Raw genomic sequence first — 115,343 nt, forward strand, 5'->3', positions numbered from 1 at the left:
CGACGGGCGAGTACTCGTCCTCCTCCGCCTGCTGCACCGGCACGCTGCCGGTCGCGACCGCACGGAGGACGTCAGCGGATGCCGGCTGGACGTCGATGCCCTCCAGCACCCCGCTCCCCTTCTCGAAGTGGGCGCCGCGCGGGTGCTGCCGTCCGTCGACCCGCTTCTCCTTCGCGCGACGCAGCTGCTCGGACATCTTGTCCACGGCGAGGTCGAGCGCCACGAACTTGTCGCCGTCCGTCGCCTCTGCGCGGACGACGGGGCCCTTTCCGATCAGCGTGAGCTCGACGGTCTCGTCGGGGATGCGACCGTTGCGATACACACGGTGGGTGACCTTCACATCCAGTCGCTGCGCACGGGACGCGAGCATCTGGATCTTGGCGATCTTCTCTTCGACAACGGTTCGGAAGCGATCGGTGATACCCACTCCGACGCCAACGATGCTTGTTTCCATTGCTGCCTCCTTGTCCCGGTCCTCCCGGCCAAGGGCGGACCGTGGTCGCCTTGTGTCCCCCCACCGTAGTCCGCCCGTCGGCGGATGTCACGGGGTCTTCCCCCTGTGTCGCCGATGCGTTCCCGATGAGGTTCATCCGAATCCGTCACGGCGCGGCGTGGCGGCCAGCGCGACCGCTGCCGAGACGTGGAAGCCCGCCGCGGTCAGCGCCCGTGTCGCCTCGTCGAAGGTCGCCCCTGTAGTGACGACGTCGTCCACGATCACGACCTCGGTGCCTTCGCCTGCCCGACGCACGCGCATCGCGCCGCTCACGTTCGTCGCACGCGCCCGCGCGCCCAGCCCGCGCTGGTCCGAGGTGCCGCCCACGACGCTGAGGAGCCTCTGCGGTTCGGCGTTCGCCCTCCGGATCAGGAGGTCGGGGACACGGTATCCCCGGCGCCGGAAGGCGCTCCGCGACGTCGGCACCGGCACGATCCACCTGCTCGCACTCTCCGTCGAGTTGAGCACGGACGCCAGCGCCGCGCCGAGTGGGCGCGCCAGGAGCGTCTCGCCCTTCCCCTTCAGACGACGGATGCACTGCGCCGCCACCCCTTCGAAGGCGAGCGCGGCCGTCACCGGAAGCCCCTGCGGCGTCGCGAGCCGCTGCGGGTCCGGTTGCAGCGCCTGCCGGCATCGGCCGCACAACAGGGTGCCGGGCTCGTCGCACCCCGCGCAGGTCGCGGCGAGGAGGAAGGCTGCGATCTCGGTGCCCAGATCCAGGAGGTGAGTCTTCGTCCACATCCGACGATTCTGCGGTCTGGCGGTCTGCCCCTCCCAGGATCTCAGGATGTGCGGGCGAAGAGCAGCACATCGCTCTCGCGTGCAGGGAGAGTCACTCCCCGACGCGCGTGGCGAGCACCGCGACGCCGGAGGCGACTTCCCGCCATGCCGACCCCGCGTGGGCGAACAGCTCACCGTTCGCCCCGAGGATGCGCACACCGGACGCCGTGCGCGCCCCGGCGATCGAGACGGCATTGTTCGGTGCGGCCTCCGTCGCCCCCGGCCCCCCGACCATCTGGGTGATCAGTCGCGGGCTGCTCGGATCGGCGAGCACCCCCACCCGGTCGAGTCCGAGCCACACCAGGCCTGTCGCCGGGTCGGCGAGCTGCGTCAGCTGCTTGACCTCTCCGAGTTCGATCGGAACACCGGCCGAGTCCCGGACGACCGCCGCGACGACGACCCACATCTGCTTGCCGACGGTCACGACGGCTGCCACCCTCGCGCCATCCGCCGAGACCCTCAGATGCGAGATCCCCGACGCGCTCGGCCACGCCTTCGCGATCGGATGGGCTACGGCGTCGCTTCCCGACGCCTGCAGGGACGCGGGGGAACCCGTAGGCACCGACCAGGTGTAGCCGTAGGGATCGAGCGAGGGATTGATGAGCCCGGGGCGGGCGTCGAGCTCGTCGAGGCTCCCCGCGCCGACGAGGTAGACGTGCTGGTCGGCGAGTCTGGTGGCGGCGTGGGTGTCGTCGGCGGCCACATCGATCGAGACGATCGGCTGCGGGATCGATGTGATCTCCCCGCTGATCCCGTCGAGCGGCGAGATCTCGTCCCCGACGATGCGCCCGAACGCGCCGTTCTGCAGCACGAGTGTGCCGATCTCGGTGGAGGGCTCCTTGACCTCGGCCTGCCCCGCGTCCAGGTCTCTCCCGTCCACCGTGAATCGCACCTGCGTGACGGCGACGCCGGAGGCCCTGAGGGTAGCCTGGAGCTGCGTGCGCATGCGCGACAGCGTCGTGGCATCCAGTCCGCTGGCCGGGCGCGTGAGCGCGACGTCAGCCACCTGTCCGACGATCGGCACCGCATCCTGCGCCAGCTGCACGTCGGCGGGGAAGGCGTTCTGCACTGCCGGGTCGAGCCATTCGCTGGGGGCACCGCCGATGAGCGCCCGTGTCACCGTCGTCGCGGGGCTCTGCCGCCGCGGGAACCAGCGCATGTCGGGCACCAGGCGCGACCAGCCGAGGTCGAAGTACTGCAGCGGGTACCCCTCGAAGACCTTCGTGAATCGCGTCTCGTCGATCACGACGCCGTCGGGCGCCTGCGTGATGCGCCATTCGCCGTTCTCCATGCGCTGCACGGTGAACGCCACCGCGGACGAGCCGACGGCCTCGGCGTATCCGCCGGAGTCGTCGACACTCGCGACGAGGTCCAGGGTCACCTGGACCTCCGCCGTGTCCGCGTCCTCGACCTCGTCATCCGGGACCGAGGACGTGACGGTCCTGGTGTCGGGGCCGATGTCGATCGACACGCCGGCGGAGGGGCTCCAGCTCCGCTGCAGCGATGGCGCGAGGAAGTCGCGCGCGGTGTCCCAGTTGTCGGTGGTCGTGATGCCGGCTTCGAGGAAGCCGTCGACGATCTCCTCCGGCCCTGCGCCCGTGATCGGCCCGGAGGCCACGGGAAGGATGTCGATGTCCTGTGGGGATTCGCCGAGCTTGAGGCCGACGGCGACGTCGCCGCTGGTCGGCAACCCGGCGCAGGCGGGAAGCAGCAGGGCGACGAGCACCAGCGCGAGTCCCCGCAGCCTTCGCTTACCTCGGTGCTCGGTCACGGCCGATCCTCCTCATCGAACATGCCGGTCGGCGCATCGGTCAGCGAGATCGGCTGGGTCGCGTCCCCGATCTCCGCGAACGGCTCCTGCGGCTCCACGGGGATGGGGCTCGGACCGTCCAGGACCCCCTCGTGTCGAGGAATCGTCAGGACGAAGTTGGTGCCGACGCCCAGCTCCGACCACACATCGAGCGTGCCGCCGTGCAGCGTCGCATCTCCCAGGGCGATGGAGAGCCCCAGCCCCGTGCCTCCGATCGTCCGCTGGCGTGAGGGGTCGGCACGCCAGAACCGGTCGAACACCCGCTCCGCATCCGCCGGATCCATCCCGAGCCCGAAATCCCGCACTCCGGCGGCCACCGCGTGCTGATTGCTGTCGATGGTGACGACCACCGGACGACCTTCTCCGTGCTCGATCGCGTTTCCGATCAGGTTGCGCAGGACACGCCGCACGCGCCGCGGGTCCATGTCCACCGGGGAGTATCCCCCAGGCGCCACGAGCCTCAGCTCGGTGCCGTGCCCCTCGGCGAGAGGACGCATCTGCTCGATGATGTCCTCGGCGAGGTGGGTGAGGCTCGTCGCCTCCAGTTCCAGCTGCACCGATCCCGCGTCGTACCGACTGATCTCGAGAAGGTCGGACAGCAGCGTCTCGAAGCGCTGCACCTGGGCGTGCAGCAGTTCGGCCGTGCGGGCGGTGGTGGGGTCGAACTCCTCGCGCTGATCATTGAGCATGTCGGCGGCGAGACGGATCGTGGTCAGCGGTGTGCGCAGCTCATGAGAGACATCTGACACGAATCGCTGCTGCACCATCGAGAGTTCGCCGAGCTCCTTGATCTGGGATTCGATGCTGTCGGCCATCGCGTTGAACGAGCGCCCGAGCGTGGCGAGCTCGTCCTCCCCGTGTACCTCGAGACGCACACCGAGATCACCTGCCGCCAACCGCGCACTCGTCTCGGCCGCCTGCACGATCGGGGTCGACACGGCACGGAGGACGATCCAGGAGATGGCGGCGACGATCGCCACCAAGCCGATTCCCGCGATCCACAGCGTCCGCTGCACGAAGACGAGGGTCTGGTCGGCATCGCCGAGGTCGTAGGCGAAGTAGATCGCGAAAGCCCCTGCCTCCGGGACCTGCAGCTGCTGCCCGACGATGATGCCCGGCACTTCGCCACCGTCGGCGGCCGGCAGAGCCACCGACTGCCAGGCCTGACGGTCGTCGAACTCGATGACACGCGCCTGGAGCTCAGGGCTCAGCAGACTCCGGCTCAGTCCGGCCTCGAACCCGTTCAGCCGCACGCCCTTGGCATCGTCGACCTTGAAACCGGCGAGCTGATCCGTGCTCGACGTGCGGGTGAGATTCGACTGCACACTGTTCCACAGTTCGGTGAGAGCCGCGGAGTCGTCGCCCACCTCCGCCACATCCAGGATCCCCTGGGCCTGGTCGACCGCGCGGCGGGAATCCTCGAGCGCGACGTCCTTGCGCGAGATGAAGAGATCGTTCTGGATCACCAGCGCCATCGTGACGCACGTGATGAAGATCGCGAGCGAGGTCGCCAGCAGTGTGATCGAGAGCGTACGGAAACGCAGCGAGCGGCGCCACAGGACCCCGAGCATCGTCGGCCAACCGCGCCAGTCGCGCAGGACAGCGACCGTCGTGGTGGTCGCTGTCGTCGCGGCCATCGTGCGCCTAGCCGACGCTCCCGGCGCGATAGCCCACTCCACGCACCGTCATGACGATCTTCGGGTTGTCGGGGTCGAGCTCGACCTTGGCGCGCAGGCGCTGGACATGGACGTTCACCAGCCGGGTGTCGGCCTTGTAGTGGTACCCCCACACCTGCTCCAGGAGCATCTCCCGAGAGAACACCTGCTGCGGCTTGGAAGCGAGCGCGACGAGAAGCTGGAACTCCAGCGGTGTGAGCGCGATCGGCTCGGAGCCGCGACGGACCTCGTGCGCATCGACGTCGACGGTGAGATCACCGACGCGAAGCTGCTCGCTGGTGGTCTGCGGCGTCGGACGGAGACGGGTGCGGATGCGCGCGACGAGTTCCTTCGGGTTGAACGGCTTGACCATGTAGTCGTCCGCACCGACCTCCAGTCCTCGGACGACGTCGGCCGTGTCGCTGCGAGCGGTGAGCATGATGATCGGCACGCCGGACTCCGCACGGATGCGCGTGCAGATCTCGATCCCGTCCATGCCGGGAAGCATCAGATCGAGCAGCACGAGATCGGGCCGCTGGGCTCGCCACTCATCGACGGCGCGCGCGCCGTCGGCGCAGAAAACCGGCTCGAAGCCTTCGGTCCGAAGCACGATCCCGATCATCTCGGCGAGCGCTGTGTCGTCGTCGACCACGAGAATACGTGAGGTCATAAGAGTTACCTTATGGCACCGAGTCCCAGCGATCCCAGGTCTGCGCTCCGTGCAGGGGATATGACACGATGGAGGCGCACGATGGAGAGGGAGTGCCTGTGACCGGACAGACGTGGACGCCTGCCCCGAAGAAGGGCATCATCCCTCTTCACCCGCTGTCGTTCGGGATGCTCCTGGGGAAGGCCTTCGCGGCACTGCGACACAACCCCAAAGTGCTCTTCGGGTTCGCCGTCGTCATCCAGCTCATCGTGGTCGTCGTCACCGCTGTGGTGATGGGCGTGGTCCTCTTCACCACGTTCAGCCGCCTGGAGACCGTCTCCCCCTCTTCTCCGGACTTCGAGGCGGTGATGGCGGGCACCATCGCGGTGAACGTCATCGCCGGACTGGCCGTCGGTGTCGCCTCGATCGCCTTCACGGCCATGATGCAGGGGGTCGTCGCCGCGGAGATCGGGTACGCCGCGATCGGTGTGAAGGCCACGCTGCGGATGCTGTGGCGGCGGATGGCGCCCGCCTTCTGGAGACTCGCCGGTTTCGCCTCTCTCTCGGTCGCCGCCGTGTTCGGTCTCTTCATCATCGCCGCCGTCATCATCGCGGGCTTCGTCGCCGGAGGCCTCGGGGGGAGCATGGAGATGGTCGGCGTCGTCGTGCTCGTGGTGATCCTGATCGTGCTCGCCTGCATCCCCCTCGCGGTGTGGCTCACCACGAAGCTGCTGCTCGTGCCGTCGATCCTGGTCCTGGAGCGTGCCCGTTTCCGTGACGCCTTCGTCCGCTCCTGGCGGCTCACCCGCGGGCGGTTCTGGGTCGCGTTCGGCGTGACATTCCTGATCAGCGCGATCATGGGCATCGCGGCACAGGTGGTGAGCGTGCCGGCGACGTTGCTGGGATCGCTCCTCGGCTCCGTCGTCGCCCCCACCGGCGCAGCGGATCCGAGCGCTGTCGTGGCATTCGTCGTGACCCTGATCGCTCCCCAGATCCTGCTCCTGGTCATCCAGGCGATCACGCTCGTGGTGCAGAGCACCGGAGCCGCGCTCGTCTACCTGGACTGCCGGATGCGCTACGAGGGCCTGGATCAGACGTTGATCGCCTATGTGGAGCGCCGCGACCTCGGATGGACCGATGAGCAGCAGGAGGATCCGTTCCGCGTCGATCCCTCACGCGCGGTGACATCGGCTCCTCCGCCCCGCCAGGTTCCGGAACACGTGATGATGTCCCAGGGATACGCATACCCTCCGTCTCCGGCGACGCCCTATCCGACGCCTCCGTACCCGACGCAGGGATACCCGACGCAGCCGGCACACCCGACGCAGCCGATGCAGCCGGCGGCAGGAGCATTCCCGCCGCCGCCACCACCCGCGGTGCCCGCCCCCGGAGACGCTCCGGCCGACAGCGGCTGGACAGCACCCGGCTCCGACGGCGCCGCATGATCCGACGCTTCGACGATCTCTTCGTGCCCGATGGCGACGAGGCTCGACGCTGGGCGGAGGAAGAGCTCTCCAACCCGCGCTACGCGGACGCGAAGCCCACCTGGTTCGATCTGGTGGCCCGCGACATCGGCCGCTTCCTCGCCGATCTGTTCAGCCCGGACAACGGTGCGAACGTCGGTCCGTCCGCCCTCATCATCGTCAGCGTCATCATCGCGGCTGCTCTGATCGCCGCCCTCATCATCTGGGGACGGCCGCGCAGTTCGAGGTCGATCAGGCGGGCGCACGGAGACCTCCTTGGTGCGGCGGACGACCGCACCGCAGCACAGCTGAGATCGGATGCCGAGCGCGCCGCACGCGAAGGCGACTGGGACTCCGCGACCGTCCTGCGCTATCGCGCCATCGCCCGCAGCCTGCGGGAACGCGATCTGATCGATCCGGCACCCGGCGCGACCGCTCAAGGGATCGCCCGCGAGGCCAGCACGGTGTTCTCGGACGAGGCCGAGGCGATGCGACGCGCCGCCCTCACCTTCGACGATGTCCGCTATCTCGGACATCACGCGACGGCGGAGGCGTATCGGGATCTCGTCGACACCGACGATCGGATCCGCGGACGCCGCCTGGAAGTGGTGCCAGCGTGAGCATCACAGACAGCGAGCGCACGCCCCTGCTCCCCGCCGCCTCCGACGCCGAACCGCTCTCCACCGCCGAACGCCGCCCGAGTCGCGCGAAGTCCATCATCGGCTGGGCCATCGTCGCGGCGCTCGTGCTGATCGTCACGGTGGTGGGTCTTCGCGTAGCCGCGACGGCACCCGGTGCGCGCGGAGCCCTCGACCCCGAGGCCCGCGACGATGCCGGCGCACTCGCGCTCGCGAACATCCTGCGCGATCAGGGCGTCGAGGTCGACGTCCATCGGTCACGAGTCGAGGCCCGCGCGGCGATCGACGCCGACACCACACTGGTCATGGCCAACCCCTACACGCTCACCGACGAAGCACTCGCGACGCTCACCGAACCCGCGGAGCGCGTGGTGTTCCTGTCCACGAGCACGCATCTGCTGAACGAGCTCCGCATCGGCGACAACGCGCCGGGCACATCGTCGGCCGTGAGCGCGGAGTGCGATGTCGCGGAGTTCGCGAAGGTCGGCACGATCCGCGCCGACCGTCTCTTCGCCGCCGCAGACGGCGTGCAGGCCTGCTTCGGGGATGACGAGGGCGCAGCCGTCCTCGTCGATCGTCGCACCAGTCCTCAGCGCACCGTGGTGGAGGGATCGAGGCTCTTCGGCAACGCCTACCTCGCCGAGAACGGGAATGCGGCCCTCGGACTCGCCCTGCTCGGTCAGACCGACCGCATCGTCTGGTATGTCCCCAGCTTCGCGGACTCCGACATCGAAGCCGAGCCGGTCGACACGCTGGGCAGCCTCACGCCCCCGTGGGTGACGCCCGCCATCCTGCTGCTGATCGCGGTGGGGGTCGCGACGGCGATCTGGCGCGGCCAGCGGTTCGGTCCCCTCGTCGCCGAGACGCTGCCGGTCACCGTGCGAGCCTCGGAGACGATGCAGGGACGCGCACGTCTCACGGCCAGAGCCGCGGACTCCGCACACGCCGCGCAGGCGCTCCGCGACGGCACTCGGCGACGTCTCGCCCGTCGGCTCGGACTCGCCGTCCACGCCGACGCGGATGAGGTCGCCGACGCGGCATCGGATCGGCTGCGGGTCCCGCGCGGCACGCTCCAGGTACTGCTGGCCGGGCCCCCGCCCGAGGACGACGCCGCCCTGATCGAACTCGCCAGACGCCTCGACCAGCTCGAGACAGCGGTGGACGAGACCGCCCGCACCGACACGACCGCCCATCCCCGAGAAGCAGAGGGAAACACGTGACCCCTGAGAACCATCCCACCGATGACGCCACGCTGCGTCAGGCCATGCACCGGGTGCGCACGGAAGTCGACAAGGCCGTGGTCGGCCAGGCCGGCACCGTCACCGGTTTGCTCGTCTCCTTGCTCGCTCGCGGACATGTGCTGCTCGAGGGTGTGCCCGGTGTCGCGAAGACGCTGGTCGTGCGCTCCTTCGCGCGGGCACTCGGCCTCGACACCAAGCGCGTGCAGTTCACTCCGGACCTGATGCCCGGCGACGTGACCGGCTCCCTGGTCTACGACGCACGCACCGGCGAGTTCGACTTCCGAGCCGGTCCCGTGTTCACCAACATCCTGCTAGCGGACGAGATCAACCGCACGCCGCCGAAGACCCAGGCTGCACTCCTCGAAGCCATGGAGGAGCGCCAGGTGTCGGCGGACGGGGTCAGTCGCCCCCTCCCCGACCCGTTCCTCGTCGCAGCGACTCAGAACCCGATCGAGCACGAGGGCACCTACTCGCTGCCGGAAGCACAGCTGGATCGCTTCCTGATGAAGCTCGTCGTCGGGATGCCGGAGCGCGACGCGGAGGTCTCGGTGCTGCGTCGGCACGCCTCGGGCTTCTCCCCCAGAGAGCTCACCGGAGTGGAGGCGGTGGTCACCGCCGAGGAGATCCGAGCGGCGCAGCACGCTGCTGCCGCGGTCGAGGTGACCGACGACGTCCTCGGCTACGTCGTCGATCTCGCCCGAGCGACCCGCCAGTCGCCCTCGGTCGAGCTCGGTGCCAGCCCCCGCGCCTCCACCGGACTGCTCGCCGCAGCGAAGGCCTGGGCCTGGCTCAACGCGTCTTCGGCGGTCACGCCCGATCATGTGCAGACGATGCTGGTCCCGGTGTGGCGCCATCGTCTCCAGCTGCGCCCCGATGCGCAGATGGAAGGCGTATCCGCCGATGCGGTGCTGACCTCGGTGGTGCAGCAGACCAGGGTGCCGATCTAGGTGTTCATCACCGGTCGCCTCGCCGTCGCCATCGCCGCCGGTGTCGTCCCGCTCGTCATCGCCGGGCTCGCGGGCTATCCGGCGTACGCGGTGCTCGGCGCCTGGATCGCTCTGTGCCTGCTGCTCGTCGCCGTCGACGTCGCCCTCGCCGCGAGTCCTCGCTCCGTCACCGTGAGCCGCCGGCTGCCCGCACGCGCGCGGCTCGGCGAGCCGGTCCCGGTGAGCGTCGCGGTGCACAACCACGGCAACAGGGCACTGAACGCGACGCTCCGCGACGCATGGCAGCCGACAGCGGGCGCTCCGCTCGACCGGCAGCGTCTGCACATCGCTCCTGGCGAACGCGGCCGGGTCGCCATTCCGCTCCTCCCCCGCCGCCGCGGAGAACTCGTGAGCGAGTTCGTGATGCTGCGTTCGCGCGGGCCCCTCGGCATCGCCGGTCGACAGGCCCGGCACGTCGTCCGCGGGGCGATCAGAGTGCTCCCGGCGTTCTCCTCCCGCAAGCATCTTCCGTCGCGACTCGCCCGGCTGCGCGAGCTGGACGGCAACACGAGCATCCAGGTGCGCGGTCAGGGCACCGAGTTCGACTCCTTGCGGGAGTACGTGCGCGGAGACGACGTGCGTTCGATCGATTGGAGGGCGACGGCTCGCGCCGGGACCACCATGCTGCGGACCTGGCGGCCGGAGCGGGATCGCCACGTCGTCATCATCATCGACACGGGACGCACGGCTGCCGCACGTGTCGGGGACGGCACCCGCGTGGATGCCTCACTGGAGGCTGCGCTGCTGCTGGCGGCACTCGCCTCCCGCGCGGGTGATCATGTGCACCTCCTGATGTATGACAGGGTGGTCCGCGCGCGGGTGACGGGCGTCGACGGCGCCGCGCTGCTGCTGGCACTCACCGACGCCATGGCTCCGGTGCACGCTCGGCTGGTCGACACGGACTGGCACGGCGCGTTCACCGCCGTCCGCACGCTCACCACACGCCCCTCGCTCATCGTGGCTCTGACCGCGCAGGATGCCGCCGAGTCGGCGCGCGGATTCCTCGGTGCCTTCCCGAGCGCGTCACGCGCGACCACCGTGCTGGTCGGCTCCGTGACCGATGACGGCATCTCCGCGCTCGCGCGCCGACGCGACTCCCGGGAGGACGTGTACCTCGCAGCAGCGGCCGAGAGGACCCTCCGCGATGCGGAGAACGTCGCCGATGCGATCCGCAGGGCGGGCGGAGAGGCGATCGCCGCCGATCCGGAGGAGCTTCCTCCCCGGATCGCCGACCGCTATCTGGAGCTGAAAGCGGCTGGTCGGCTCTGAACCCCCGTCCACGATGAGATGTGGCGGCTCACCGTCTGTCAGCCCGCCACCAGACGCGGCGTACCCGCTTCGTACTCGACGAGGTCTCCCGTCTCACCCTGGCGGTGCGCGCGCCCGCCGATGACGAGCATGTAGATCAGGAACACGGCGAGTGCCGCGCCTCCGATACCGATCTTGACCGGCCACGGCAGTGCCCAACCGGTGACGAAACCTTCGACGAGCCCCGCGAGGAACAGGGCGAAGACCAGACCGATCGCCACGGTCGCGAGCGCTCGGCCCTGCTCGGCGAGCGCTTCACCTCGCGTGCGTCGCCCCGGCGCCACCCAGGCCCAGAACACGTGCAGACCTGCGGCGGCCGCCACGAAGATACAGGTCATCTCGAGCATCCCGTGCGGAAGGATGTACAGCACCATCAGGTCGGCCTTGTCGTGGACGGCCATCACCGCGCCGGTGGTCCCGAGACCCATCGCGTTCTGCACGAGCATGTAGACCGGCCAGATCCCCGTGACGCCGAAGAGCACGCACTGCATCGCGATCCAGGCGTTGTTCGTCCAGACCATGCCCATGAACACGGCGGCGGGGTTCTCGGTGTAGTAGCCCGTGAAGCTCTCGTCCGCATACTGCTCGAGTGCGGACGGCGAGCCCAGAGTCGCCACGAGCGCGGGATCGCTCGCGATCCAGGCCGCGGTGCCGACGGCGACCGCGATGAAGGAGATCGCGATGACCAGGGTCGTCCAACGCAGGCGATACAGCGCAGCGGGAAGCTGCAGGCGGAAGAAGCGTCCGGTCTGCGTGAGGATGCTGTCCGATGCACCGGTCAGACGCAGGCGTGCACGGACCAGGATGGTCGACAGGTAGGCACCCTGCGGCGAATCGCCGACCGAGGTCTTGAGCTCAGCCAGGTCGGCGGAGGCGGCGCGGTATCGGACGATGAGCTCGTCGACCCCGTCCCCGTCGAGACGGGCGCGACTGAGTTGGTCCAGCCGCTCCCATTCGGCGCGGCGTGCATCTGTCAGCGCATCGGCATCCACCTGATTTACTGTACTCATGTCCACCCCGATCGATGCTGCAGACGAGGTGCTCTCCGGCGAGGCCGTGGCGATCGACGTGCAGCCCATCGGCTTCCTGCTCCGAGCGCTCGGCGCCGCGATCGACATGCTCCTCGGATACGCCGTGTTCCTCCTGTGGATCTTCCTGCGCATCTGGCTGCTCGACGCCGGCGTGCTCGACGAGACGACGGATCGGATCGCCGTGGTCTCGGCCTTCGTGGTGAGCTTCGTGGTGCTGCCGATCACGATGGAGGTCGCCCTGAAGGGACGCAGCCTCGGCAAGCTCGCGGTCGGCGGGCGCATCGTGCGCGTGGACGGAGGCGCCGCGGGGTTCCGACACGCCTTCATCCGCGCCCTCCTCGGCGTGCTGGAGATCTACATGACCTTCGGCGGTGTGGCGGTGCTCACCGGCGCGTTCAACGCGCGATCGCAGCGCCTGGGCGACCTGGTCGCCGGCACCTACAGTCAGCGCGTGCGCACCCCCGCTCTCGTCGCGCACGTACCCGTGCTTCCTCCGTCGTTGGGCGGCTGGGCCCAGATCGCCGACGTCGCTCGGCTCCCCGACCGGCTCGCGCGGCGCATCTCCCAGTTCCTGCAGAGCGCCCCCCGCATGATTCCTGCGGCACGGGCACGTGTCGCGCTCGATCTGCTGACCGAGGCGACCCCCTTCGTCTCGCCGCTGCCTCCGGCTCCGCCGGAGCAGGCGCTGATCGGGATCACCGTCCTGCGCCGGGAACGCGAACGCCGGGCACTGGAGAACTCCGACCGTCGCGCCGAACGGCTCACCGGGCGGCGCGTCGGCGTCTGAACGGCGCCGGTCACCGCGGCGTCCTCCGCACCTTCACGCGTGCGTCAGAAGCGGATCGCGTCGATCACCTTGACACGGAGAGCGACCAGCGCGGGGATGAACCCGGACACCGCACCGACGATGACCGACGCGAGGAGGCCGATGAGCGCCGCGCGCATCGGGAAGGGCGGGATGTCCTGGATCCCGTAGAACATCGACGTGATGATCCACTCCGAGCGCAGCACCGCGACGACGATCGCGATCCCGATCACTCCCGCGACCGTGGTGGCCACGAGGCTCTCCAGGAACACCGCGAAGAAGACCCGCCCCGAGCTGGCACCGAAAGCGCGCCTGACCCCGATCTCCCGAACGCGTTGACGCATCGCCACGAGCTGGATGTTGATCAGGCTGAGCGCCCCGAGGGCGAGGATCAGGGCCGCGATACCACCGGTGACCATCTCGAACGTCGCCTGCGCATCCAGAGCCCCCGGCTGCGCAGCCCAGTCGGACCTGCTCACCGACACCGTCTGGCCCTCGGGCAGCCCCGCCCTGAGGTCCATCGCGAGCACCGGCGCGATCCGATCCACCTGGCCGGTCCCCATCCAGATCTCGTACTGCGTCCACGCATCGGTCGGGAGCGCATCCACGCGGGCACGGTAGGAGTCGTACAGCACATCGACGCGCATCTCCTCGTCGCCCATCCCCTGGCGCGGAGTGATGCCGATCACCTGGTACGTCCCGCCGGCCGGGCCGCCGAGCGTCACGGTCGGGTGCTGCGACAACGGCACACGCCCCAGCCGGTCCCACAGGGGCTCCGTGATGACGACGGGCGGGGCCATCGCCTCGCTGTCGGAATCGAGGAACCACCGCCCTTCCAGGAGGCGCTCGCGATGGATCTGCGAGAACGCGGGATCCATGACGCGGGCCGGAACCTGCACGATCCCGTCGGGCAGCTGGACGTCGAGCATCACGCCCTGGGAGATGCGCGCCGTGTGGCTGAACCCGAAGCGCTCGGACACGCGGTCGAAGCGGGCATCGAACTCGTCGGCGTCGACGGGCGTGCCGTCGTCGCTGTTGACCGCGACGACGACGGTGGCCGCTCGTCCGCCCCACCGGTCGGACTGCTCGGCTTGGAACTGTCGCTGGTACTCGGAGATCGCGACGACCGCGGTGAGCGCGCCCACGGACACGGCGATCCCGATGAGGCTGAGCAGCACGCGCAGCTTGTGCACCCGGATCTCGGCCCAGGCGTCGGAGAGGGCGCCGAGGAAACCGGTCATGCGACCACCTCCGGTGCGGCTGAGGGCACGGGGGCGGCGAGGGTCGACGCCTCGAAGGCGCGGCTGAGGTCGGCGATCTCCAAGCGTCCGGCATCGAGTCGGTAGTGGCGCCGCGCCCGCGCAGCGACATGGAGATCGTGCGTGATGGTCACCAGTGCCGCGTCGGTCTCCGTCGCCACTTCGTCGAGCAGCGACATGACCGACGCCCCGGTGTCGATATCGAGGGCTCCGGTGGGCTCGTCCGCGAGGATCAGGACCGGTCTGCGGACGAGAGCCCTCGCGATGGCGACACGCTGCTGCTCACCGCCGGAGAGCTTGTCGGCGATCTGGTCGACGCGATGCCCCAGACCGACGCGCTCGAGCATGTCGGCCGCGATCTGGCGACGGTTCCAGAACATCCGCCCCTTCGCGTGCCCGAGCGGCATCATCACGTTGTCGATCGCCGTACGCCCCGGCAGGAGGTTGAACTGCTGGAACACGAAACCGACGTTGTCGCCGCGAAGGCGGTCGAGGCGACCGGAGCGCATCCGGCGCACCTCCCGACCTTCGAACGCGACGGAGCCGGAGGTGGGCGCATCCAACATCCCCAGGATGTTGAGCAGCGTCGATTTCCCCGACCCCGAGCGACCCACGATGGAGACGTGGTCCCCCGCTCCGACCTCGAGGGTGACGCCCCGAAGGATCTCTAGGCGCGAGTCATCGGCGAGCAGGACGCTCTTGGAGACGTCGTCGAGCGCGACCAGGCTCACCAGCTGGTCCCGGTGTCGCACTGCTCCACTCCCGGGGAGACCTCATAGCAGAACTCCTCGACCGGCGCGACGAAGCCGGGCACGAACTGACGGATGGTGTCGCCCTCCGCCAGGCCCTCCGTCACCTCGACCATGACGCCGTCGTTGACGCCGAGAGTCACCGCCCGCTCCTCGGGGTCGGAGCCGTCACCGGCGTCGACCCAGACCTTCCCCGACCCCGCACCGCCCTGGACGGCGGTGACCGGGATCACCAGCGCGTCATCCACCTGGCCGAGAGCGAGATCGATCTTCGCGGGGAGACCTGCGAAGACCGTCTGGTCGACCGGGATCGCGCAGCGCACATTCGCGGTGCCCTCCGCCGTCACCTGGACTCCCACACCGGTGCACGCGAACGGGGCAGGGCCGCCCGTGATGGTGACCGTGGCCTCGGTGGGAGCATTGACGAGCCGGTACAGCTGCACGGGGTCGACGGTGGCGAGCAGGTGGTAGCGCGCTGGCGTGAGCTTGTACGTCTCGGTGCCGACCGTGGTGGCCTGGCCCTTGACGACGGCGAACTCCGACACGTCGCCGGCTTCGGGCGCGAGAACGTCGATGTCCTTGCGCGGCTCCTCCTGACGCACGGTGTACAGCTTCTGCCCCGCGGTCACGGTCGCCCCCTCCCCCACGTGCACGGCGAGGACGGTGCCGTTGAGCTCACCCCGGACGGCGAAGTCGTCGTCGCGCGCCACGTTCCCGCTCAGGCTCAGCGCGTTCACGACCGAACCGCGCTCGACAGCCACGACGGGATCCGTGATCCCGGCCTCCGGACTGACGACGCTCTCCGCGCGGTCGGGGAAGAACGCGATCTTGACGAGAGCCGCGGCGCATGCGCCGAAGACCACGACGAGAAGCAGGGGGAAGATCCAGCGACGCCAGACGATCACGAGTGCCTTTCCGGCCGCGCCGCCCTGGCACGCCTGCGGTCAGCGTATCCAGACTTCGGAATTCAGCGCTCGGCTGTGACCGCGTGTCGATCCGCCGGTGTCAGGCGCGCAGTGCTTCGTGACGAACGACGAGCCACCCGGCGGGCACCGAGAGCCGGTCGGCGTGGGGCGAGCACAGATCATGCGCCTGAGGATCGTTCGCAGCGCCGAGCGGGCCGAGGGCCGCCATCTGATCGCCGTAGTCGTAGGTGAGGGTGGCCACGGCCTCTCGCGCGCAGCCGACCTTCGAGCACAGTCGTCCGTCCATCTCCGCCAGCGTACGGCGCACTCCGACGCGGCGACGGATGCCGCGCCGGGCGAGCCGCCACCGCCTAGACTTTCGTCATGCCTCGTCGACGCGCCACCCCCGCCACCGCCGCTCCTCGGCGCGGTGCGCGGCATGGGCGACATGGTCGCCTGGGCCGCAGCGAGGTCGTGCGTCCGCCGTTGGCTCCTCTCGACGGACGCATCGACCGGTTCGACCTCACGGTCGGCACGGCCGTCGAGTTCCTCCGCGGTACCTGGCCCGAACTGCAGGAAGTCCGGTTCGAGATCGGCGCGATCCCGGGGTTCGACGCGACCGACGAAGTGCCCCGGTGGTATCTCGACCGCGAGAACCGGCGCATCGTGCTGTTCCGACTCCCCATCGAACGGCTCCTGCCCCCTGGGCACGACGATGCCGCGCACCGGCGCATGGCCATCGAGAGCGCGGTCTTCCGGGCAGCGGCCGAGTACGTCGGCCGCGAGCCGTGGGACCTCGGCCACGACCACTGACACCACCACTGACGCCACGACAGTCGTTGCCGGCATGTCGGCCCGAACGCGGTGCGCCGCTCAGGGATAGACCGTGATCGGCTTCTCTCCGCCGGCGCTCGTCTGGATGGGCATCACCGCGATGGCGCCGGGAGCCGTGAGCGCCACCGCAGCGTGCACGGGCGCCGTCGTCTGCATCCGATAGGTCGTACGCCCCGCGACGGCGACCCCGGCGGTCTCGCCTGCCGGGACGACGATCTCCTGCGCTTGCCCCCCGTCCACGGGTTCGAGTGTGACGGTGGCGTCAGCGTCGGACGTGTTGGCGAGCTGCAGTCTGGCCGCCGGACCGGCCGGCACGGCGAACACCACATCGACATCGACCTCAGGAGCCGGCATCACCCAGGCGAAGTCCGAGTCGAGCCCGAATCCGTCCTGCTGTCGGACGGCGGCGATGAGCGGCACGTCCGCTTCCACCTCGACCGTGTACCGACCCGGCTCGAGACCGGACAGGGACACCTGGGACGGGAGATCGGCTTCGAGCGGGACGGTGAACTCATCGGCCAGACCCGCCTCCCCCTCGGCGTGGACCTTGACCTGGACGCGAGCGCCGACGCCCGGCGAGAGAACGCGAAGAACAGTCATCTCGGAGTCGTCGCCGCTGGCCGGGAACGCCTCCACCCCGGTGAACACGAGCTTCTGCTGCGCCCCGGGGACCGAGTCCTGCAGGTCGATGCCCGCGGGATCGAGAACCCGCACCAGCGATGACTGGAGGGCTGCGCGCACCGGGGCTCCCACCGCGCTCACCTTCACCACGGGCACGTCGTTGCCGGTGGTGAATGAGGTGAGGGGAAGGGCCGTCTGCGAGCGCGCGGGGACGATCACCGTTCGCGTGCTCCGCGCGGGTCCGTACACCGACAGCGTGACCGTGGACGGGACATCGGCCGCATTCGTCAGCGTCACGATGTCCTCCGTCCCGGTGTCGATGCTTCCTCCGACGAGCCACGACTCCAATCGCGGCTGACCACACGGCAGGGCGGCGTATCCCGCGAGGTCGTCGGCCGCGATCGTGATCGACTCCGCTCCGGCGATCAGCGGTGCCGTGCGCCCGTCGACCCGCCCTGTGAGCCGTTCCGGTCCCTCGGCCTTCGGCAGATCCGTCACCGCGAGCCGATCCGCTTCCGGAGCTCCCGCGGTACCTCCTGTCGTCAGGGACGGGGAGGCTGCGGGGAGCATGTCCAGCGGGGCCGCGGCGTCGCGCCCGAGTGCACGGAGGTCACCGTTGCAGACGAGGATGCTGTCACCGGGGACCGGTGTGACCTCGACCTGTGCCGGATCGTGCGCGACGACAGGCCACGGGGCGTGCACCGCCGTCGCGACACCGATCACGCACGCGGCGATGACCGCCACGCCCGTGATGACCCTGGCACCGGTCGCGGCGACTCGGAATGCGCGGTTGCCACTGCTCATCGGTCCTCCTCGGTAGAGGTCGGGCGTCGTTCACCGCGGTCCGTCGACGCTTCTGCGCCAGACGAAGACGGCTCGTCGCTGGTCGGCTGGGCGATCGGCGCGAGGGCATCCTCGTTCAGTGCGGGCTCGTCCTGCGGGTCCTCGATCGTCCCCACCGGAGCTTCGTCGATGAGGTCGGCGTCCTCCCTGTGCCTCGGCAGGACGATCGGCTCGTCCGGCACACGACCGACGATCCGGGAGCGGGAGCGTGCGGCGCGGCGCGATGCCCTCGTCGGGATCGACAGCAGGAGGGCGGCGAACACCGCCAGCAGCTGCAGGGTGATCACGAGTCGTGCCGTGCCCTGCTGGGCGGAGGTGAGGGAGGGCTGCTCGGCAGGTTCGGCCTCCAGCCGCCAGAGCACTCCACGGTCGGTGGTCCCCGCGTGCACCAGGCCGGCACGCTGGTCGATCGCTGCGACGGCCTCGGTGCGCAGAGCCCGCGCTTTGTCGCCCTCTCCCCGGACCTGGGCGACGAGCACGTAACTGATGCCCGTCTCGGCGAGGGCACCCGGCGCATCGAAGTCGCGCGCGGAGAGGAGATCCACGGCCAGCGTCGAGATGTCGGCGCCCTGTGGCTCGATGGCTGTGGAGGTCAAGGTCGACTGCGAACCGAGGGTCTCGCTCGCTCCCCACGTCACCTCAGCGGCGAGGCCGCCGTCGTTCTGCGGGGTCAGCACGAGGGTCGCGATCGGGCGATCGCCGGCTGCCTGCGCCGCCACGTACGCCGGCAACGTCGAATCGGGTCCGTTGGTCAGGACCGAACGGCCGGTGTGCTGCGCGCTGAGCGCGGGAACCGCGCACACCGCCAGTGCCACCGCCGCGACGACCGCGGCGGAGATCCGCAGTCGCGGCATGGTGAGAGCGGTGTCCAGGGTGACGACCGCGGCACCGACCACGCCGATCCAGGCCAGGCTGAGCCCTGCCCCTGGCCAGATCGCGACCGGAGTTCCCTGCGCGAAGCTCACGGTGACGCCGACAGCGAGGAAGGCCGTCGCGAGGCCGGATGCAGCGACGACGAGCAGGGTGATCCCCGCACGCCAGCGCGGCGCGACCGCTGCTCCGAGCGCGAGCACGGCGATGGGGGCGCAGAGCAACGGAGCCCATACGGCGATCGACGGCGGGACGATCTCCATCCATCCGGCCAGCGCCGGCGTCGGGAAGCCGCCGGCGAGCGCGAGACGCCCTGCGGCGTCGGCGGCGACCTGCGGGCCCGCCCAGATGAATCCGGGATCGGCCAGCAGTGCCAACGGCGTGCCGTGTGCGAGCTGCCAGAACACGAGCGGCGCGAAGAGGACGATCGTGGGCACCGGCAGCCACAGCAACCGGCCCGCGCCGCGGAACTGCGCGGTTCCCAGCACGATGCCGAGTGCGACGACCCACAGCAGTGCGAGGGCGGGGGCGAGCGAGGGAGCGCAGGCGACGACCGCGGCGAGGAGCAGCGAGGCGCTTCCCGCGGCACCCCAGGAGCGATGCGCGACCACCGCGCTGTGGAAGAGCCACGGGAGCAGGAGGTGTACCAGGACCGCAATCGGGCGCCCGTCGACGAGCGCGGTGAGGAAGGTCGGGGCGAGAGCCCACGCGACTACCGCGAAGATGCGCAGGCCCTCACGGTCGGTCACCCGCGTCGCGGCGAACCAGCCGCCGAGCACGGCGAGCGGGAGCGCGAGGATCCACAGCAGAACCACCGAAAACGAGGGGCCGGCCGGCCAGAGCGAGCCCAGCACCGCCACGACCGACGCGAAGGGGTCGGCAGGGCCGACCAGGTCGAGGGCGACGTCCCGCATCCCCCACGCGGCGTCGCTCCACAGCGCACCCACGGTCTGTCGGAGGGGCAGCAGTGCCCCTCCCCCCAGCGTCGGCCATGCCAGCAGGCTCGTGAAGGAGGCGATGCTGACCACCAGCGCTGCGAGCACGGCCCAGGCGCCGCCCCCCGAGAAGAAGCGCAGTTCGCTGACCGCACCGCCCTCGCTCCCGTGGCCGTCGTCCAGCCGTCGCCGCAACTCCGAAGACGTCACTCGCAGCGGCGCGATGCTGGCCCAGCTGGAGGTGCGGAACGCACGAATCGCTGCGCGCGAGCGCACGACGGCGCCGAACCGAGACATCGCCGTGAGCGCGGCACCCCATTCGGGAAGCACGGCTTCCGGGCGCTTCGCGACGAGATCGGTGATCGAGCGCCACAGCGCGAGGGGCAGCAGGCTGAGCCAGTGCAGAGGTACGGCTGCGGCAGGCGCATAAGCCAGGCGCCGATGGAGCTGGGCCAGCCGGGTGACGAAGGCGCGCCGGAATCGGCCGGACGGCAGCGCGGCAGGACCATCGGGGGATACGGAGACGCGCGCGCCTGGAGCGAGCACGACGCGCCCTCCGCCCAAGCGCGCGCGGACTCCGAGGTCGAGGCCCTCGTCTGCGCCGGCGAGCGCGGGATCCGGCCGCAGGGCATCGCGGACCTCGCCACGGATGAGGAGACCTCGCACGTCCGCACCGAGTGCGTCGTCCGAGCGGTCGTGCTGTCCCTGGTCGAGTTCACCGGCCGCGAGTTCGACCGAGCGTCCGAGAGCGGTCATGCTGACGCCGAGCGACACGATCTCGCGGTCGTTGTCCGAGGCCACGAGCTTGGGAGCGATGATCGCGGCGGAGGGCGAGCGCTCCAGCATCCCGCTCAGGCGCTCGAGTGCCCGCGGGTGCGGCGTGGTGTCCTGAGCGAGCAGCCAGATCGCCGAGCCTTCCGCGACTCGGGGCCTCGCGAGCTCGACGGCCTCGGCGAAGGAGGTGGTGGCGCGCGCTTCGATGATCCCCTCGACGGTGCTCGCGACGGCCTCGCTCTCGCGCACTGACGATGCGTCGCCGCACACGACGAGCGTTACAGCGGCGGCGGGAGTGGTCTGAGCGCGGAGGGCGTCGAGAGTGCGGAGCAGTTGCGCTCGGGAGGACGATCCAGTGCGCGCGACGATGATGGCGTGAACTCGGGCTGGCATGACGTCGTCAGCCTATGCGCGCGACCCCCGACGTCTGCGTACTGGACGCGGCGCGCCCGCGAAGCCACGCATCCCTGCGGTTCTCGCTCCGGGAGCGATGGACGACTCAGCTGGCGCGGCGCTTGAGCTTGCGACGCTCGCGCTCGGAGAGGCCGCCCCAGATGCCGAATCGCTCGTCGTTGTTGAGAGCGTATTCGAGGCATTCGCCACGGACGTCGCACGAAGTGCAGATCCGCTTGGCGTCTCTGGTCGAGCCGCCCTTCTCAGGGAAGAACGCCTCGGGGTCCGTCTGGGAGCAGAGCGCGTCGCTCTGCCAGGCGAGGGCATTGTCGTCCTCTGCAGCGTCCGCGCGTCGCACCCCGGGAACACCGAGGTTGATCGGATCGACGAACCAGTTCTCCGGTACGTCTGAACGGTATCCCGTCATCTCGATCTCCAACCCTGTCTCCGCCCCCCGGCGGGCCGTGCGCATGACTAATTACACCCGTGTCATTCGCTCCGGTCAAGTCGCGGATCGTAAACCCTCAAGGAACTCTTTAAGGTTCTTGACCTGTCACCGGCGTGTCGGATCGCGTCCGATGAGCCCGTGTCAGCGTCCGGGTCCGGCGACGAACGCCTCGCCAGCGCCCGAGAGGGTGATCCCCTCCTCGGTGGAGTCCGCGAAGGCGACGGTCCCGACCGCGAGTGTGAGCGCCTCGCCCTCTGAGGAGGTCACCGTCACCTCACCGGCCGTCGCGAGGACCATCGTGGGCCCGGAGAGCCCGATCGTGAGCGGGGTGCCGTCGACGATGACCCGTTCGAGGGCGAAGTCGGGCACCGGAACGGGATACGGCGTGACGGGACCCTCATCCCGCGCCCGCAGCACCGGCACTTCTCCGGGGGCGGTGTCGAGGATCGCGAGAAGCTCGGGGACGTCGATGCGCTTGGGAGTGAGTCCGCCGCGGAGCACGTTGTCGCTGGCCGCCATGATCTCCACGCCGAGACCGGAGAGGTAGGCATGAAGGAGACCGGCACGGAGGAAGATCCCCTCGCCCCGCTCGAGGACGACGTGGTTCATGAGCAACGCCACCACGACGCCGGGGTCGCCAGGGTACGTCTGCGCCACGCTCGCTATCGCCTGCAGAGTCGTGCTCCACTCCCCTGCGTCTTCGCGGGTGGAGGCAGCGACGACCGCGGCGATGATGTCGTCGACCTCAGCGCGTGCACCGCCACCGAGCAGCCAGGCGATCACGTCGCGCAGGACGTCGCCTTCCGCGCTCAGGCGCGTCCGGAGCTCCTGGACGCCGTGGCTGTCCTCGAGAGCGCCGAGCAACGCGAGCGTCCGGGGAACGGGACGCAGTCCGCTCAGGGACTCGAAGCGCTCGCTGAGTGCGACGAGGAGTTCCGGCTTGTGGTTGGCGTCGCGATAGTTGCGCCGAGGGTCGTCCGCGGCGAGATCGCTCTCCCGCTCCCATCCTGCCTTGGCCTGATCGATCGTCGGGTGCACCTGGATCGAGAGCGGGCTCCCCGCGGCGAGCAGCTTGAGCAAGTACGGGAGCGTGCCCCCGGTGATCTGGTCGAGCGTGCCGCCGCCCGCGACGTCGGCGGGGTCGCCGGGATGGTCCCCGAACCACACCTCGGCCTCCGGCGCACCGGTGGGCGTACGCCCCTCGAGTCCGGCGAGAAGCGAGTCCGATCCCCAGGCGTAGTCACGGGGCGTGTTCGAGAGGCGCAGCAGCATGTACCCCAGCGTAGAGCGGTGCTGCGGCGTTCAGCGACGCCCGGAGCACGGCGCGGTAGCCTGAACGCGATGGCCCAGTACACGAAGCATCCGGTGTCTGCCCCGCCCACCGCGCCGGAGCGCGAGTCGACGGGGCATCTGCTGCTGCGCGGGTATGCGATCCTCGTGCTCTTCGTGACCTTCGCCCACTCCGCGGTCTACAACCTGCTCGGGCGGGACGGGGCCGCCGTGACGCTCGCCGTCTTCACGCTCACGACTCTCGGCATCGGCATTCCGATGCTCGCCCGCAATCGCCCCCAGCCTTTCCGCTGGCGGCGCCTGCCCTGGACAGCCCTCGGCTACACCGCCTTCGCGCTCGTCTCCGTTGCGTGGTCGCAGTGGCGCGGTCCCACAGTCGTCACCTGGATCCTTCTCGCCGCCGTCACGGTTAACGCGCTCTTCCTGGCCCACGTGCTCACCTGGCACGAGATCGTCCGGGCCCTCTCGTCGGCATTCAAATGGATCCTCGGCCTCTCGCTGGCGATCGAGCTCTGGGTCTCGCTGGTGCTGCACGGGCCGCTGCTGCCCAACTTCCTCACCCTCCCGGACGGCAAGATCGATCCGCAGTGGTACTGGGTCCGCGACAACCTGTTCGACGGCGGCAGGATCCAGGGCATCGTCGGGAACGCGAATCTGCTCGCGATCATCTCGCTCTTCGCGATCATCACCTTCGGAGTGCTGTTGGCAGCCAAGGCGCGCTGGCGCACCACGCTGGCCCTGTGGATGCTTCTCGCCGCGTACTTCCTGTTCCGGACCGCATCGGCGACGGCCCTGGTGTGCGCGGCGGCGGTCGCCGTCGTGCTCGCTGTCGCGCTGCTGATGCGGCGGGCCCGCACTCCGGGAGCGCGCACCCGCATCTACGTGGTCTCGATCGGCGGCGCGGCGGCCGCCGCGCTGGGGATCTGGCTGCTGCGCGAGCCACTGCTGGGGCTTCTCGGTCGCAGCAGCGACCTCACCGGACGATCCGAGAAGATCTGGACCAAGGTGCTGGAGCGGGCGGCCGAGCACCCGATCGTCGGCAACGGGTTCTCGAGCCCGTGGATCCCCGATGATCCCGCCTTCGACCGGTGGATCACCGATCACGGGATCACCGTGTTCCACGCGCACAACATGTGGCTCGACGTCCTGCTCCAGCTCGGTGTGGTGGGAGTGGTGCTGATGGCGGTCGCCTACGGCACGCTGCTGTGGCGCTCCTGGTTCTTCGCGGTCGATCGTCCCCGCTGGGACCTCGATGACGCACGTCCGTTCTCGCCGTTGACCCTGCTGCCCAGTCTGTTCACGGTGGTCCTGCTCGTGCAGGGCTTGACCGAGTCGACGCCCATCATGCTGTGGGGCTGGATGCTGCTCGTGCTGCTGTCGTTCAAGCTCAAGTCGGTGCCCCTGGTCGGCGTCGGCGAGCGCGACCTGCTGTTCGAACGCGGCACTCGGCAGCGGCGGGTGCCGTGACGCCGGCACGCCCGATCGTGCGGCTGCTCGGCTCCGTGGAGCTGGCACGCGCCTTCACGCTCGCAGCGCTGGCTGCCGTGTTCGGTTCCCATGCCATCCAGCAGATGACGTCGGCGACAACGCTGGCGACGATCATCGCCGCGCTCTGCCTGCTGGGCGCGGCCATCCTCTGGATACGTCGCGACGAGCTGTCGCTGCTGCGCATCGCGCCGTCGTCATTGCTCGCCTTCCTCGCCTGGGCGCTGGTGAGCGTCTTCTGGACCACAGACAAGTCCGACACGATCTTCGGATGGATGTCGCTCTTCGGCTTCGCGTTCCTCGCCATCACGATCGGCCACGTCCGCGACACGCTCCAGACGGTGCGCGCGATCGGCGACACGCTCCGGGTGCTCCTGGCCGCGTCCCTCGCAGTGGAGATCCTGTCCGGCGTGCTGCTCGATCTGCCTTTCACCTTCCTCGGGATCCAGGGGAACCTCGCCGTCGGCGGCCCGATCCAGGGCCTCTTCGGCAGCCGCAACATGCTCGGATTCATCGCGGTTATCGCGCTGATCACCTTCGTGATCGAGTGGCGCACGCAGTCCGTGAAAGCCCCGCTCGCCGTGGCGTCGATCGCTCTCGCGAGCTTCCTGGCGGTGCTGTCCTCCTCCCCGACGGTCCTCGTGCTCGCCGGTGCCGTCGGCGTCGTCACGATCGCCCTCACGATCGTCCGCCACACCCCGGCCGACCGGCGCACGATCGTGCAGTGGACGCTCGGCGTCGTCGTCACCCTCGCCCTTGCGGCGGCGTTCGCGCTGCGCCATCAGATCATCGCCGTGCTCGATGCGGGCTCCGACTTCTCGATCCGCGGCTCGCTCTGGAACACGATCCTCGATTTCGTGGCCGTGAAACCGGTCCAGGGATGGGGATGGTTCGGCGACTGGGCACGGGGCGAGTACCCGTTCACCTACATCAACTTCCAACTCGACGACCGCCATCAGAGCGCGCTGAACGCCTTCTTCGACGTGCTGCTCCAGCTCGGTGCCGCGGGGCTGGTGCTCTTCCTCCTGCTGGGCGGCGTCGCTCTCATCCGCTCCTGGCTCGTAGCGAGCACGCGCCGCTCCGTCGTGTACGCCTGGACGCCGATCATGTTGGTGACGCTGGCGGTCGACTCCATGTTCGAGAGCTTCACCCTCCTCGGTGCGGGATGGTTCATGCTCGTGCTGTGCGCCCTGCGTGCAGGGCAGTCGCGTTCCTGGCGCGAGAACATCGATGCGGCACACACGGGAGCCATACCGACGCTCCGCCCTCAGGAGTAGCCGAAGGGCGCCGTCAGCGGATGGAGGGCAGCTTCTCCGCCCAGGTGATCGCGTCGCGGACCCCGTCGTCCACCGAGCGCTCGGCACGCCAGTCCAGCACCTCAGCCGCACGATCGACGATCGCGAACGCGCCGGCCTGATCGCCGGGACGCCGCGCGGTCTCGACGACGGCGAGAGCCTCGCCCGTGACCCGCTCGAAGGCCGCCACCAGCTCGCGGACGGTCACGCCCTCCCCGGTACCGATGTTGATCACCCGATAGGGGTCATCGCCCGTCGCGACCTCGTCGAATCGCTCGACGGCCGCCACGTGCGCGAGCGCGAGGTCCCAGACGTGGATGTAGTCCCGCAGCCCGGATCCGTCCCTGGTCGGCCAGTCGGTTCCGGTGATCGAGAAGGCCTCGGCGGCGGCATGGGACTGCATGATCTTCCCGAGAGCATGCGAAGGCAGAGGGTTCTGCAACCCGGTGCGCATCTGCGGATCGGCGCCGATGGGGTTGAAGTAGCGGAGAGCGATCGCACGGAAGTCGCCGTTGGAGGCCGCATCCTCGAGGATCTGCTCGACCATCGCCTTCGTCGTGGCATAGGGACTCGAGGGAGCCAGCGGAGCGTCTTCATCGACCCCCGCACCGCTCTCCCCCTCGTAGACGGCAGCGGAAGAGCTGAACACGATGCGGGGGATCCCCGCGTCACGCAGATGCTGGAGCAGCACGATCGTCTTTCCCACGTTGGTCTCGTAGTAGCCGAGGGGATCCGTGACCGACTCGGGCACGACGATACGTGCAGCGCAGTGGATGACCGCATCGATGTCGGGGTGATCGGCGAGCAGACGTTCCAGGACCACCTGGTCGGCGATGTCGCCCTCGTAGAACGCGCGACCCTCGCAGAAGGCTCGGAGCCCCTTGGAGAGGTCGTCGAGGATGACCACGTCGATGCCCGCCTCGATGCACGCGGTGGCGACCGTGGATCCGATGTATCCGGCGCCGCCGGTGATCAGTACCTTCATCGCAGCCAGTCTAACCGTCGCCCCTTCGCCACCGAGGTGAGCCTCTCCGCTGATCCGAAGGGAGCGGACGGTAGGCTACTCTCTGCTCGTCGAGTCCGGCCGCTGTCCCCACGACAACCGCCTGTGACACCAACATCGGAGAAACCAACCCGTGGCATACGTCCTGCAGAACGTCGTCTTCCCCGGTGGCGACGACCCCGATGTGTTCCCGCTCTACGTGGACGCCGAGCATCGACCTGACACCGAGGACGAACGCGCGGCGCGTGCTGCTGTCACACCGATCGAGGGCATCCGCGACCGCTCCGGTGCGCGGGTCCCGGCGAAGAGCACGTGGTCTTTCAGCACCTATTTCAACGCCTTCCCCGCCGCATACTGGCGCCACTGGACGGGCGTGCGGGACGTGCGTCTCACCGTGCGCTCCACGGGATCGGGCACCGTGCTGCTGCATCGTTCGGATGCGCAGGGCGAGTCCCGCCGGATCGAGGCGCGCTCCGTCGTGGGAGACGCCACGACGACCTTCGATCTCGATCTCGGCCCCCACGAAGACGGCGGCTGGATCTGGTTCGATGTCGTCGCGGATGAGGAGCCCGTCGTCCTGGACGGTGCGCGTTGGGAGACGGAGCAGGAGCCGATCCGAACCGGCAAGGCCTCACTCGGGATCACGACGTTCGACAAGCCTGACTACTGCGTCGAGACCCTGCGGACGTTGGCATCGTCCCCCGATGTGCTGTCGCTCGTCGACCGTATCTTCCTCATCGACCAGGGCACGCGGCTGGTCGCCGAGCAGGATGGATACGAAGCCGTCGCCGAGCTCCTCGGCGACACGCTTCACGTGATCCGACAGGACAACCTCGGCGGGTCCGGTGGATTCGCTCGGGCCATGCAGGAATCGCTCCTGCGTCCGGAGAGCGAGTTCGTGCAACTGCTCGACGACGATGTCCGACTCGAGCCGGAGGCCCTCCGCCGCTCGATCGTGTTCGCCCGCTACACGAGCGAGCCCACCATCGTCGGTGGCCACATGTTCGACCTGATGGCACGCTGCACACTGCACGGTTGGGCCGAGGTCGTCGACGAGGCGGCCTTCGCCTGGGGCGACGCCAACCCGGAGCGGATGCCCCACGACTTCGCGAAAGCGAGCCTGCGGGACTCCCCCTTCCTGCACGCGCGCATGGAAGCCGACTACAACGGGTGGTGGATGTGTCTCATCCCGCTCGAGGTGATCCGCGGAGTCGGACTCGCGCTGCCGGCGTTCATCAAATGGGACGATGCCGAGTTCTGCCTGCGCGCCCGCGAAGCGGGCTTCCGCACCCTCTCGCTTCCCGGTGTGGCGCTGTGGCACGTGTCGTGGGTGAACAAGGACGACATGATCGACTGGCAGGCGTACTTCCATGCCCGAAATCGGATCGTCGCCGCGCTCCTGCACTCGAACGCGCCCCGCAGTGGACGGCTCCTGGTGCACAGCCGCCGCGTCGACCTCAAACACCTCATGATGATGCAGTACTACCCCGTGGCTCTCCGGGCGAAAGCACTTCGGGACGTCCTGGCCGGGCCGCGTCATCTGCGAGAGAGCCTCGCGACAGCGATGCCCGCAGCCCGGGCGATCGCGTCCGACTTCCCGGAGACGGTCGTGCACCACGACACGTCGAACCTCGGGCGCCCGCGGACGGGACGACGCCGGTACCTGCAGGAACCGATGAGTCCTGAGGGGATGAAGCTGCGGTGGCTGACCCTCTCCACGCTCGTCTCGAACTGGTTCCACCGTCCTGCTCCGGAGAACGTCGCGGCGCCCCAGACGGAGTTCCGGAAGAAGGACGCCGTCTGGTGGCGGCTGGGAAGCGTCGACAGTGCGCTCGTGGAGACGGCGGACTCCACCGGCAAGCTCCTGTACATCCGTGACAGGCGCACGCACCGCCGGATGCTCCGCGACTCCCTCCGGCTGCACGCCGAGCTGCGCCGCCGTTGGCCCGAACTGCAGAAGCACTACCGTGACGCGCTCCCCGAGCTCGTCTCCTCCACGTCCTGGCAGCAGATCTTCAAGGAGAAGGCATGACCGCGGCACCCGCTGCATTCGACCCGACCACGGCGACGATCGTCATCGTCACCTACAACCGCTCGCACCTTCTCACCGGACTGCTCACGAGCATCACCGCGATGGAGCCGAAGCCGGGTCGCATCGTGATCATCGACAACGCGTCGGAGGACGACACCACCGACGTGGTCGACTCGTTCCGTGACGACATCGGTACCGAGATCGTGTACCGCCGTCTCGACACCAACACGGGCGGATCAGGCGGCTTCAGCGAGGGGATGCGCACCGCATACGACCTCGGCGCCGAATGGATCTGGATGATGGACGACGACGTCGAGGTCCTTCCGGACGGCCTGGCCAGGATGGGCTTCTGGACTCCGCGTTTCAAGAGCATCCAGGGGCGCCGGTACGACTACGACGGCAGCGAGTTCTACTGGCAGTACCGCATCGCCGAGCGCATGGGCATCCCGATCCCGTTCGCACCGTCCGGTTTCGACACTTCCGGCTACAAGGAGATGAACAGCGGCTGCTTCGAGGGCATGTTCATCCACCGTTCCGTCGTCGCCCAGATCGGGCTGCCCGACCCACGTTTCTTCATCTACTGGGACGACCAGATGTACGGCTGGCTCGCGTCTCGCAAGACGACCGCGGTGATCGTGGACGAGTTCGTGCTGCGACGCACACGGGAGATCAAGCAGTGGGACATGGGCATCCGGCACATGAACGCGTCGAGCAACGCCTACCGCTTCTACATCATGCGCAATCGCGCCTACATCAAGAACTACTACCGCGTGCACGGCGTCTACAACCCGGTGCTGTTCGGTCTGGGGACGGCGATGACCTTCGCGAAGGAGCTCATCCGACTGGTGTTCGTGGAGCGGACGGTGCGTGGCACCAGCAACCTGTTCCGAGGCCTGAGAGAAGGCGGCAGACTCGCCCGTGATCGGTCCTGGCAGCCGATGGCTCCCCTGGAAGGATGAGGCCATGACAGAGCAACCACAGCCGGAACTGCGTTGGGCGCCTCAGGAGCCGAAGCCGAACACCGCAGGCCGGACCTGGCTCATCGTCGGACTCATCGTCGCGGCTCTGATCATCGTCGGGGTCCTGCTGTTCTTCCTCCTCCCCCGCGGCGGATCCCCCGAGCCGGGCTCATCCGCCTCCGCCTCGCCGACGCAGAGCACGTCACCGTCACCGTCGCCCTCGTCCGAGCCCGAACCCTCGATGACTCCGATCACCACTCCGCCGGCACCCGTGGACCCCACCGTCGAGGCATTCCGTGGACAGGTCGAGGGCTACCTCGACGACGCGGTCACCGGACTCGACATCGTCGCAGGATCCGACGGGCAAGCGGCGGGCGGCGTGGTCGACTTCCTCCAGGCGGACGCGCAGCGACTGTCCGAGATGGCTCCCCCGTCGTCGATCCAGGATGCGTGGAGTTCCACGCTTCGCGACTATGCGGACGACCTCGTGAAGCTCAGGAGCGCAGTGGATTCCGGCCAGGACCTCACGGGACCGCTCGCTGACGCACGGACGTCGGTCGAAACCGTTCGCCAGACGGTGGGACTCTGACCTGATGTGACCGAGGCTTCCCCCGGCTGGATCAGGCTTCGTCTTCTTCCAGCCGGCGGAGGCGCTCCTCATAGTGCGAGGCGAGCTCGAGGCGCATCCTGGCGCGCTCGTGTTCCTGCTTCGCCATTGCCAGGGCGCTGTCCGCGTCGATCTCATCGATCTGCAGCTGGGACCGGAGCCACTCGAAACGCTGCTCGAGTGCGGCGAGCTGCGGCGCGATGCGATCGAACTCGGACCGCAGGTACGAGAAGTCCGCCTGGGTACCGCCGAGACGGGCGTCGTAGTCTCGCTGCGCATGCTCGATGCTCTCCCGCGCCTCCGCGAGGCGCGGCCCCATGCGGGCGTCTACTCTGGCATCCACTCGGGCCGCGACGGCAGCGTCGAAGCGCCGCCGGAATCGGTTCAGCATTCAGTCCTCAATCATTCGGGTGATTGGCGATATTCGGGTGTTCGGCTCAGCGTTGATAGGAGATTCGACCGGTGTCGATCCAGCGACGGACCAGGACGGACTCGAGGTCGATGCGGTGCTCGGCACCGACCGCCGACGGGTCGCCGTAGGCGTGCTGCCAGGCGGTCTGCTCGGGCGCGTCGACGAATGAGAAGCCCGCCGCGTCGATCTCGGCGTCCGGAAAGAGCCTCGTCGCGATCCACAGCATCATCGTGCCGGTCGTCGCCCACTGCCCGCCGGCGCGGGGGTCGGCGCCGATCGCTTCGCCGAGCGGCAGCACCACTTCGCGGTTGGGCATCGTGACGATTCCGAGATCGGCGGGCCAGAACTCCGGAACCTTCGGGTTCTCCCAGAGAAGACGGCCCGGCTCGACCATGAGGTACAGACGTTCCGTGTAGTCCGCGAAGAACCAGGGCGTGGGTCGCACCCCTCGATTGAAGACGACGATGTCCGCCCTGCGTCCGACGGCAGCGGGTCCGTCGACATCGTCCAGACGGAATCCGTTGACCCGGAAGACCAGGTCGGCGGAATCGATCCGCTCGGCACGCACGGCCGACGGCTCCAGCGGCTGGTTGCCCACCACGGCGACGCGACGGATACGACCTGATGATCCGAAAGAGGCCGCGAGAGGACGGAGGCGATCGTAGAAGGCGACCTCGCCAGCCGTCGCTTGCTCGTCACCGACGAGCTCCGTTACGCGCCCCATAGACCACAGCCTAGGGCAATATGCCGGCTGGACCGGAACTGCACCCGGAGGTGGAGGATCGCATCGCCGGTACGACGCGTGCCGGGATCACGCATGACCGGTGCCGTCTAGAGTTGTCGGCGTGACTTCTGCACAGATCATCGATCTCTCCTCGGCGAAGATCGGCACCGGCTCCCCCGTGTTCACGATCGCCGAGATGTCGGGCAACCACAACGGAGATCTCGAACGAGCGCTCGCGATCGTGGATGCCGTGGCATCGACCGGGGCGAACGCCCTCAAGATCCAGACCTACACCGCCGACACGCTCACGATCGACTCCGACCGCCCCGAGTTCCGCGTGAAGGGCGACCACGATCTCTGGGGTGGACGCAATCTGTACTCGTTGTACCAGGAGGCGCACACGCCCTGGGAGTGGCACGCGCCCATCTTCGAGCGCGCCGCCGCACACGGCCTGATCCCCTTCTCCACGCCGTTCGATCCGACTTCCGTCGAGTTCCTCGAGGGTCTCGGCGTCGAGCTCTACAAGACGGCGTCCGCGGAGATCGTCGACCTTCCGCTCCTCCGCGAGGTCGCTCGCACGGGCAAGCCCATGATCGTATCGACGGGGATGGCCACGCTCTCCGAGATCGACGCCGCGGTCACGGCCATCCGCGACTCCGGCAACACTCAGCTGGTGCTGCTCGCCTGCACCGCGGCCTACCCGGCCATCCCTGAAGAGGCGCGACTGGGCAACATCCGGACGCTGCGCGACGCCTTCGACGTGCCCGTCGGCCTCTCCGACCACACCCTCGGCATCGGGGTCGCCGTGGCGGCGGCGGCTCTCGGGGCCGTGGTGATCGAGAAGCATGTCACCCTCGACCGGGGCGACGGAGGCGTGGACGCCGACTTCTCCCTGAGCCCAGCCGAGTTCGCCTCGCTGGTCAGCGCGTCGGAGCAGGCACGGATCGCCGCAGGAAGCGGAACCGCCTTCGGTCCCACCCCGCAGGAGCAGACCGTCCTCGCACTCCGCCGGTCCCTGTACGTGACGGCGGATGTCCGCGCCGGCGACGTCGTCAGCGCGGCGAACGTCCGCTCGATCCGCCCCGCCCGCGGTCTGGCACCGGAGGCCTACGGACTGGTCGAAGGGCGTCGATTCACCCGCGATGCGGACCGAGGCACCCCTTTGTCCTGGGATCTGCTCTAGTCAGCCAGCCGGCGAGAGACGCCACTTCGCGAACGTGGCGAAGCCGCCGGCGTCGGCGGGAAGGTGCGGCAGGTATCCAGCCCGCTGGAACAGCTTCGAAGAGGCCGTGTTCGTGGTGTGGACGGTCGCGAGGAGGCGACTCGGCGCGTCCACGATCAGTGCCTGTTCCGAGGCGGCGAGCACGGCGCCGGCGAGGCCACGTCCGCGCTGTTCCGGGGCCACCGTGATCGACGCCTCCCAGTCCGTCGGGGAACGCCGGTCCCACCGCGTCGAGGCCACCGGTCGTCCTTCCGACTCGATGACCAGGAGCCGGCGGTCCGGGTCGGAGAGGGTGCGGTCGAGCCACGAGACGTGCGAATCCCATTCGAGAGCTTCGCTCGACCGGGAGTGCGCTCGAGTGGCTTCGTCGTTGCGCCAGTCGTAGAGCACCCTGACGTCGTCCCGCGTCGCCGGGCGCACGCTGATCGGAGACGAGGGACGGGGCTCGTCGGGCCCTGCATCGACGAGTTGCTCCCAGGATGCGACGATCCGCCATGTCCCGAGCCCGTCGACCGTGTCCCGAAGCGCGGCTGACTGCGCCGCCAGCGCGTCGCCGTCATGCAGAAGAGCACCCAGCTCGGCGACCCGTGCCTCCAGATCGGCATGGGGCGGAACACCGAGCCCCACCGCGAGCCCCCGCCTCACGACGTTCGCGTAGCCAGGACGCTGATTGTCGACAGCGCACAGGACGGCCATCGGAACGCCCATGCACGCGAAGTCCCACACGGACGTCCCGGCCGCTGTCACCGCGAGATCATGCTCGCGCGCCAGGGCAGGCAGATCATCGACGAATCCGCGCACCTGCACGTCATGGACGGACGCGGCGGCAGCCTTCCGCACCTCCAGGCGGTCGCGCGGATCGATCACCGTGACACGAAGCGGCGCGGGCACACCGTCGAGCGCTTGCACGACATGAGCCGTGAGCCCCCGGGGGTCGGAGCCGCCCATGACGACGAGCACACGGGGCACTGCGCCTGGCCGGTGTGATGCGGCGCGCTGACGGAGCACCTGCTCGCGTACCACCGCGACATCGAGACCGGCCAGAGGGTGGCGGGTGAGGTCAGGACGCGCGAACGTCTCCTCGGCCCCGAGGTTCGCGTCGATCGAGAGATCGGCTTCCCGGACGCCGTAAGGGCCGTCCTGCATGTTGCTCACCAGAGTCCCGGAACCGCGAACATCGGGCACGTCGGTGTATGCGTCGATGTGCAGGACGTCCACCTCTCCGGCCACTGCGAGGATCGTTTCGGGAAGCTCGGCCGCTCCGACGGATCGGATGGCGAGATCGGGCTCGATGCGGTGCGCGGCGGCCGATCCGGCCTCGTCGATGTCACCGATGAGCAACACCGACCATCCGCGTCCCCTGGCGACGGCGGCGATCGCGAGCGTGCGCATGAGGTGCCCCATGCCGTACTCGACCCCGGCATTGCAATGGAGGAGGGCTCGTCGTCGACTCATCGTTCGCCCTTCATCACCGTCCGCAGGCACGCCCGTACCCACCCGATAGGATAGGCCGGGCGTGATTCAACCCGGGAATCCGCACCATTCCACGACGCTGAGGGAGACAGAGTGTCGGTTCTCGAGGGCTCGAGCATCCTCATCACAGGCGGCACAGGATCGTTCGGCAAGGCGTTCATCCGCCACGCGCTGACGCACCTCGATCCACGGCGCCTCGTGGTCTTCTCCCGCGACGAGCTGAAGCAGTACGAGGTACGGCAGCAGTTCGGCGACGACCCCCGGCTGCGCTGGTTCATCGGCGACATCCGCGACGAGCGGCGCCTCGCCCGCGCCCTGCACGGAGTCGACTACGTGGTGCACGCAGCCGCGCTCAAGCAGGTGGACACCGCGGAGTACAACCCGTTCGAGTTCGTCAAGACCAACGTGCTGGGCAGCCAGAACGTGATCGAGGCGTCGATCGATGCGGGCGTGAAGCGGGTCGTCGCCCTCTCGACGGACAAGGCCTCCAGCCCCATCAACCTCTACGGCGCCACCAAGCTCACAGCCGACAAGCTCTTCATCACCGGGAACCACTACGCGGCCGCCTACGACACGCGCTTCGCCGTGGTGCGGTACGGGAACGTCATGGGCTCGCGCGGCTCGGTCATCCCGTTCTTCGAGAGGCTCGGAGCCGAAGGCAAGCCGCTGCCGATCACCGACCTGCGCTGCACACGATTCTTCATCACGCTGCCGCAGGCCGTCGAGATGGTCGTCGACACCTTCGAGCTCATGCAGGGCGGTGAGCTGCTGGTCCCCCGCATCCCGTCGATGAAGGTGACCGACCTCGCGCACGCCGTCGTGCCCGGTGCAGACCTCGTCGACGTGGGCCTGCGCCCCGGCGAGAAGCTGCACGAGGAGATGATCAGCCCCGAGGAAGGCCGTCGTGCCGTGGTGGTCGCCGACGGCAAGTACTTCATCATCCAGCCCGACCTCGCATCGTGGGGCTATCGCGTCCCGAAGGATGCCGTTCCGGTGCCCGAAGGCTTCGCCTACCGATCCGACAGCAACGACCGGTGGTACTCGCAGGCCGAGATCGCGGCCATCATCGAAGCGGGTATCTGAGGATGCTGCCGTACGGGAGACAGTCCATCTCCGAAGATGACATCCAGGCCGTCGTCGACGTCCTCCGCGGCGACTGGCTCACCACCGGACCCCTCGTCTCCGCCTTCGAGTCGAAGATCAGCGAGCTCACCGGCGGCCATCGCGCGGTGACGGCCACCTCGGGCACGGCGGCGCTGCACATGGCGTACGCGGCAGCAGGGATCTCCGAGGGCGACGTCGTCATCTCCACGCCCATGACCTTCATCGCGACGACGTCGACCGCGTCCATGCGCGGTGCACGGATCGTCTTCGCCGATGTGGAGGAGGACACCGCCCTCATCGACCCGGCCGCGGTGGATGCCCTCATCGACGACCGCACCCGGATCATCGCCGCCGTCGACTACGCCGGTCACCCCGCCGACTACGACCGGCTCACGGCGACGGCGGCGCGCTACGGAGCCCTCGTCCTCGACGATGCCGCGCACTCCATCGGCAGCACCTACAACGGCCGGCCGGTGGGCGATCTCGCCGACATCACGACGCTGTCGTTCTTCCCGACGAAGAACCTCACCACCGGCGAGGGCGGAGCGCTCGTCGCCAAGGATCCCGAGCTGGCACAGCGTGCCCACGAGTTCCACAACATCGGTCTCGTGCGGGATGCCTCGCGCTTCCAGGTGCCCGGCGAGGGTGCCTGGCATCAGGAGGTGCACGAGTTCGGCGTGAACTACCGACTCACCGACATCGCCTGCGCGCTCGGCCTGTCCCAGCTCTCCAGACTCGACGCGTTCAAACGTCGGCGCGCGGAGATCACGCGGCGCTACGACGACGCACTGGCCGATCTCGACGGCGTGCGCCGCCCGGTCCAGCGCGAGAACGTCGACGCGATGCGTCACCTCTACCCCGTGCGCATCCTCGACGGGCGACGTCGTGAGGTCTTCGATCGGATGCGGGAACTCGGCGTCGGTGTCCAGGTCAACTACATGCCCGTCTACTGGCATCCGGTGTACGCCAACGCGGGCTACCGGCGAGGGATGTGCCCGAACGCGGAGGCCTTCTACCGCGAGGAGCTGTCGCTTCCGATCCACCCTGAGCTGACCGATTCGCAGGTCGACCAGGTCGTCGACGCCCTCGCGGAGGCGCTGCGGTGACACGAGTCGGGATCATCACGCAGGCGCGGATGACCAGCACCCGGCTCCCCGGCAAGGTCCTGCTCGCCGCGGGCGGACGCACCCTGCTCGACCATCACATCGACAGGCTGCAGAAGCTCGACCTGCCACTGGTCGTCGCCACGACGACGAATGCGAGCGACGATCCGATCGCGGCGCTCGCGGTGTCCCGAGGAGCGCGCCTCTTCCGTGGCAGCGAGACCGACGTGCTGGGACGGTTCGCAGGCGCCGCGCGCGATGCCGGGCTCGACGTGGTCGTGCGCGTCACGTCGGACTGCCCCCTCATCGACCCCGCGCTCGTCAGGCGGGGCATCGAGCGGTTCGCCGAACTCGCGGACCCCACCGCACACGTGTCCAACGTGCTCGAGCGGACCTATCCCCGTGGCTTCGATTTCGAGGTGTTCTCCGCCGTTGCGCTTCTCGAAGCGGACGCACGGGCATCCCTTCCCGCCGATCGCGAGCACGTCACCCCGTTCCTCTACAGCGGCCGGGGAGCCGATACGAGCCTGCACGCCATCACCGGCACGCGCGACGCGTCGCGCTTCCGCGTCACCGTCGACACCCCGGAGGACCTCGCGGTCATCCGCGCCCTCGTCGAGACCTACAGCGCGGCTGACCTCAGCGCCGACGAGATCATCGAGGTCCTCGAAGCCCACCCCGAGCTGGTGGCCCTGAACGCGGACGTGGAGCAGAAGAAGCTCGGGGAGTGACTTCCCGAGCCGACGTGCGTCAGCGCGCGTTGTAGTCCTCGTTGTAACGGTCGAGGACCTCGGCGATCGGCGCGTCGAGGACCAGAGCGCCCTTGTCGAGGTAGAGGCCACGCGTGCAGAAACGGCGCAGGTCGCGTTCGTTGTGGCTGACGAAGAAGAGCGTGCGCCCATCGGCGAGCAGCTCGTCGATGCGTCGATAGCACTTCTCGCGGAACGCCTTGTCCCCCACCGCGAGCACCTCGTCGACGAGGAGGATCGGCTCGTCGAGCTGCGACACGACCGCGAAGGCCAGCCGCACCTTCATGCCGTTCGACAGGTGCTTGTAGGGAGTGTCCTCGAAGCCGGCGAGCTCTGCGAACTCGATGATGCCGTCGTAGCGCCGCGACACCTCCTCGCGGGACATCCCGTGCAGACCAGCGGTGAGTCGGACGTTCTCCCGCACCGTGAGGTCGCCGACGAATCCACCGGTGATCTCGATGAGCGGTGCGACTCCGCCGTTGACGGTCACCGTGCCTTCGTCCGGAAGGAGCACCTTCGCCACGAGCCGGAGCAGTGTCGATTTCCCCTGACCGTTCCGGCCCACCACGCCGATCGATTCTCCGGATCGGACCGAGAAGGACACGTCCCGAAGCGCCCAGAACTCTCCGGGTCGGGAGCGGCGGGAGGCGCCGCCGAACAGATCCTTGAAACTGCGGGACCCGCGTCGGTTGCGACGGAAACGCACTCCGAGGCTGCTGACTTCGATCGCGGTCGCCATCACAGCTCCTTCAGCACGGGTCGCTCGAGCTTGCGGAAGGCCCAGATCCCCAGCGCGAGGATCAGCAGGCTCATCGCGATGCTGATCGTCAGCGTGAACGTGTTCCACTGGTCGGGGAAGAACGGCATCCGGTAGAGCATGAAGATGCCGGCCAGCGGGTTGAAGGCTCCGAGGGTCTGGAAGATCCCCGGCAGATCGGTCACGTTGTAGATGATCGGCGTCGCGTAGAACATCGCCCGCAGGATCAGCGCCGTCGTGCGCTCCAGGTCGACGAAGAGCACGCACAGGGGCGCCACCAGCAGGCCGAGCCCGATGAGGAGGATGGTCTGCAGCACGACGGCCAGGGGAAGCCAGAGGACGCCCCACCCGATCTGCACCGTCCGGTCCGGATCGGCTTCGACCAGAAGGTTCACGACGATGAACAGCACGAGGACCGGCAGCGAGAAGAGGAACTCGATGCCCTTGCTCAGCACGATCCGGTTCACCCAGATCGATCGAGGGATGGCCGTCGAACGCACCAACCGCGAGTCCTTCTTGAAGGCCTTCGTGAAGTCGGAGACCGAGCTGTTGAACCACACCCAGGGCAGCAGCGCGCTGATGAGGAAGATGATGTACGGCTCTTCCCCGACGTCCCGCTTGAACACCTGCGTGAAGACGAACCAGTAGATCACACTCATGACGAGCGGATCGAGCACAGACCACAGGTAGCCGAGGATGCTCGTCGAATAGCGGACCTTCAGGTCTCGGGCCGAGAGCAGCCACAGCGAGTGAAGGTATCGCCGCGGCGTCCCCGGCGCCCCGACAGCAGCGTGACTCACAGTGCCGAGTCTAGGCGAGCTCGTTGTTCCACATCGACAGCGCAGAGCCGATGGCCATGTGCATGTCGAGGTACTGGTACGTGCCGAGGCGACCGCCGAAATGCACGTCGGTCTCGCCCTTGGTCAACTCGCGGTAGGCCAGCAGGCCGTCACGGTCGGTCGGCGTGTTCACCGGGTAGTACGGCTCATCGTCGCGCTCGGCGAATCGCGAGAACTCCCGCATGATGACCGTCTTGTCCTGCGCGTAGACGTCCTTGCGCTCGGGGTGGAAGTGCTTGAACTCGTGGATGCGCGTGTAGGGCACATCCATGTCCGGGTAGTTCATGACACTGGTGCCCTGAAAGTCGCCGACGCTGAGCACTTCCTGCTCGAAGTCGAGCGTGCGCCAGCTGAGCGCACCCTCGGCGTAGTCGAAGTAGCGGTCGACCGGCCCGGTGTACACGACCGGCAGCTGACCGACCGTGGCCTTCTTGTGCAGCGGCTGCGAGTCGTCGAAGTAGTCGACGCCCAGCTTGACCTCGATGTTCGGGTGATCGGCCATCCGCTCGATCCAGGCGGTGTAGCCGTCGGTGGGCAGACCCTCCCAGGTGTCGTTGAAGTAGCGGTTGTCGTAGGTGTAGCGCACGGGCAGACGGCTGATGATGTCGCCGGAGAGCTTGTGCGGATCCGTCTGCCACTGCTTGGCGGTGTAGTCGCGGAAGAACGCCTCGAACAGCGGACGCCCGACGAGGGCGATGCCCTTCTCCTCGAAGTTCGCCGCCGACTTCACGTCGAACTCCCCCGCCTGCTCCCGGACGAGAGCTCGAGCCTGGTCCGGCGTGTACGCCGCCTGGAAGAACTGGTTGATCGTGCCCAGGTTCACCGGCATCGGGAAGACCACGCCCTTGTGCGTGGTGTAGACGCGGTGGACGTAGTTGGTGAACGTCGTGAAGCGGTTGACGTACTCCCACACCGTGGCGTTCGACGTGTGGAAGAGGTGGGCTCCGTAGCGGTGCACCTCGATACCGGTCTGCGGCTCGGCCTCGCTGTAGGCGTTGCCGCCGATGTGGTGACGACGGTCGATGACCGTGACCTTGCGGCCGGCGTTCGCGGCGCGCTCTGCGATGGTGAGGCCGAAGAAGCCCGATCCGACGACGAGGAGATCCATGTTGCTGCTTTCCGATTGATTTTCCCGCCGACACGATCCTTGCGGCCGAGCGGCTTCCGCCTAGCGAGTCTATTCGTCCGCGCCTGACAGCCAACTCCAACCGTCGGGTGTCATAGAGTCTTTGCGGCGGGAAAAGAAGGTGGCGAGATCGACGAGCGCGAGCGCAGCATCGTCCCCCGCCTCACGCCGCCCCGAAGCCGTCGTTCTCTCGAAGGATCCCATGGCACACCACACCGCGACCACCGACGGCCCGGCGACGACGGAAGTCCCCTCGTCGAGCGAGCACGCGCGGGCGGGCGTACGCCCGGAGATCCAGGCTCTGCGTGCCCTCGCCGTCCTCTCGGTCCTCCTGTACCACCTCTGGCCCACCAGATTGCCGGGCGGTTTCGTCGGGGTCGACGTCTTCTTCGTCGTCTCCGGCTTCCTCATCACGGCGCACCTGCTGCGTGAGCACACCCGCACCGGCAGGATCGCCCTGACGAGATTCTGGGCGCGACGTGCCCGCCGGCTGCTCCCGGCCTCGATGCTCGTGCTGCTCGTCACCGCCGGCGCCGTCTATCTCTTCGTGCCCCCATCGCGCTGGCCCCAGTTCGGCGGAGAGATCATCGCCTCGGCGTTGTACGGCGAGAACTGGGCCCTCGCGTGGCAATCGGTCGACTACATGGCGCTTTCCAATGTGAAATCGCCGACGCAGCACTTCTGGACGCTCGGCGTCGAAGAGCAGTTCTACATCTTCTGGCCTCTGCTGCTCCTGCTGATCGCGATGCTCGGGCGATGGGCGGGCCGGCGGCGTTCCCTCGTGATGCCGCTGGGCATCGCCTTCGTCGTCGTCGTGTCGCTCGTGCACTCCGTGCTGTTCACCGCGGCAAGCCAGAGCATGGCCTACTTCTTCACGAGCACGCGTGTCTGGGAATTCGGCGCCGGTGCGCTGCTGTCGATCCTGCTGGCCAGGAAGTCGAGCTTCTCGCTCCGGCCGCTCACCGCCGCCGCCCTGTCCTGGCTCGGCTTCGGCCTCATCGTCGCGGCCATCCTGCTCTTCGGCCCCCTGACGCCGTTCCCCTCCTACACCGCCCTGCTTCCGGTGGTCGGGACATGCCTCGTCATCTTGGCCGGCGCGCCTGCCTCGCGGGTCTCGACACGTTGGGCGATGGAACGACGCTCTGTGCAGTTCGTCGGCGACGTGTCCTACGGCGTCTATCTCTGGCATTGGCCTCTCATCGTCCTTCTTCCGTTCGCGCTGGCGCGTGACCTCTCGACCGTGGACAAGATCGTGATCCTGGGCGCTTCGATCCTGCTGGGATGGCTGTCGAAGGTCGTGGTCGAGGACCCGATCCGCACGGGACGAATCTCCTCCGGCTCTCGCCCGAGGTGGGTGTTCGCAGCCGTGGCGGTCGTGATGGCGGTGGTCGTCGCTGTCGCGCTTCCCCTCGCGACGTGGCGCCCCACGCCGGTGCCAGAGCCGGCTGCATCGCCCCAGCAGTGCATCGGCGCACAGGCGATGCTCGAAGTGGGGTGCGAGGACCCGACGTCCATCCCCCTGGTCGCTGACCTCTCCTCCTTCAGCGCCGATACCCCACCGTCCGATGTGCTCGAATGCGAGGTCTCGGCCCAGGCCGAGGCGGTGAAGCGCTGCGACTTCGGCGACGAGTCATCTCCGCGCCTCGCGATCATCGGTGATTCTCACGCCACCCGCTGGGTCGAGGCGTTCCGAAGCGTCGCCGACGACGCGGGATGGTCCACCTCGACGTTCCTGATCTCGGGATGCCCGGCGTTCGTGGATGAGCTCGTCAGCACCGCCTGGGGCTATCCCGAGACCGCGGAGAACTGCCGTCGGCTCTCGGACGATGCGCTCTCCCAGATCACCGCCGATCCTCGCATCAGCGCCGTCATCCTCACGAATCGGACGCGCCTCTACGTCAGCCCTCCCGGTGAAGAGCCCGGACTGAGTGAGACCGCGGTCGCCGCGACGATCAGCCGCCTTGAGCAAGCAGGCAAGTCGGTCGCCGTGCTCAAGGATCCTCCCGAGATGAACAGCGTCCCTCCGAAGGGGGGCGGGAGCGCAGCCGACTGTCTCAGCCGCGCGACCGGCCCCGAGGACTGCACCCTTCCTCGCGCGGATGCCGCCTTCCCCGACCCGGTGACTGCGGCGGCGGAGAAGTCAGCCGCGACTGTGATCGACCTGGACGACGCCTTCTGCGATTCCGCGCGATGCTATTCCCGGATCGGCGGCCTGGTCGTCTACTCGGATGACAATCACGTGACGAGGAGCTTCGCGGCAAGCAGTCGCACCGCGCTGGCCGAGCGGCTGGCTCCGCTTCTCGACCCGGCGAACTGAATCACGGCGAACCGCTCGACGCGTGGCCTTCGGATCACCGGTCACCCAGGATCCTTCGGTAGGCTGTTCAGGATCCGACGCCCGGATCGGTGCTCTCGAAGCGCTCAGAGCACGAAGGACGCGAGAAAGTATCCATGGCACTTCCGGACAACGGTGAGCTCGATCAGGACGCCCCCGACGGCCCGCTCCTGAGGCTCTTCAAAGACCGACGCGTCGCATTCATCATCGTGGGCATCATCAACACGGGTGTCGGTTTCGGATGGTTCATCCTCTTCGAACTCACGATCGGCAAGGTGTGGGGCTACATGGCGACCCTCCTCTTCGCGCATGTGGCCAGCGTCCTGTGCGCGTTCGTGCTCCACCGCCGCTTCGTCTTCAAGGTCCGCGGACACGTCTGGCTCGATCTGGCCCGATTCGAGTCCGTCTACCTCGTCGCGCTCGGGGTCAACGCCGTCCTGCTCCCCGTCCTCGTGGAGTTCGCGAAGATCCCCCCGATTCCGGCACAGGCCCTGATCGTCTTCGTGACGACGATGGTCAGCTGGTTCGGACACTCTCGCTTCTCCTTCCGCAGAAAGGCCGATTCGTGACCGGTCCCCGTGTCTCCGTCGTCATCCCCGCGTACAACAATGCGAAGGTCATCGGTGAGACCATCGATTCCGTCCTCGCCCAGGAGGGCGTGGACCTCGAGCTCGTGATCGCCGACCACTCGTCCACCGACGGCACCAGAGCGGTGATCGAGCAGTACGAATCCGACCCTCGGGTCACGTTGCTCGACACGCCCTCAGGCGGCGGCGCCCCCCGCAACTGGAATCGCGTCACTGCCGAGGCCACCGGTGAGTTCCTGAAGCTCGTCTGCGGCGACGACGTCCTGCGCCCCGGCGTCCTCGCCCGACAGGCCGAGCTCCTCCGCTCGTCGGGAGCAGTGTTCACCGCGTGCCGTCGCGACATCGTCGACGCCGACAGCAAGGTCCTGTTCAAGGGGTGGGGGCTGCGCGGTCTCACCGCGTCCATGCCCGGTAGCTCCGCTGTGCGTCGCGCCGTCCGCGCAGGGTCCAACCAGTTCGGCGAGCCGGCGTCGGTCATGATGCGTACCGCCGCGTTGCAGGAAGCCGGCGGCTGGTACGACCGGTTCCCGTATCTCATCGACCAGGCGTCGTATTCTCGCGTGCTGATGACCGGCGACTTCGTTCCCGATGTCGAGACCGGTGCGACCTTCCGGATGAGCACGACGCAGTGGAGCGTCGCGCTCGTGAAGGATCAGGCGACCCAGGCACATCAGTTCCATCGGTGGCTGCACGAGGAGTACCCCGATGCGGTGAAGGCTGCGGATGTGACCATGGGGAACGTCCGTGCAAGTCTCATGGCACGCGCAAGAAGACTCAGCTACAGGGTCTTGGAACGGAGGATGCGATGAGCGCGATCGACGCTGCGGAATCGCCGTACGTGCACCGGATCTCGATCGTGATCCCCGTCTACCAGGGCGAGCGCACGCTCGAGGCGATCATGGACGAGATCGCGCCGCTGACCGCCCCGTTCCTCACGCCTGATGGGAACCACGCCGTCGTGCACGAGGTGGTGCTGACCTTCGACCACGGGCCTGATGATTCAGCTCGTGTCATCCGTCGACTCGCGGCCGAGCGCTCGTACGTGAAAGCGGTGTGGCTGAGCCGCAACTTCGGACAGCATGCTGCCACGCTCGCCGGTATCGCATCGTCGGGTGGCGACTGGGTGGTCACCCTCGACGAGGACGGCCAGCACGACCCATCGGCCATCGGCTCGCTCCTCGACACCGCGATGTCGAAGCAAGCGGACGTGGTGTACGCCGAGCCGACGAACGCACCGCCCCACGGCTATGTGCGCAACACCGCATCACGTGCCTCCAAGCGGATCCTGGAGACCGTGTTCGGCGGCGGGCGCGCCTCGAACTTCAACAGCTTCCGCCTGATCCTCGGCGAGGTCGGACGCTCGGTGGCTGCGTATTCCGGCACCGGTGTCTACCTGGATGTGGCCCTCTCCTGGGTGGCCGCGAACATCGTGACCTCACCGGTCGAGTTGCGTGAGGAGGGCGACCGGCGATCCGGGTACTCGTACCGCCGGCTGATGGCGCACTTCTGGCGCATGATCCTCACCTCGGGAACCCGCGGTCTTCGGCTCGTCACAGCGCTCGGCGCCCTGTTCGCCGTCGGCGGCATCGTCTTCGCGATCTGGTTGACGATCATGCGGTTCGCCGGCGGCGACGTGCCGGAGGGATGGACTTCGCAGATGGTGCTGACAGCACTGGGCACCGGCGCGATCCTGGTCTCACTCGGCATCATCGCCGAGTACGTCGGCGTCGCCGTCAACATGGCGCTCGGGAAGCCGGCCTACCTCATCGTGCGCGACCCCAAGGCAGGGCCGCTCGGGCGCCAACGTGGCGACCGCTGACTGGGTGATCGGTCGAGGCCTTCTCGGCTCGGCGATCGCGTCACAGCTCGGGAGCACCCCGTTCGCGGCCTCGGTGAACTGGGCTGACCGCACGGCGTCGGAGAACGACCTTCGTGCAGGGCTCGAGAGCTTCATCGCCGGTGCAGACGGCGAGTGGAGCATCTACTGGTGCGCCGGCCGCGGCGTGACGTCGACGCCCCGCGAGCGCATGCTCGCCGAGGGCGCCGTCTTCAGTGCGTTCCTCGACGCCGTCGCCGAGCTTCCTGAAGATGTTCGGGCGCGAGGGCGGGTCTTCCTCGCTTCGAGCGTCGGAGGTGCGTACGCGGGAAGCTCCGCTCCCCCCTTCACGGAGGACACCCCCACGGTTCCGATGTCCGCGTACGGCGAGACGAAGCTGGCCATGGAGCAAGCGCTCCGCGATCAGGCGACGGCGCACGGCTTCCGCGGGTTCATCGCTCGCATCACGAACCTCTACGGCCCCGGTCAGGACCTCGGTAAAGGCCAGGGACTCATCTCGGTGATCGTCGAGAGCTACGTCACCGGACGCCCTGTCTCGATCTACGTCCCCCTCGACACGCTGCGCGACTACATCTACGTCGACGATTGCGCACGCGTCGTGCTCGCCGCGATGTCTCGCATGGCAGCCGAGCCGGCGGGCAGCGTCGTCACCAAGATCGTCGGGGCGATGGATGCCCTCTCCATCGGAGCGCTCATGGGTGAGATGTCGCGACTGCGGCGAAAGCCCGTGCCGATCGTGACGGGACAGGGAGATGCCACCGGCCAGGCCGGCGACCTCCGTGTGCGATCGATCGTCTGGCCGGAGTTGGACGCCTTCGTCTCCACCACCGTGCCCGAGGGCCTCGGCAACATCTATCGGGCGCAGCTCAGCCAGCACATCCTGCCGTCCTGAGCGGTCGCTCGGCCGGAGCCGCCGCTCGGCCGCCTCAGGCGCGCCGGCGGCGGAACCAGATCACTCCTGCGGCGATGGCTGCGAGCACGGCACCGCCCGCGGACGCGAGCTCGAGGTTCCACCCCGGAGGCCGGAAGGTCACCGTGATGTCCTTCCCCGCGTCCTCCTTCGACAGATCGAGCGTGAGCAGGAAGCCCAGGTCGGGGTCCGCGATCTGCCCGCCGTCGGCGGAGTAGCCGGGCCAGGCCAGGCGGCTGAACACGACGGACCCGCCGCGTTCGCCGACGGAGTCGACGTGGACGGTGACGCTCATGTCGTCTCGAGACACCAGGCTGACCTCCGCATCGCCACTGGTGCGTGCGATCCCGCCTGCACGGTCCACCGGCTCGTCACGCGTCAGCAACCAGGTGAACTCCCGGTCTTCCACCGACCACCCGGCCGGGGCGGATCCGATTCGCTCGAGCCCGTCTCCCTTGACGACGACGACGGTGTTCAGCGACATGTCATCTGCCAGGGTCTGGCCGTCCGTCTCCTCGAAGAGCGCGTCGAAGGCGTCAGGGCAGGTCCATCCGCGCAGATCGACACAGAGCTTCTCCGAGAACGCCTTGAACGGAAGCACCGTGTACACACTCGCGGCCTCCTTGCCCGTCACGTACCAGAGGTTCGCGAGGAGCGATTCCTCGTACGACCCCGGCGCTCCGAACTGCAACGAGTAGACGTCTCCGACAGTGAAGATGCCCGGATCCCAATCCGCCGCGACGTCGCGCATCGTCGACACCGACGACGGCACGTTGAAGTTGCCGAGCGGACTCGTCGGGTACTTGACGATCTGCGGCACCATCACGAGCAGCGAGGCCACGAGGAGCACCCCCGCCTTGCGCGGGCCGGACGAGACGAGCACACCGAGACGACCGCGGGCCGCGAGAAGCAGGAAGACCGCGCCCTGCAGGACGGTCGCGAGAAGGACCCATTTCCAGGAGGCCGGCTGAGCAGCCCAGGCGAGCCACCCCGACACCACGGTCAGGCCCACGGCGATCCAGGCCCTCCTCGGGTCGACGCGACGGGGCATTCCGTTCGATGCGACCACGGCGATGATCACGGCGACCGCGAGGACGACGTAGGGCATCATCCGTGCCGGGTACCGCAGCGGTCCGATGACGCTGGGGCCGACCACGAGAGCGACGCTGAAGACGAGCATGATCGCCGGGATCTTCAACGAGGCGAGCGAACGCCGCCAGGAACCGCAGAGCACGAGGAGGGGAATCAACCAGGACACGTACTGCAGCGGTACCGGAACGAGGTCGCCCCAGTATCCGCGGACGGAGCTGGTCGCCGTGGTGATGACGGAGGTGGCGAGGTCACCGAGATCCATGTTCAGGAACTGGTCGTTGAGGATGTCCGCGCTGGCCCTGGCCGTGACAGGCGACGTCAGCAGTCCCGGCAGATAGATCAACACGGCCACCAGCGCGGTGTACACGCCGACGAGAAGCACACGCGTGACGTTCACCCAGTCTCGAACGATCGCCCGCTCGACGACGATGGCGAGGAGCAGGACGGCGAGCTCGATCACGCCGAAGACGTAGCCTGCCGTGACGAGGAGGTAGGCGAAGAGGATGTACAGCCACGGGCCCATCTTGCCGTCGAGATGCCGTCGCAGCGCCCACCAGCTGAGTGCGAACATCGCGATGTTCTGCAGACCGGTCACCCAGGAGGGGGCATCCATGAAGATCGTCTGCCCACCCGTGGCCGCGATCACGCCGGCGAGGGCAGCCCACCAGGGTGCAGCACCGTATGACCTTGCCAGCAGAAAGGCTCCGGTGGCGAGCAGCAGCAGCAGCACGACCTTGACGATCGTCGTGTAGATGAGCGCGTTGTCGACGGCGTGGGTGCCGATGGCGATCAACCAGGTGAGCGGGTTGAAGATCCCCCACTGCCCCTCGGCGAGATAGTTCCCTCCCTGCCAGGAACCCGGCGAGAGCAGCGACAGATCGCCGTTCAGCAGACGGTCTCCGAGGCCGTACCACTGGCCGTACGCGCCCAGTTGCGAGTCGTCCCAGAAGAAGAAGCGCGGTGCTCGGACGACGCGGATGACGCAGATGACCGCGACCGTCAGCAGCGACGCAGCCCACCAGAACGTAGCGCTCGCGGTGACCGACGAGAGAGCCCGCCGCGGGCTTTTCGTGAGGTGGGGGGTTTCGACAGTGTTGAGCACCCTTCGAGGCTAGTCGATGCTCGCGAACAGGCCCCGCAGCCCCGGGTAGGCCGCCCCGCGTCGCGCAGAGACGCGCTGATAAGCTCGACCGGTGCCGAGAACTGATCGCCGACGCTTCCTGTCCCTGACCATAGCCGCCGCGATCACGGCGGGCTTCGCGATGGTCGTCCTGCAGCAGGCGGGCCAGATCGGCCGCGGGCGCAACCCGCTCACGGGTCTGCGCACGAACTTCTGGTACGACCAGCTCGGGTACCTCGCGATCTCGGCAGACGTCGCGAACGGACACCTCGATTCCACCGAACCGGTGTCGATGACCGGAGTCAGCCACTATCCGCGGTTCTACTACTCGATCGTCGGCGCCGTGGCTCGCGTGTTCGGCCTCCCCACCGTGACGGCATGGAATCTCACCTCCTTCGTCCTGCAGATCATGGCGGTGACCGCGATCGGGATCGTCGCCGCCGTCCTCGCCAAGCGCTGGTGGGTGGCGCTGCTCGCGCCCCTCCCCTTCTTCACCGGCACCTTCGCCTACATGCAGCAGGCCGACAGCTGGTACACGGTCCTACAGGCGCACGCGGTGCTGTGGGGCCCATACGGGGCACTGTTCTCCAACAACGGCGAGACCGCAGGGCTCTGCGTCGGTCTCATCGCGGTGTCGGCGTTGATCTGGGCGTGGTCCGGTCAGCGGCGCACGCGTACGCGCGTGATCGTCACACTCGTCGCCGCCGGCCTCGTCGGCATGCTGTCCAGCTTCCAGACATACTCGTTCCTCACCTTCACCTATCTCCTCGCGTACGGAGCAGCCATCGCCGCGATCGTGTTCGTCCGCGAACGCCGGAAGACGACGATCGTCACGGCCGTCCTGCTGGTCGCGGTGGTCTTCGTCGCCGGACCCCTCATCGCCGATCGCATCGGCCAGCTCCCGACCCTGATGTTCGGTCTGATCCCGGCGTTCCCCGGGCTCGTGAGCGCCATCGTGCGCACGCGCGGGCTCGTCGCTCTGGCGGGCACGGTCGCCGTCCTCACTGCGGCACCTCAGGTGCTCTTCACGCTGGGCGGCATGGTGTCGGGTGACCCGTTCCTCACCTACCGCGTCGCCTCGAACCACCAGCTGGGGATCGTGTCCTGGCAGGCGCTGGTCAGCGCCGCGCCCGTGCTCATCCCGCTCGTCCTCGTCCTCGTCCTCGCTTTCCGCCTCCAGGACCGACTGACGATCACCCTTGCGTCCACGGTGCTCTTCGTGCTCCCGTTCCTCTCCGTCAACGACGTCTGGGGCGCGAATGCGGAGCCGTACCGCTTCTGGATCGAGGGGCTGCTCGTCGGCGGAGTGTTCGCACTGTTCGGGTTCGCCCGGCTGTCGGCCCAGTTGACACGGGTGAGGGCGGAGGGCACCGACCGCGCGAAGAACGCGCCGGAGAAGACGATTCTCGTGGCAGCGGTCGCGGTGTCCATCGCCATCTGGGGCGTCTCGGTTCCCGACTGGATCAACTCGGTCAGGGACGGCACGATGCAGGCCTCGTGGAACCCGTCGACCGAACGGGAGTCAGCGATCACCGCGATGGCACGCGAGGGGAGCCTCGACGCGTCCACCGGGCTGCTCGTGACCGAGCGATGCGTCGACAACCGCACCGCCAAGGTGACGTCGGGCTCACCCTTCGCGTACTACCACCTGGGGATGGCGTGGCCCGCGGACAAGGATGCCATCGACGACATCATCAGCGCGCGGGACGCGGGGACCCTCGACTTCGAGGCGATGAAGTCCTCCGACACCCGGTTCGTGCTCACGGACTCCAACTGCGCCACCGATTGGGAAAGCGTCTATGCCGATCGCCTCGAGCGCGTCTCCACTGCCGACTACGGGCTGAGCGACGGCGAAGTCATCCTCGACGGCACGCAGGGAGACGGTCGGATCACGCTCTGGCGGGTCGCCGACTGAAGCCGGCGGCGCGGCGCCCCCGAGCCTGCTGAGGCCACGACCCGGCCCGGGATACGTCTGCGGGGACGCCTCGATGCGAGCGGAAGACAGGCCGGTGGACGCGAGTGCCGTCTTTCCGAGATCTTCGTCATCGGAAGGCCGGCATCCTCCCCCGCGGCCTGCGCCGCTAGCTGAGTGGGTGCCCCTGTCGGGGCACCCACTCAGGTCAGAGGGCAGCGCCCTTCGGGAGCATGGCGAGTGAGTTCGCAGAGAGAGTGAGGATCTGAGGAGACCCGGTGCCGGCCAGGGCGACGAGCTTCGCCCACGAGGTGACGTGCTTCGCCGAGCCGCCCTCGACGACATAGACGTCGCCCGAGGTAGCTGACTTCACGAAGACCCGGTCCTTCGCGCCGCCCGCTTTCAGATCGAGACGGGCGCAGGCCGCCGAGCTCAGCTGGACCACGGAGGTGGTCGGCATCACGGTCGCGGAGATCGGCCAGAGGCCTCCCGATGCCGCCAGATACGTCTGGCCCGCGCACGCGACGATCGGGCCGACATCCGGTCCCTTCGTCATGCCGCTGAACGCTTCGGCCGACAGCAGCGTGAAAGCGAGGCTCACGCCGAGATCGGCCGCGACGCCGGCCGAGGGGATCCGGAACGCGGTCTGTCCGCTGACGAACATGATGTCGGGTGAGGTGCTGAGCTTCACCACCTGTCCGTCTGCCATCGCCGGTCCGGTGGGGAATGCCGCAAGCGTCGCGGGCTGCACGGTCGCGATGCTGGGGGCCGCTCCGCCGTTGGCCTGCACGAGCAGGCTCCAGGCCAGGACCGGCCGCTGCTTGCCTGCTTCGATCACGACGACCGAGGGCGAGGCCGCGGTCTTCACCGCGAGCACGTTCCCCGCGCCGCCGATCGACGGCAGCTGCGCGCAGGTGGCCGCCCCGGCGTCCATGAGCGCGACACCGGCCGACGCCGGCGTGGCGATGGGGGCCAGGGCACCGCTCGCGACGAGGTAGCTCTGGGTGCCGCAGCGCAGCCCTGGCTTGATCGCCAGACCGCTGTCCCGGTAGCGCGACATGCTGCTGGCCGGGACCGTCACCATGGATGCCGGACCGACGCCGTACTCGGCCACCTCGGACCAGTTGCGGATCCACGCGAGCTTGTCGAAGTCGACGGTCAAATACACCTTGCTGTCGTTGTCCGCCTTGACCACGGATACCGGCGCGAAGTACGGAGCCGACTTCGTCAGTTTCGCGAATCGGTCTGCGGAGATGTACGGCGCGTACGGCGGCTTTCCCGGCGTGCTGTTGACCGCTGCGGCCGCCCTGGAGTCGAAGAGAGGCGTCGCCGTGGTCGCGGAGTCGAAACGGCCCCACGTGGACGAGCCGCGCACCTGGAAGTAGGTGCCGACCTCCGCGCCCATCGACAATCGGTTGAAGAGCGTCGACGTCACGGTCGTCGGCGCCGCACACGAGGAACCCCAGTACGCGACGAGTTCGCAGCTCGGAATGCGGTGCATCTGGCCGCCCTGGACCATGGCCATCGTCCCCGTCGCGGGGTCTCGCAGCACCGAACTGGTCGTCCCCCTCAGCGTGAAGGCGCTCAGGGTCGCGTCGCTGACGACTCGCACCGGGCCATACGCCGCGTTGAGCTCGCCGAACGACTCGAGATCGCCGATCCGCCAGCGCGACTTCTCGGAGATCAGGAAGACATCCGCACTGGAGTTGGTCTTCGCGATCGTCATGTTGGAGATCTGCGTGCTGCCGAACCAGTCGACGAAGTTCCGATAGAAGTTCCGGTTTCCGTACGCGGAGCAGCCGTCCCCGTTCCCGTAGGGGTTGTTGAGGGCGGCGGCGTTCGGCTGATACGGGGTGTAGTAGTACAGGGCGGCGGTCGCCTTGTTCGCGACGTACACCGGCGAGGTGCCACAGCCACGCTCCGGGTAGGGGCTGTAGAGGATGTTCCACGTCTTCCCCGGAGCGTAGTAGGTGAAGTAGCGACCCTCCGCATAGATCTGGAACTGTCGAGCCGCGCCGTACACCTGATTCTGGAATCCGGCGAAGCGGGGGTCGCACTTCCTGAAGTCCGGGCAGCCGTGCCCCATCGCGACCACATAGCGCCAATCGCTCGGCAAGCGGTTTGTGACGAGGCTCTGCTCTTTCTCCAGCGTCGCGAGGATGACCTGCGGGTTGATGCCGCACGAGATGGCGGTCTTGTAGATGATCCTGGCAGCCGGCTCGTTGGCCGCACCGGCATAGCCATCGCAGTACGCGTCGGCGGCCTTGGAGACCGTGCTCTGCGTGTAATCCTTCAGACAGACGTACCCGGACTGGCACGAAGGCACCTTGCTGCGCAGGAACGCGGCGATGTCCGACTCGGACATGGTCCCGGGGTTGAAGAAGACCTCGTCGGAGATGATGTTCCCCGCGTTGAACTGGCGGAGGTCCGCCGCGGGCACGATCAACGACTGCGCCGTGCGTTGAGACGCGGACTCGGCAGGAGTCGCAGCGGTCGCGACGCCCGGGGCGAGGGCGACGAGGAAGCCGGACAACACAGCCACGATGGTGACGGCGGCACGCACCCTGGGCGCACGAACGGAATCGGGTACACGCTGTCTCATGGGACCATTGTTGCGCATGTTAACGGGTGGGGCTACTGGGACTTCCGCGACGCGCCCGGACCCAGCGGACTCTCACCCGGGCTCTGACCCGATCACCACAGGTTCCGACACGCATCCCGGGCTCGCGCGCACACACCCCTCCGGGCCGGGCGAACCGCAGGTCAGCGAAGTCACAAGCCCGCTGGCGTGGATGTGGCACGATAGACGGGTGAAAGGCATTATTCTCGCGGGCGGCTCCGGTACCCGACTTCATCCGATCACCCTGGGCGTCTCCAAGCAGTTGATCCCCGTGTTCGACAAGCCGATGGTGTACTACCCGCTGTCGACGCTGATGCTCGCGGGCATCGACGAGATCCTGGTGATCACGACGCCGCACGACGCTCCGTTCTTCGAGCGCCTGCTGGGCGACGGTTCCCAGTTCGGGGTGTCGATCACGTTCGCGGTGCAGCCGTCTCCCGACGGACTCGCGCAGGCGTTCACGATCGGCGCGGATTTCATCGGCGACGACCGCGTCGCGCTCGTGCTGGGTGACAACCTGCTCTACGGCCCCGGCCTCGGCACCCAGTTGAAGCGCTACACCGAGATCGACGGCGGCGCCATCTTCGCCTACTGGGTCGCCGACCCGAAGGCGTACGGCGTCGTGGAGTTCGACGAGGAGGGCAAGGCCATCTCCCTCGAGGAGAAGCCGGCCGTCCCGAAGAGCAGCTTCGCGGTTCCGGGCCTCTACTTCTACGACAACGACGTCATCGAGATCGCGCGCAACCTGCAGCCCTCTCCCCGCGGGGAGTACGAGATCACCGACGTGAATCGCGCCTACCTCGAGCGCGGTTCGCTGCAGGTCGAGGTACTCCCGCGCGGGACGGCATGGCTCGACACCGGAACGTTCGATCAGATGACCGACGCGGCGGAGTACGTGCGGACGATTCAGCGTCGCACCGGCCTCTCGATCGGGGTTCCCGAAGAGGTCGCGTGGCGGCAGGGATTCCTCAGCGACGACGAACTCCGTCAGCGAGCCGAACCGCTCGTCAAATCCGGGTACGGCTCGTACCTTCTCGAGACACTGGAAAGAGGCCGTCGATGACTCGTCTGCTCGTCACCGGCGGAGCCGGATTCATCGGTTCGAACTTCGTTCACCATGTCGTCGAGAACACCGATGCACAGGTCACGGTGCTCGACAAGCTGACGTACGCCGGCAACACGGCTTCCCTCGAGGGGCTTCCGTCCGACCGCGTGCGACTCGTCCAGGGCGACATCGCCGACGCCGAGCTCGTCGACGGGCTCTTCGCGGAGGCGGATGCCGTCGTGCACTACGCCGCGGAGTCCCACAACGACAACTCGCTCCACGATCCGCGCCCGTTCCTCGACACGAACATCATCGGCACCTATACGCTCCTCGAGGCGGCCCGGCGCCATGAACGCCGGTTCCACCACATCTCCACCGACGAGGTGTACGGCGACCTCGAACTCGACGATCCAGAGCGATTCACCGAATCGACGCCGTACAACCCGTCGTCGCCGTACTCGTCGACCAAGGCCGGCAGCGATCTCCTCGTGCGCGCCTGGGTGCGTTCCTTCGGCGTGCAGGCGACGATCTCGAACTGCTCGAACAACTACGGCCCCTACCAGCACGTCGAGAAGTTCATTCCGCGACAGATCACGAACGTCATCCGCGGCATCCGGCCCAAGCTCTACGGAGCCGGTCAGAACGTGCGCGACTGGATCCACGCCGACGACCACTCGTCTGCCGTGCTCACGATCCTCGAGAAGGGTGAGATCGGCGAGACCTACCTGATCGGCGCAGACGGCGAGAAGGACAACAAGTCCGTCATCGAGCTGATCCTCACCGAGATGGGCCAACCTGCCGACGCCTACGACCACGTGACCGACCGCGCCGGCCACGATCTCCGGTACGCCATCGACTCCACGAAGCTTCGCACCGAGCTCGGCTGGGCGCCGAAGTTCGGTGACTTCGAGGCCGGTCTCGCCGCCACCATCGCGTGGTACCGCGAGAACGAGGATTGGTGGGCTCCGTCCAAGGACGCCACCGAGGCGTTCTACGCGGGCAAGGGACAGTAGGCGTGGACGTGGACACCGCATCTGGTGGGGGACATCGGTCGTGACTGAGTACGGAAAGACCCTGGGTTCGACAACGACTCCGATCCCGGGGCTCCTGGTCTGGGACCTCCCCGTGCACGGGGACAACCGTGGATGGTTCAAGGAGAACTGGCAGCGCGAGAAGATGGTCGCTGCCGGTCTCCCCGATTTCGGGCCCGTCCAGAACAACATCTCGTTCAACGATGAGATCGGGACGACCAGAGGGATCCACGCGGAGCCGTGGGACAAGTGGGTCTCCGTTGCGACCGGACGGGTGTTCGGGGCGTGGGTGGATCTGCGCGAGGGCCCCTCGTTCGGCGCGGTCTTCACTGCCGAGATCGATCCTTCGGTCGCGGTGTTCGTTCCGCGGGGCGTCGGGAACTCGTACCAGACCCTCGAAGTCGACACGTCCTACTGCTACCTCGTCAACGACCACTGGTCGCCGGACACCGCGTACAGCTTCCTCAACCTCGCCGACGAGACGGCAGCGATCGACTGGCCCATCGCCCTCGAGGATGCAGCCGTCAGCGACAAGGATCGCGCCCACCCGCGTCTCGCCGATGTGCGTCGCGTCGCACCGCGCAAGACTCTCGTCCTCGGCAGCAACGGACAGCTGGGCCGTGCGCTCCGCGACCTGCTGAGCGACAGGACGGATGTCGAGTTCACCGACCGGACCACGTTGGATCTGCTCGACCCGGAGCTATATCGTGCGCGTGAGTGGAGCGAGTACTCGACGGTGATCAACGCGGCCGCGTACACCGCGGTCGATCATGCGGAGACGCCGTCCGGACGACGGACGGCATGGGCGGCGAATGTGGACGGCGTCCGCCGCATCGCCGAGATCGCCAGGGCGCATCGGCTCACTCTGGTGCACGTGTCCAGTGACTACGTGTTCGACGGCACCAACGACGATGCGTACGCCGAAGGCGATGCGATCGCTCCGCTCGGCGTCTACGGCATGACGAAGGCGGCCGGAGAGACGGCAGCTGTGGTCGCGCCACGGCACTACATCGTCCGGACCAGTTGGGTGGTCGGAGACGGCGACAACTTCGTCAAGACGATGGCATCGCTCGCACGGCGCGGGATCGACCCCCGCGTCGTGGATGATCAGCGCGGTCGTCTGACCTTCGCTGACGAACTCGCTCGCGGAATCCTCCACCTGATCGAGTCGGCTCCGGCCTATGGAATCTACAATCTGACCGGCGCCGGCGATCCGCAGACCTGGGCCGACATCGCCCGCTCCGTCTTCGAGCTGACGGACAGTGATCCGACACGCATCACCGGCGTCACCACGGAGGAATACTACGAGGGGGCGGCACAGCCGGTCTCTCCGCGACCGAGCAACAGCGTGCTGGATCTCGCGAAGATCCGTGCCACAGGCTTCGTGCCGGCTGACATGCGCGCGTCGCTCGAAGCGTACCTCGCAGAGCTGGCTGAGTAGTACGGCTCCTCTTGGGTGGCGCATACGCGGCACCCAAGAGGACCTGTTCAGTGCGGGGTGTTCTCCGGGTACTCGATCTTCGGATTGAACGTGATCCCCCGCAGCCACTTGGCAAGCAGTTTGGCGCGCAGATCGAGAGCCACCCGTCCGCGGTGCAGACTCACGAACAGGCGGGCACCGAACTCGAGGTACTGCAGCAGCCCACGGTGGTGCAGCTGCCAGGAGGCCTCGTTGCGCACGCCGTAGGCGAACTTCCAGAGGCTCTTCCGATCGACCATCGCGAAGTTGACACCGCGATTGTCACCCATGTCGTGGACGACCTTGCTGTCGAGCACCTGCACTCCGGGGCAGCGGTTCGTGAGGCGCAGGGTGTATTCGCGGTCGTCGAACCAGATGAAGTACTCCGAGTACGGGAGCCCGTACTCGGCGATCGCCCACCGCGGAATGAGCACCGACACGAAAGAGCATGCCGTGACCATGACGTTCTGCTGACCTTTGACGAGGAGACGACCCCAGTCCCACGTCGGCACGGGATTGTTCATCTCGCAGATGCTGCCGTCGGTGAACTCCACGACGGAGCATGCGAAGGGCACGTCTCCCCCGAGCTCTGCGACGGCTCCATCGAAACCGGCGATCAGAGCGGAGAGCGCCTCCGGCCGCGGGTAGCAGTCATCGTCCATGATCCACACGTGGTCCGCACCGGAGGCGTAGCCGCGGCGCATCCCCTCGGAGAAGCCACCCGCCCCGCCCGAGTTCCGGGTCATCGTGACGACCTCGAACGGGACCGCCAGCTCGAGCTCGGCCAGGTAGTCTGCCGTGCCGTCGGTGGAGGCGTTGTCGATGACGAACAGCGTCTCGACCGGATGCGTCTGCGCCGCGACCGAGGCCAGCACCGTCTTCAGCTTCTCCAGTCGGTTGAAAGTCACCACGACTGCTGCGACGCTCACCACGAGCTCACCTCTTCCTTGAACCACGAACTCGCGGACGGCTGCGACAGCAGCTTCTTCTCTGCTTTGCGTTCTTTGCGCCACAGCGCTTCTCTCGCCGTCTCGTCATCGATCAGCGGAGCGACCAGTTCTGCGAGTCGACGGGATCCGCGATGCGCATAGCGTGGGGCGAGCGCCGCCGCGGGGATGACATCGCGCTGCGCACCGACGTCGGTCGAGACGACGGGAACACCGTGAGTGATCGCTTCGAGCGTCGTGAGGGTGAGTCCCTCGTTGTGCGATGAGACGACGAGGACGTGCGCCTCGTCGAGAGTCTCCGTCACCGGAGTCGCCGAAGTGCGGCGCACGATGTCGGCCGTCATGCCTTCGGCGGCGATGACGTCGTCCACCCAGCCGGCGAGCTCCCCATCGCCGTGCATGATGAAGCGGAGCCGGAATCCCTGACGCTTGAGGCGAGCGGCCATCGCGACGAAGACCTCCGGAGCCTTCTGCCGAGCCATCCTCCCGATGAACGCCACGGTGAACGGCTCGCCCTCGACGCGTGGTCGGAACACCGCGTCCTTGGGTTCGACCGTCAGTCCTCCGAGCGGAGCCATCACGACCCGGTCGGCGGGGACCCCCTGCACCTCGATCATCCACCGCGCGAGACTCGGCGAGATGACATGGTGTGTGGAAATCGCGTTCGCCGCGATCGCGCTGCTGAGCGGGTACCCGCCACCGGTGTACTCGACGATGTGCGTGCTGTCGAGGATCGGAATCCCCGGACGGGACGCCGCGATCCACGCCAGGCGGTCGTAGAGCCACTGATTGTGGTGAACGACGACACCGCGGACGTCGAACGTGCGCAGCAACGCGCGAAGAAGCTGCTCGATCCCCGGGGTCTGCGAATCCACGGTGGGCTCGGAGAACGGGATCACGAGTGCTCCGTCGAGTTCGGCTCGCGTGATCCAGGGCTGGTGCGATGCGCGGTTCGACAAGACGATGGGAAGGAATCCCGCTTCGCGGACCAGTCTGACGGCCTCGAAGGCCCAGATCTCCGCGCCGCCGAGCTGGAACCAGTGCAATCCCAGGATGACGGCCTTCGTCGCCCCCTCGGGTGCCCGCGCGGCCGGGACGATGACATCGTCCTCATGAGCGCCGCCGGGCAGGAACTCGGCCTCGTACGTCCGCGGAATCACCGGCGTGTTCAGACGCCGTCGGTGCCGAAGCAGCGCCAGGTCGCGGAGGTCGTCGTAGATGAGCGGGGCTCGTGCTTTGACCCGCCGGGCAAGACCACCGATGAGCCCACGGCGCGGCGGCTGGTAGGGGTCGTGGCTGAGAACCGCGTCGGACGAGACGTGGAGGTGACGCGTCGTGGATTCCACCAGTGCGGTGGAAAGGGCTTCGGAGGCCTCGACAGCACGGGTCTCGGACGCGACCGTGCTGGTGATCTCGAACGATTCGAGGCGGTGACGGTTGAACCGCGACATCCCGTCGAACGTGCTGTCATCGGTCAGGCGAGGGAAGGTCTCGGGCGTGCCGTCGTACAGGTGGACGCGAAGCGTGCGCCCTGGAGCCATCAGGGAATGGAAGTTGAGCGCTCCCACCAGCAGGCGTCGCTCGCGTTCGGACAATCCGGCACCGGTGTTCTCATCGGCGAACCGGAAGAGCGCAGGCTGATCGAGAGCTTGAAGAACTGTCACGGATACTGGTTGCTTTCGGATCGACGGAGGCACGAGGCTTTTCACCCTACCAGCGGGGTGCACGCGCTCCCTGGGGATCGCTGTCAGCGTCGGTGACGCACCGCGTTCATCGTCCTGCCAGGCAGCGAGGACGGTCACTCGTATGATTGTCTGCGGTGCGCGCGAGACGGTCGGCGCATACGGAAGGTGGATCCGCGGTGCAACAGGCTCGCACGCTCGAGGCGCAGAGGTTGACGACCCCCGGCGCGAATCGAGGACTTCTCGAAGTCTTCCGACAGCGCTATCTCCTCTCGCTCATCGTGCGGAAGGAAGTGCAGATCAGGTACCGGGGCTCGATCTTCGGCTGGCTCTGGTCGTACGTGAAGCCGCTCGTCCAGTTCGTCGTCTTCTTCGTCGCCATCGGCGTCTTCCTCGGTCTGAACGATCGAGTCGAGTTCTTCCCGATCTATCTGCTGTCGGGGATCACGGTCGTCACCTTCTTCAACGAGGCCTTCTCGAACGGCACCCGCTCCCTCGTCGACAATGCGGCGCTCATCAAGAAGATCTATCTCCCCCGTGAGATGTTCCCCGTCGCGAGCATGATGATCGCTGCCGTCAACACGGTTCCGCAGATCATCGTCGTCGTGGGGATCTCCCTCTTCTTCGGGTGGGCGCCCTCCCTGGCGTCGGTGGCCGCGATCGTGCTCTCGCTGGTGATCATCGCCGTGCTGGCGAGTGGTCTCGGGCTGTTCTTCGGCGCGATCAACGTCACGTTCCGCGACGCGCAGAGCTTCGTCGAGATCATCGTCATGGTCGCGATCTGGGCGTCGCCCGTCATGTACGAGTGGACGCAGGTGGCCAGCGTCGCACCGGAGTGGCTCTTCGTGCTCTACCGACTGAACCCGATCACGGCGGCCGTCGAGCTGTTCCACTACGGCATCTGGTTCCCCCTCGGCCCCGACAACGCCTCCCCACTCCCCGACCTCTGGATGTACGGGCTGATCGCCCTCGTGACGTCTCTCGCCGCGCTGGTGATCGGCCAGCTCGTCTTCCGCCGACTGGAGGGCCGTTTTGCCCAAGATCTCTGAGCCTCTGACCCAGACGCTCCCCCGCGTCGTGATCGACGACGTGCACAAGACTTTCAAGCTTCGTCACACGCATTCGATCAAGGAGACAGCCCTCGCTGCCATCCGCCGCAAGCCGCTCACGACGAACTTCCACGCGCTCGACGGAGTGTCGTTCGAGATCGGCGAGGGCGAGTCGGTCGCACTCCTCGGCTTCAACGGCTCCGGCAAATCCACCATGCTCAAGCTGATCTCCGGAGTGCTCGAGCCCGACACCGGCACCGCCCTCACGCGTGGTCGAGTAGCCGGACTCATCGAGGTCGGCGCCGGGTTCCACCCCGATCTCTCCGGCAGGGAGAACATCTTCCTGAATGCCGCGATTCTCGGCATGAGCAAGAAGGAGACCGAGGCTCGCTACGACGAGATCGTCGCCTTCAGCGAGATCGAGAAGTTCATCGACACCGAGGTCAAGCACTACTCCTCCGGGATGTTCCTGCGCCTGGCCTTCTCCGTGGCGATCCACACCGAGATGGATGTGCTCCTCATCGACGAGATCCTCTCGGTGGGCGACGAGCCTTTCCAGAAGAAGTGCCTCGCCCGCGTCCGAGAGCTGCACGCGCAGGGGAAGACCCTCGTCGTCGTGAGCCACGACCTCAACATGGTGTCGAATCTCTGCGAGCGCGGCATCCTGCTCAAGGGCGGGAAGGTACACTTCGACGGTCCGAGCAAAGACGCCGTCGAACTGATGCGAGCCTGATTCAGAGGTCCGCGTGCAGTCCCCAGAGGCGTTCGGCTGAACTCGCCCAGGAGAAGGCTCGCGACCGATCGGACGCGAGCACCTTGAGGCGTTCGGCGGATCCGCCTGCCGCATCCTCGACCGCCTCCGCGATCGCATCGACGGGGACGATCCGCCCGCCGTCGGCGATGACATCACGATGCGAACCGCTGTCGACGGCGACGACCGGCAGTCCCAGCGTCATCGCCTCCACGGCACGCCAGGGCCATCCTGCCGTGGCGTCGGCGGCCACATACACGGAGGCACCCTCGAGGACACCAGCACGGTCTTCGGCCGAGAGGGCACCTCGCACATGCACACGGCGCTCCGGGAGTCCCGAGGCGGAGGCCGCCTCCACGTAGCGGGGCTCGGATCCCTCCGGTGCATCGATGACGATGGCATCGAGACCGGCCGCCACCGCTCCGCGGAAGCCTTCCGCCGCTTCGGCGACAGACCCTGTGAGCACCAGGTACCCGCTGGTCGGCGACAGTGCATCGCGGGGAGCGGCACCCTCGGCGGCACCGCCGAAACCCTGCGGCGGGGCACCTGCGATCACGCGGATGCGGTCGCCGAGCTTCGCGATCTCGGTGAGTCTCTCGGCAACGGCATGAGAGGGCACCACCACGGCGTCGGCGTGTCTCACGGCACGTCTGAGCATGCCGCGCTGCCACGCGACGTTCCCCTTGGACAACTGCTCCGGAGCGTCCCAGGCACGCAGATCCCACACCGTGACGGTCGTCTGATCGTTGTCGTGCAGCCGGTCGTGTCTGACGAGCGGCGCCATCAGGGTCGGCGAGTGGATGAGCCCTCCGCCGACACCGGGGGCGATGCCGAGCTGCCAGGCCGCGGCGAGCTCACGCCGGCCCATGGCGAGCGTGCGCACGTCGGCGATCCCCGCCACCGGCACGGAAGCACCTGCGGGGACGATCGCATCGACCGCGCATCCCGACGGCGCTGTGGCGACCAGACCGCCGACCAGCCCGACCGCTGCCTCGGCGTGGTCGGGATCGACGACGCTCGCGAGCTGATCCAGAACAACGCGTAGCCGAGCACCCATGGCCCCAGGCTATCCTCGCCATACCTCTCCCCCGCGGAGCACACAGCCGGAGACGCGCGAATGTCAGCGTTCGCACAGTTTCCGCCCACCACGGCAGCAGAGGTTCGTGCTTGAATGCTCGAGTGAGCGATGGTCGACTTCCCGTCCGACGCCGATGGATCGGGTGGACCGTCGGCGTTCTTCTGTCCCTTCTGGTCGTCGCGATCGGCTGGGTCGCCATCCGAGGGTTCGGCGCGGTGAGTGATCTTCAGCAGGTGGCCAAAGGCAGCGCGCAGCTGAAGGCGGCGATCGCGGCCGGTGACCTCGACGCAGCCAAGCCCCTCGCCAGGAGCATCGCGCACAATGCGGACTCCGCGCACGACCTCACCTCCGACCCGGTCTGGCACGCTTTCGGCGCACTGCCATGGGTCGGCCCCAACTTCAGTGCCGTCAGCGACATCGCCGAGATCGCCGACGACGTGTCATCCGACGCGCTGACGCCGCTCCTCGACGTGGCGGCGGACTTCGATCTGGCGAGCCTCGGCTTCACCGGCGGCTCCATCGACCTCGCACCGTTCGCAGAGATCGCGGGCCCACTGGGAACCGCCGAGACCGCGCTCACGGCCGCGCAGCAGCAGGCACGTCGCATCGACGCCGATGCGACGCTCCCCCCGCTGGCCGATGCCATCCGCACGATGCGTTCCTCCGTCACCGAAGCCGCGACGGTGGTCGGCTCACTGCACGGTGCTGCCGTGCTGCTGCCGACCATGCTCGGCGGCGAAGGCCCCCGTACCTACGTGCTCGCGATGCAGAACAATGCGGAACTGCGCTCCTCGGGCGGAATCATCGGGGCGATCGCGCTGCTGCACGCCGAGAACGGAAGGATCACCCTCCAGACTCAGGCATCGACTCGCGACTTCCCCCCGCTCGACACGGCCCTGCCGCTCAGCGACTCGACGACCGCCCTGTTCGAGGACCGTCCAGGTCGCTATCTGCAGAACATCACGAGCATCCCGGACTTCCGCGAAGCAGGTGCCGCGATCGCCACCCGGTGGCAGGGCCGATTCGGCGGAACCGTCGACGGTGTCGTCGCCGTCGACGCGGTCGTGGCGAAGCACCTGCTCGCTGCCACCGGCGACCTCACGTTCGGACCTTTCACGGCGAGCTCCGACAACGTCACCGACATCCTTCTCTCGCAGATCTACGCCGCGGTCCCCGACCCCGCGGTGCAGGATGAGATCTTCGCGCAGGCCGCAGGGGCGTTGTTCGGCGCTGCGCTCTCCGGCGCAGAGCCACGAGCTCTGCTGGGAGCACTCGCGGACTCCGCGGCAGAAGGACGCATCCGCATCTGGAGTGCTCACGAAGATGAGGAGGCCGTGCTCGCCGACTCCGACCTCGGCGGCACGATCCCCGCGGACACCGGCGATGCGACCTACGTCGGCGTGCTGATGAACGACACGACCGGCGGGAAGATGGACTACTACACCAGGGCGTCCCTCTCGACGTCGGTCGGCACCTGCCAGGGCCAGCCGACGACCCAGGTGCGCGTGACGTGGACCAACACCGCGCCCGCCGACGCCGCCACCTCGCTGCCCACCTACGTCACAGCCGACGGCTTCTACGGCGTGCCCGCCGGCACGGTGCGGACCCTGATCGCCGTGTACGGCCCGGAAGGAGCGACGCCTTCGCACATCGATCGTGACGGAGCGGAAGAGGGCGTTCAGACCACGATGATCGACGACCGCTCGGCGGTTCAGCACGAGGTGTCACTCGCGCCTGGCGAGTCGACGACGATCACCGTCGAGTTCCAGGGCACGGGTGCAGGGCAGAGACTCACCGAGGTGCTGCACACCCCCCTCATCGACACCCCCGAGACGACACGGGAACCGCTGCGATGCGCTTCGTGACTTTCGCCGCCCGATAGGGTATCGTCGACTCACTGGGGAATATCTGGCGTCTGTCATCCTGCCGTGGGGGCAGGAAGACGCCACGCAGTTGGATGCAGGGGTGTGTCCAAAGGCGATTCCGCGTGAAATTCTGGGGAGAAATCATGCTGAAGAAACTGGCTGCCATCAGCCTTGCCGCCGGCGCGCTCGTCTTCGTCGCGCCAACCGTGGCCACCGCTGCGCCGACTGCACCTGTCGCGTCGTCCGATTCCTATCCGACGCCTCCCGGCGCCAAGGTCGGCGACCCCATCATCGACATCTGCGAAGCGTCGACGATCGTGTTCGGTCCCGGCTACTTCGTTCCGTCCGAGAACGTCAACGTGGCGGTGTCCGGCTACAACGCCGCGAAGGCTGCGATCTCGGGCAACACCGCGGCCGCTGACGGGAGCATGACGCTCACGTTCCGCCCGCCGTCCGACGGCGAAGGCTCCTACGCGGTCGCCTTCAACGGCTCGCGCTCGTACACCGCGACCATCACCGTGTCGCACGGACACGATGCCGCGGCCAGCTGCGACCACGATCCCGGCGTCGCGGCTGCGGGCTCCGAGCTTCCCCTCACCGGGGGCGGCATCGAGCTGGCCCTGACCGGTGGAGACGTGTCGCCGTGGATCCTCGGCGGCGGAGCAGCAGCTCTGGTGGCCGGCGGAGCCCTCGTCGCAGTGGGAGCCTCGCGTCGCAAGCGCGCCTAGGTCCGGCTGCCGCCTCGTGCGGTGGTCGACTGGACGACGGTGATCCCTCCCCCTCCGATCACCGTCGTCTGGTGCATCCGGCGGAAAATCGCCGGAAGCCCACGGCTGTCCTCCTCCGGGAGGTGGCCGTGGGCTTTGTCGCGCGTGCGCTCAGGAGCGCCGGTGCCGACGGTGCCCGGGTACACGGCTTCGCCCTGGCCGTCGTGGGAAGTCCAGCACGCCTCGCCCGGGACTCTCGATCAGGGCTCGGGCGTCGGCGTCGCCGTCGGGGGGTGCAGCTTCTGCTGGATCATGTCGCGGATGAACGCGTAGTCCGGCTGGTGCTCGTCGACGCCCGAATCGGGCGTGAGCTCGATCGTGGTGACCGGCTGCTCCTTCGCCTTCAGCATCAGGTCGAAGAACTCGGGCAGCTTGTCGGAGGGAAGGTCGGTGCTGATCAACGCCGTACCCGCCGCCGCCACTTCGTTGAAACGTGTGAGCACCGTCTGCGGGGTGAACTGCGCGAGGATGGCCGCCTGCAGTTCCCGCTGACGCTTCATCCGATCCCAGTCGCTGGTGGTGTACCGCGAGCGGGCGTACCACTGCGCCGTGTCGCCGTCCATGCGCTGCTTGCCGGGCTCGATCCACCCGATGGCCCACTCGTTCACATCGCTGCCCGTCCACCCCTCGGGCGGACCGCCCTTGGGCAGGCGCTCCGTGACGTTGATCTCGACCCCACCCAGCGCGTCGACGAGCTCAGCGAACCCGTGCATGTCGACGAACACGTAGTACGGGATCTCGATCCCGAGGACTCCCTCTGCGGCGTCCTTCGTGGCCTCGATGCCCGGTTCCGAGCCTTTGGCGACGGCGTCGGGGTAGAGCCCCTTGCCGCCGTCCTCCCGGCAGACCTCTGCGGCGTTGCGTACGTGGTTCATCCACCCGTTCCAACCGCAGGTCGAGGAGCCATGCCCCTCGAAACCGTCGGGATACAGCTCCTGCATCGGGCTGCCGTCGCTGAACGGTGCGTTCGGGAGTTCTCGCGGGATGCCGGTGATCGTCACGGCACCGGTGTCGGCATTCACCGAGACCACAGAGATGCTGTCGAAGCGCATCGAGTCACGACCGTCGCCGCTGTCCGCTCCGAGGAGGAGGATGTTGTAATAGCCGTCGCTGGGTGCGACGCTGGGACCGCTCTGACCGAAGATCGATCCGATGGTGTTGCGGACGGACCCCACGGCCGTGGCCGCATAAGCTGCCCCGCCGCCCACGAGTCCCAGGAGGACCAGCGCGACGACCGGGATTGCGAGCCGGGACGCGGTGGGCAGCTTGACGAGCCTCACCATGCGCAACGTGTCGAACGTCAGCACCACCCAGAGCACGACGTAGCCGACGAGCAGCGCCTGCACGAGTGTCAGGACCACGGTGGAGAAGAATCCCCCACCGATCGTGAGCCACAGCAGGACGGGACGGGCGAACAGGGCGAGCGCCATCGTGACGATCGCGAGGAACCAGGCGAGAAGGGTGGCGCCGAGCCCGAATCGACCGAGTCGCCGATTGCCCGCGACGACCTGCGCCGAGCCCGGCACCAGGAGGTTCATCACGAGCAGCCACCAGCCGCGCTTGGTCATCACGCCGGGGTCGGCGGAGTCCGGGTGCCGTAGCGGCCGGGTCTCGATGAGCGGGCGCTGTGATGCGCGCGGAGGCGCAAGGGTCACAGCGAGCCCTTCAACCGTTCGTTCTTCTCCTCGACCTGCGCCTCGAGGTCGCGGGCATACTGTTCGACGCGATCCGCGAGCGCGACATCCGAGGTCCCGAGGATGCGTGCGGCGAGCAGACCGGCGTTGCGGGCTCCGCCGATGGAGACCGTCGCCACCGGGATACCTGCGGGCATCTGCACGATGGACAGGAGCGAGTCCATGCCGTCGAGGAAGGCGAGCGGCACCGGCACTCCCACCACGGGTAGCGGCGTCATCGAAGCGAGCATCCCGGGAAGGTGAGCAGCTCCCCCGGCACCGGCGATGATGACGCGGATGCCGCGGGAGCGTGCGTCGCGCGCGTACGACATGAGCTTGTCGGGGGTCCGGTGCGCCGACACCACCTCGACCTCGTGCGGTACTCCGAAGTCCGTGAGGGCCTGAGATGCGTCGCTCATCACGCGCCAGTCGGAGTCGGATCCCATCACGACGCCGACGAGAGGTGCGGCGGAGGAGTGCAGTGGCTCAGTCACCAGATCAGGGTACGGTCTGGTGCTGTGAGATTCCCCGAACGGCACACCTCTGGTCCCGCATGTTTCCGGGATCAGGCCCTACCGTCCGCTGATCAGTCGAAGTGGGCGGCGACGGCGCGCGCGACGTACACCGCATCGTCGAGGTCCGCATCAGCGACGTTCACGTGACCGACCTTGCGGCCGGGCCTCGGAGCCTTCCCGTACGTGTGGATCTTCGCCTGCGGGTGCTCAGCCATCGCCGCACCGAACCGCTCCTCGATGGTGCCCTCAGCCGGTCCCCCGAGGATGTTCACCATGACGGACCAGGGCGCCCGCGGTGCAGTGCTGCCGAGCGGAAGGTCGGCGACTGCGCGCAGGTGCTGTTCGAACTGGCCGGTGACGGCACCGTCCTGGCTCCAGTGCCCGCTGTTGTGCGGACGCATCGCGAGCTCGTTCACGAGGATTCGCTCGTCGTCGGTCTCGAACAGTTCGACCGCGAGCATCCCGGTCACCCCCAGCCCCTCGGCGATGGCGCGGCCGATCCCCTCGGCGACCTCCGCGAGTCGTTCCGTCGCAGCGGGAGCGGGAGCGATGACCTCGGCGCACACGCCATCACGCTGCACCGTCTCGACCACCGGATACGCGACCATCTCGCCACCGGCGCGACGCGCGACCTGCTGCGCGAGCTCACGCACGAACGGGACGAGTTCCTCGACGAGGAGCGCGTCACCTTCGGCGAGCGCCACCAGCCAGTCCTGCGCCTCCGCGGCCGCACGCACGACGCGCACACCCTTGCCGTCGTACCCGCCGCGTGGCGTCTTCACCACACCGGCGCCTCCGTGCTCGTCCAGGAAGGCTTGGAGTTCGGGCTCCGTGCGCACCACAGCCCATTCGGGCTGAGGCACTCCGAGTTCCGCGAGGCGCCTGCGCATCACGATCTTGTCCTGGGCGTACTGCAGCGCGTCCGGTCCGGGGTGGACGACCACACCGCCGTCGACCAGCTGACGAAGGACATCCTGCGGAACGTGCTCGTGGTCGAAGGTGACGACGTCGACATCGGCCGCGAATGCGCGCACGGTCTCCAGATCGCGATAGTCGCCGACGGCCGTGGCCGCGAGCCCTGCGGACATCCCCTCATCCTCGGCGAGCACTCGCAGATCGAGTCCGAGCTCGACCGCCGGAGCGATCATCATCCGTGCCAGCTGTCCTCCGCCGATCACGCCCACACGCAGCGCCATGTGCCGCCTCCATTCGTCCTTCCCATTCTCGCTCACCGATCATGGCGCGCACGACAGGTTGCGGATATGGCGGCGCGATGGTGCAGCTCTACCGTGCACCCGCCGCCGTCGACGCGCGGTTCAGTCGCCGACGGCCTGTGCGTCGCGATGGGCGAGGATCTGCCCGACCTCGATCTGGTCTGCGAGCGTCTCGTGCACGAGGGTCACGTTGGGGACGTTGGGCAGTCGGAGGGGAGCATCGACACCGTTCGAGAGGATGATGGTTCCCGAGCCCCACAGGCGCTGCAGCGGACCGCGACGCACGGCGATGGTGTAGCCGCGCGCATGGGACATCTCATGACGACTCCGGGCTCCGAGCCCCTGACGAGCGATGACCCGTCTGGTGGTGACCGTGGTGGTCCGGGAGTACCAGATGATGAACGGCAGCACGACGGCGAAGAGCACCAACGCCCCGGCGGCGGCGAGGAGCATCCAGTCCTCGAACCCCTCCGGCAGGTTGCCGAAGAAGTAGCCGGTGGCCCCGAACGCCGCGATGAGCACGACGGCAGACCAGAACAGGCGCCGCGCGTGGCTCCGGAAGCGCGCGATCAGCAACTCCTCCGAAGGCGTTCCGGGCGGCGGCATCAGAGGCCGTCCACCGAGCGTCACAGGCTGGGTCACCCCACCATTGTGCCTGTGATCTGCGACAAAGCCGTCTGTGCGACGGCGTGTCAGCTTCCGGCAGGCCGCACGTGCACGACGTCACCGGCCGAGACAGCATGTTCCCGGCCGTCCGACACGACGAGAAGACGGCCTTCCGCGTCGATCGACGAGGCCGCGCCCTCCAGTACCGCTCCGGCAGGCATCGACACCCGCACCGCCTGTCCGATGGTCGCGCACAGCGCCGAGACGACACCGTGCAGACCGCTCGCGACCGCGTCCTCCGAAGCGGTGAGCGCGGCCAGATGGCGGTCGAGCGTCTCCAGGTACACCGACAGCAGTAGGTCCTCGTCCACGGCAGCGCCCAGCGCGGCGAACGACGTCGCGGTGGGCAGAGGAAGCTGCTCGCGTGTCATCTCCGTGTTGACCCCGGCACCCACCACCACCGCGTCCGCGGTCGCCTCCGCGAGGATGCCGCAGATCTTGTGCGCGTCGACGAGCACATCGTTCGGCCACTTCATGGAGACGTCGTGACCGGGAAGCTGCGCGCCGATCGCCTTCACCATCGCGGCGCCGGCGGCGAGTGGAATCCACCCGCGCGCCGTGGGCTCCGCCGGCAGTGTCCGCAACAGCACCGAGACGGCGAGCGCCGAGCCGGCTGGAGCGACCCAGGTGCGGTCGAGACGGCCACGTCCGGCACGCTGATCGCGGGTCACCAGAGTCGCCAGGTGCGGCCACCCCTCGACCTCAGCAACGTGCGCCCGCAGGTCGGCGTTGGTGGAACCGGTGTGATCCACCTGCACGAAGCGGGGCACGATCGCGCTCGACAGCGGGAACCGCATGCTCAGGCGTCCTCGTCTTCGGCTTCTTCGTCGTCATCGTCCTCGTCGTCACGGACGCTCCCGACCTCGCGGGAATGCCAGTGCTCCCACTCCTGCATCAGACGTTCGACAGCGGCATGGAACTTCGCCGTCGCCACCCCCTGCGTGGTGTCGCCGAAGTAGTGCTGCACCCACATCCGGAGTCGGGCGATCGCCGCCTCGTCGGCCCGGACCCTCTCGACCTCCGCCACGATATCGTCGGCACCCTCGACGGTGAGCCACTCGCAGTCCGACAGGTAGCCCTGCGTGTCGATCGACGCCTGCTCGTCGGCCGGCCGGGTGATCATGAGGGGCTTCCCCGCCGCGAGCCTGTCGTAGACCATGGCGGAGATGTCGACGATCGCGACATCGGCGGCCGTGAGCTGCCAGCCGAGTTCGGGGGCGGCGTCATAGACGTGATGAGCGGTAGCGTCGGCGGCGTTCGCAGCCTCGATGGCCGCCACGATGCGCCGATGCGCCGCACCGTACTCCTCGTCGACCACCCCGCTGCGCGGGTGGGGACGGTAGATCACGCGGTGCGCGCCGGTCGCCAGCAGTCGGTTCACGAGGCTCTCGCCGTGCGAGGCGATGGAGCCGTAGTGGGCACTGGGACGATCGCCCTCCCACGTGGGGGCATACAGCACGACGGTGCGCTCGTCCGGCGTGTAGGGAAGGGTCCCGGAGTAGTGATCCGCCTGCGGACGGCCGATCTCGATCGTGCGGCGGTCGACGTCGTAATCCCAGAGCGTTCGTGAGAGCCGGTCCCGCGCGGCCTGCCCGGCGACGAAGGCGTAGTCGTACGCCTTGTACTGGTTCGTCGTCATGTACATCTTGTCGGACTCGCCGTGATTGATGAAGACGTGCCAGCGCCGTCCGTAGCGGAACATCTGGAAGTTGCGGGTGTTCTGGTTCACGTAGAGCACGACACGGATGTCCTGCGTCGCGATGAAGCGCTCCAGATCACGCACCGTCGGCACGAACGCCACCGGTGGCGAGTCCTCCTCGAGCAGCTTCTCGGCCCCGGTCGCCTGCCGGGAGAGCACCACGACGGGCCAGCGCTTCGAGAGCTCGATGAGCGGGCGGTACCACTGGCGCATCTGGTACATGTTCACGGCGCCGTCGGCGAAGTAGACAGCGACCTTGAAGTGACCGGCGGGAAGCGGTTGCTGCTCCGCGAGGTGCCGCCGCACGCGCTGCACCGCCGAGCGTGACGCGAGCGCCCGCTTCAGCAGACGGTATGCCTTCTTCGCGTCAGACAGTGCACCCATCCCTCCAGGATAGTTCGTCCTGATCGTGCCCACCGGCGTAGGTCGCCGCGTCCAGCTGACCGAGAAGCGCCGTTCCCGCGCCCCTCAGGGAACGTCCGTCGGCGCCGTGCCATGATCGTCATGTGTCCGCATCCGAATTCCCCGCTCCCCCTTCCGGGGTGTCGTTCGTGATGCCGGTGCTCAACGAGCGCGCCTACCTCGAGCATGCGATCGCCTCGGTGCTCGCGCAGGACGTCGATGCGCCGACGGAGCTGGTGCTCGCGCTGGGACCGTCGACGGACGGCACCACAGAGCTCGCACGCCGACTCGCCGAAGCAGATGACCGGATCCGGTTGGTCGAAAACCCCGCCGCGCACATCCCGGTGGGCCTGAACGCCGCCATCCGCGCGAGTCGCTATGACACGATCGTGCGCGTCGACGCACACTCCGAGCTCTCCCCCGGCTACGCCGCCCGCGCGATGGAGACCCTGGAGCGGACCGGGTCGGCGAATGTCGGCGGGGTGATGCACGCCGAAGGGCGCACCCCGTTCCAGAAGGCGGTCGCGCGGCTCTACAACTCCCCGGTCGGACTCGGCGGCGGCGCCTACCACGGGAGCGCGCACGAAGGTGAGGCGCAGTCGGCCTACCTCGGTGTGATGCGACGCGAGGTGCTCGACGAGGTCGGCCTGTTCGACGAGTCGATCCGACGAGGCGAGGACTGGGAACTCAACCTGAGGATCCGTCAGGCCGGACACCGCGTGTGGTTCGACCCCGCCCTCTCTGTGACCTACTGGCCGCGGGAGAGCTGGCTGCGCCTGGCTCGACAGTTCCGGGCGACAGGCGCCTGGAGGGGTGAGCTCGTACGCCGATTCGGCAGGAGCAACGGAATCCGCTACTTCGCTCCCCCGGCGCTGGTCGTGGTCATCGCTCTCGCGGTCGTCCTCGCTGTGCTGCAGGTGACGGGGGTGCTCGCCGGAGCAGCCTCCCTCGTCGCGTCGATCCTCGTCTACGGACCGCTCGCGCTGTACCTTCTTCTCGTCCTCGGGGTCGCTCTCGCACCAGGCGGCGGCGGCTTCCGTCAACGACTCTGGACGATCCTGGTGCTCCCGACCATGCACGTCTCGTGGGGACTGGGCTTCCTCGGCGGGGTCCTGCGCGGCGCCCGCGACACCGTGGATGCCTCGCGTCTCGGCACCCGCAACACGCCTCTTCCCTGAGCCGGCGGCAGACACCAGCCCACACCACCGGCGCTATCAGCGCGTGACGAACCCCAGATCGAGGATCCGGTCGACCACGCGCTCGGCGGCGTGACCGTCGTCGCGTGAGTTGAACTGCCTCCGCCAGGCGGCGTACCGCGCCGCGTAGACGGCCTCGTGCCCTGAATCGGCGAGAGCGGCGGTGAGCTCCTCCTGCGTGCGCACGAGCGGCCCTGGTGCCCTCTCCGCGAGATCGAAGTAGAAGCCCCGCAGCTGTCCGCGGTAGTGATCGATATCGGGAACCAGGAAGTACATGGGCTTGCCGGTCACGCTGAAGTCGAACATGACAGAGGAGTAGTCGGTGATCAGTGCGTCGGCGGCGAGGAGCAGCCGCGCGGTCTCCGGGTACCCGGTCACGTCGATGACACGCGCACCTGCGCGGTCCCGCCCCTGCTCCAGGGTGCGCGAGTGCCCGCGGACGAGGACAACGGCGTCGGCCTCGCGTGCCAGCAGCTCAGCGTCGATGAAGTCCACCATCTCCGCGCGGTCGTCCCGCCACGTCGGCGCGTAGAGGAGCACGCGCTCATCCGCCCCGATACCCAACGATGCGCGGACCGCGACGGGATCCCCCGTGGTGAGCGCGTCGTTCCGCGGGTAGCCCTCCACCCAGATCGGGCGTCCGAAGAAGGCGTAGGCCTTGCGGAGGATGCGTTCGGAATAGGTGTTCTGCGCCAGCAGGACGTCCCAACGCCGTGACTCCTTCACGACGGCGGCCATGCGCCGCGGGTCGAAGCCGGGGCGGTGCAGGGCCAGTCGCTTGAGCGGCGTGCCGTGCCATGTCTGGAGCACCTTCTGTCCCGGCTTGCGTGCGAAACGTCGGCGCAGCCAGTCGTTCACCACGAGCAGCCGGGCCGCCCCGCGAGCGTGCCACCACTGCGGACTGCCCTCGACGACGGCGATCGCTCCTTCCGGGACCTCGACGGAGAGGTCGACGACGCTCCAGTATCGCCGCACCTCGGGAGCACGCTCCGCGAGTTCGCGATCGATGGCCCGCGGGTTGCACCCCACGCTGCGGCCGTAGAAGCTCTCGAAGAACACCGCGTTCTCGGTGCCGCCCGCCTGGGCGACGTAGCGCTCCTCCAGGGTCGAGCGGCCTTCCGCGGTCTCGTAGACCGGGTCGATCGGAGCGGCGATGCGGACGGTGCCCGCGTTGACGGCGACGCGGACCCCCGTGAGCACCGTGGACGGCAGCTGCAGCTCATCCAGATCGACGCCGGGGATGCGCAGCTCGTATGCTCCGGTCGGCAGCGGGAGGGAAGGGCCACCCCACCGCGACGCCTGCAGAGGGAAGGTCGCCTTCCAGGTCCTCCCTCCGCCGGTGAGGCGGGCATCGACCTGCGCTCGCGGACCCACGAGCTCTGCCGCTTCCGGTCGCTGACCGGTCCCTTCGATGATCAGGGCCTCCGCCGCGTCATCGATGCGGGCCGTTGTCATACTGCTCCCTTCGGCGCGGGTATCCCCCGCGCGCGGATGACCTGGTACACACGCTCGGTGTTCCGTCCGTCCCGATATGCATGCATCTCCGCGCTGAGCGTAGCGGAACGCTCGGACGCCGCGTCACGCACGGCATCATCGCCGAGGAGCGCGTCGAGCTGCATCAGCAACTGCGTCCAGTCGGAGGCCGCATCGGGCCCCGCGACGTCCTCGAACCGGCCGTAGAACCCGCGGGTGCGGCCGTACTCCTCCGCATCAGGAGCCAGGAAGAGCACGGGCATCCGCAGCAGACCGACGTCGTACGCGAGCGAGGAGTAGTCGGTGATGAGCACGTCGACCGCGGGAAGCACGGGGGTCACGTCCGCCAGCAGAGAGGAGCCGAACGCGCGCACCCGCCTGCTCGGAAACGGCGGCGCATACCCGCCCTCGCCCAGCGGATGGGAGCGCACGAACAACACGGCGTCGTGTTGTTCGAGAACCCGCAGGATGCGGATCCACTCGTCGCCGGTGGGGACCGCGGGGTCGGCGGCACCGTCGCGCCAGGTCGGCGCGTACAGGATGATGCGCGAGGTCTCGGGGATATCACCCGCGACTCGACGGATCAGGGCGGACGCGTGCGACCGCACCTCATCGGCCGGTCCGGAAGAGAGCACGTCGACGCGAGGCTCCCCCGTGACGACGACGCGCTCGTCGCCGAGGCCGAACGCCGACTCCAGGCGCCCTCTCGCGCGATGCGAGGCCGCAGGGAGCACACGGATGCGCTGGGCGGCCGCACGGTACAGGACACCGACCGCGCGACTCAGCAGCGCCGCTCCGGGGACGGCGGGAACCTCCGTCGTCGCCCGGGAGTCCAGCCCGATCCGCTTCAACGGGATCCCGTGCCAGAGCTGGACGACGAACCCGCCCCCGTTCGCGTAGCGGTTCACGTCGCCCAGTCCGTGGGTCACGACGAGCACGCCCGCCCGCGCTGTCGCCCACCAGCCTCGCAACCCGCTCTTGCGGACGAAGCGGATGCCGAGTGCGGCAGCGTCGTGGTCCTCGCGCTCCGACGACGTGAGCCATACCGTGTCGTGGCCGAGCCGCGCTGCGTGGCGCTGCAGCGCGAGAGCGCCGTCACCGACCCCGGCTCCACAGCCGAAGACCCAGCGCCGTCCACGCGGCAGCACGAGCGTGCCGATGCGTCCGACGGCATACAGCGGGATCCGGAGCAGCTTGGCCGCATTGCCGGTGCCGAAAGAGAAGGACGCCACTCCGCGAGCCTATCGCGGGGTGGCGTCCTTCTCTGTGTGTGAGGCGTACTCAGCCGGCGAGTTCGCCGAGCGTCACGTCGACGTCGTAGTCCTTGCCTCCGCGCACGTACGTGACCTTGGCATCGCTGCCGGCCGCAGCCGCACGGACCTGGGCGGTGAGATCGCTCGCACTGGTGATGGGGACACCGTTGAACTCGGTGACCACGTCACCCTCCTTGATGCCCGCGGCCGCCGCTGCGCCGCCCTCGTTCGCCTTGGCGATGTAGGCCCCGGAGACGGTCGCTCCCTGCACGCTCGAGGCGTCCTGCACAGAGGCGCCCAGCAGACCGTGCGTCGCGACCCCGTCGGCGATGATCTCGTCCGAGACGCGCTTGGCGATGTTCGACGGGATGGCGAATCCGATGCCGATCGAACCCGACTCCTCGGAGCTTCCCGAACTCGCGATCGCCACGTTGATGCCGATCAGCTCGCCCTTGCTGTTCACCAGAGCACCACCGGAGTTGCCGTGGTTGATCGCCGCGTCCGTCTGGATCACCGCGATCGAGATGGAGTCGGAGGTCTGCGGCGTGCCGCTGCCCGGGATGTCGAACTGGAACGGTCCCTGTCCCTGCCCCTGATCGGGCGTCTGCTGCTGATCCGGCGCATCCTGCGACGAGGAGTCGGGCAGCGCGGAGGAGGCGATCTGGATGCTCCGGTTCAGGGCGCTCACGATGCCGGTCGTGACGGAGTTCGCCAGTCCCAGCGGTGCGCCCAGCGCGACGGCCGTGTCTCCGACGTTGAGCTTCGAGGAGTCGGCGAACTCCATCGGGGTGAGCCCCTTGGCATCCTTCAGCTTGATCACGGCAAGGTCGTAGATCGGGTCGGTCCCGACCACGGTCGCCTCGAAGATGCGCCCGTCCGACGTCGTCACGCGGATCGTTGGATCGGCGACCGCGCCGCCCAGCGTCACGACGTGCGTGTTGGTGAGCACGTATCCGTCGTCGCTGATGATGACGCCGGACCCGCTGCCCGCCTGGTCGGAGCCGGCGACCTCGATGGTCACGACGGAGGGAAGGGCTGCCGTGGCGACGGCGGTCGTCTCGTTGACGGATCCGGGGTTGTTCACCGTCACGGTCTGCGGCCCTGTGGCCGTGCCCGACGACGGGCGGTCCTGGATGCCGTTGAGCAGCGCCCCTCCGCCGAATCCGGCGACTCCGCCGACCAGGGCTGCGGCCACGATGAAGGCGGCGAACTTCGCGCCGCCACGAGGCTTCTGCTCCTTGGTCTTCGTCCCGTCGCCGTGGGCGCCGTACGGAGCGCCGTCGCCGAGAGGCTGGGTGGGCTGCGTGTGCGCGGTCGCGGTGGGGATGCCGAACGCGGCTCCCTGCGCAGTGGCCGTTCCCGGTGCGCCGGCGGCCGGTGCCGCGTGGCCGTGCGGAACCGGGGCGATCACGGGCGCGGCCGGGGCCTGCGAAGTGAAGGACGACGGCATCTCGTGGCCCTGTGTCGGCGCGGCAGCGGCCGGAGCGACAGGCGCCGACGGCACGGATGGCGTCGCGACGGAGGGCGCGGTCGAGTCAGCGGCGGCGTTCGTCGCCGGCTGTGCGGCGACCTCTGCGGCCTCGGTGGACGGCACGGCGTCGTTCGACGCGGGTACCGACTGGTCCTGGGGGTTGTCTTCGTTCATGGTGTGTGCTCCTTCGACGACCATTTCAGAATGACGCCTGTATCTGTGCGTTCCTTATGTCGAGGATGAGTTTCAGCTATGGCCTTAGCCTGTTCTTCATGAGTGTCATTCCCGGCGCATGGCGGCGCACGGCAGCGGGTGCAGGTCTGCTCGCTGCGGACGGAACCGTCGCGCCCACCATCTTCGCAGAGATGTCGGCGGCAGCGGCCAGAACCGGTGCCATCAATCTCGGGCAGGGCTTCCCCGACGAGGACGGTCCCGCCGAGGTTCTGGAGGCCGCACGAGCGGCCATCGCGAGCGGAGCGAATCAGTATCCGCCCGGTCGCGGCATCCCTGATCTCCTCGAAGCCATCAGCGCGCATCAGCAGCGCTTCTACGGGCTCTCGGTCGATCCGGCCACCGAGGTGATCGTGACCGCAGGGGCGACCGAGGCTCTCACCGCGACCCTCCTGGCGCTCATCGACGGCCCCGAGGACGAGGTGGTCGTGTTCGAGCCCTACTACGACTCGTACGCGGCCGCCGTGGCCCTCGCAGGGGCAGCCCTTCGCACGGTGCCGTTGCGGGCTCCGGACTTCCAGCCCGACCTCGAGCGCCTCGCCGCGACCGTGAACGACCGCACCAGGATCATCCTCGTCAACGACCCGCACAACCCGACGGGCGCGGTCTTCGGGCGCGATGTGCTCGAGGAGGTGGTGCGCCTCGCTGAGAAGCACGATGCGATCATCGTCACAGACGAGGTGTACGAGCATCTGGCGTTTCATGCCCCGCACACGCCGATCGCCACCCTTCCCGGAGCCGCCGACCGCACGCTCACGATCTCGTCCGCCGGGAAGACCTTCTCCGCGACGGGATGGAAGATCGGGTGGGTGCACGGGCCTTCCGCCCTGATCACCGCAGTACTGACCGTGAAGCAGTATCTGACGTATGTGAACGGCTCGCCCTTCCAGCCCGCCGTCGCGGTGGGGTTGCGGATGGACGACGCGTACTTCGCCGACTCCGCAGCGTTGCTTGCACGCAAACACGGGATCCTCGGCGATGGTCTGCGCGCGGCGGGCTTCACCGTGCACGCCCCGCAGGGCGGCTACTTCACCGTCGCCGACGCGACTGGCCTGGGCGGAGGAGACGCCGCTGCATTCTGCCGGGCCCTGCCGGAGCGCGCCGGTGTCGTGGCGATCCCGCTCACGGCGTTCGTCTCCGCTGCACACAGGAGCGAGTGCTCGGGTCTGGTGCGATTCGCCGCCTGCAAGCGCGTCGAGGTGCTCGAGGAGGCGGCGACCCGCCTCGCCGGTCTGTCCGGCCGCTAGGCCCGCACGGGCTCGACGACATACCGTCGTGCCCGCAGCGAGGGGTTGGTCACGCGGACGCGCTCGATCATGTCCCGCTCCACGGCGGCGACCGCGATCCCCGGGCCGGTGCCCACTCCGGCGAGCACGACGCCCTGGGGGTCGACGATCTGCGAGTGCCCGACACCGATCGGCGTCGGATGGTCGGCCGCGAGCACGTACACGGTGTTCTCGATCGCGCGCGCGGCGAGCAGTGTCGTCCAGTGGTGCTCCTTGAGCGGACCTCTCACCCACTCCGCCGGCACGACCAGGACGTCGGCCTCCGCATCGACGAGAGAGCGGGCGACCTCCGGGAATCGGAGGTCGTAGCAGGTCATGAGCCCGAACCGCAGACCGCCCAGGTCGAAGGTGGCCGCGACTCCCACCTCGCCGGGCTCGACCCAATCGGACTCCGTCTGCCCGAACGCGTCGTAGAGGTGCTGCTTGCGGTACACCGCGAGCACGCCGTCGCCTCGCACCGCCACGACCGTGTTCCGGACCCGCCGCTCGTCGGATGCCCGTTCGGCGAGGCCGGCGACGATCGCGACCGCGTACTCCCCCGCCAGCGCCGTCAGCGTCGAGACGAACTCCCCGTCGAGTTCTTCCGCGTTCGCCACCAGGCTCTCGTCCATCGGGTCCACGAAGTAGCTGGAGTACTCCGGGAACACGATCAGCTTCGCGCCGCGCGCAGCCGCAGCTGATGTCAGCTCGGCTATCCGTTCACGATTGTCGGCTCGGGATGCGGTCGGCGCGAACTGGCACACGGCGACGGGGACGGCTGCGGTCTCGGACATGTCTCCATCCTCGCGCATCGACACGCCCGGGACCCCGTCCGGAGGGCCCCTCGATTAGACCGACCCCGGAATCCGTGATAAGTTTCTTCTTGTGCCGCGGGGTGGAGCAGTTCGGTAGCTCGCCGGGCTCATAACCCGGAGGTCGCAGGTTCAAATCCTGTCCCCGCAACAAATGAAAGGCCCTCTGACTTGGAGAAATCCAGGTCAGAGGGCCTTTCGCTTTCTCTGTTCATCCTGAACCGCATCAGCCGCAGCGGGTCAGAGGAGTTCCGCCCCCAGACGCTCGGTCGGCGTGCGGATGTCGTCGTGGATCGGACGGACCACCTCGAGACACGAATGGGCGCCCCGAGGGACGCCCATTCGAATCGTTGCCGCAGGTCAGTTGCCCGCGGAGTCCAGCTCGATCAGCTTCTGGACCGCGGCAGTGAGGCGCTCGTCGGCCTCGGCGAACTTCGCGAGGTCACCCGCTTTGAGCGCGGTCTCGCGGTCGACCAGGGCCGCCTGAGCGGCCGCCAGTGCGTCCGCCTGGGCGTCCGTGGGCTGCGAGGGCTCCGTGGGGACCTCTCCGGTGTCCGGGACCTCGGCGTTCGGATCCGGCTCCACCGTGTCATCACCGCCGGTCGCACCGGAATCACCGCCGAACAGCGTGTCGAGCGCTTCCGTGAGCGTGTTCTCGAACGCGACGCGATCACCGAACGCCACGAGCACCTTCTGCAGTCGCGGCAGCTGGGTTCCCTCGGACGACTGTACATAGACGGGCTGCACGTAGAGCAGACCGCCACCGACGGGCAGCGTCAACAGGTTTCCGTAGATGACCTCCGACTCCCCCTGCTGGAGCAGGTTGAGCTGGGGAACCACCGACGTGTCGGAGTTGTACGTGTTCTGCACCTGGCCGGGACCGGGGACTGTGGTGTCGGTGTCGATCTCGAGCATGCGCAGCTGGCCGTAGCCGTCCGCTTTCACGCCCTTCTCCGACCCCGCATCGGAATCCACCGCGAGGTAGCCCATGAGCACGTCACGGCTTCCTCCCGCGCCCTGCGAGTTCGGGATGAACGTGGAGAACATCGAGAATCTCGGGGCGTCCTGACCCGGCATCTGCATGGTCAGGTAGTACGGCGGCTGCAACATCGACTCGCTGCGCGGATCGTTCGGCGTCTGCCAGCGGTTGTCCTGCTGAGCGAACGATCCGGCCTTGTCGACGTGGTAGACGCCGAGGATGTCGCGCTGCACCTTGAACAGGTCTGTCGGGTAGCGCACGTGACTCATGAGCTCACCGGACATCTCGCTGATCGGCTTCAGCGTCGACGGGTAGACCTTCTGCCAGGTCTTCAGCACCGGGTCCTCGTCGTCCCACGCGTACAGCGTCACCGAACCGTCATACGCATCCACGGTCGCCTTGACCGAGTTGCGGATGTAGTTGATGTCGTCGATGGCGAGCGTCGGCGACGGGATGTTGGAGTCGGCGATCGCGTCCGACAGGCTCACGCTCGTCGAGTACGGGTAGGTCTGGCTGGTCGTGTAGCCGTCGACGATCCAGACGATGCGACCGTCCACCACGCTCGGGTACGGGTCGCTGTCGAGCTCGAGGTACGGCGCGACCTTCTGGACGCGCGTCTTGGGGTCGCGGTCGTAGAGGATCTGCGAGTCCTCGTTGACGAGGTTCGAGAACAGGATCTGCTCGGACTGGAACTTCAGCGCGTAGAGCAGCTTCGTGAAGGTGTCGCCGATCTTCGGACCGCCGTCGCCCTCGAACGTGGTCTTCGTCTCGCTCGAGCCGTCCTTGCCGCGCGGGTAGTCGATCTCCGCGGGCTCGGAGCCCTTGGGAGCGCCGACGATCGAGTACTCGGGCGAGTTCTCGCCGAAGTACACACGCGGTTCGAAGTTCTCGCGGTCGGACAGGAAGCCCGAGGTCGGGATGCCGCGCTCGAGGAACACGGGCTCGCCGTCGGTGGTGCGCTGGTTGCCCGCGGCGGCCACGAGACCGTAGCCGTGCGTGTACACCGCGACACGGTTGTTCCAGTTGTCGCCGTCGCCGAGGCCCGACATGTCGAGGTCGCGCACGGACACCACGGTGTCCTGCATCTTGCCGTCGATCTCGTAGCGGTCCACGTCCATCGTGGTCTGGAACTGGTAATAGCCGCGGTACTGCTCGAGCTGACGCACCGTCGGCGGGATCACCTTCGGGTCCATGATGCGCGTCGAAGCGGTGGTCTCGGCGTCTGCGCGCAGCTGGCCGGCCTCGGCGTCCGTCTTGGCGGCGAACGGCGTGGTCTCGAGGTCTGCGACCCCGTACGCCTCCTTGGTGCCGTCGATGTTCCGCTGGTAGTACTCGGCCTGGTAGGCGTTCTGGTTCGGCTTCACCTGGAACGTGGTGACGACCCAGGGGTAACCGATGCCCACGACGAGCGATGCCACGATCAGCAGGGCGGTCGCCGCCAGCGGGAAGCGCCAGCGCCCGATGACGGCGGTGACGAAGAAGAGGATCGCCACGACGGCGGCGATGATGGCGAGGATCGCGAGACCGGGGATCGTCGCGTTGACGCCCGTGTAGGCCGCACCGGTGATGCGGTCATCGGGCTCGACGAGGGTCTTGTACTGGTCGAGCCAGAGGCTGGCAGCCTGCACGAGCAGGTAGAGGCCGGCGATCACCGCGAGCTGGATGCGGGCGGGCTTCGAGATGCGCAGCTCGCCCTGGCCGATGCGCACAGAGCCGTACAGGTACGACACCAGCGCGGTCACCAGCAGCGAGAGCAGGAGCACCGCGGAGACGAACGCGAGCAGGATCGAGTAGAACGGCATCGCGAACATGTAGAAGCCGGTGTCGATGCCGAACTGGGGGTCGACGTCGGACGTCGCCACACCGTTGGCCCAGAGCCAGACCGTCTTCCACTGCCCGGCGGCAGCGAAACCGGCGAAGAGACCGAAGAAGATCGGCATGCCCCACATCGCCAGGCGACGGAGCGGTTCGATGACCTCCTGGTAGCGGTCCAGCTGCGAACTGAGCCGGACGTACACGGGACGGAGCCGGTAGGCGAGCTGGATGACGACGAACAGCGGCACGGCCATCCCGAGGAAGCCGACCACGAACATCACCGCCGTGGCGATCCACTGCGTCGTGAGGACGCCGGTGAAGCCCACCTGGTCGAACCAGAGGAATTCCGTGTAGAGGGAGGCGAACACGAAGAAGACCGCGATCAGTGCGGCGATGATCACTAGGGAGATGCCGAGGATACGTCGGGACGTTCGAGGCGTGGCCGGATTCGGAGCTGAGGGCGAGGAGGTCACCCCTCCATCCTAGGCATCGCTCACTGTGCGCAGGCTGTCATCCCGGTCACGGGGCGGTCACGGCGTGGTCGCAGCAGCTTCCGCGCTCACCGGTCGGCGACGTCGCACGTCGGGAGCGCAGCGACGTCTCCGTCGTCGGCGATCACCTGCAGGGCGGCCAGCGACTCGTCGAGGGTCGCCGTGCGGATCACCTGAAGCCCGTCGGGCACATGACCCACGACCTCGTCGCAGTTGTCGGCCGGCGCGAGGAAGTACTCCGCTCCGGCATCTCTGGCGCCGTAGAGCTTCTGCCGGATGCCGCCGATCGGGCCGACGGTGCCGGCCGCGTCGATCGTCCCGGTACCGGCGATGTCCTTGCCGCCGTTGAGCTCGCCCTCGGTGAGCGTGTCGATGATGCCGAGTGCGAACATCATCCCTGCGCTCGGCCCGCCGACGTTGTCGAGCTGGATCGTCACGTCGATCTCGAAGTCGTAGTCGGTGCGGAGGGTGATGCCGATGAGCCAGGCGGTCTTGTCCCCCTCGGTGTGCTCCTCCGGGGTGACCTCGACGGTCTGCTCGGCGCCGTCGCGCACCACGGTGAGCTGCACCGGGGCTCCTCCCGCCGCCTGGATCGCCTCTCTCAGCTGGGTGGCCGAGGTGAGGGCCGTGCCGTCGATCGCGGTGATCACGTCGTCGGCTTCCAGGACGCCGTCGGCCGGCGAGTCCGCGACGGCATCGACCACCACGACCTGCGCGCCGGTGTCATAGCCGAGCTCGTTCAGCGCTGCCGCCGTCGCCTCGTGCTGGGAGTCGACCATCAGCGTGGCGTTGCGCTCATCGCGCTGTTCGGTGGTCACGCCCTGGGGGAACACGGAATCGAGCGGGACGACCGCCTTCGACGAGTCCATCCAGGCCAGAGCGAGCTCGAACCAGCTCGGAGTCCGCTCACGGTTGCCGACGACCTGCACCGTGGTCAGATCGAGGGTGCCGGCGGTCTCGAACGTCTCCGCGCCTTCGACGCTGATGAGCGGCACCTGCTCGCCGTCCGCGCCCTTCGCGGTGCCGAGCGTGTCGTACACCGGCCCCGGCCGCTGGATCACATAGGGCGACGGAAGGAAGGTGAGCAGGACCAGCGCGAGGAGCGCGACGATCAGCGCCCAGACTCCGAGTCCGAGCTTCCCAGACCGCGTTCGATCCACTGCATTCCTCCGTCGTTCGCGAGCGGCGTACACCGATCTGCCCGCATCGGGTTCGCGCGCAGAAACCTGTGACTAGCGTAGATGCCACGGCAACAGAACTGCTGAGAGGGCGAGTGACATGGCAGACAACGACCCGACACCCGAGGACTTCCAGGAGTTCCTGCGGAAGATGCTCTCGAACCAGGGCGGCGGGGACATCGACCCCGAAGCGCTTCGAGGCGCGTTCGAGGGGATGGACGGATTCACCCTCGACCCGGCGATGATGCAGACCATCATGTCGCAGCTCCAGGGCGCCTTCGGCGGTGATCCGTGGGAGAACGCCCTGCGCCAGGCCCTGTTCATCGCCAACCGCGACGGGCAGGGAGTGACCGACGGTTCCCGCACCTCGCTCGCCGATTCCTTCGCGCTCGCGAACCTGTGGCTCGGCGAGGCGACGACGATCTCGGAGCTCTCCGAGGCTCCGACGGCGATGACCAGGGGTGAGTGGGTCGAGAAGACGCTCCCGGTGTGGAAGGAGATCGCCGACCCGGTGTCGACGAGCATCGCCGACGCCCTGACCTCGGCGTTGGACACGCAGGTGCCCGAGGACATGCGCGGCGTCGTGCAGGGAGCGGGGAAGCTCATGCGGGGCCTGGGCGGCTCGGTGTTCGCCGCGCAGTTCGGGCAGGTTCTGGGAAACCTCTCGCTCGAGGTCGTCTCCGGTGGCGACGTGGGAATCCCCGTGCTCCCTGCGGGGACCGCGGCCATCATCCCGCAGAACCTCACGGCGTTCGGGGAGGGGCTCGAGATCCCGGAAGACCAGATCGCGCTGTACCTCGCCACCCGCGAACTCGCCTACGCGCGGCTCTACCGGCACGCGAAGTGGCTGCACCTGCACGTGATGGCGCAGATCACCGACTTCGCACGGGGAGTCACCGTGGACGTCGACGCTCTGGAAGACGTGGCCAGTCGCCTCGACCCCTCCGATCCCGAAGAGCTTCGCGCGGCCATCGAGGGCGGCGCGCTCCTCCCCGTGCAGAGCGAGGCGCAGCGCGAAGCCCTGACCCGTCTCGAGAACCTCATCGCGACGATCGACGGCTGGGTGGACGTGGTGACCGCCGAGGCGACCTCCCGTCTGCCGGACGGCGCCCGTATCGCGGAGGCCGCTCGACGCCGTCGTGCCGTGGGCGGACCGGCCGAGGACGCGCTCGGCGCGCTGGTCGGGCTCAAGCTCCGCCCCCGTCGGATGCGCGAGGCATCCGCGATGTGGCAGGCGGTGACGGATGCTGTCGGCATCAGCGGCCGCGACTCGCTGTGGGACTACCCGGACCTCATGCCGACCGCCGAGGACATCGACGACCCGAGCGGGCTCGTGGCTCGCCTCCAGGCCGCAGAGCGCGGCGAGCAGCCCGTCGCCGACGAGTTCGATGAAGCACTGGCCCGCCTGCTCGACGGCGACGACTTCTCGCAGGACAGGCCCGCGGACCAGAACTCCGCGGATTCGGACGGAGACGACGACGCAGCGCCGGAGGGCGACCGACCGGTCTGAGCACGACGGGTGTGGCCGAGGGAGCTCCCTCGACCGCACCCGCCCTCCCCGTCTGGCGGATACGGAGGAGTTCTCCACCGATGCCCGCAGACGGCCCCGCACCGCCCGGTTCCTCTCCACAATCGGAGAGATGCCGCTGACTCCTCCACTCCTCACCCGCCTGGACCCGGGCTCTCCGCTGCTCTGGCGAGACGAGCGCACGCTCCAGCTCGGCGACGATGACGGTCCCCGCTTCGACGCCGCGGAGCCCTGGGTGGAGCGGTTGCTCAGCCGGCTGCGCTCCGGGTTCCGCCGCGGCTCCTTCGACGTGATCGCCCATGCGGCCGGCGCACCGCGGGAGGCGGCACGGATGCTCCTCGCTCGACTCGACGCGCTCCTGGTCGACGACCCCGCGCCCGCCCGATCGGCCTGGGTGGAGAGCATCGGTCTCTCGGACGGCCGCGGCGAGTATCGCATGCGGGAAGCGCTGACGGACGAAGGAATCACCCTGGTCGAGATCGGTCGGCGACCCGGTGTCGGTGTCGTGCTCGTGAACGGAGCGACCGCCGCGCTGCAGTTCGCCCGCTTTCTGCGCGAGGACACCGCGCACCTGCCCGTGTCGTTCGAGCCGGGCAGGGTCACCGTCGGGCCGCTCGTGGTTCCCGGCGCATCGGCGTGCCTCGCATGTCGCGACGCCCATGCCCGAGACCTCGAGCCGGCCTGGCCGCTGCTGCACGCACAGATGATCGGCCGAGACTCCGGTCCGATCAGGGCTGCGCAGGTCGCCGAGGCCGGGCGACTCGCGGCTGTGCTTCTCGCCGACGACGCCACGGCCATCGGACGCACGGTGCGGGTCAGCGCTGACGGCTCGCTCGCGTGGCGTTCGGTGACGTTTCACGAAGAATGCCGGTGCCGCGGCCCGTGGTTCCCATCTCGGCGAGGAACCGAGACGGTGCGCGCTCTCCCCGACCCGCCGATCTCGACCATGACAGCGCCAGCGTCCGCGCGGCGCGCGTGACACCGACGTACGCCAGGCGGCGCTCCTCGTCGACGGCCTCGAACGTCGTCGCGTAGGAGATGGGCAGCGACCCCTCCGCCCACCCGGCCAGGTAGACGTGCGGCCACTCCAGACCCTTGGCCGCGTGCAGAGTCGACAGGGTGACCGTGCGCATCGTCGGCTCGTGCTGATCCTTCGCCCGCGCCATCAGGGCGTCGCTGAAACTGCGCAGGTCCGAGTCGGGACCGGCTTCTTCCGCGAGCCGCAGAATCGCTCGCCGGGCCTCCCACCCGTCCCGTTGCGCTCCTCCGGCAGCGGGCGGCTGTTCCGTGAGTCCGAGCTCGCGGAGCACGCGCTCCACTCCGGCGAGGAAACCCTGCTCCGTCGGGGCGACGGCCGCAGCGCGAAGGGCGAGGATCGCCTGGCGGACCTCCGGCATCGAGAAGAACCTCGTCCCCCCGAGGACCGTGGTCGCGATGCCCTCGGCGGCGAGCGCCTGCTGCAGCACGGCGGACTGGGCATGAGCGCGATAGAGCACTGCGATCTCGTCGGGAGAGGTGCCGGCTTCGATACGGGCGGAGATGCCGGCGGCGATCCCCGCAGCCTCCTCGCCCTCGGTGTCGTACGCGGTGATCGTGGGCGCGTCCGCAGTGAACTGCTCGCGCGCCGGTACGAGTTCGAGCGCGCCGGGACGACCCCGCATCAGCGCATTCGCCGCGGTGAGGATCGGCGGCTGCGAGCGGTAGTTGGTCTCCAGTCGCACCACCGTGGCGTCGGGGTGGCGGCGCTCGAACTCGAGGAGGAACCGCTGCTCGGCCCCGGCGAACGAGTAGATCGTCTGGCTGGCGTCACCCACGACGCAGATGTCGTGCCGGTCCCCGAGCCACAGCTCGAGCAGACGGTTCTGCAACGGAGACACGTCCTGGAACTCGTCGACCGTGAAGTGACGGTACTGCTCATGGACGGACGAGGCCACGCGCGGCTCGGCCTCGAGCATGCCGGCACACGCCAGGAGCACGTCTTCGAAGTCGAGCTGACGGCGGTCGTCCTTGAGCGCCTCGTACCCGCGCATCAGCTCGACCAGCTGCGTCGCGTCGACCCCGGAGACCGGCCGACCCAGCGCGGCGTACTGGTCGATCGAGAGCATCGAGACCTTGCGCCACTCGATCTCCGAGGCGATGTCCCGCAGCGTCGCGGTGCTGGGCCGGAGGCGGATCGCATCGGCAGCCTGCCCGAGCATCCGCACCTTGTTGTCGATGATCGACGGTGCGGGCGAGCCGGCCAGAGTGGGCCAGAAGAAGTTCAGCTGCGCGAGTGCCGTCGCGTGGAAGGTGCGAGCGGCGACGCCCTCGACGCCGAGCGCGCGCAGCCGTCCGCGGAGCTCCCCCGCAGCCTTCGCCGTGAAGGTCACGGCCATCACACGCGACGGCGAGTAAGCCCCGGTGTCGACACCGTGGGCGATGCGGTGGGTGATCACCCTGGTCTTGCCTGTTCCGGCTCCCGCGAGCACGACGACGGGACCACGCAGCACGGATGCCGCCGCCCGCTGCCGCTCATCGAGGGCATCGAGTGCGCTCACGCCCTGTCCTCGTACCAGTCGACGATCAGCGCCCGAGCGATCGATGCAGGTCCTGGAAGCCCGACCGGTCCGTCTCCGGCGAGCGCGGATCCGATCTCGGCACGTGTGAACCAGCGGACCTCGATGATCTCCTCGCCGTCGGCGCGCGCGGTCGTCTCGTCGTCGACGACGGCGCGGAAGCCGACCATGAGCGACCGCGGGAACGGCCAGGGCTGCGAGGAGACGTATCGGAGGGCGGACAGACGCACACCCGACTCCTCCTCGATCTCACGGTAGGCGGTGGATTCGAGGGACTCCCCCGCTTCCGTGAACCCCGCGAAGCAGGAGAACATCCGCCCGCCCCAGTTCGCGTTGGCGCCCAGCAGCAGGCGCTGGCCATCCCTGCTCTCGACGGCGACGATCACGGCGGGGTCGGTGCGGGGGAAGTGCTGCCGTCCGCAGACGAGACAGCGCCGGGACCAGCCCGCCTGTCGGAGCTCGGTCTCCCCTCCGCACGTGGGGCAGAACGCCGCGTCCTGAAGCCAGCCGGCAAGCGCGATCGCGCTGATGAGCAGCTCGGATTCCCGGCCGTCGATGCGACCACCCAGATCGCGCAGTCCCAGCCAGATCTCGTCCGGCGCCGTGTCGAGAGCATCGTTCTCCGGCGGGGCGGCCGCGAGGAGCAGCAGGGTGCCGTCGAGATCGCGCCCCAGAAGCGCCCAGCTCGCCTCCACGACGGCATCGGGTGCGACGCGCACGAGTGCGGAGTCGACGACTCTGACACGACCTTCACGGACCACGATGACGCGCGTCGCCGGGTCGTCGCGGAGACGGGCGAGCACATCCGGTTCTTCGCGGAGTTCGGCCGCTCGGTCGAGGGACGGGCGCTGAATGGTCATCGACTCCCTCTTTCACGGGCGTGGCGGAGGCGGGACCGCCCCTGAGCCGACCTAACCTGGGGGCATGGGACGCTCTCCTTTCACTCTAGCCGCGGCAGTGACCGCCGCACTGCCCGGGGCGGAGGTCACGGGTGCCCGTGGTCTGAGCGCGGACGGCGAGGGCCGGTTCGATTCGGCCATCGCCACCCTGGCCGATGGCCGTGAGCTCGCGATCCGCGTCGCAGACGACGACGAGACGGCGCGCGAACTCGCCGCCGAGGCGATCGCGCTTCGTGCTCTCACCGACGGCGCTCGAGCGATGCTGCCGTTCCGGGTGCCGGCCTACATCGGGGAGACCCGACTCGGCGAGGGACGCGCGCTCGTCACCGAGCTGCTGCCCGGGTTCCAGATCGACGCGGCCCACGTGCCGGCGGGGCGCGGCGCTGCCCCGTCGATGGGGTCAGCGATCGCCGCGGTGCACAGCATGCCCACCTCGGTGGTCCGCGGGGCGGGACTGGCCACACGCACGGCCGAGGAGAGCCGCGCCGAGCTGGATCGCCTGATCGACACGGCCGCATCGACGGGGAGGGTTCCCGCGCGTCTCACCGTGCGATGGCGCGACGCCGTCGCCGACGACGACCTGTGGCGCTTCGAGTCCACCGTCGTGCTCGGCGGCTTGCAGTCGACGTCCTTCCTGTTCGAGGACGACCCGGAACGCGGCCCCGAAGTCATCGGGCTCCTGGGCTGGCATGGACTGTCGATCGGTGATCCTGCGGTCGATCTGTCGTGGCTCTCCGCGGCACCCGAGGCGTCCGACGATGTCCACGCCGCGTACTCCGGCGCACTCGACCGCGCACCGGACGCCGGCCTCGAAGTGCGTGCTCGTCTGCTCGCCGAGCTCGAGTTCGCACGGTGGCTCGTGCACGGCGACGCCATGCATCGACCGGATATCGTCGACGACGCGGCCGCGCTGCTCGAGGCTCTCGCCGAGGGTCTGCGTACCGATGACCTGAGCGTGATCGATGCCCGCAGCGCCGGAGTCGACTCTGCCATGGACGCACTCGACCGCGTGCCCCGAGACGCCGTGACCGAGGTCGACACGTCGATGCAGACCGACGCCTACAACCCCGAGGAGCTGTGGATCGACGTTCCGGCCGAATCGGAGGAAGGCGCGACCGACGCGACTTCCACCGATGTCGTCGAACCGCTTCGCAGCGGTGCCGAAGGCCAGGGACAGGAGCGGGACGACAGCTCCCACCGCGCCGGGATGCTCGACCGCGAGACCGAGGACCTCTCCGAAGCGCGGAGCATCTTCGCCGGCACCCACCGCACCGATGCCGGGGACAGGCATGGCATTTCCGGGGCGCAGTCGGAGACCGCGTACGACGAGGATGACTCCGAGGAAGCTCAGCGCGCCGCGCGAGCGGCACTCCAGCGTTGGAAGAGCTCTTCCTCCGAGTAGATCCGATCGTCGCGGATGATCAGGTCGTCGGCCACGTAGTACAGCGCGACATCGATCTCCTCCAGCGGTACGTCGAATCTGCGGTGGTACGCGAGACGGTAGAGCGCGAGCTGCAGCATGCGCTCCTCCCGCTCGGCGGCGGTGCGCGGGGCCTTGCCGGTCTTCCAGTCGACGATCTCGACGCGGCCGCCGCGGTCGGCGCGCCGGTACACGGCATCGAGCTTGCAGATGACGATGTGACCCCCCGCAGCCTCGTCCGCGGAGAGGCCTGCACCGAGCACGAAGTCGATCTCGATCTCGACGGCGATGGGCTGCAATCCTCCCCACTCGCTGCGCTCGAACGTCGCCTGCAGCACGGCGAGGTCGGCGGCGTCGGCGGTCGTTCCGCGCCCCTCCCCCGACGCCCTCGTCAGGTGCTCGGCCTCGATCGGCGCCTCCTCCTCATCGAGCTCCCAGAGCGCCTCATCCACACGGCTGCCGACGCCCACGAGCTCGGACCGCTGCTCCACCCAGGCGTGGAACAGCGTGCCGAGGCGGGTCTGCCGGTAGGGCCGCTCCGGCATCGGCCTGACGATCGACGAGAGGGTTCCGGAGAAGTCGGTGACATAGTCCTTGAACCTCGAGGCCGGCACGCGCGTCGGCGCTTCCGCATCGGCACCGCGCTGTCTGGCCGCACGCTCGGCGAGCAGACGAGCGAGCTCGATCGAGGGTTCTGCCGTTCCCCGGAGCGTGGCCTCTTCGACAGCCGCTGCCGCTGCGGACACGACACCCCGCCGAGCGCCCAGCGGGTCGAGGGGCCAGCGGAGCGTGGAACCGGGGCCCTCATACGGATTGTCGTCCGGATCGACCTGATCGATTTCCTCGAACCCCTGCGCCTCGATGGCTTCGAGCAGATAGGGACTCGGCGTGCGCGGGGACTTCTGCCCCGCCCAGTGGGAGCCGCTCAAGAGCAGATCGGTCCGCGCACGGGTGACCGCGACATACGCCAGACGTCGCTCTTCCTGCTGCTGATACGCCCGGTACGCGTCTTTGAAGCGCTTGATCGCGCCCCCCTGCGGATTCGCCTTGGTCGCGCCGCCGGAGAGCGACGCCTGCGCGAGCTTCTGACGCTTGACGGGGTCGGTCTCGTCGCCCATCGCCCCGACGGGGTCCCACTCGAAGCGGGGCAGCGCATCTCGGTCGCCGCGCAGAGCGAAGGGGACGACGCCGAACCCGAACCACCCTGAGGCGTCGGAGACACGGCTCGGAAGCTCGTCGACCACGAGTCGGACGACCGCGACGGCATCCCACTCCAGGCCCTTCGAGCCGTGGATCGTCAGCAGCTGCACGACGCCGGGTTCCGGCGGTTCCGGCCGAGGCATGAGCTCGTCCGTGCTCTCCGCCTTGTCGAGCCAGGCCAGCAGGCTGCCGATGCTCCCCCGGTCGTCGGCGGCGAGGAAGGCCCTGACCTCGTCGGAGAACGCGCGCAGCTGCGTCGCGGCGATCCGGGCAGGCCCTCTGGTCTCGTTCGCCGCCAACTCGATGTCCAACCGCAGTTCGAGCTCGATCAGGCGGATCAGCTCCGGGATCGGCTGCGAGGACGCTCGTCGCAGACGCTCCAGCATCTCGCCCGCGGCGCGCACGCGTGCCCGCCCGTCCGGGGTGATCGCTTCGAGCAGTCTGTAGTCGTCGCGCACGGCCCTGACCACGTCGACGGCGTCGATGATCGACACCGCCTCGTCGGCGCCCCGCGACCCGCGCAGCCGCGAACGGATCTCCTCAGGCAGCGGAGCCATCGCGGGGTCACGCTCCGAGAGCGTGCGCCCGAGGTCGTAGAGCGCCGCCATGTCGGCCACCCCCACGCCGAATCGCGGCCCGGTGAGCAGTCGGATGAGCGCCGATCCCGCCGTGGGGTCGTGCACCACGCGGAGCGTCGAGACGACGTCGACGACCTCCGGCGTCGCCAGCAGTCCGCCGAGACCGAGGATCCGATGCGGGATCCCCCGGGCTGCAAGCGCAGCCGCGAACGTCTGCATGTGCCGCTTCGAGCGGAACAGGATCGCGCCGGTGTGCGGCTTCGTCGCGTGTGCCGCTGCCGTGTCGCGGGCATCGTGTGCCGCTCGACGCTCGGAGAACCACTCCGCCACGGCTGCTGCCTCCTCGTCGACCGTGAAGGGGTACTCCACGGTCACGGTGCCCTCTCCCGCCCCAGGACGGGGTTCGAGCGGGGGCACGTCGAGCCCGGGCCGCTGGAGCGGTTCGAGCACCCGGTTCGCGATCCCGAGGATACGGCGGTCGTTGCGCCAGCTGGTCATGAGGCTGTAGGTATGCGCCGCGCCCGTGCTCGAGAACGTGCCGGAGAACGCGTAAAGATTGTCGGCGCTCGCCCCTCGCCAGCCGTAGATCGACTGGTGCGGGTCGCCCACGGCCATCACCGCCGAGTCACGGAAGAGCTCCGCGAGGAAGCGGGTCTGGATGACCGACGTGTCCTGATACTCGTCGAGCAGCACCACGCGATGCTGCTCGCGGAGCTCGGCGCGCACATCGGGCGCCGACTCGACGATGTCGTATGCGCCGCCGACCTGATCGGCGAAGTCGAGCACGCCGCGACGATGCTTCTCCGCGATGTAGTCGCGCACCAGGCTCGACAGCGTCGGAAGACTGAGCAGGTTCACGGCCGCCTTCTCGACATCGCCGTTGCTCCGATAGGGCTCGAAGGCGAGGGCCTGCTCCCGGGCGATGCGCTCGGCGAGATCCAGGTCCACACGGTGGTCGAGGGCGTCTCCGGCGAGCCGCTGCACCGCATCGATGACCGTGCCGAGCGCGAAGTCGATGTTCTCCAGCTCAGGGAGATCGCTACGCAGCACGACCTCGCGCGCGAGCATCCAGGAGGCCGCCTGTCTGAGCATCGCCACGTCGGGGTCTCGCCCGATGCGTGCAGCGTGCTCGCGGACGATGCCGTCCGCGAAGGCGTTGTAGGTCGAGACCCGAGGCCGGATCATCAGGTCCTCCGCCGCCCGAGGGATCACCGGGTCCCACCCGGTCCCGCGCTGGGCGGCGAGCTCGTCGAGCACGTGTGCACGGACCACCTCGCGCTGGCGGCCGGGCGCCGCCTCCTCCACCCTGCGCAGTGATCCGTCCGCCACGATCGCCGGGAGATGGGGCAGGAGTCCACGACGACCGTACTCGTCGATGACCGCGAGCCGATGGCCGATCCGCTCCGCGAGCTCACCCGCAGCCTTGCGCGTGAAGGTGAGGCCGAGGATCTCGTCGCGGCGCACGTGCCCGTTGGCGACGAGCCACACGACGCGCCCCGACATCGTCTCGGTCTTCCCGCTGCCGGCACCCGCGACCACGAGCGCAGGTTCCGGGGGCGCCTCGATCACACGCTGTTGGGCGGGGGTCGGCGAAGGCTGGCCCAGCGCGGCGGCGATGTCGGTCGCGGAGATCGAGACGCCGACGCTCCACCGTGCGCCGTTCTCCCCCGTCACGAGCTCACCGCCGGCACCGTGTGAATACGGCAGGGATGCACCCGACGCTGGGTGTCGGCACAGTGCGATTCGACCTGCGCTGTGAAGCTCGAAGCCGACATGCCACGCGCCGCATCCGATACGCGCATCAGGAAGGCCGAGCGCGACTCGTCGTCGAGCGTGTGCTGATGGGCGATGCGGTAGTCGCTCTTCGCGAGGGTCTTCGAGACGATCACGAGCCGCGCTCCGGCGAGTGAAGCCGGCGGCGCCCCCTCGACGAGTCCCTGCTGCACCGCGATCTGATAGGCGGCCAGCTGCGCATGCTCGAGCACGCCGGAGTCGGATTCCGGATCGTTCTTGCCCGTCTTCAGATCGACGACGACCGTCGGGCCCTCCGGACCGCCCGACATGGGCTGCCATCCGCGGCCTCGCGCCGCCGCATGCTCACCCGCGCCGGCGGGGTAGGCCTCCACCCGATCGATGTAGCCGTGGATGATCGCCTGATTCGCCCTGCTCTCCCCCACCGCCTGCACGGTCGGCACGACATCCTCATCCTCGCCGCTCGCCCCCGCCACGTCGACGGCGAAGCGGAACTCGACCTCGCTGCCGATCACCCTTCCGCCTTCCCGACGGACGTCGCCCAGGTAGGCGTGCAGCCTGTCGACGAGCAGATCGGCACGGCGTCGCTCCTTGCGTCCGATCCATTCGGTCTCGAAGTCGAGCTCCGGCCACTGCTCGGCCACGATCGCCCGCATCTGGTCCAGGTCTCCGTCGGGAACCCGCTCCATCGCCTCGTGCACGATCGTGCCTATGCCCGCCGTCGGCGGCATCACGGTGTCGCCGCCGAGTGCCGAGACGACCCAGTTGAGACCGCACTCCTCGTAGGACTCCATCTTCGAGGGCGAGACCCGCGCACCCGTGACCGCGAGGTCGCGCAGCGGCGCATCGGTGGAGACGGGCGTCACTCCGTACCATTCGGCGGGGTCCGCACCCGGGACCCCCTCGCGGGCGAGGACGGCGAGCTGCGCAGCGGCGACTCGCCGCACGGGTTCGGCGGATGTCGTGGTGAGGGCGCGTCGGTGCCGTGCGACCAGGCCTCGCAGGGTGAGCGGATGCTCCGCCGAGGCATGCCGCTCAGGCGGCTCGGGAGCGGGCAGGAAGCCGAAGAACGGACTGGGAGTCAGATCGTCGTCGTCCACCGCAGTGATCAGGAGCCGATCGCGCGCACGTGACACGGCACGGACGAACAGACGCAACTCGTCGTGGAGCGCAGCCCGTCGCCGGTCGAGGACGCCCGGCGGCTCGATCGCCATCCCCGTGCGGACGGCCTGGATCGCGTCGGGCAGACGCCACGTCTGCAGCAGTCCACCGCGAAGGCGCACATTCGGCCAGATGCCGTCCTGCACGCCGGCGACGACGACCGCATCGAACTCGGTGCCGAGCGCCGTTGCAGGGGTCAGCAGCGTGACCTTTCCCGGCCGATCGGGAGTCGACAGCGAGTCCTCGGGAACTTCGCTGTCGAGGATGTCCCGCACGAACACCTCCGGCCTCTCGTTGGGGGTGCGTTCGACGAAGCGCTTGGCCGCGTCGAACAGCGACACGAGCGCGTCGAGCGAACGCGCGGTCTCCGCCCCCGTCGGCAGCAGCGAGATCTCGCGCCAGGCGACCTGCAGTCGACGCCCGTCGACGGCTCGGGCCTGGTCCCACACCCGCCAGAGCAGGTCGTGGATCGTCTCGCCGGCATCCGCACCGCTGGCGAGAGCCTGGATGGTCTCGGCGAACCTCTCCGCAGTGCGCGACTCCGGAGCGTCGATGAGAGTGAGGTGGGCAGGATTCGCCATCGCCTGCCGCAGCAGCTCCCGCGCGGGGGTGGAGCCGCCCTGCTCGAGCTCGACGTGTCGGAGCCGGGCGCGCAGGCGCCGCAGCCCGATGGCGTCCATCCCCCCGAACGGGGTGCGCAGCGCCTCCTCGAGCGCGGTCGAGGTGCGCTCTTCGACGGGCGTGAGAGCCAGACGAACGATGCCGACGATGTCGCGCACGATCCCCTCGCTGCCGAGCGGGCGTTGCACACCGGCTGCGCGCGTCGGGATCTCCCTGGCGGCGAGCTCGGTCTCGAGCGTGGTCACCTGCCGGGTGTCGTGGGCGATGACCGCCATCCGATCCCACCGGATCCCTTCGGAGAGGTGCCATTCGCGCATGACACCGGCGATGCGATCGAGCTCTTCGTAGGGAGACGGGGCGATGAACGTGGAGACTCCGGCGTCGACGTCATCGGCCGTCGCCGGCACAGGCGCCCGCCGATGCTCCACCCGCCCCGACACGCCGATCGCCTGCGTCACCGTGCGGGTGAGCGCCGTGAGCGCCGGACGTTGACGATGGGGGCCATCGAGCACGTGCACATCCCCCAGCACCCCGGCGAGCTGCGCGAACAGCTCGGGGCTGGCTCCGCGGAAGGAGCCGGAAGAGATATCCGGATCGCCGAACGCCAGCACGGCGATCCCCCGACTCCGCAGGGCCTTCACGACCGATATGCCGCCGCGGGTGAGCTCCTGAGCGTCGTCGATGAGCACCACGCGCAGCGGTGCCAACGGGCCGAGAGTCGCCGGATCGGCCGTGTGCAGGATGGCGCTCGCCTCGCTGAGCAGGTCGGCGGCATCGCGATGTGCGGATCTTAGGGCGTCGAGCACGGCTCGGTACTCCACGAGGAACTCCGCCGTCGCCGCCCACACGGCGTTGCCCGATGCACGAAGCTCCGCAGCGTCCACCCCGAGTTCGGTGCACTCGGCGAGGAAAGCGCGCAGCTCGGAGCGGAATCCCTTCGACGCCCGCACCGACGCGCTCAGGCTCTCCGGCCACGGGATGCGCATGTCCTCCGCGTCACCGGCGAGGAGCTCGGCGATGATGCGGTCCTGATCCGCGCCCGTCAACAACGCCGGCGGCTCGGACCCCTCCTTCACCATCGCCCCCCGCACGAGCTGGAAGGCGAACGAGCCGAGCGATCTCGCGAGCGGACCCGGCGTGGCCTGCCCGATCCTGACTCCGATCCGGTCGCGCAGCGCCGTCGCCGCCTGACGGTTCGGGGTGAGGGCGAGCACCTCTTCGGGGCGCAGGGCGTCTGCATCGAGAAGGTGGACGACGCGGTCGATGAGGGTGCGGGTCTTCCCCGTGCCCGGTGCGCCGATGATGACACCGGACGCGTGCGACTCCGCGGCGATCACAGCACGCTGAGCGGAATCCGGTGTCATGACATCAACGCTATCCGGACGCGCGGACATCACCGTCCCCACCCGCCTGAGGCCGCCCGCAGCCATGGTGCCTTCCCCCTGTGCGCTCACGGCGAAACAGGCCGCGACCGCCGATCCCGGCCTGTACTCCCGGGGTAGAGTTGGCGCAGTCCCCGAACTTCAAGGAGCACGCGTGGAAATCCGCATCGGCATCATCAACACCGGCCGTGAACTGAGCTTCGACACCAGCGCAAGCGCCGAAGAGGTGCGCACCCAGGTCGCCACCGCCCTCGAGCAGAGCGCGTCGCACGTGAGCTTCGCCGACGTGAAGGGCAACTCCTACATCGTCCCGACCGCGAACCTCGCGTACATCGAGCTGGGCACCGAGGAATCCCGCCGCGTCGGCTTCGTCGCCTGACCCGACGATGTACATCCTCCTCGCACTCATCGGCGCGTGCGCTCTCGGGATCGCCGCACATTTCCTGATCGGCGGTCGTGAGCTGCGCGGTGTCGCTCTGACCCCCGCCATCGCGACCGCGGTGGCTGCGGTCCTGTACACCGCGCTGCAGTGGGCGGGCGTGGGCGAGGACAGCATCTGGCTGTGGCTCGCGAGCGTCCTCGGAGCCCCCATCGTCGCTGCACTGGCGACCGTGGCGATCACCGGGATGCGCAAGCGCGCCGACGCCCAGAAGCGAGTCGCGCTGGGAATCTGACCGCCGTCGGAATCTGACCGCCTCGAACCGACCGCGCGTGTGGCGATGTCGGGTCAGGACGCGAGTCCCATGGCGTCCATGCGCCGTGCGTGAGCGCCCATGAGCTCGGTGTACACCGGCTCGATCCGCTCCTCGTCGACGTCGAGACGCTCCGGCCGCAGCGCCGAGCGACAGACGAGGATGGTGTCGCCGACGAGACGGCGGGCCCACATCGACAGCAGCGACCGCCACTCCTCATCGCTCTCGATGGTCTCCTGCACGATGGCGACGATCTCGTGCCTGGCATCGTCCTCGCGCAGGATCTGCGCCACGCGGTGCCCGGTCTCCCCGTAGCTGGAGGCGAGCGCGAGGTAGAAGTCGTCCAACATCCCTGCGGTGATGTAGACGGCGAGCAGCGTCTCGCGAGGGCGGGCGCCGATGGTCTTCCGACGGAACGCATCGAGGTTCTCCCGGAACGGCAGCATCAGCTGCGTCGGGTCGTCCCCCCGCTCCGCGATGAGCTCCACGATCCCGCGGTGCTTGGTGAGCGCGGCTCCGGCTGCGCGCGAGAGCGACTCCTTCTCGGAGAGCTCGGGGGTGCCGCGGATGAGACGCGTCAGCGTCTCGAAGTAGCCCAGCTGCAGATAGGCGGCCTGTCCGAGGAAGCGGTTCAGCTCGGGGGCGAGCTCGGCGAAGTCGATGCGCGTCGCATCTCCCTGCTCTCCCCTGCCGCGCAAGGCGAGGGTGCGTCGCGGCGCCGCATCGCGCTGCCAGAACCACTTAACCACGAGGTCGTCCTCCCGAGTCCACCACGACGTTCACAATACTCGTGCGGAAGCCCTCTTCCCGGCCTGCGGCACCCCTCGGGTAGGCTGGGCGTGTCCCCGCCGTCGGAGCGGGGCCCCGCGCCTGTGGCACAAGAGACGGCGTGGATCCGTGAACGTGGCGATCCCGCAGGGTCGCCGGACAGGCAATCTGAACAAAGTGACAACTTTCGCCGATCTCGGCATCGATCAGGACATCGTCGACGCACTCGCCGCCAAGGGCATCGTGGACGCGTTCCCCATCCAGGAGCAGACCATCCCCCTCGGCCTTCCCGGCCAGGACATCATCGGTCAGGCCAAGACGGGAACCGGCAAGACCTTCGGCTTCGGCATCCCGGTCGTCCAGCGTCTCGGCAAGAACCCGGAGCACGGCGTCAAGGCGCTCATCGTGGTGCCGACCCGTGAGCTCGCGGTGCAGGTGTACGAGGACATCGACCTGCTCACCAGCAACCGCTCCACCAGCGTCGTCGCCATCTACGGCGGAAAGGCCTATGAGGGCCAGATCGACCAGCTGAAGGCGGGAGCGCAGATCGTGGTCGGCACCCCCGGCCGACTGATCGACCTCGCCGGCCAGCGCCTGCTCGACCTCTCGAACGCGACCGAGGTCGTGCTCGATGAGGCCGACAAGATGCTCGACCTCGGCTTCCTCGCCGACATCGAGAAGATCTTCCAGAAGGTGCCGGCCGTCCGCCACACGCAGCTGTTCTCCGCGACCATGCCCGGTCCGATCGTCGCCCTCGCGCGTCGCTTCATGTCGAACCCGATCCACATCCGCGCCAACGACCCCGATGAGGGCCTCACGCAGGCCAACATCAAGCACCTCGTGTACCGCGCTCACTCCATGGACAAGGACGAGGTCATCGCCCGCATCCTGCAGGCGGAGGGGCGCGGCAAGACCGTGATCTTCACCCGCACCAAGCGTGCGGCGCAGCGGCTCGTCGACGAGCTGAGCGACCGCGGTTTCAACGTCGGCGGCGTGCACGGAGACATGGGCCAGGACCAGCGTGAGCGTTCGATGGCCGCCTTCAAGGCGGGGAAGAAGGACGTGCTCGTCGCGACCGACGTCGCCGCTCGAGGCATCGACGTCGACGACGTCACCCATGTGATCAACCACACCATTCCGGACGAGGACAAGACGTACCTGCACCGCGCCGGCCGTACCGGCCGCGCGGGCAAGACCGGGATCGCGGTCACCTTCGTCGACTGGGAAGACCTGCACAAGTGGGCCCTCATCAACCGGGCCCTCGAGTTCGGTCAGCCCGAGCCCATCGAGACCTACTCGTCGAGCCCGCACCTGTACGAGGACCTCGACATCCCCCACGGCACGAAGGGCCGCCTGGTGTCGGCGCCCAAGACGGAGTCCGTCAAGACCGAGCGCAGCCGTCGCCCCGAGCGGGCGACCGACGCCGCGGCGGAGGGCACCGACGAGAGCGGTACCCGTCGTCGCCGGCGTCGCCGCAACAGCTCGACGCCCGTGGGCTCGACGTTCGCCGAGGGCGCCGCGTCGTCGTCCAGCGGCGAGGGAGAGACCGCGCCATCGTCCGATCGCGGAGCCGAGGGCGCAGGGACCCACGATGGCGCTGGTAAGGAGCACCACGACGGCAAGCCGGCGCCCGCACGCCGTCGCCGCCGTCGCCGCGGGGGTTCCGGAGCAGGGGCCGCTCCCGTCGCGGGAGCCTGAGTCGTCACACCGAGAGGGCGCATGGGTCGGGAACCCCCCGAACCATGCGCCCTCTCGCATGCACGGGCGACGACGTCAGGCGCGACCCTCGCCGCCCCCTTGCACTCTCCTGGCGGTTCCGCTCCCCGTCGTACGCAACAGCGCTCCGGGAACCTGCGGCGGATACACCCAGGCCACCAGGACGACCGAGATGATCATCAGCAGGAACCACGAGCTCAGCTTGCTCAGCGAGACCGGTTGCCACCCTCCGGCCTGATCCGGATAGGCCCACGCGCCCGCCCAGGTGCCGATGTTCTCGGCGAGATAGATGAACACCGCCACACCCGCGAAGACGGCCAGCAGGGGAAGGCGGATCGTACGCCGCCAGACGCGCGCGTGCATCACGGTCGGGAGCCACAGCAGCACCACTCCGACGAGCAGCACCCACCGCGCATCCCACCACCAGTGGTGCGTGAAGAAGTTGACGTAGATCGCCCCGGCGAGGATCGCCGTCATCCAGCGTCGCGGATACCGCGTGAACCCGAGATCGAACAGCCGGTAGACGCGGACCATGTACGACCCGACCGCCGCGTACATGAAGCCGCTGAACAGCGGGACCCCGCCTATTCGGAGGATCCCGTCTGCGGCATACGCCCACGAACCCACATCGGTCTTGAACAGCTCCATCACGGTGCCGGTGATGTGGAACAGGACGATGACCCACAGCTCACGGCCGCTCTCCAAGCGGAAGACGAGCATCGTGATCTGGATCAGCACCGCAGCGATCGTCAGCGCGTCGTTGCGGGCCAGCGCCGCGTCGTCGGGATACCACAGGCGCGCGGCGACGATGAGGACCAGGAGCGCTCCACCGAAGATGCACGCCCACGCCTGCTTGACCACGAACACCGAGAACTCGATGAGGCCAGCGCGGACACCGTTCGACGGGGCGTCACGGAGGAGCCGGTGAGCCCACGCGTCGACGCGCCGCTCCAGGGAAGTCGCTCGCTGCATGCCTCGGACGGTATCGGTCCGGTTCGACAGCCCGCAGGGAAGTCGCCGACAGAACGCCGAGGGTCAGGGAAAACGCGGGGCGATGCCGGTGCCTCGTGCTATGAGCCTGGACACCATCTCCTCGGAGGTCGTGTTCTCGCCAGGGCGGTTCGGTTTGCCGGTGCCGTGATAGTCGCTCGATCCGGTGACGATGAGGTCGTGCTTCGCGGCGATCTCACGCAGCACCCGCTTGCCCGACTCCGTGTTCTCCCGATGCTCGACCTCGAATCCGCCGAGCCCCGCGGCGATGAGTCGCTCGATGAACGGCACGGGCATCATGCGGTCGCGACCCGCCGTCACGGGGTGGGCGATGATCGCCACTCCCCCCGCGTCCGTGATCAGACGCACCGCCGTCAGCGGATCGGGCGCGTAGTGCGGCTCGTAGTAGCCCTCGCGAGGGTGCAGGATGCCGTCGAAGGCCTCCGTCCGGTCCCGCACGATGCCGCGCGCGATGAGGGCGTCGGCGATGTGCGGGCGCCCCACGGTGGCATCCCGCGTTGTCTGCGCGACCACGTCGTCCCACTGCAGGTCGTAGTCCCGCCCGATGTTGCGCACGATGCGCTCGGCCCGGCCGATCCGATCGCCGCGGATGCGATCGGTCTCCGCACGCAGCGCCTCGTCCTCCGGGTCGAAGAGGTACCCGAGCACGTGGACGCTCCGCCACTCGTGCTTCGCGGAGAGCTCCATACCCGGGATGAACGTCATACCGAGCTCGACAGCCGCATCTCCGGCCTCGCTCCACCCCGTGGTGCGGTCGTGATCGGTCAGCGCCAGAGTACGCACCCCGTGCGCATGCGCCTGGGCCACCACCTGGGCCGGCGACTCCGTGCCATCGGAATGGTTGGAGTGCAGGTGCAGGTCGGCGGGACCGGCGAACCCGGGGGACGAAGTGGCCATCCTCCGAGCGTACCGAGCATCCGCGGCCCCAGGCCCGCTCCATCCCGCTCAGGCTCGGCACGGATGTCGAGGCAGGGACTTCCCAGGCGGCGCTCCTAGGCTGGAGGGGATGTTTCGTCTCCTGGGGATCCTCTTCACCGTGCTTCTCGCGATCGCGACGGCGATCGTGGTGTGGCCGCAGTTCTTCCGTCTGGAACAGACGTACCCGTTCGCGCAGCTGGTATCGGCGCGCGGTCTCGTACTCGGCGGATTCCTCGTCGTCGCGGCCCTGGCGCTCCTCCTCCTGTTCGCCCGCCCGCTGAGGGGGTTCGCCGCATCGATCCTCATCGTGGCGCTGCTGGGCGCGGGTGCGACCGCGGCCATCGGAGCCGTGCGCGGCTTCGGATCATCCGCGCTCCCGGAGAAGACCGACGGCAGTGTGCGCGTGCTCACCTGGAACACCGCGGGCGAGGCCGTCTCCGCGGAGGTGATCGCGCAGCGGATCCTCGATCAGGGAGCCGACATCGTCGCGCTCCCTGAGACGACCGAGGCCGTCGGCGAGCGCATCGCCATCATGCTGCGCGAGCAGGGACATCCGATGTGGGTGCATCACGTGCAGTTCCGACCGGATGTGCAGGACGGCCCGCAGTCCTGGCACACCACCGTGCTCGTCGCTCCAGACCTCGGCGAGTATTCCGTGATCGAATCGGCCAAGGACGGCACGAGCAACACCGGCTCCGTTCCCAGCGTCGTGCTCATGCCGACCGATGGGACCGGCCCCACGATCGTCGCGGTGCACGCGGTGGCCCCGCGTATGGAGGAGATGCAGCAGTGGCGGAGCGATCTGCAGTGGATCGCCGATCAGTGCCCGCAGGGTGACTTCATCCTCGCCGGCGACTTCAACGCCACCGTCGATCACATGGCTCCGCTCGGAGTTGAGGGCGGCGACATCGGATACTGCCGCGATGTGGCCGCCCGCACCGGGAACGGACTCACGGGCACGTGGCCGAGCTCGCTGCCCGCCCTCGCCGGTGCACCCATCGATCATGTGATGGCGTCGCAGAACTGGTCGCCGAGCGGTTCCGTCGTGCTCGACGATGCCGGCGGAAGCGACCACCGCGCCCTCGTCGTGCAGCTCGAGCCCGCCGGCTGAGTCCCACGCCGGCCCACCAGGTGACAGACTGGAGGGATGAGCACAGGAGAGCGCGACACGATCGCAGAGCCCACCGTCGAAGCGTCTGCCGAGAACGGCACGACGAACCGCAAGCAGCCGTTCCCGCAGGGCTTCCTCGACACCATCTCCACCGGCTGGGCCGAGCGTCCGGAGACGCTCCCTGCCCCGCGTGCGCAGGCCTCATACGCAGCCATCCGCCGCGCCGCCGTCTCCGCCGCGTTCCCCGGCAAGCGTCTGGTGATCCCGGCAGGCTCGCTCAAGCAGCGCAGCAACGACACCGACTACGTCTTCCGGGCGCATTCCGCCTTCGCGCACCTGACGGGGTGGGCTTCCGATGCCGAGCCCGACTCCGTCCTCGTCTTCGCGCCGACCGAGAACGGTCACGACATCACGCTCTTCTTCCGCGAGCGTGCCGACCGCACCACCACGGAGTTCTACGCCGACGCGACGGTCGGCGAGTTCTGGATCGGACCGCGCCCCTCCCTCGCCGGCGTCGCCGCCGACCTCCAGATCACGACGGCGCACCTCGACGAGCTCGAGGCGGTCGAGGGCGAGCTCGTGCTCGACGAGGACGAGGCGCTCACCCGTTTCGTCTCCGAGCTGCGTCTCATCAAAGACGAGTTCGAGATCGCAGAGATGCGCCGCGCGGTCGAGATCACGGCGAACGGCTTCGACGACATCATCCGTGAGCTCCCCGCTGCGACGGCGCACGCCCGCGGCGAACGCGTCGTGGAGGGTGTCTTCCACCGCCGCGCACGCGAGGACGGGAACGGCGAGGGGTACGACACGATCGCCGCATCAGGGCCGCACGCCTGCTACCTCCACTGGACCCGCAACGACGGGACCGTGGTTCCCGGTGATCTGATCCTGGTGGACGCCGGCGTCGAGGCGGACAGCCTGTACACCGCCGACATCACCCGCACCCTGCCGGTCTCCGGCACGTTCACCGAGGTGCAGCGCCGCGTCTACGAGACGGTCCGCGAAGCAGCGGATGCCGCGTTCGCCGCTGCCAAGGTCGGGGTGCGCTTCCGCGATGTGCACGGTGCCGCAATGAAGGTCATCGCCGAGCGCACGGCCGAGTGGGGTCTGCTCCCCGTCACAGCGGAAGAGGCTCTGGACGCCGACAAGGGCGGTCAGCACCGGCGCTACATGGTGCACGGCACCTCGCACCACCTCGGAATCGACGTGCACGATTGCGCGCAGGCCCGCCGCGAGATGTACTACGACGGCATCCTCGCACCGGGCATGGTGTTCACGATCGAGCCGGGGCTGTACTTCCAGATCGACGATCTCACCGTGCCCGCCGAGCTCCGCGGCATCGGCGTGCGCATCGAGGATGACATCGTGATGACCGAGGACGGTCCGGTGAACCTCTCGGCCGGCATCCCGCGCACGGCCGACGAGGTCGAGGCGTGGATCGCACGCCTGCAGAGCTGACATCGGCGGATGCATGAAGGGGAACTCGCGCTCGACACGGCGGCGGCGGCACGCCTGATCGCCCGGCGGTTCCCCGAACTGCGCGGAGAGCCGGTGCGACCCGTGCCTCTCACGGGGACCGTGAACAGGATCATCCGCGTGGGCGGGGAACACGTCGCCCGGTTCCCGCTGCTCGGGGCCACGGAGACCGAGCTCGCGGGCGAGGCCGCCGCTCTCGACGAGTTCGCCGCCGCCAGTCCCTACCCCGCGCCGCGACCGTACGGGATCGCCGCGCCGTCGCCGGAGTTCCCCTCGGCCTGGGCGATGCAGACCTGGGTCGAGGGCGAGACGGCGGACCCTGCGCGCTCCGCCGCCGCCCCGGCGTTGGCGCGCGACCTGGCCTCGCTGATCCTGGCACTGCGCGCCGTCGACCTCCGCGGACGCACCTTCGACCGCAACGGTCGCGGCGGTCGCCTCGGCGATCACGACGAGTGGGTCGCGCACTGCCTCGCCAGGAGCGCGCACCTGTTCGATGCGCCACGCGCCGAGAGGCTCTGGGCCGTGCTGCGGGAGCTCCCGTCTCCCGTCGCGGAGGTGATGAGCCACAGAGACCTCACCCCGTTCAATCTCCTGGTCGCCGAGCGTGCGGATGAGACGCGACTGGCCGGCGTGCTCGACGGCGGAAGCTTCGGACCCGCCGATCCTGCCCTCGACCTCGTCGTGGCCTGGCATCTCTTCGACGCACCGACACGGCGCATCCTCCGTGACGACGTCGGCGCGGACGACGTCGAATGGCACCGGGGCGCGGCATGGGCGCTCCAGCAGGCGCTCGGGCTCGGCTGGTACTACGAGGCCTCGAACCCGATCATGAGCGCACTGGGCATCTCGACGGTGCGACGTCTGCTGGCCGATGCAGGTCTCTCCGCGCTCATCGACTGACCGCTCTCAGCCGGATCGGCGAGCGCGGACGAACTCCGCGACGATCGGCGCGAGTGACGCTCCGATCTGCTCCGCCGGGCGCTTCCGCCCCTTGACCTCGAAGGTGTGCCCGCCGCCATCGACCCAGACGACGCGCGCATCCCGACAGCTCGCGACCGCCTCCTCGAACTGCGAGAGGGGCTGGATGAACGGATCGTTGGTCCCCTCGACGAAGAGCTGCGGCACCGTGATGTCCGGCAGATGCTCGATGCGCGGCTTCTCGGGCCGCCCCGGCGGATGAAGCGGGTAGCCGAGGTAGACGAGCCCGTTGACACGCAGACCTTCGGCGACCGCCATCGACGCCATCCGCCCGCCGTACGACTTCCCCGTCGCCCAGACGGTCGCCGCGGGGTCGGCCGAGCGGGCGAAGGCCACGACGGCATTCCAGGTGGCGATCGCATGCGGGGCGGGACCGGGCATGCGTCGTCCCTGCTCGACGTAGGGGAAGTTGAACCGCAGAGTCGAGAAGCCGCTCTCGCTCAGCGCATCGACGTAGCCCGTCAAGAACGGATGGTCCTTGCCCGTCCCGGCGCCGTGCGCGACGATCACCGTCGCGCCGTTGTCGCCGGGGGCCCAGTCGGCGGACACCGCCGCAGGTCCGGTCGGCAGCTCGACCTGGATCTCGACCATCAGGCGGCGGAAACCGGCACCGACGTCATGCCCGCTCGCCCTGGACTCCGTCGGAGTCCGGGCGGGGATCGGGAGCGGGAGTGTGCTCCGGCTGCACCGGCTCCGCCACCGGGTCTGCCGGGCGCGGCGGGATGACGGGTTCCTCGGGCGCAGGGACGGGCTCGGGCGCCGGCGTGGCTTCCGGCACCGTTGCCCCAGGAGTGATCCGCTCGCCGTAGCGGGGCGGTTCATCGAGGTTGACGGGGGGACGCACCGGTGCGACCTTGTTGGCCCCGAGCACCTGACGGGCCTTGCCCAGCGAGGAGGAGAGCACGGTGACCTCGTAGTGATCGGCGGCGAACTGCGTGACACTGGCGAAGTCTCGGCGACGACGCACGATCGCATAGGTGATCAGGCTCAGGAGCATTCCGACCGCGACGCCGATGAGCACGAAGCCCAGGAAGAGCTGGATCGGCACCTCGGGGTTGCCCAGCACGAGGATCGCGGCGAGGAAGAGACCGATCAGCACGCCGTTGATCGCGCCGGAGCGCGCTGCGGCGGCATAGCCGAGCTTGCCGGTCACCCGCTCGACCGTGCGCACGCTCTGTCCGACGATGGCGATGTCGCGCGCGGGCACCTCCCCCGCGATCAGCTTCGAGACCGTCTTCTGCGCGCTCTCGTAGTCGCGCATCGACGCGACGATCTCGCCGGTGTCTGTGCCGCTCGCGGGCCGGTTCAGCATGCTCATCCGGCTATTCTTCCACGCGCGCCGATGGACGGCCCGAGGCGCGGCCATCCCGCCGGAGACCTGAGCCGCCGACTACTCTGGAGAGGTGAGCACACAACGGGTATTCGCCGCGCGCCTCGCCGGGTGCGCCGTCTTCGATCCCGTCGGCGACCGGCTCGGCAAGGTCCGGGATGTCGTCGTCGTGTATCGAAGTACCGCGGCACCCCGCGTCATCGGCCTGGTCGTGGAGATCCCCGGGCGACGACACGTGTTCCTCTCGATCGGACGCGTCACCTCGATCCGCTCCGGCCAGGTGATCACCACGGGCCTGATCAACGTGCGCCGCTTCTCCCCCCGCGCCGGTGAGGTCCGCGTGCTGGCGGAGATGCTCGGGCGACGGGTGAGCTTCGTCGACGGCAGCGGCACCGCCGTGATCGAGGACATCGCGATCGAGCCCAACCGGCTCGGCGAGTGGGCGATCAGCCAGCTGTTCCTCCGCCGACCCAAGACCAGCGCCTCTCCCTTCGCGAAGGGCCCGACGACCTTCGCCGCCTGGAGCGAGGTGACGGAGCAGCGTGCTCCCGGCGAGTCGCAGTCGGCGGAGCAGCTCGTCGCCTCGTACTCCGAGCTGCATGCGGCCGACCTCGCCAACACCCTCCTCGATCTCCCGCAGCAGCGCATGATCGAGGTCGCGGAGGAGCTCTCCGACGACCGCCTCGCGGACGCCCTCGAGGAGATGCCCGAAGACGAGCAGGTGCACATCCTCGATCGCCTGGGAGACGAGCGCGCGGCCGACATCCTCGACCAGATGGAGCCGGACGACGCGGCCGACCTCCTCGCGCAGCTGGCACCGGACCGTCTGGAGCAGCTCCTCGAGCTCATGGAGCCGGAGGAGGCCGAAGACGTCAGGATGCTGCTGCGCTACGGCCCGGACACGGCCGGCGGTCTGATGACCCCGGAACCGATCATCCTGTCCGCCGATGCCACCGTGGCCGAAGCGCTCGCGCTGATCCGCCGCCACGAGCTGCATCCGGCCCTGGCCGCCGCGGTGTTCGTGACGCTCCCCCCGTTCGAGACGCCGACGGGGCGCCTGCTGGGGCTCGTGCACTTCCAGCGGATGCTGCGCTACCCGCCGCATGAACGGCTCGGCGCGATCCTCGACGACAGTCTCGAACCCGTGCCCGTCACCGCCTCCGCCGCCGAGGTGGCACGCCTCCTGGCCAGCTACGACCTGGTGTCGCTCCCGGTGATCGACGCGGCGCACCGCCTGGTCGGAGCGATCAGCATCGACGACGTGCTCGACTACCTGCTGCCCGACGACTGGCGCTCGCACGACAATGACGACGCCGCCGCTCCGGCGAAGGAGGTGCGCTGATGCCCCGCTCCCCCCGCCTCGACGCGCCAGGGCGCACGACCACACGCCCCAGGGCGACCTCACGCGACCGCTTCGGCCGTTTCACGGAGTGGGTCGCGCGGGCGATGGGGACGCCGGCGTTCCTCCTGATCCTCACCCTGTTCTGCGTGCTGTGGATCGTGTGGAACACCCTGATGCCGGACGAGTTGCGCTTCGACGACGCCGCGCTCGGGTTCACGGCTCTGACGCTCATGCTCTCGCTGCAGGCCTCCTATGCGGCACCCCTCATCCTGCTCGCGCAGAACCGTCAGGACGACCGCGACAGGGTGCAGATCGAACAGGACCGCCAGCGTGCAGAGCGCAACCTCGCCGACACCGAGTACCTCGCCCGCGAGATCGTGGCGCTGCGGATGTCGCTCGAGGAGCGCAATTCGCAGGTCGTGACGCGCGACGTGCTCCGTCAGGAGCTCAAGGCTCTTCTCGCCGAGCTCGAAGAGTCTCCTGAGAAGACCCGATCCGGCTCCGCATCGTGACGGCGGTGGAGCGCGTCCGATCCGCCGTCGCCGCTGTGACGGATCCCGAGCTGCGTCGTCCCATCGGCGATCTCGACATGGTCCGCGACATCTCGGTGGAGGGTGATCGCGCACACGTCGGCATCGTCCTGACGATCGTGGGCTGCCCCGCCGCTGCCAGGATCGAGACGGATGTGCGCGAGGCTGCAGCGTCCGTTCCCGGTATCGCCGAGGTCGAGGTCGAGGTCGGCGTGATGACTCCGACCGAGCGGAAGGCGCTCACGGCGAAGCTCCGCGCGGGCAGGCCAGCACGGCACATGCCGTTCGGCCCCGACTCCCTCACCCGCGTGATCCTCGTCTCCAGCGGCAAGGGCGGCGTGGGCAAGTCGACGGTCACGGCCAACCTCGCGGTCGCCCTCGCCGCGCAGGGTCTCTCCGTCGGGCTCGTCGACGCCGATGTGCACGGCTTCTCGATCCCTGGCCTGCTCGGCATCCCGGCAGGCACGCAGCCGACGCGCATCGACGACCTCATGCTCCCCCCTGTCGCACACGGCGTGAAGACGATCTCCATCGGGATGTTCCTCCGCGACGGCGAATCCGTCGTCGCGTGGCGCGGTCCGATGCTGCACCGCACGGTGTCGCAGTTCCTCACCGACGTGTTCTTCGGCGACCTCGATGTGCTGCTGATCGACATGCCACCGGGAACGGGCGACATCGCCATCTCGATCGGCCAGCTCCTCCCCCATGCGGAGGTGCTCGTGGTCACGACGCCGCAGACCGCCGCCGCCGACGTCGCCATCCGCAGCGGACTCGTCGCCCGGCAGACGGGCCAGCGCGTCATCGGCGTCATCGAGAACATGGCGGCGTACACCCTCCCCGACGGCACTGTCGTCGACCTGTTCGGCTCCGGAGGCGGCGCGGCCGTCGCCGAAGCACTCTCCGAACCGGAAGCCGCGGTCCCGCTGCTGGCATCCATCCCGCTGAGCCCCGCCCTGCGCGAAGGCGGAGACACCGGACGGCCGATCGTCTCCGACGACACGGACGATGCCGCAGCCGTGACCATCCGCGGCCTCGCGAGCGCGCTCGCGCACCGGGGCAGGGGTCTCTCCGGCCGATCCCTGCCCATGTCGATCCGCTAGGGACTGGGAGGATGCTCGGATGCCTGCACGTTCCCTGACCGTCGACGAGAGCCTGCTGCGACGGATGGCACGCGACGCCGCGATCTACTCGCTGACCCGTCCTGCGGCCATCGTCATGTGGGTCGCACTCGCGGCGGCGCTCGTCTTCAGCGTCGTCAACCTCACCGCGCCGGTGGCTCCGGGGGAAGAGGGACCTTACGGGGCAGGCTGGATGCCCGTGCTCATCGTCGCGCTCGCAGGTTTCGCCGTGTTCATGTCGGTGTCGGGGGCGCGCACCGCCGTGCGGATCGCGATGCCCGTCGGGACACGCGTGTGGGTGTCACTGGAAGACGAGGGTCTGCAGATGGGAAGCGGGCGACGTCGCTCCGACATCGCGTACCGCACGTTCCAGAGGATGCACGTGGGAAGGGACGCGGTGCTGTTGAAGCTGCGCGACACCTCGGCCGCGACCGCGATACCCCGCGAGCTGCTGACGGACGACGACATCGCCGCTCTCCGCTCCCGGATCTCCTAGCCCTCTCCCGCGGACCCCTGACGTCGCGACCGGGTCAGGTCGCCTCGGGATCGAACGGCGGGCGGTTGGTCGCGCTGAACTCCTGCGGGACCGCGCGCGAGGTGGCGATGGAGCCTGCGACCGGCTCCGCGATCGTCGCTGTGGCCTGCATCGGGGTCGCCGGCTGCGGCTCTTCCATGAGGGCATCGCGGATGATCCGACGCGGGTCGTACTGGCGGGGATCGAGCTTGCGCCAGTCGACGTCGTCGATCTCGGGGCCCATCTCCTCGCGCACCCTCGACTTGGTCGCACGAAGGTACTCGCCGGCCTTGCGGACCATACGGGAGAAGCTCTCCGCTGCGCGCGGGAGACGCTCGGGGCCGATGATCAGAACCGCGATGAGGCCGATCAGCAACAGCTTCTCGAAGGTGAGCCCGAACGTCATCTCTACAGGCTACCGCCGCGCCTGCGGTCCCCGCACTCGCGGACCGAATACGCTGGAGAAGATCACAGGCAGGCAGGGAGATACAGGCCATGAGCGAGCATGACGCGAACGCGCGTTTTCTGCGCGAGTCCATCGTGGAACCCGACGCCATCGCTCGCGCCCGTGCGCACGCGCTCGAGCTCGGGGCCATGCCCGTCAGCGCGTCCGTCGGCTCTCAGATCGCTGTGCTCGCCGCCGCGACCGGCGCCAGGTCGATCGTCGAGATCGGCACCGGTGCCGGTGTCTCCGGACTCTGGCTGCTCCGCGGCGCGCCCCAGGCCGTGCTCACCTCGATCGACAATGAACCGGAGCACCTCGCCGCTGCGCGGCAGGCCTTCTCCGACGCGAAGATCCCCTCCACGAGAGCACGTTTCATCACGGGGCGTGCGATCGACTTGCTCCCGCGCATGAACGAGAACTCCTACGACATCGTGCTGGTCGACGCCGACCCCGAGCACGTCATCGAGTACGTCGAGCACGGTCTGCGTCTCGCACGCACCGGCGGCCTCGTGCTCGTGCCGCGTGTCCTGGCGGGCGGCCGCGTCGCCGACCCGGTGCAGCGCGACGAGGTCACGGCCGCCTACCGATCCCTCGTGCAGGAGACGCAGGAGTCTTCGGCCGTGCTCGCGACGCTCTCCCCCGCGGGCGAAGGCCTGCTGCAGCTGATCAGCCTCGCAGAGCGCGGCTGATCGCCCGGATTCCCGATGGAGGCGGTGCCGACCACGCAGGTGCCGACCCAGGAAGAAGGGCGGTGGTTCCGAGGAACCACCGCCCTTTCGGATCCGCTGACGCGGATCCCTGGTCGATCAGGCCGGTGCCACGACGGCGCCAAGCACGTCGTGAAGCTCCTTGGCCTCGGCGTCGTTCACGGAGACGACCAGGCGGCCGCCGCCTTCGAGTGGAACGCGCACGATGATGAGTCGTCCTTCCTTCACGGCTTCCATAGGCCCGTCTCCGGTCCTCGGCTTCATCGCTGCCATCGTGGCTCCCTTTCCTCCGGTGGTATGGGATGAGTTTATCGGGTGTCACCGGGACCTGGAGGTCACGGAGCAACAATTGGGTCGAGCTCCACGGTCACGGGACCTGCCAGAACGTGTTCCCGAGCCCATACACGTGATATATCCACACCCATTGACCGACCAGACATGCCGCCAGGACGCCGAGACGCCAGAGCCGAGTCCGCGGCACGGCGACCGCGCCCCACAACGGACTGAGCGGGAGCAGCAGGCGGAAGGTGCTCGACTGGGGGAAGAAGACGGCGAGCAGGTAGAGCAGATAGCTCGCGCTCCAGAGGCGAAGATCGACGCCGAGCGCCCGTACCTGCGGTGAGAGCAGGAGCACTGCGGCGGCACCTGCCACGATGAGCACCAGGGCGATGGGCCCCCACCACTGCGGCAAGCCCCAGAGACCGAACCAGAACTGCGACGCCTGGATCCACCCCTCGAAAGGGATGAACCCTTCGACGCCGCCGGTGATCCAGTGCTGACGCCAGGCGAGCTCGGTCGCGAGATACGCCCCCGCATCCCCTGTCGTGATGCCGGCGATCACCTGCCAGGCGAATCCGCACGCGGTCGCGAGCGTCCCGAGGGCGAGGATGTGGGCGATCTCCCTCCCCACCAACGGATCGTCGCGGCGACGGACCCAGCGCACCACCCCGTGCAATCCGAGATAGAGCGCGAAGGCGAGGACACCGGGGCGGGTGAAGGCCATCGCCGGGATGAGCAGATACAGCCAGGCGTACTTCCGCCGCGCCGTCATGTCGAGGGCGAGGAAGAGCAGCAGGAGGAACAGCGTCTCGGCGTATCCCACCTGGAACATCGCCGCGATCGGGCCGGCCGCGAAGAACACCACTGCCCACAGCGCAGCGGAATCACCGATGCGCTCGCGCAGCAGCCGGTGCAGCACGAGGCACGCCAGGTATCCGGCCCCGAGAGAGAGGAGGAGGGCGCCTGCTCCCCAGGAACCGAGCACGAGACCGATCCCCTTGGCCGCATATGCGAACACCGGCATGAAGGCCCAGGCATTCTCGGCGACGTCGCCCGCATCCGTGAGCGGCAGCTCTGTCGGGTACCCGTTCTCGGCGACGAGCCAGTACCACTGCGCGTCCCAGCCGAGCACGAAATCGATCAGGCCTGCCCCGGCGCCGAAGCGCGAGGAGGAGGTCGACAGCGATGCGGCGATGATGAGGAACACCGTCGTCACGACCCGCGCCCCGAGGTAGATCAGCGCGACGCGCAGCGCGATCGGCGCCTTCGCCCAACGGCGCGCTGCGCTCAGTGCGAGGTGAGCCATGCGCGCAGGCCCCGCTCCACGGCGTCGATCTGCGCGAGCGGCACGCGCTCCTCATCGTGGTGGGCCAGGTGCGGGTCGCCGGGACCGTAGTTGACGGCGGGGATCCCCAGAGCGGAGAAGCGGGCGACATCCGTCCAGCCGTACTTCGGCCGCGGCTCCGCACCGACGGCGGCGACGAACTGCTTCGCGATCTCCGCGTCGAGGCCGGGACGCGCACCCTCGGCGGCGTCGGTGATCTCGACGTCGAACCCCGCGAGGACTCCGCGCAGATGTGTCTCGGCCTCCGCCGCGGACTTGCTCGGCGCGAAGCGGTAGTTGACCTCGACCTCGCAGGCATCGGGGATGACGTTCCCCGCGACGCCACCTGCGATGCGCACGGCGCTCAGACTCTCGCGGTACAGCAGCCCCTCGACCGGCACCTCCCTGGCCCGGTACTCCGCGAGCCGGGTGAGGATCGGCGCGGCACGATGGATCGCGTTCTCCCCGATCCATGCCCTCGCGCTGTGCGCCCGGACGCCCGACGTGCGCACGATCGCCCGCATCGTGCCGTTGCATCCGCCCTCGACCTCGCCGTTGGAGGGCTCACCGAGGATCGCGAAGTCGGCCTCGAACAGGTCGGGGCGGACGGCGGCGAGCAGCCCGAGGCCGTTCTTCGACGCCTCGACCTCCTCGTTGTCGTACCACATCCAGGTGATGTCGATCGCGGGTTCGACCAGCTCCGCAGCGAGCTTCAGCTGCACCGCGGTCCCTGCCTTCATGTCGACGGTCCCACGACCCCAGAGGTACGGCACACCGTCGATCTCGATGTCGCGGGTGGGGAGGTTGGCATTGATGGGCACCGTGTCGATGTGCCCGGCGATCGCGACGCGCTGCGCGCGACCGAGATCCGTGCGCGCGATGACGGTGTTGCCGTGGCGGAAGACCTGCAGGTGCCCCAGCGGCGTGACGGCCGCCTCGATGGCGTCGGCGAGTGTCTTCTCGTCTCCGGAGACGCTGGGGATATCGCAGATCGCACGGGTGAGGTCGACGGAGGACGCGGTCAGATCGAGCACCATGGGTCAAGACTACTTACCCGTCATGCGTGCAGTCACCGCGCTGCGGGCGCGATAGCGTGGAGGGATGAGCGACGCGCGCACGGTATGGGGTATCGGACTGACCACGATCGCCGGAGACGGCACCGTCCTGGATGCGTGGTACCCCGAGGTGCGGACCGGAACCGCGGAGGCGGATGAGGCCGCCGTCACCGCGCTCGCGGATCTCACCGGAGCCGACCAGCGACGCAACGTCACGGTGGAAGTCGTGCAGCTGCAGATCGACCTCGACGCCGCACCGGCTTCGACCGCGGACGCCTATCTTCGTCTGCACGCGCTCTCCCACCTGGTGGTGCGCCCCAACGATGTGAACCTCGACGGCGTCTTCGCTCATCTCCCGAACGTCGCCTGGACCAACGCGGGACCCGTCCTGCCCTCGGACGCCGCCCGCCTGCGTCCGCTCCTCCAGCGGTCAGGCATCCAGGTCCAGGGTCTGGACAAGTTCCCCCGTCTCACGGACTACGTGCAGCCGACCGGTGTCCGCATCGCGGATGCTTCCCGCGTGCGCCTCGGCGCATACCTCTCCCCCGGCACCACTGTCATGCACGAGGGTTTCGTCAACTTCAACGCCGGAACGCTCGGCGCGTCGATGGTGGAGGGCCGCATCTCCCAGGGGGTCGTCGTCGGCGACGGCAGCGACATCGGCGGGGGCGCCTCCATCATGGGCACGCTCTCGGGCGGAGGGACGCACCGCGTCGCGATCGGCGCGCGCACGCTGCTGGGCGCCAACGCCGGCATCGGCATCTCCCTCGGTGACGACTGCGTCGTCGAAGCAGGCCTCTATGTGACGGCCGGCACGAAGATCGTCCTGGTCGACGGCCCCGTGACCGCCGATGGCGGGCGGAGGACGGTGAAGGGCGGAGAGCTCTCCGGTCAGGACGGACTGCTGTTCCGCCGCAACTCGCTCAGCGGTGCCGTCGAGGCCGTCCGCCGCGCCGGCGTCGGGGTGACGCTGAACGAGGCCCTGCACGCCTGAGACCCCCGGGCGGCGGGTGTCAGTGCGCGCAGGTGGCCTCGGCGACCCGCGCAGGAGCCGACATGCAGCCGAGCTCATGCATGCACTGGTAGACTGACTCCGTTGCGTGTACCGCCGGTACCCAACATCGTCGTCGTCACGGGGTCTCCGAGGACCGAAGCGAGCGGAACCGCTCCCACCACCAGCACGAGCTGGCCTTTCGAACGGCGAACCGATGCGCGATTCCGCGCCGTCGCCCACCTCACCCCCTATCTCGCGCCGTTCATTCGTGCGCTGACGGAGTTTCTGCATGTCTACTTTCCTTGAACTCGGCGTTCCCGCCGAGCTCGCCGCCGTTCTCGCCGACTCGGGTAAGACCGAGGCGTTCGCCATCCAGCGCGACACGCTGCCCGACTCTCTCGCCGGACGCGACCTCCTGGGTCGCGGACGCACCGGCAGCGGCAAGACCATCGCCTTCGCGCTCCCCCTCGTCGCCCGCCTCGCCACCTCCGGCGGTCAGCGCCGCGCCGGCCTGCCGCGTGGTCTCGTCCTCGCCCCCACGCGTGAGCTCGCGACTCAGATCGCCGCGACGATCACTCCTCTCGCCGAGGCCGCCGGCCTTCGCGTCACGACCGTCTTCGGCGGCGTCAGCCAGCGCCCGCAGGAGCAGGCACTGCGCGGCGGTGTCGACATCGTCGTGGCCTGCCCCGGCCGCCTGGAGGACCTCATGAAGCAGCAGGTCCTCCGTCTCAGCGCGATCGAGGTCACCGTGCTCGACGAAGCCGACCACATGGCCGACCTCGGCTTCCTCCCCGGCGTCACCCGCATCCTCACGGCCACGCCCGCCGGCGGACAGCGCCTGCTGTTCAGCGCGACGCTGGACCGCGGTATCGACACCCTGGCGCGCCGCTTCCTCTCGAACGCGGTCAGCCACGAGGTCGATGAGGAGAGCGTTCCCGTCGGCGAGATGACGCACCGCGTGCTGGTCGTCGACTCCACCGACAACAAGACCGTTCTCGTGCGCGAGCTCGCCTCCGGCACCGGTCGGCGCATCCTCTTCACGCGCACCAAGCACCAGGCGAAGAAGCTGGCGAAGCAGCTCACCGCCGCGGGGATCCCCGCCGTCGACCTGCACGGCAACCTCTCGCAGAACGCGCGCGAGCGCAACCTCGGTGCGTTCTCGACCGCCCCTGAGGACGGCGGCGTGCGGGTGCTCGTCGCGACCGACGTCGCCGCGCGCGGCGTCCACGTCGACAACGTCGACCTCGTCGTCCACGTCGACCCGCCGGTCGAGCACAAGGCATACCTGCACCGTTCCGGCCGCACAGCCCGCGCCGGTGCTGCCGGAACCGTCGTCACGGTCGTGCTCCCTGAGCAGCGCCGCGACGTCAAGGATCTTCTGCGCAAGGCTGCCATCACGGCGCCGCTCGAGGACGTCACCGCCGCTGCGGTCGCCGAACTCGTCCCCGAGCGCGCGCCGCACGTGCGCCCGGCACCGGTGCAGGCACCGCAGCAGCAGCAGCGTCAGTCCTCGAAGCAGCGTCCGGCCGGCGGCGAGAGGAACAGCGCGGCCAACCCGCCGTCGCGTCGCCGTCGTCGCCCCCGTCCCGGCGCAGGCCAGGGTGGCGGGTACTCCACGCAGAGCGGTCAGTCCCGTCAGGGAGGTCGCGGCTCGCAGGGTCGCTGACCCCGCTGCACGGCGAAGAAGAAAGCGCCCCTTCCGCTACGGCGGGAGGGGCGCTTTCTCGTCACGCGCTCAGCGCGTGGGGAACTGACGTTCCGGCGATCCTGTGTACAGCTGCTGCGGACGACCGATCTTCGTCTGGGGGTCGAGCTGCAGCTCGCGCCACTGCGCCAGCCAGCCGGGCAG

Annotated in this window: 98 protein-coding genes and 1 tRNA gene (2 of these 99 cut by a window edge); 47 read left to right on the top strand and 52 right to left on the bottom strand. The window is 68.6% G+C overall.

The window, feature by feature from the left end:
• From raiA to mtrA, 5 genes are all read right to left on the bottom strand, one after another.
• Positions 1-454: the 5' portion of a ribosome-associated translation inhibitor RaiA gene (gene raiA, locus FFS56_RS01930; protein WP_046749488.1), read on the bottom strand. Its footprint begins 203 nt before the window's first position; the window shows 454 of its 657 coding nt (coding positions 1-454); the start codon lies at positions 452-454; the stop codon falls past the left edge of the window.
• A gap of 132 nt (positions 455-586) precedes the next feature.
• Positions 587-1,234 (bottom strand): phosphoribosyltransferase family protein, encoded by a 648-nt coding sequence (locus FFS56_RS01935; RefSeq protein WP_052748822.1) that lies wholly within the window; start codon positions 1,232-1,234, stop codon positions 587-589.
• Positions 1,235-1,325: 91 nt separating this feature from the next.
• On the bottom strand, positions 1,326-3,044 hold the full coding sequence (locus tag FFS56_RS01940; protein WP_233437294.1) for an LpqB family beta-propeller domain-containing protein: 1,719 nt from the start codon (positions 3,042-3,044) through the stop codon (positions 1,326-1,328).
• Positions 3,041-4,720, bottom strand: a complete 1,680-nt coding sequence (gene mtrB / locus FFS56_RS01945; RefSeq protein ID WP_046749490.1) for an MtrAB system histidine kinase MtrB — start codon at positions 4,718-4,720, stop codon at positions 3,041-3,043. Before mtrB ends, FFS56_RS01940 begins: the two co-directional genes overlap by 4 nt.
• Positions 4,721-4,727: 7 nt before the next feature.
• Positions 4,728-5,408, bottom strand: a complete 681-nt coding sequence (mtrA, locus tag FFS56_RS01950) for an MtrAB system response regulator MtrA (RefSeq protein WP_046749491.1) — start codon at positions 5,406-5,408, stop codon at positions 4,728-4,730.
• Positions 5,409-5,506: 98 nt separating this feature from the next.
• On the opposite strand from mtrA, the gene FFS56_RS01955 reads away from it, so the two are divergent.
• The 5 genes from FFS56_RS01955 to FFS56_RS01975 are packed head-to-tail and all read left to right on the top strand — an operon-like array spanning position 5,507 to position 10,984.
• A complete protein-coding gene (locus FFS56_RS01955) occupies positions 5,507-6,832 on the top strand; it encodes a glycerophosphoryl diester phosphodiesterase membrane domain-containing protein (protein ID WP_127012347.1) in 1,326 nt (441 codons plus the stop codon).
• Positions 6,829-7,470, top strand: a complete 642-nt coding sequence (locus FFS56_RS01960) for a DUF4129 domain-containing protein (protein WP_046749493.1) — start codon at positions 6,829-6,831, stop codon at positions 7,468-7,470. The genes FFS56_RS01955 and FFS56_RS01960 overlap by 4 nt, the downstream gene beginning before the upstream one ends.
• Positions 7,467-8,708, top strand: a complete 1,242-nt coding sequence (locus FFS56_RS01965; protein ID WP_137771881.1) for a DUF4350 domain-containing protein — start codon at positions 7,467-7,469, stop codon at positions 8,706-8,708. The genes FFS56_RS01960 and FFS56_RS01965 overlap by 4 nt, the downstream gene beginning before the upstream one ends.
• 44 nt (positions 8,709-8,752) lie before the next feature.
• Positions 8,753-9,676 carry a MoxR family ATPase gene (locus tag FFS56_RS01970; protein ID WP_218867656.1) on the top strand — a complete coding sequence of 308 codons (924 nt, stop codon included), beginning with the start codon at positions 8,753-8,755 and terminating at the stop codon, positions 9,674-9,676.
• A complete protein-coding gene (locus tag FFS56_RS01975; RefSeq protein WP_127012349.1) occupies positions 9,677-10,984 on the top strand; it encodes a DUF58 domain-containing protein in 1,308 nt (435 codons plus the stop codon).
• A 38-nt stretch (positions 10,985-11,022) separates the two neighbouring features.
• On the opposite strand, the gene FFS56_RS01980 is transcribed toward FFS56_RS01975, so the two are convergent.
• On the bottom strand, positions 11,023-12,015 hold the full coding sequence (locus FFS56_RS01980) for a stage II sporulation protein M (RefSeq protein WP_046749496.1): 993 nt from the start codon (positions 12,013-12,015) through the stop codon (positions 11,023-11,025).
• Positions 12,016-12,031: 16 nt separating this feature from the next.
• Between FFS56_RS01980 and FFS56_RS01985 the strand changes: the two genes are divergently transcribed.
• Complete coding sequence (locus FFS56_RS01985; protein WP_046749497.1) at positions 12,032-12,841, top strand: RDD family protein; 810 nt, start codon at positions 12,032-12,034, stop codon at positions 12,839-12,841.
• 44 nt (positions 12,842-12,885) lie between these two features.
• Here FFS56_RS01985 and FFS56_RS01990 read toward each other — a convergent pair whose 3' ends face one another.
• From FFS56_RS01990 to FFS56_RS02005, 4 genes are all read right to left on the bottom strand, one after another.
• Positions 12,886-14,100 (bottom strand): ABC transporter permease, encoded by a 1,215-nt coding sequence (locus FFS56_RS01990; protein WP_046749498.1) that lies wholly within the window; start codon positions 14,098-14,100, stop codon positions 12,886-12,888.
• Positions 14,097-14,870, bottom strand: coding sequence for an ABC transporter ATP-binding protein (locus FFS56_RS01995; RefSeq protein ID WP_197077719.1), 774 nt, complete (start codon positions 14,868-14,870; stop codon positions 14,097-14,099). Before FFS56_RS01995 ends, FFS56_RS01990 begins: the two co-directional genes overlap by 4 nt.
• Entirely contained in the window at positions 14,846-15,772 is a 927-nt protein-coding gene (locus FFS56_RS02000; RefSeq protein ID WP_046749499.1) for a hypothetical protein, read from the bottom strand. Before FFS56_RS02000 ends, FFS56_RS01995 begins: the two co-directional genes overlap by 25 nt.
• Positions 15,773-15,872: 100 nt before the next feature.
• Entirely contained in the window at positions 15,873-16,079 is a 207-nt protein-coding gene (locus FFS56_RS02005) for a DUF3499 family protein (RefSeq protein WP_021199833.1), read from the bottom strand.
• Positions 16,080-16,156: 77 nt separating this feature from the next.
• On the opposite strand from FFS56_RS02005, the gene FFS56_RS02010 reads away from it, so the two are divergent.
• The gene (locus FFS56_RS02010) at positions 16,157-16,585 is read left to right on the top strand and encodes a hypothetical protein (RefSeq protein ID WP_233437295.1); all 429 of its coding nucleotides are present in this window, start codon (positions 16,157-16,159) and stop codon (positions 16,583-16,585) included.
• A gap of 60 nt (positions 16,586-16,645) precedes the next feature.
• Here FFS56_RS02010 and FFS56_RS02015 read toward each other — a convergent pair whose 3' ends face one another.
• The 4 genes from FFS56_RS02015 to manA form a co-directional block, all read right to left on the bottom strand.
• A complete protein-coding gene (locus tag FFS56_RS02015) occupies positions 16,646-18,031 on the bottom strand; it encodes a DUF5719 family protein (protein WP_127012350.1) in 1,386 nt (461 codons plus the stop codon).
• Positions 18,028-21,042, bottom strand: a complete 3,015-nt coding sequence (locus tag FFS56_RS02020) for a glycosyltransferase (protein WP_127012351.1) — start codon at positions 21,040-21,042, stop codon at positions 18,028-18,030. Before FFS56_RS02020 ends, FFS56_RS02015 begins: the two co-directional genes overlap by 4 nt.
• Positions 21,043-21,148: 106 nt before the next feature.
• On the bottom strand, positions 21,149-21,469 hold the full coding sequence (locus FFS56_RS02025; RefSeq protein WP_082108760.1) for a WhiB family transcriptional regulator: 321 nt from the start codon (positions 21,467-21,469) through the stop codon (positions 21,149-21,151).
• A 162-nt stretch (positions 21,470-21,631) separates the two neighbouring features.
• Positions 21,632-22,762: a mannose-6-phosphate isomerase, class I gene (manA, locus tag FFS56_RS02030; protein WP_127012352.1), complete on the bottom strand. Its 1,131-nt coding sequence runs from the start codon at positions 22,760-22,762 to the stop codon at positions 21,632-21,634.
• A gap of 69 nt (positions 22,763-22,831) precedes the next feature.
• Here manA and FFS56_RS02035 point away from each other — a divergent pair, with 69 nt between their 5' ends.
• Positions 22,832-24,247, top strand: a complete 1,416-nt coding sequence (locus FFS56_RS02035; RefSeq protein WP_127012353.1) for an O-antigen ligase family protein — start codon at positions 22,832-22,834, stop codon at positions 24,245-24,247.
• Complete coding sequence (locus tag FFS56_RS02040) at positions 24,244-25,542, top strand: O-antigen ligase family protein (protein ID WP_137771882.1); 1,299 nt, start codon at positions 24,244-24,246, stop codon at positions 25,540-25,542. The genes FFS56_RS02035 and FFS56_RS02040 overlap by 4 nt, the downstream gene beginning before the upstream one ends.
• Before the next feature lie 13 nt (positions 25,543-25,555).
• On the opposite strand, the gene galE is transcribed toward FFS56_RS02040, so the two are convergent.
• Positions 25,556-26,545, bottom strand: coding sequence for a UDP-glucose 4-epimerase GalE (gene galE, locus FFS56_RS02045; RefSeq protein WP_046749506.1), 990 nt, complete (start codon positions 26,543-26,545; stop codon positions 25,556-25,558).
• Between the two features lie 151 nt (positions 26,546-26,696).
• Here galE and FFS56_RS02050 point away from each other — a divergent pair, with 151 nt between their 5' ends.
• From FFS56_RS02050 to FFS56_RS02060, 3 genes are read left to right on the top strand one after another with little or no spacing between them, the layout of a single operon-like run.
• Positions 26,697-28,595: a glycosyltransferase gene (locus tag FFS56_RS02050; RefSeq protein WP_127012354.1), complete on the top strand. Its 1,899-nt coding sequence runs from the start codon at positions 26,697-26,699 to the stop codon at positions 28,593-28,595.
• Positions 28,592-29,554 carry a glycosyltransferase family 2 protein gene (locus FFS56_RS02055; protein ID WP_127012355.1) on the top strand — a complete coding sequence of 321 codons (963 nt, stop codon included), beginning with the start codon at positions 28,592-28,594 and terminating at the stop codon, positions 29,552-29,554. The genes FFS56_RS02050 and FFS56_RS02055 overlap by 4 nt, the downstream gene beginning before the upstream one ends.
• Positions 29,555-29,558: 4 nt before the next feature.
• Positions 29,559-30,143 (top strand): hypothetical protein, encoded by a 585-nt coding sequence (locus FFS56_RS02060; RefSeq protein ID WP_127012356.1) that lies wholly within the window; start codon positions 29,559-29,561, stop codon positions 30,141-30,143.
• A gap of 31 nt (positions 30,144-30,174) precedes the next feature.
• Here the strand turns inward: FFS56_RS02060 and FFS56_RS02065 are convergent, their stop codons facing one another.
• Both FFS56_RS02065 and FFS56_RS02070 read right to left on the bottom strand, forming a co-directional pair.
• Positions 30,175-30,552 carry a hypothetical protein gene (locus FFS56_RS02065; RefSeq protein WP_127012357.1) on the bottom strand — a complete coding sequence of 126 codons (378 nt, stop codon included), beginning with the start codon at positions 30,550-30,552 and terminating at the stop codon, positions 30,175-30,177.
• A 46-nt stretch (positions 30,553-30,598) separates the two neighbouring features.
• Positions 30,599-31,297 (bottom strand): hypothetical protein, encoded by a 699-nt coding sequence (locus FFS56_RS02070; protein ID WP_197077720.1) that lies wholly within the window; start codon positions 31,295-31,297, stop codon positions 30,599-30,601.
• Between the two features lie 121 nt (positions 31,298-31,418).
• Between FFS56_RS02070 and pseI the strand changes: the two genes are divergently transcribed.
• On the top strand, positions 31,419-32,480 hold the full coding sequence (gene pseI, locus FFS56_RS02075; protein ID WP_249352923.1) for a pseudaminic acid synthase: 1,062 nt from the start codon (positions 31,419-31,421) through the stop codon (positions 32,478-32,480).
• Here pseI and FFS56_RS02080 read toward each other — a convergent pair whose 3' ends face one another.
• The gene (locus FFS56_RS02080; RefSeq protein WP_127012358.1) at positions 32,481-33,974 is read right to left on the bottom strand and encodes a bifunctional UDP-2,4-diacetamido-2,4,6-trideoxy-beta-L-altropyranose hydrolase/GNAT family N-acetyltransferase; all 1,494 of its coding nucleotides are present in this window, start codon (positions 33,972-33,974) and stop codon (positions 32,481-32,483) included.
• 111 nt (positions 33,975-34,085) lie between these two features.
• On the opposite strand from FFS56_RS02080, the gene pseB reads away from it, so the two are divergent.
• From pseB to FFS56_RS02095, 3 genes are read left to right on the top strand one after another with little or no spacing between them, the layout of a single operon-like run.
• On the top strand, positions 34,086-35,075 hold the full coding sequence (gene pseB / locus FFS56_RS02085) for a UDP-N-acetylglucosamine 4,6-dehydratase (inverting) (protein WP_046749512.1): 990 nt from the start codon (positions 34,086-34,088) through the stop codon (positions 35,073-35,075).
• Positions 35,076-35,077: 2 nt separating this feature from the next.
• Entirely contained in the window at positions 35,078-36,202 is a 1,125-nt protein-coding gene (gene pseC, locus FFS56_RS02090) for a UDP-4-amino-4,6-dideoxy-N-acetyl-beta-L-altrosamine transaminase (RefSeq protein WP_046749513.1), read from the top strand.
• Positions 36,199-36,930 carry a glycosyltransferase family protein gene (locus FFS56_RS02095; RefSeq protein ID WP_127012359.1) on the top strand — a complete coding sequence of 244 codons (732 nt, stop codon included), beginning with the start codon at positions 36,199-36,201 and terminating at the stop codon, positions 36,928-36,930. The genes pseC and FFS56_RS02095 overlap by 4 nt, the downstream gene beginning before the upstream one ends.
• 19 nt (positions 36,931-36,949) lie before the next feature.
• Here the strand turns inward: FFS56_RS02095 and FFS56_RS02100 are convergent, their stop codons facing one another.
• Genes FFS56_RS02100 through glf form a run of 3 tightly spaced genes read right to left on the bottom strand, consistent with a single transcriptional unit; the run spans position 36,950 to position 39,652 of the window.
• Positions 36,950-37,687 carry an ABC transporter ATP-binding protein gene (locus FFS56_RS02100; protein WP_046749514.1) on the bottom strand — a complete coding sequence of 246 codons (738 nt, stop codon included), beginning with the start codon at positions 37,685-37,687 and terminating at the stop codon, positions 36,950-36,952.
• Positions 37,687-38,505: an ABC transporter permease gene (locus FFS56_RS02105; RefSeq protein WP_127012360.1), complete on the bottom strand. Its 819-nt coding sequence runs from the start codon at positions 38,503-38,505 to the stop codon at positions 37,687-37,689. The genes FFS56_RS02100 and FFS56_RS02105 overlap by 1 nt, the downstream gene beginning before the upstream one ends.
• Positions 38,506-38,515: 10 nt before the next feature.
• Entirely contained in the window at positions 38,516-39,652 is a 1,137-nt protein-coding gene (gene glf, locus FFS56_RS02110; RefSeq protein WP_046749516.1) for a UDP-galactopyranose mutase, read from the bottom strand.
• A 220-nt stretch (positions 39,653-39,872) separates the two neighbouring features.
• Between glf and FFS56_RS02115 the strand changes: the two genes are divergently transcribed.
• From FFS56_RS02115 to FFS56_RS02135, 5 genes are all read left to right on the top strand, one after another.
• Complete coding sequence (locus FFS56_RS02115; RefSeq protein ID WP_127012361.1) at positions 39,873-41,987, top strand: acyltransferase family protein; 2,115 nt, start codon at positions 39,873-39,875, stop codon at positions 41,985-41,987.
• Between the two features lie 134 nt (positions 41,988-42,121).
• Positions 42,122-42,574 (top strand): GtrA family protein, encoded by a 453-nt coding sequence (locus tag FFS56_RS02120; RefSeq protein WP_046749519.1) that lies wholly within the window; start codon positions 42,122-42,124, stop codon positions 42,572-42,574.
• Positions 42,571-43,401 carry a glycosyltransferase family 2 protein gene (locus tag FFS56_RS02125; RefSeq protein ID WP_046749520.1) on the top strand — a complete coding sequence of 277 codons (831 nt, stop codon included), beginning with the start codon at positions 42,571-42,573 and terminating at the stop codon, positions 43,399-43,401. The genes FFS56_RS02120 and FFS56_RS02125 overlap by 4 nt, the downstream gene beginning before the upstream one ends.
• Positions 43,398-44,411 (top strand): glycosyltransferase, encoded by a 1,014-nt coding sequence (locus FFS56_RS02130; protein ID WP_171010963.1) that lies wholly within the window; start codon positions 43,398-43,400, stop codon positions 44,409-44,411. Before FFS56_RS02125 ends, FFS56_RS02130 begins: the two co-directional genes overlap by 4 nt.
• Entirely contained in the window at positions 44,398-45,321 is a 924-nt protein-coding gene (locus FFS56_RS02135; RefSeq protein ID WP_052748824.1) for an NAD-dependent epimerase/dehydratase family protein, read from the top strand. The genes FFS56_RS02130 and FFS56_RS02135 overlap by 14 nt, the downstream gene beginning before the upstream one ends.
• A gap of 34 nt (positions 45,322-45,355) precedes the next feature.
• Here FFS56_RS02135 and FFS56_RS02140 read toward each other — a convergent pair whose 3' ends face one another.
• A complete protein-coding gene (locus tag FFS56_RS02140) occupies positions 45,356-47,533 on the bottom strand; it encodes a hypothetical protein (protein WP_127012362.1) in 2,178 nt (725 codons plus the stop codon).
• Positions 47,534-47,624: 91 nt separating this feature from the next.
• On the opposite strand from FFS56_RS02140, the gene FFS56_RS02145 reads away from it, so the two are divergent.
• Entirely contained in the window at positions 47,625-49,466 is a 1,842-nt protein-coding gene (locus FFS56_RS02145; protein ID WP_046749522.1) for a hypothetical protein, read from the top strand.
• A gap of 205 nt (positions 49,467-49,671) precedes the next feature.
• Here the strand turns inward: FFS56_RS02145 and FFS56_RS02150 are convergent, their stop codons facing one another.
• Positions 49,672-52,065, bottom strand: coding sequence for a hypothetical protein (locus tag FFS56_RS02150; protein WP_127012363.1), 2,394 nt, complete (start codon positions 52,063-52,065; stop codon positions 49,672-49,674).
• Positions 52,066-52,273: 208 nt separating this feature from the next.
• On the opposite strand from FFS56_RS02150, the gene rfbA reads away from it, so the two are divergent.
• From rfbA to FFS56_RS02165, 3 genes are read left to right on the top strand one after another with little or no spacing between them, the layout of a single operon-like run.
• Complete coding sequence (gene rfbA / locus FFS56_RS02155; protein WP_046749523.1) at positions 52,274-53,146, top strand: glucose-1-phosphate thymidylyltransferase RfbA; 873 nt, start codon at positions 52,274-52,276, stop codon at positions 53,144-53,146.
• Positions 53,143-54,141, top strand: coding sequence for a dTDP-glucose 4,6-dehydratase (gene rfbB, locus FFS56_RS02160; RefSeq protein ID WP_046749524.1), 999 nt, complete (start codon positions 53,143-53,145; stop codon positions 54,139-54,141). The genes rfbA and rfbB overlap by 4 nt, the downstream gene beginning before the upstream one ends.
• A 40-nt stretch (positions 54,142-54,181) precedes the next feature.
• Positions 54,182-55,600, top strand: coding sequence for a bifunctional dTDP-4-dehydrorhamnose 3,5-epimerase family protein/NAD(P)-dependent oxidoreductase (locus tag FFS56_RS02165; protein WP_046749525.1), 1,419 nt, complete (start codon positions 54,182-54,184; stop codon positions 55,598-55,600).
• Between the two features lie 47 nt (positions 55,601-55,647).
• Here FFS56_RS02165 and FFS56_RS02170 read toward each other — a convergent pair whose 3' ends face one another.
• Positions 55,648-56,547 carry a glycosyltransferase family 2 protein gene (locus tag FFS56_RS02170; protein WP_231589746.1) on the bottom strand — a complete coding sequence of 300 codons (900 nt, stop codon included), beginning with the start codon at positions 56,545-56,547 and terminating at the stop codon, positions 55,648-55,650.
• Positions 56,544-58,229, bottom strand: coding sequence for a glycosyltransferase (locus tag FFS56_RS02175; protein ID WP_127012364.1), 1,686 nt, complete (start codon positions 58,227-58,229; stop codon positions 56,544-56,546). Before FFS56_RS02175 ends, FFS56_RS02170 begins: the two co-directional genes overlap by 4 nt.
• A gap of 197 nt (positions 58,230-58,426) precedes the next feature.
• Between FFS56_RS02175 and FFS56_RS02180 the strand changes: the two genes are divergently transcribed.
• Both FFS56_RS02180 and FFS56_RS02185 read left to right on the top strand, forming a co-directional pair.
• A complete protein-coding gene (locus FFS56_RS02180) occupies positions 58,427-59,296 on the top strand; it encodes an ABC transporter permease (protein ID WP_046749527.1) in 870 nt (289 codons plus the stop codon).
• Positions 59,280-60,029, top strand: a complete 750-nt coding sequence (locus FFS56_RS02185; protein ID WP_046749528.1) for an ABC transporter ATP-binding protein — start codon at positions 59,280-59,282, stop codon at positions 60,027-60,029. The genes FFS56_RS02180 and FFS56_RS02185 overlap by 17 nt, the downstream gene beginning before the upstream one ends.
• Before the next feature lies 1 nt (position 60,030).
• Here FFS56_RS02185 and FFS56_RS02190 read toward each other — a convergent pair whose 3' ends face one another.
• Positions 60,031-61,104 carry a glycosyltransferase gene (locus FFS56_RS02190; RefSeq protein ID WP_127012365.1) on the bottom strand — a complete coding sequence of 358 codons (1,074 nt, stop codon included), beginning with the start codon at positions 61,102-61,104 and terminating at the stop codon, positions 60,031-60,033.
• Positions 61,105-61,226: 122 nt separating this feature from the next.
• Between FFS56_RS02190 and FFS56_RS02195 the strand changes: the two genes are divergently transcribed.
• Complete coding sequence (locus FFS56_RS02195) at positions 61,227-62,990, top strand: DUF4012 domain-containing protein (RefSeq protein WP_127012369.1); 1,764 nt, start codon at positions 61,227-61,229, stop codon at positions 62,988-62,990.
• Between the two features lie 143 nt (positions 62,991-63,133).
• Positions 63,134-63,718, top strand: a complete 585-nt coding sequence (locus tag FFS56_RS02200; protein ID WP_046749531.1) for a hypothetical protein — start codon at positions 63,134-63,136, stop codon at positions 63,716-63,718.
• 239 nt (positions 63,719-63,957) lie between these two features.
• Here the strand turns inward: FFS56_RS02200 and FFS56_RS02205 are convergent, their stop codons facing one another.
• From FFS56_RS02205 to FFS56_RS02230, 6 genes are all read right to left on the bottom strand, one after another.
• The gene (locus FFS56_RS02205) at positions 63,958-65,412 is read right to left on the bottom strand and encodes an LCP family protein (protein WP_046749533.1); all 1,455 of its coding nucleotides are present in this window, start codon (positions 65,410-65,412) and stop codon (positions 63,958-63,960) included.
• A complete protein-coding gene (purE, locus tag FFS56_RS02210; RefSeq protein WP_046749831.1) occupies positions 65,409-65,876 on the bottom strand; it encodes a 5-(carboxyamino)imidazole ribonucleotide mutase in 468 nt (155 codons plus the stop codon). Before purE ends, FFS56_RS02205 begins: the two co-directional genes overlap by 4 nt.
• 140 nt (positions 65,877-66,016) lie before the next feature.
• The gene (locus tag FFS56_RS02215) at positions 66,017-67,141 is read right to left on the bottom strand and encodes a 5-(carboxyamino)imidazole ribonucleotide synthase (protein WP_046749534.1); all 1,125 of its coding nucleotides are present in this window, start codon (positions 67,139-67,141) and stop codon (positions 66,017-66,019) included.
• Between the two features lie 120 nt (positions 67,142-67,261).
• Positions 67,262-67,765: a PH domain-containing protein gene (locus FFS56_RS02220; protein ID WP_046749535.1), complete on the bottom strand. Its 504-nt coding sequence runs from the start codon at positions 67,763-67,765 to the stop codon at positions 67,262-67,264.
• A gap of 86 nt (positions 67,766-67,851) precedes the next feature.
• A complete protein-coding gene (locus FFS56_RS02225; protein ID WP_127012371.1) occupies positions 67,852-68,622 on the bottom strand; it encodes a biotin--[acetyl-CoA-carboxylase] ligase in 771 nt (256 codons plus the stop codon).
• Between the two features lie 2 nt (positions 68,623-68,624).
• A complete protein-coding gene (locus FFS56_RS02230; RefSeq protein ID WP_127012372.1) occupies positions 68,625-69,908 on the bottom strand; it encodes a CDP-glycerol glycerophosphotransferase family protein in 1,284 nt (427 codons plus the stop codon).
• Between the two features lie 122 nt (positions 69,909-70,030).
• Here FFS56_RS02230 and FFS56_RS02235 point away from each other — a divergent pair, with 122 nt between their 5' ends.
• Positions 70,031-71,104, top strand: a complete 1,074-nt coding sequence (locus FFS56_RS02235; protein ID WP_267901489.1) for a glycosyltransferase family 2 protein — start codon at positions 70,031-70,033, stop codon at positions 71,102-71,104.
• A 36-nt stretch (positions 71,105-71,140) separates the two neighbouring features.
• Here FFS56_RS02235 and FFS56_RS02240 read toward each other — a convergent pair whose 3' ends face one another.
• The 3 genes from FFS56_RS02240 to FFS56_RS02250 are packed head-to-tail and all read right to left on the bottom strand — an operon-like array spanning position 71,141 to position 75,493.
• Positions 71,141-72,577: a CDP-glycerol glycerophosphotransferase family protein gene (locus FFS56_RS02240; protein WP_127012373.1), complete on the bottom strand. Its 1,437-nt coding sequence runs from the start codon at positions 72,575-72,577 to the stop codon at positions 71,141-71,143.
• A complete protein-coding gene (locus FFS56_RS02245) occupies positions 72,574-73,827 on the bottom strand; it encodes a CDP-glycerol glycerophosphotransferase family protein (RefSeq protein ID WP_127012374.1) in 1,254 nt (417 codons plus the stop codon). Before FFS56_RS02245 ends, FFS56_RS02240 begins: the two co-directional genes overlap by 4 nt.
• 49 nt (positions 73,828-73,876) lie before the next feature.
• Positions 73,877-75,493, bottom strand: a complete 1,617-nt coding sequence (locus FFS56_RS02250) for a trypsin-like peptidase domain-containing protein (RefSeq protein ID WP_233437302.1) — start codon at positions 75,491-75,493, stop codon at positions 73,877-73,879.
• Between the two features lie 98 nt (positions 75,494-75,591).
• Here FFS56_RS02250 and FFS56_RS02255 point away from each other — a divergent pair, with 98 nt between their 5' ends.
• The gene (locus FFS56_RS02255) at positions 75,592-76,797 is read left to right on the top strand and encodes an aminotransferase class I/II-fold pyridoxal phosphate-dependent enzyme (protein ID WP_127012376.1); all 1,206 of its coding nucleotides are present in this window, start codon (positions 75,592-75,594) and stop codon (positions 76,795-76,797) included.
• Here the strand turns inward: FFS56_RS02255 and FFS56_RS02260 are convergent.
• Positions 76,794-77,609 carry a carbon-nitrogen hydrolase family protein gene (locus FFS56_RS02260; RefSeq protein WP_127012377.1) on the bottom strand — a complete coding sequence of 272 codons (816 nt, stop codon included), beginning with the start codon at positions 77,607-77,609 and terminating at the stop codon, positions 76,794-76,796. The genes FFS56_RS02255 and FFS56_RS02260 overlap by 4 nt on opposite strands.
• A 95-nt stretch (positions 77,610-77,704) precedes the next feature.
• On the opposite strand from FFS56_RS02260, the gene FFS56_RS02265 reads away from it, so the two are divergent.
• A tRNA-Met gene (locus FFS56_RS02265) sits at positions 77,705-77,778 on the top strand.
• A 209-nt stretch (positions 77,779-77,987) separates the two neighbouring features.
• On the opposite strand, the gene FFS56_RS02270 is transcribed toward FFS56_RS02265, so the two are convergent.
• Positions 77,988-80,894, bottom strand: coding sequence for a UPF0182 family protein (locus FFS56_RS02270; protein ID WP_046749543.1), 2,907 nt, complete (start codon positions 80,892-80,894; stop codon positions 77,988-77,990).
• An 86-nt stretch (positions 80,895-80,980) separates the two neighbouring features.
• On the bottom strand, positions 80,981-82,072 hold the full coding sequence (locus FFS56_RS02275) for a PDZ domain-containing protein (RefSeq protein WP_082108744.1): 1,092 nt from the start codon (positions 82,070-82,072) through the stop codon (positions 80,981-80,983).
• Between the two features lie 118 nt (positions 82,073-82,190).
• On the opposite strand from FFS56_RS02275, the gene FFS56_RS02280 reads away from it, so the two are divergent.
• Complete coding sequence (locus FFS56_RS02280; RefSeq protein WP_046749545.1) at positions 82,191-83,600, top strand: zinc-dependent metalloprotease; 1,410 nt, start codon at positions 82,191-82,193, stop codon at positions 83,598-83,600.
• 833 nt (positions 83,601-84,433) lie between these two features.
• Here FFS56_RS02280 and FFS56_RS02285 read toward each other — a convergent pair.
• Both FFS56_RS02285 and nudC read right to left on the bottom strand, forming a co-directional pair.
• Positions 84,434-86,155 carry an ATP-dependent helicase gene (locus tag FFS56_RS02285; RefSeq protein ID WP_127012378.1) on the bottom strand — a complete coding sequence of 574 codons (1,722 nt, stop codon included), beginning with the start codon at positions 86,153-86,155 and terminating at the stop codon, positions 84,434-84,436.
• The gene (nudC, locus tag FFS56_RS02290) at positions 86,152-87,033 is read right to left on the bottom strand and encodes an NAD(+) diphosphatase (RefSeq protein ID WP_127012379.1); all 882 of its coding nucleotides are present in this window, start codon (positions 87,031-87,033) and stop codon (positions 86,152-86,154) included. The genes FFS56_RS02285 and nudC overlap by 4 nt, the downstream gene beginning before the upstream one ends.
• A 64-nt stretch (positions 87,034-87,097) precedes the next feature.
• Here nudC and FFS56_RS02295 point away from each other — a divergent pair, with 64 nt between their 5' ends.
• Positions 87,098-88,474: a hypothetical protein gene (locus tag FFS56_RS02295; RefSeq protein WP_249352925.1), complete on the top strand. Its 1,377-nt coding sequence runs from the start codon at positions 87,098-87,100 to the stop codon at positions 88,472-88,474.
• Here the strand turns inward: FFS56_RS02295 and FFS56_RS02300 are convergent.
• Together FFS56_RS02300 and FFS56_RS02305 are read right to left on the bottom strand one after the other, a co-directional pair.
• Complete coding sequence (locus FFS56_RS02300; RefSeq protein WP_249352927.1) at positions 88,420-91,944, bottom strand: ATP-dependent DNA helicase; 3,525 nt, start codon at positions 91,942-91,944, stop codon at positions 88,420-88,422. The two genes, FFS56_RS02295 and FFS56_RS02300, sit on opposite strands and share 55 nt — an antisense overlap.
• A complete protein-coding gene (locus tag FFS56_RS02305) occupies positions 91,941-95,168 on the bottom strand; it encodes an ATP-dependent DNA helicase (RefSeq protein ID WP_137771883.1) in 3,228 nt (1,075 codons plus the stop codon). Before FFS56_RS02305 ends, FFS56_RS02300 begins: the two co-directional genes overlap by 4 nt.
• Before the next feature lie 172 nt (positions 95,169-95,340).
• On the opposite strand from FFS56_RS02305, the gene FFS56_RS02310 reads away from it, so the two are divergent.
• Positions 95,341-95,565 carry a DUF3107 domain-containing protein gene (locus FFS56_RS02310; protein ID WP_046749549.1) on the top strand — a complete coding sequence of 75 codons (225 nt, stop codon included), beginning with the start codon at positions 95,341-95,343 and terminating at the stop codon, positions 95,563-95,565.
• Between the two features lie 7 nt (positions 95,566-95,572).
• Complete coding sequence (locus tag FFS56_RS02315; protein WP_046749550.1) at positions 95,573-95,860, top strand: hypothetical protein; 288 nt, start codon at positions 95,573-95,575, stop codon at positions 95,858-95,860.
• Positions 95,861-95,913: 53 nt separating this feature from the next.
• Here the strand turns inward: FFS56_RS02315 and FFS56_RS02320 are convergent, their stop codons facing one another.
• Entirely contained in the window at positions 95,914-96,627 is a 714-nt protein-coding gene (locus tag FFS56_RS02320) for a ferritin-like fold-containing protein (RefSeq protein ID WP_046749551.1), read from the bottom strand.
• Between the two features lie 196 nt (positions 96,628-96,823).
• Here FFS56_RS02320 and FFS56_RS02325 point away from each other — a divergent pair, with 196 nt between their 5' ends.
• Positions 96,824-98,344: a DEAD/DEAH box helicase gene (locus FFS56_RS02325; protein WP_046749837.1), complete on the top strand. Its 1,521-nt coding sequence runs from the start codon at positions 96,824-96,826 to the stop codon at positions 98,342-98,344.
• Between the two features lie 75 nt (positions 98,345-98,419).
• Here the strand turns inward: FFS56_RS02325 and FFS56_RS02330 are convergent, their stop codons facing one another.
• Together FFS56_RS02330 and FFS56_RS02335 are read right to left on the bottom strand one after the other, a co-directional pair.
• Entirely contained in the window at positions 98,420-99,334 is a 915-nt protein-coding gene (locus tag FFS56_RS02330) for a DUF817 domain-containing protein (RefSeq protein ID WP_127012382.1), read from the bottom strand.
• 63 nt (positions 99,335-99,397) lie between these two features.
• Positions 99,398-100,270 (bottom strand): PHP domain-containing protein, encoded by an 873-nt coding sequence (locus FFS56_RS02335; protein WP_113680308.1) that lies wholly within the window; start codon positions 100,268-100,270, stop codon positions 99,398-99,400.
• Between the two features lie 109 nt (positions 100,271-100,379).
• On the opposite strand from FFS56_RS02335, the gene FFS56_RS02340 reads away from it, so the two are divergent.
• From FFS56_RS02340 to FFS56_RS02350, 3 genes are read left to right on the top strand one after another with little or no spacing between them, the layout of a single operon-like run.
• Positions 100,380-101,402, top strand: a complete 1,023-nt coding sequence (locus FFS56_RS02340; protein WP_046749554.1) for an endonuclease/exonuclease/phosphatase family protein — start codon at positions 100,380-100,382, stop codon at positions 101,400-101,402.
• 36 nt (positions 101,403-101,438) lie between these two features.
• Entirely contained in the window at positions 101,439-102,860 is a 1,422-nt protein-coding gene (locus tag FFS56_RS02345; RefSeq protein WP_058631832.1) for an aminopeptidase P family protein, read from the top strand.
• 9 nt (positions 102,861-102,869) lie between these two features.
• The gene (locus tag FFS56_RS02350) at positions 102,870-103,778 is read left to right on the top strand and encodes a phosphotransferase (RefSeq protein WP_046749556.1); all 909 of its coding nucleotides are present in this window, start codon (positions 102,870-102,872) and stop codon (positions 103,776-103,778) included.
• 6 nt (positions 103,779-103,784) lie between these two features.
• On the opposite strand, the gene FFS56_RS02355 is transcribed toward FFS56_RS02350, so the two are convergent.
• Positions 103,785-104,447: an alpha/beta family hydrolase gene (locus FFS56_RS02355; RefSeq protein ID WP_046749557.1), complete on the bottom strand. Its 663-nt coding sequence runs from the start codon at positions 104,445-104,447 to the stop codon at positions 103,785-103,787.
• Positions 104,448-104,472: 25 nt separating this feature from the next.
• Positions 104,473-105,174, bottom strand: a complete 702-nt coding sequence (locus FFS56_RS02360; RefSeq protein ID WP_046749558.1) for a general stress protein — start codon at positions 105,172-105,174, stop codon at positions 104,473-104,475.
• 85 nt (positions 105,175-105,259) lie between these two features.
• On the opposite strand from FFS56_RS02360, the gene FFS56_RS02365 reads away from it, so the two are divergent.
• The 4 genes from FFS56_RS02365 to FFS56_RS02380 are packed head-to-tail and all read left to right on the top strand — an operon-like array spanning position 105,260 to position 108,672.
• Complete coding sequence (locus FFS56_RS02365) at positions 105,260-106,528, top strand: CBS domain-containing protein (protein ID WP_046749559.1); 1,269 nt, start codon at positions 105,260-105,262, stop codon at positions 106,526-106,528.
• Complete coding sequence (locus tag FFS56_RS02370; RefSeq protein ID WP_045263089.1) at positions 106,528-107,040, top strand: DUF1003 domain-containing protein; 513 nt, start codon at positions 106,528-106,530, stop codon at positions 107,038-107,040. Before FFS56_RS02365 ends, FFS56_RS02370 begins: the two co-directional genes overlap by 1 nt.
• On the top strand, positions 107,037-108,158 hold the full coding sequence (locus tag FFS56_RS02375) for an Mrp/NBP35 family ATP-binding protein (protein WP_127012383.1): 1,122 nt from the start codon (positions 107,037-107,039) through the stop codon (positions 108,156-108,158). Before FFS56_RS02370 ends, FFS56_RS02375 begins: the two co-directional genes overlap by 4 nt.
• A 19-nt stretch (positions 108,159-108,177) precedes the next feature.
• A complete protein-coding gene (locus FFS56_RS02380) occupies positions 108,178-108,672 on the top strand; it encodes a YcxB family protein (RefSeq protein ID WP_046749561.1) in 495 nt (164 codons plus the stop codon).
• Between the two features lie 34 nt (positions 108,673-108,706).
• Here FFS56_RS02380 and FFS56_RS02385 read toward each other — a convergent pair whose 3' ends face one another.
• Positions 108,707-109,096, bottom strand: coding sequence for a twin-arginine translocase TatA/TatE family subunit (locus tag FFS56_RS02385; protein WP_127012384.1), 390 nt, complete (start codon positions 109,094-109,096; stop codon positions 108,707-108,709).
• 89 nt (positions 109,097-109,185) lie between these two features.
• On the opposite strand from FFS56_RS02385, the gene FFS56_RS02390 reads away from it, so the two are divergent.
• The gene (locus FFS56_RS02390) at positions 109,186-109,824 is read left to right on the top strand and encodes a class I SAM-dependent methyltransferase (protein ID WP_127012385.1); all 639 of its coding nucleotides are present in this window, start codon (positions 109,186-109,188) and stop codon (positions 109,822-109,824) included.
• Positions 109,825-109,941: 117 nt separating this feature from the next.
• Here FFS56_RS02390 and FFS56_RS02395 read toward each other — a convergent pair whose 3' ends face one another.
• The 3 genes from FFS56_RS02395 to dapE form a co-directional block, all read right to left on the bottom strand.
• The gene (locus tag FFS56_RS02395) at positions 109,942-110,115 is read right to left on the bottom strand and encodes a DUF3117 domain-containing protein (protein WP_071328210.1); all 174 of its coding nucleotides are present in this window, start codon (positions 110,113-110,115) and stop codon (positions 109,942-109,944) included.
• Positions 110,116-110,209: 94 nt separating this feature from the next.
• Positions 110,210-111,427, bottom strand: a complete 1,218-nt coding sequence (locus FFS56_RS02400; protein ID WP_127012386.1) for a hypothetical protein — start codon at positions 111,425-111,427, stop codon at positions 110,210-110,212.
• Entirely contained in the window at positions 111,409-112,482 is a 1,074-nt protein-coding gene (gene dapE / locus FFS56_RS02405) for a succinyl-diaminopimelate desuccinylase (protein WP_046749565.1), read from the bottom strand. The genes FFS56_RS02400 and dapE overlap by 19 nt, the downstream gene beginning before the upstream one ends.
• Positions 112,483-112,546: 64 nt before the next feature.
• Here dapE and dapD point away from each other — a divergent pair, with 64 nt between their 5' ends.
• Positions 112,547-113,494 (top strand): 2,3,4,5-tetrahydropyridine-2,6-dicarboxylate N-succinyltransferase, encoded by a 948-nt coding sequence (gene dapD / locus FFS56_RS02410; protein WP_058633172.1) that lies wholly within the window; start codon positions 112,547-112,549, stop codon positions 113,492-113,494.
• Between the two features lie 289 nt (positions 113,495-113,783).
• Positions 113,784-115,160 (top strand): DEAD/DEAH box helicase, encoded by a 1,377-nt coding sequence (locus tag FFS56_RS02415; protein ID WP_046749567.1) that lies wholly within the window; start codon positions 113,784-113,786, stop codon positions 115,158-115,160.
• 69 nt (positions 115,161-115,229) lie between these two features.
• On the opposite strand, the gene FFS56_RS02420 is transcribed toward FFS56_RS02415, so the two are convergent.
• Positions 115,230-115,343 carry the 3' end of a citrate synthase gene (locus tag FFS56_RS02420; protein WP_045263168.1) on the bottom strand. Its footprint extends 1,176 nt past the window's final position, so the window shows 114 of its 1,290 coding nt (coding positions 1,177-1,290); its start codon lies beyond the right edge, outside the window; the stop codon is at positions 115,230-115,232.

The organism is Microbacterium sp. Beta (assembly GCF_005502545.1).
Taxonomy (GTDB): domain Bacteria; phylum Actinomycetota; class Actinomycetes; order Actinomycetales; family Microbacteriaceae; genus Microbacterium; species Microbacterium oxydans.

What these genes read in the sequence shown, in the direction of transcription:
- FFS56_RS02250 (WP_233437302.1), bottom strand. Translation starts at nt 75,493, where the DNA reads ATGAACGAAGACAACCCCCAGGACCAGTCGGTACCCGCGTCGAACGAC.
- FFS56_RS02380 (WP_046749561.1), top strand. Translation starts at nt 108,178, where the DNA reads ATGCCTGCACGTTCCCTGACCGTCGACGAGAGCCTGCTGCGACGGATG.
- FFS56_RS02025 (WP_082108760.1), bottom strand. Translation starts at nt 21,469, where the DNA reads ATGACGGGATACCGTTCAGACGTACCGGAGAACTGGTTCGTCGATCCG.
- FFS56_RS02120 (WP_046749519.1), top strand. Translation starts at nt 42,122, where the DNA reads ATGGCACTTCCGGACAACGGTGAGCTCGATCAGGACGCCCCCGACGGC.
- FFS56_RS02360 (WP_046749558.1), bottom strand. Translation starts at nt 105,174, where the DNA reads ATGAGCATGCTGAACCGGCCCGCGAGCGGCACAGACACCGGCGAGATC.
- FFS56_RS02340 (WP_046749554.1), top strand. Translation starts at nt 100,380, where the DNA reads ATGTTTCGTCTCCTGGGGATCCTCTTCACCGTGCTTCTCGCGATCGCG.
- FFS56_RS02200 (WP_046749531.1), top strand. Translation starts at nt 63,134, where the DNA reads ATGCTGAAGAAACTGGCTGCCATCAGCCTTGCCGCCGGCGCGCTCGTC.
- FFS56_RS02350 (WP_046749556.1), top strand. Translation starts at nt 102,870, where the DNA reads ATGCATGAAGGGGAACTCGCGCTCGACACGGCGGCGGCGGCACGCCTG.
- FFS56_RS02065 (WP_127012357.1), bottom strand. Translation starts at nt 30,552, where the DNA reads ATGCTGAACCGATTCCGGCGGCGCTTCGACGCTGCCGTCGCGGCCCGA.
- dapE (WP_046749565.1), bottom strand. Translation starts at nt 112,482, where the DNA reads ATGGTGCTCGATCTGACCGCGTCCTCCGTCGACCTCACCCGTGCGATC.
- FFS56_RS02385 (WP_127012384.1), bottom strand. Translation starts at nt 109,096, where the DNA reads ATGACGTTCGGGCTCACCTTCGAGAAGCTGTTGCTGATCGGCCTCATC.
- nudC (WP_127012379.1), bottom strand. Translation starts at nt 87,033, where the DNA reads ATGACCATTCAGCGCCCGTCCCTCGACCGAGCGGCCGAACTCCGCGAA.
- FFS56_RS02055 (WP_127012355.1), top strand. Translation starts at nt 28,592, where the DNA reads ATGACCGCGGCACCCGCTGCATTCGACCCGACCACGGCGACGATCGTC.
- FFS56_RS02370 (WP_045263089.1), top strand. Translation starts at nt 106,528, where the DNA reads ATGCCCCGCTCCCCCCGCCTCGACGCGCCAGGGCGCACGACCACACGC.
- FFS56_RS02070 (WP_197077720.1), bottom strand. Translation starts at nt 31,297, where the DNA reads ATGGGGCGCGTAACGGAGCTCGTCGGTGACGAGCAAGCGACGGCTGGC.
- FFS56_RS02345 (WP_058631832.1), top strand. Translation starts at nt 101,439, where the DNA reads ATGAGCACAGGAGAGCGCGACACGATCGCAGAGCCCACCGTCGAAGCG.
- FFS56_RS01985 (WP_046749497.1), top strand. Translation starts at nt 12,032, where the DNA reads ATGTCCACCCCGATCGATGCTGCAGACGAGGTGCTCTCCGGCGAGGCC.
- FFS56_RS02220 (WP_046749535.1), bottom strand. Translation starts at nt 67,765, where the DNA reads ATGCCGCCGCCCGGAACGCCTTCGGAGGAGTTGCTGATCGCGCGCTTC.
- rfbB (WP_046749524.1), top strand. Translation starts at nt 53,143, where the DNA reads ATGACTCGTCTGCTCGTCACCGGCGGAGCCGGATTCATCGGTTCGAAC.
- FFS56_RS02260 (WP_127012377.1), bottom strand. Translation starts at nt 77,609, where the DNA reads ATGTCCGAGACCGCAGCCGTCCCCGTCGCCGTGTGCCAGTTCGCGCCG.
- FFS56_RS02190 (WP_127012365.1), bottom strand. Translation starts at nt 61,104, where the DNA reads ATGGGTGCTCGGCTACGCGTTGTTCTGGATCAGCTCGCGAGCGTCGTC.
- FFS56_RS02395 (WP_071328210.1), bottom strand. Translation starts at nt 110,115, where the DNA reads ATGGCAGCGATGAAGCCGAGGACCGGAGACGGGCCTATGGAAGCCGTG.
- FFS56_RS02305 (WP_137771883.1), bottom strand. Translation starts at nt 95,168, where the DNA reads ATGACACCGGATTCCGCTCAGCGTGCTGTGATCGCCGCGGAGTCGCAC.
- FFS56_RS02230 (WP_127012372.1), bottom strand. Translation starts at nt 69,908, where the DNA reads ATGGGTGCACTGTCTGACGCGAAGAAGGCATACCGTCTGCTGAAGCGG.
- FFS56_RS02100 (WP_046749514.1), bottom strand. Translation starts at nt 37,687, where the DNA reads ATGGCGACCGCGATCGAAGTCAGCAGCCTCGGAGTGCGTTTCCGTCGC.
- FFS56_RS01970 (WP_218867656.1), top strand. Translation starts at nt 8,753, where the DNA reads ATGCACCGGGTGCGCACGGAAGTCGACAAGGCCGTGGTCGGCCAGGCC.
- FFS56_RS02400 (WP_127012386.1), bottom strand. Translation starts at nt 111,427, where the DNA reads ATGGCTCACCTCGCACTGAGCGCAGCGCGCCGTTGGGCGAAGGCGCCG.
- FFS56_RS02015 (WP_127012350.1), bottom strand. Translation starts at nt 18,031, where the DNA reads ATGAGCAGTGGCAACCGCGCATTCCGAGTCGCCGCGACCGGTGCCAGG.
- FFS56_RS02080 (WP_127012358.1), bottom strand. Translation starts at nt 33,974, where the DNA reads ATGAGTCGACGACGAGCCCTCCTCCATTGCAATGCCGGGGTCGAGTAC.
- FFS56_RS02415 (WP_046749567.1), top strand. Translation starts at nt 113,784, where the DNA reads ATGTCTACTTTCCTTGAACTCGGCGTTCCCGCCGAGCTCGCCGCCGTT.
- glf (WP_046749516.1), bottom strand. Translation starts at nt 39,652, where the DNA reads ATGGATCTCCTCGTCGTCGGATCGGGCTTCTTCGGCCTCACCATCGCA.
- FFS56_RS02390 (WP_127012385.1), top strand. Translation starts at nt 109,186, where the DNA reads ATGAGCGAGCATGACGCGAACGCGCGTTTTCTGCGCGAGTCCATCGTG.
- FFS56_RS02295 (WP_249352925.1), top strand. Translation starts at nt 87,098, where the DNA reads ATGGGACGCTCTCCTTTCACTCTAGCCGCGGCAGTGACCGCCGCACTG.
- galE (WP_046749506.1), bottom strand. Translation starts at nt 26,545, where the DNA reads ATGAAGGTACTGATCACCGGCGGCGCCGGATACATCGGATCCACGGTC.
- FFS56_RS02330 (WP_127012382.1), bottom strand. Translation starts at nt 99,334, where the DNA reads ATGCAGCGAGCGACTTCCCTGGAGCGGCGCGTCGACGCGTGGGCTCAC.
- FFS56_RS02115 (WP_127012361.1), top strand. Translation starts at nt 39,873, where the DNA reads ATGGCACACCACACCGCGACCACCGACGGCCCGGCGACGACGGAAGTC.
- FFS56_RS02355 (WP_046749557.1), bottom strand. Translation starts at nt 104,447, where the DNA reads ATGGTCGAGATCCAGGTCGAGCTGCCGACCGGACCTGCGGCGGTGTCC.
- FFS56_RS01935 (WP_052748822.1), bottom strand. Translation starts at nt 1,234, where the DNA reads ATGTGGACGAAGACTCACCTCCTGGATCTGGGCACCGAGATCGCAGCC.
- FFS56_RS02035 (WP_127012353.1), top strand. Translation starts at nt 22,832, where the DNA reads ATGGCCCAGTACACGAAGCATCCGGTGTCTGCCCCGCCCACCGCGCCG.
- FFS56_RS02215 (WP_046749534.1), bottom strand. Translation starts at nt 67,141, where the DNA reads ATGGCGCTGCGTGTGGGCGTGATCGGCGGAGGACAGCTGGCACGGATG.
- pseC (WP_046749513.1), top strand. Translation starts at nt 35,078, where the DNA reads ATGCTGCCGTACGGGAGACAGTCCATCTCCGAAGATGACATCCAGGCC.
- FFS56_RS02150 (WP_127012363.1), bottom strand. Translation starts at nt 52,065, where the DNA reads ATGAGACAGCGTGTACCCGATTCCGTTCGTGCGCCCAGGGTGCGTGCC.
- FFS56_RS02020 (WP_127012351.1), bottom strand. Translation starts at nt 21,042, where the DNA reads ATGCCAGCCCGAGTTCACGCCATCATCGTCGCGCGCACTGGATCGTCC.
- FFS56_RS02010 (WP_233437295.1), top strand. Translation starts at nt 16,157, where the DNA reads ATGCCTCGTCGACGCGCCACCCCCGCCACCGCCGCTCCTCGGCGCGGT.
- FFS56_RS02005 (WP_021199833.1), bottom strand. Translation starts at nt 16,079, where the DNA reads ATGGACGGACGACTGTGCTCGAAGGTCGGCTGCGCGCGAGAGGCCGTG.
- FFS56_RS01990 (WP_046749498.1), bottom strand. Translation starts at nt 14,100, where the DNA reads ATGACCGGTTTCCTCGGCGCCCTCTCCGACGCCTGGGCCGAGATCCGG.
- mtrB (WP_046749490.1), bottom strand. Translation starts at nt 4,720, where the DNA reads ATGGCCGCGACGACAGCGACCACCACGACGGTCGCTGTCCTGCGCGAC.
- FFS56_RS02335 (WP_113680308.1), bottom strand. Translation starts at nt 100,270, where the DNA reads ATGGCCACTTCGTCCCCCGGGTTCGCCGGTCCCGCCGACCTGCACCTG.
- FFS56_RS02255 (WP_127012376.1), top strand. Translation starts at nt 75,592, where the DNA reads ATGAGTGTCATTCCCGGCGCATGGCGGCGCACGGCAGCGGGTGCAGGT.
- FFS56_RS02240 (WP_127012373.1), bottom strand. Translation starts at nt 72,577, where the DNA reads ATGACAACGGCCCGCATCGATGACGCGGCGGAGGCCCTGATCATCGAA.
- FFS56_RS02280 (WP_046749545.1), top strand. Translation starts at nt 82,191, where the DNA reads ATGGCAGACAACGACCCGACACCCGAGGACTTCCAGGAGTTCCTGCGG.
- purE (WP_046749831.1), bottom strand. Translation starts at nt 65,876, where the DNA reads ATGGGATCCGACTCCGACTGGCGCGTGATGAGCGACGCATCTCAGGCC.
- FFS56_RS02060 (WP_127012356.1), top strand. Translation starts at nt 29,559, where the DNA reads ATGACAGAGCAACCACAGCCGGAACTGCGTTGGGCGCCTCAGGAGCCG.
- manA (WP_127012352.1), bottom strand. Translation starts at nt 22,762, where the DNA reads ATGCTGCTGCGCCTCTCGAACACGCCCCGTGACTACGCCTGGGGATCG.
- FFS56_RS01960 (WP_046749493.1), top strand. Translation starts at nt 6,829, where the DNA reads ATGATCCGACGCTTCGACGATCTCTTCGTGCCCGATGGCGACGAGGCT.
- mtrA (WP_046749491.1), bottom strand. Translation starts at nt 5,408, where the DNA reads ATGACCTCACGTATTCTCGTGGTCGACGACGACACAGCGCTCGCCGAG.
- FFS56_RS02225 (WP_127012371.1), bottom strand. Translation starts at nt 68,622, where the DNA reads ATGCGGTTCCCGCTGTCGAGCGCGATCGTGCCCCGCTTCGTGCAGGTG.
- dapD (WP_058633172.1), top strand. Translation starts at nt 112,547, where the DNA reads ATGAGCGACGCGCGCACGGTATGGGGTATCGGACTGACCACGATCGCC.
- FFS56_RS02315 (WP_046749550.1), top strand. Translation starts at nt 95,573, where the DNA reads ATGTACATCCTCCTCGCACTCATCGGCGCGTGCGCTCTCGGGATCGCC.
- FFS56_RS02130 (WP_171010963.1), top strand. Translation starts at nt 43,398, where the DNA reads ATGAGCGCGATCGACGCTGCGGAATCGCCGTACGTGCACCGGATCTCG.